We start from the raw sequence: 115,343 nt of genomic DNA, 5'->3' as shown, positions 1-115,343 counted from the left end.
TGTCCCGACCCGAGCGTCGAGAACGGCCTCACGTCCGACGCCGTCTACGTCTACCGCTCGGTGTGCCACGCCTTCCCGCAGATCACGTCGTACGGCGGCTGGGACGCGCACGGTGAGCACGCCTCCGGCCGCGCGCTGGACATCATGACCAGCGACGTGGCGCTCGGCAACGCGATCGCGGAGTTCCTCCAGGCGCACGCCTCGGAGCTCAACCTCTACGACATCCTCTGGCGCCAGCACATCTGGACGCCGGTGCGCGCCAGTGAGGGATGGCGCTCGATCCCCTCACGCGGCTCGGCGACGGCCGACCACTACGACCACGTGCACGTCGCCACCAACGGCTGACCGGCCGGGCGGGACGGGCGCTCACAGCAACCGGGTGAGTCGGGTCTTCTTGAGGTTCTCGCGCACGATCCAGGCCACGTCGGGGTCGGACTCGTCCAGCGCCCAGAACGCCGGCAGCCCCTGGGCCGGGTCGGCGGCGACCGCGACGCTCCAGCAGTAGCCGAGGCCCTGCCGCAGGGTCCGCACGTCGGTGTCGCGCCGGGTCTCGGCCGGACGGGCGGCCAGCGAGGACGTCGTACGCCGGCACACCTCGATCGCGACCGCGGCCGCCGCCGGGCCGACGAGCAGCCGAGGCTCGCAGATGGCCGCCGCGGCCGCGCGCTGCACCAGCGGGTGCGGGTCGGCCGCCCAGTCGAGCACGATCATCTCCAGGGCGGGCAGGTTGAGGTCGCCGAGCCGCTGGAGGGCCATCGCCACGGCCTCGCGGACCCGCCATCGCTCGTCGGCAGCGAGCTCACGCAGGCGGCCGAGCACCGCCGGGTCGCTCGCGGTGGAGCCGAGCCCGAGCACGCCGCAGAACGTCCGGAACTCGTCGCCGCTGGCGATCAGCTCGTCGTCCAGCGCGGTGTCGGCGAGGTCGGCGAGCGCCAGGGCGAGCTCGATGTTGCCCCGCGGTCCGGGGAGGTTGGAGTGCCGGTCGAGGTACGCCGGCCACGAGGAGCGGTCGATGCGGCCGAGGTCGGCCCGGTACTCGTCGATCCGGTTCACGGGAGTTCTCCTTCGATGGGGAGGTCGCTTCGCACGCGGTAGCGCAGCCAGACCAGCTCGTCGGCGCAGCGCTGCTGCTCCATCAGCTCGAGGTCGAGGGGGCCGCTCGAGGTCCACGGGACCGGCGTACCGGCACCCACCACACAGGGGTGGACGAGCAGGCTCAGCTCGTCGACGAGACCGCCGGCGAGCATCGCGCGCACCAGTTGGCCGCCGCTGTCCACTCGCACCGTGGCCGCGCCGTCGTCGGCGAGCGTGGTCAGGGCGGCGCCCAGGTCCACGCGGTCCCGTCCGGCCACCAGGGAGACGACGCCGGGGTCGGGCGGCGACTGCTCAGTGCGCACCGCGAGCACCCCGCGCCAGAACCCGCTCGCCCGCAACGCGGCCCAGGAGTGCACGCGGGACCGGGAGTCGACCACCGCGAGGAGTGGCGCGCCGGGGGAGGGTCCCGGTCCGGTCTCGCCGAGCGAGCCCTCCTGGGCGAGGATCGTGTCCGCCCCGGTGAGCGTCACGTCCTCCTTCCAGGTCGAGATCAGCGCGTAGTAGGCGTCCACGTCGGCTGCGAACCCCGTCGTCGCGCCGTCGGCGGAGACCGCGAGGTGCGCGACGACGTAGGGCCGGTCGGCTGGCATGCCCCGACGCTAGGGCGGCGGGTGGCGGCGGGGCAGGGGCTCCCTACACCTCCTGGTCAGGACCTTGGGCCCGGTCGAGCGCTGGGTCCGGTCCTGGGCTGGGGCCGGCGCGTCCTAGAGTCTCCAGCGATGGATCACCTGGAGCTGTACGACGACACCGCGCGCGAGCGCCTGGTCGAGGAGCCGCCCAAGCGGGTGGACGCGCCCGTGCGCACGCCGTTCGAGCGCGACCGCGCCCGCCTCGTGCACGCCGCGGCGTCGCGGCGTCTCGCGGCCAAGACCCAGGTGGTCGGGCCGCAGAGCGACGACTTCGTGCGCAACCGGCTCACGCACAGCCTCGAGGTGGCCCAGGTGGCCCGCGACCTGTCGAGGGCGCTGGGCAGCCAGCCCGACATCGCCGAGACCGCCGCGCTGGCCCACGACCTGGGTCATCCGCCGTTCGGCCACAACGGCGAGCGGGTGCTGGCCGAGCTGGGGGAGACCTGCGGCGGCTTCGAGGGCAACGCCCAGACGCTGCGCCTGCTGACCCGGCTGGAGGCGAAGACCGTCGACGCGTCCGGCCGCTCGGTCGGGCTCAACCTCACCCGCGCCACGCTCGACGCCTGCACGAAGTACCCCTGGCCGCGCGCCGACGCGGACGAGCCCCAGGGCGTGCACGCCGACGGCTCTCCGCGGCTGGTCGTGAAGTTCGGCGTCTACGACGACGACCGACCGGTCTTCGACTGGATGCGCCGCGGCGCGGTCGGCACCCGCCAGTGCCTGGAGGCTCAGGTCATGGACCTCGCCGACGACGTCGCCTACTCCGTGCACGACATCGAGGACGGCGTCGTCGCCCAGCGCGTCGACCTCACCCGGCTCGACGAGGCCGCCGTGTGGGAGACCGTGCGCGACTGGTACCTCCCCACCGCCACCGACGACGTCCTCTCAGAGACGCTCGCCGGGATGCGCGGGGTCAGCAGCTGGCCGGAGGCGGCGTACGACGGCACCCGTCGCTCGCTGGCCGCGCTGAAGAACCTCACCAGCGACCTGATCGGCCGCTTCTGCGGTGCGGTGCAGCACGCGACGTTCGCGGCGAGCAGCGGGCCGTTCGTCCGCTACGCCGCGGACCTGGTCGTCCCCGAGCGCACCCGCCTCGAGATGGCCGTGCTCAAGGGCATCGCCGCCCACTACGTGATGCAGGCCGACGACCGGGTGACCGCCATGGTCCACCAGCGCGAGCTGCTGGCCGAGCTGGTCGCCGTGCTCGCCCACCGCGGCCCCGACGCCCTCGAGCGCCCGTTCGCCGACGACTGGCGCGCCGCCACCGACGACGCCGCCCGGCTCCGGGTCGTCATCGACCAGGTCGCCTCGCTCACCGACGCCAGTGCGGTTGCCTGGCACCACGCGTTGCGCAGCCGATGACCGAGCGGCGCGGGCGGGTGATCCTGCTCAGCGGGCCGTCGAGCGTGGGCAAGGGCAGCATCGCTCGGGCGCTCCTCGGCCTGCTCCCGGACCCGTGGTTCCACTTCCCGATCGACGCGTTGGGGGCGATGCGCTCGACGCATCACACCCGAGCCCTCGACGACGCAGAGGTCGACGCGATGCTGCGACGCACCCGGCTCGGCTACCACCGGGCCGTCGCCGCGCTCGCATCCGCAGGCAACGACGTCGTCATGGACTACCCGCTGAGCGAGCCGTGGCGCCTGGCGGACCTCCTCGACGTGCTCGAGGGCTACGACGTGACGCTCGTCGAGGTGCGGTGCTCGCCCACGGAGCTCGACCGGCGTGAGCGTGCTCGGGGCGATCGCCCGATCGGGCTGGCGCAGTCGCAGCCGCAGGTGCTCGAGGACAGCGACATCTTGGTCGACACGACGAGCTCGAGTGCCGAGGCATGCGCCCGTGAGGTGCTCGCGGCGCTGGAGACTGTGACCTCGCCCAAGGCATTCGAGCGGCTCCGAGCGGCCCGCCGCTGATCCTGCGCGCTCAGCCGTCTCGTTGAAGGTCCCGCGCCTCCGGGAACCGCTCGAAGCCAGCCGAGGCGTAGGTCGCGACCGCGCCGACGTTGGCGCTCGGCGTGCACACGACCGCGCTGGAGGCGCCCATCTCCCGCAGCGCCGCGGCGGCAGCGAGGGTGATCGCCCTGCCGTGACCGCGGTCCCGGTGCGCGGCCGGCACCCCGATGGGCTCGAGCAGCCCGGGTCGGTCGGTGCCGGCGGACCAGACGCCCGCGATCGCGACCGCCTCACCGTGCTCGTCGTACCCCGTGAGGCATCGCGCCTCGGCGTATGGCGTGCTCCCGGCCATGTTGAACCAGCGCTCCCGCGCCCGCCGGCGGCCCTCGTCGGTCATGGCCGTGCCGCGGAACGACGACCAGTGCAGCGCCTGCCACTCGTCCGCGCCGTCCGGACCGATCGTCTCGACCCGGAGGCCGCACGCTGGGACGGGGTCGGCGAGGTCGCGGTGCAGCGGGCTCCAGGGCTCGTCGTCCTGCCACCCCAGGTCGACCAGCGACTGGCGCAGCAGCGGACCGCACCGCGCCTCGACGATCGCCTTGCCGGCCGCGAGCACCCCGCTGTCGGGCTCGACGATGTCGGCGAGGACGCGCCCGACGAGCGCGGCGTCGTCCTGGACATCGGGCGCCATGGCCATCCGCAGCAGCTGCGGCGCATCGAGCAGCCCGATGGCCACGATCCGGTCCTCGCGGGACCACACCCGCACGTCGGCCGCCGTACGCTCCGCCCCGTCGCGCCAGTGGAACCCGAGGTCGCCCGGGTGCAGCTGCATCGGCGCCCGGTCGACCTGCCACTCGCGCAGCACCGTCGCCGCCCGGCTCAGGCCCGCGACGTCCGGGGTCGCCATCTCGATGCCCACCGGCCGATCAAGTCACGACGCGGCGCTGCGGGCAAGCGGTTTGTGCGTCGCGAGCGATGGCGCCCGATGGCCTGCGCGGGGTGGCGGTGTTCGGGCGGCTGGCGGGCGGGCGTGTGGTTCCGGTGATCGAGCTTGTCGAGGTCCCCGCACTGTGGTTGGGGTGGTGGGTTGCGGGGGTCTCGAGGGCGCTCGAGGGCGCTCGCTGGCGCTCGCTGCTCGACCGGCGGGGGGCTTTCGGTCTATGTCCTCCGGGTGAAGGCGACCTTGCCGTTGGGGAGCAGGGTGGTCTCGTAGTTGGGGTCGTGGGCTCGGGCGTGGTGGTGGGGGCAGTAGAGCCGGGCGTGGGTGATGTCGGTCGTTCCGCCGGTGGCCCAGGGTGGGTCGTGGTGGGTCTGGGTCATGCCGGGTGGCCAGTCGCAGTGGTCGGCGGTGCAGCCTTTGTCGCGCAGTGCGATCGCGATCCTCTGGGCTTTGGAGTGGAAGCGGCGGGTGCGGCCGAGGTCGAGGACCTCGGAGGCGCCGCCGAGGACGGCGGGGATGATCCCTGCTTCGCAGGCGAGGCGTCGGGCTTGGCCGGGGGAGATCACGGCACCGGTGTCGAGGACCCCGGGCTTGAGCCCGCCCTGCAACGTGTCGATGGGGATGGTGACGACCACGGTGGCGGACACTCCGCCGGTGTTCGGGAGCTTGTTGGCGGGGTAGCGCTCGATCCACTCCACGAGGGCTTGTCCCATGCGCTGCGGTCCGGGCTTGCGTTCCCCGAGGTGCCCGTCGACGGCGGTGCGGTGCTTGGGTGCGGCGATGGCAAGGAGCTGCTTCTTGAAGGCCTCGGCCTGCGCGGTCGGGAGGGTGAACCGCCCGTGGGTCAGGCCGTCGCCGTTGTCGGTCATGGTGAGCCGGGTCGCCATGGCTGCTTCGCGTTCCTCGCGCAAGAGCAGTTTCGCTTGGTGGGCGTCGGCTGCTTCGGGGTCGATGACGTGGAGGAGTCCTTGGCCGAGGTTGGCGAGCTCTTTGGCGTTGTAGTGGGCTGCTTCATCGATGAGGTGCGCTTCTGCCCGGTCCCGGAGGTCTGGTTCGACGTGGTCGGGGAGCTCGTCGACGGCGTGGATGATCACGGCTGCCTGGTCGGGCAGCACGGCGCCGGCCTTGAACGCGGCGTGCACGAGGGGGTGCTGGTCGAGGCCGGTGCCGAGCTTGGTGATCCGGTGGGCTTCGGCGTGGGCGAGGCGGGTCTGGTGCGCCCACCAGTTCGGCACCGAGGTGGCGCCGACCTGCTCCGCCACACCCACGGACCCGGCGTGCGAGGCGAGGCGGGCCTGCAGCTCGGTGACCCGCGCGGCGACCCGGGTGAGCTCGACGACGGTGGCGGCGGTCTCGTGGACGTCCATGGACCACAGGGACGCATCGGCGATCTGGTCGAGGGCGTCGGAGATCTCGGTGACGGCGCGGCTGACCCGGTGTGAAGGGTGAGCTTGTGCGGTCATCGCCACTCCCGAGATGAAGTCGTGGCGACAGTCTACCGAACACGTGTTCGAGTTGTCAAGGATCGGATTTGACTCGTTCTGGCGGGGTGGTTTCGAGGCTCGGGCCTGGCGGCCCTCGCACCTCAACCACCGTCGTCGGGGCGGCGGTCAGGGGGCCGGGAGGAGGCCGTGACCGCGGCGGACCTGTCCCGCTTTGCTGCCGACGACGGCGACCACAATCGGCCTGAAGCCGATGCACATCTCGACGCGGGCGCTCGGGCTGCGGTGGTTTCGAGGCTCGCTGCGCTCGCACCTCAACCACCGGAGGTCGGTGGTTGAGGTGCGAGGAGCCCCAGCGACGAGCCTCGAAACCACCGCGCGGGGAGGCGGCGGTCAGGGGGCCGGGAGGAGGCCGTGGCCGCGGCGGACCTGTCCCGCTTTGCTGCCGACGACGGCGACCACAATCGGCCTGAAGCCGATGCACATCTCGACGCGGGCGCTTGGGCTGCGGTGGTTTCGAGGCTCGCTGCGCTCGCACCTCAACCACCGGAGGTCGGTGGTTGAGGTGCGAGGAGCCCCAGCGACGAGCCTCGAAACCACCGCGCGGGGAGGCGGCGGTCAGGGGGCCGGGAGGAGGCCGTGACCGCGGCGGACCTGTCCCGCCTTGCTGCCAACGACGGCGACCACAATCGGCCTGAAGCCGATGCACATCTCGACGCGGGCGCTCGGGCTGCGGTGGTTTCGAGGCTCGCTGCGCTCGCACCTCAACCACCGTGCTTCGAGGAGGCGGTCGGGAAGCCGGCGGCGGACCCGTGCCGAAGCGGCGCCGTACCGCTTTGCTGCCAAAGAACATCGACCACCGCCGACCCGCAGCCGGCGTACATCTGGACCGAGGCACGAGGGCTTCGGAGGCCTCGACAAGCTCGACCGACGGCTACCACCGCGGTCAGCCCCAGAACTCGGCGAGCGTGGGGGCGACGGTGAGGCCTTGGCGGTGGCCGGCGCTGGCGGCGTCGGGGCGGAGCGAGACGTTCATGGCGTTGGCGCCGAACAGGTGCTCGGAGTCGGGGTCGGGGAAGACCGTCTCGACCAGGCTGCCGCCGGCGCGCAGCTCGTCGACCTGGGCGGCCAGGTGCTGGTTCCACGGCAACGGCATGCGGGTGCGACCGCCGAAGGGGGAGAGCACCAGGACCCGGGCGTACCCGGCCGCCAGATCGGCGTTCTCGTTGCGCCGGTAGCCGCCGTCGATGTACCGGTGCTCGCCGATGGCGTGGGGCCGGGCGCTGGCGCAGCTCGCGGCGATGGCGTCGGCCAGGTCGACCCCGCTGGCGCGGTCGAAGACCACCGGTGCGCCCGTGCGCGCGTCGACCGCCGTGATGCGCACGAGGCGGTCCGGCCAGTCCTGGCTGGGCAGCCGGGCGGCGACCGTGGCGCGCCAGCGCTCGTGCACGACGCTGTCGGTCTCGGCGTCGATCTCCAGTGCGGCGGCCCCCAACCGGAGGCGCAGGTCCTCCGGATCGGTCGAGGCGGCGATGATCGCGCGGGTGCGCTCCAGCTGGCCGGCTACCCAGCTGGGCACGGCGCCGCTCGGTGCCGAGCCGGCGCGCTCCGGGCGCACCGGGCCCAGTGCGTCGGTGAGCAGGTCGGTCGGGCTCGCGCTGGTGATCTGGACCGCGGCCGTCGACCCGGCCGAGGTCCCGACGACCAGGTCGGGCGTCGTCACGTCGAGGCCGGCCTCGAACAGGCCGGCGACGACGCCGATCAGCCACGCGTTGCCGGTCGAGCCGCCGCCACCGAGGACCAGGGCGCGGCGCGTGGGGAGGGAGGAAGAAGTGTCGTTCATGGGAGTCGCCTCTCGAGAGCTCAGGGAGGGCGCTCCCGGCGACGACTACCTCGGCCGCGCGATCGTGGACTGCAGGGGAGCACCCGTTGCGGGTGTTGCGTTCATGGGGCTCACCTCCTGCCGGTCGATCACGATCGCGGTCACGCTACCGCTCGGGCCGCCCCGAGGGCGACCTCTTAGGCTCGGATCGTGAGCGAGCGACTGGTCTGGATGCCGTTCGACCCCGCGGAGCTGGGCGACCCGCCCGACGGACTGCGCTATGAGGTCGTGGACCCCACCGACCACGTGCCCGACACGGTCGGGGAGGTCCGGTTCTACGTGCCGCCGTACCAGGTGGGCAGCCGGGTGGGGGAGGTGCTGCCGCTGATGACGAGCCTCGAGGTCGTGCAGACGCTGACCGCCGGGGTCGACAACCTCCGCGGGAGCATCCCGGACGGCGTCACGCTGTGCAACGGACGCGGCATCCACGACACCTCCACCGCCGAGCTCGCGCTCACCCTGATCCTCAGCAGCCTGCGCGGTGTGCCCGACTTCGTGCGCGCTCAGGGCCGCCACGCGTGGGTGCCGGGCTGGCGTCCGGCGCTGGCCGACAAGCGGGTGCTGTTGGTGGGGTACGGCGCGATCGGGGAGGCGATCGAGCGCCGGCTGGAGCCGTTCGAGGTCGAGGTCGTCCGGGTCGCCCGCCGCCCCCGCGACGGCGTCCACGGCATCGACGAGCTGCCGACACTCCTGCCGGACGCGGACGTCGTCGTGCTCGTCGTACCCCTCACCGACGAGACCCGCGGCCTCGTCGACGCGGGGTTCCTGGCCGCGATGAAGGACGGCGCGCTGCTGGTCAACGTCGCCCGCGGCGCGGTCGTCGACACCCCTGCGCTCGTCGCCGCCCTCGACGAGGGGAGGGTCCACGCCGCCCTCGACGTGACCGACCCCGAGCCGCTCCCGGAGGACCACGCGCTCTGGGACGCACCGAACCTGCTGATCGCTCCGCACGTCGGCGGCGCGAGCAGCGCGATGTGGCCGCGGGCCCACCGGCTGGTCCGCGACCAGCTCCATCGGTACGCCGCCGGTGAGCCGCTGTGGAACGTCATGTCGGGCGACTACTAGGCCACGCATAGACTCCGCCTCGTGGCAGGGCGGATCCGCGAGGACGACATCGCGACGGTGCGCGAGAAGGCACGCATCGACGACGTCATCTCGCAGTACGTCACCCTGCGCAACGCCGGCGGCGGCTCCCAGAAGGGCCTGTGCCCGTTCCACGACGAGAAGTCCCCGTCGTTCAACGTCAACCCGAGTCGCGGATTCTTCCACTGCCTGGCGGCCGAGACCCGGGTCCTGACCTGGGACGGCCCGCGGCCGATCAGTGAGCTGGCCGGCGGCACCCATCGCGTCCTCAACGCGCGCGGGGACTGGGTCGAGGCGCCGTTCAAGTCGTACGGCGTGCAGCGACTCCACCGCATCGTGGTCACGCGCAACCGGCAGCGCAAGGAGCTCTTCGCCACCGACGGTCACCGCTGGTTCGTGGCCGCGGGGAAGGATCGCTCGAAGCGGCGCGAGGTCCTCACGGTCGACCTCAAGGCCGGCGACCGGCTCGCGTCGACGTTCCCTCGCTCTCGCATCCAGCGGACCACGCCGTCGCCGTTCGGGATCGCGCACGGCTTCACCTACGGCGACGGCACCCGCTCGGGCACGGGCAGCATGGCGCTGCTGTGTCCGCCCAAGGACCTGGCGATGCTGAAGTGGTTCCCGAACAGCCACACGTCGGCCTCGGGTGACAATCTCCTGGTCCATCACCTGCCCCGGTTCTTCAAGGAGCTGCCCGACCCGGACGAGTCGGTCTCCTACCTGTACGGATGGCTGGCGGGGTACTTCGCGGCCGATGGTTGCGTGGCGGCTGATGGCACGGTGATGCTCAACTCGGCGCGTCGGGAGGACCTCGAGTTCGTCCGCAGGGTGTGCACCCGGCTCGGGATCGCGACCTACGGCATCACCACCCAGTCGCGGCTCGGCCTGGGTGCCGAACCGACGGACCTGCACCGGGTCCACTTCGCCAACGAGGACCTGACCGAGAGCTTCTTCCTGCTCGACGAGCACCGCAGACGGTTCGCTGAGGCGACGAAGAAGTACGCGCGACGTGGCTGGGTCGTCCAGGCGGTGGAATCAACCGATCGCATCGAGGAGGTCTTCTGCGCGGAGGTCGAAGACGGCCACGCGTTCACGCTGGAGGACAACATCCTCACCGGCAACTGCTTCGGTTGCGGCGAAGGCGGGGACGTCATCACGTTCCTGATGAAGATCGACGGCCTGACGTTCGGGGAGTCGGTCGAGCGGCTCGCCGAGAAGTACGGCGTGCAGCTGCGCCGCGAGGAGGGCGACGTCCGCGAGGAGCGGCCCAAGGGGCCGCCGCGACGCCGGCTGATCGAGGCCCACCAGATCGCGCAGACGTTCTACGCCGAGCAGCTCGCCACCCCCGACGCGCTCGTCGCGCGGCAGTTCCTCGGCGAGCGCGGGTTCGACCAGGGCGCCGCCGAGCACTTCGGCATCGGGTTCGCACCCCGAGACGGCGACGCGCTGAAGAGCCTCCTGCGCCAGAAGGGCTTCACCAACGAAGAGATGACCGTCGGCGGCCTGGTCGGACCCTCGGGCTACGACCGCTTCCGCGGCCGGCTGCTGTGGCCGATCCGCGACGCGAGCGGCGACACCATCGGGTTCGGCGCCCGCCGGATCTTCGACGACGACCGCATCGACGCCAAGTACCTCAACACCTCCGAGACCCCGATCTACAAGAAGAGCCAGGTGCTCTACGGCCTCGATCTGGCCCGCCGCGACATCGGCCGCTCGTCCCAGGCGGTGATCGTCGAGGGCTACACCGACGTGATGGCCTGCCACCTGGCCGGCGTGACGACCGCGGTCGCGACCTGCGGCACGGCGTTCGGGGAAGATCACTCCCGGGTGCTGCGCCGGTTCCTCAACGACCACGAGGAGTTCCGCGGCGAGGTGATCTTCACCTTCGACGGCGATGCAGCCGGGCAGAAGGCGGCGCTGCGGGCCTTCGGCGGCGACCAGAACTTCGTCTCCCAGACGTACGTCGCCGTCGAACCGGACGGCCTCGACCCCTGCGACCTGCGCATCAAGAGCGGCGACGCCGCCGTCCGCGAGCTCGTCGCCCGGCGGGTGCCGCTCTACCGCTTCGTGCTGACCAACGTGGTCGGCAAGTACGACCTGGACCGGGCCGACGGCCGCGTCGATGCGCTGCGTGAAGGTGCACGCCTCGTCTCGAGCATCCGCGACAAGTCCAAGGTCGACGCGTTCGCCCGCGAGCTCGCCGGGATGATCGGGCTCGACGTCGAGGAGGCCCGGGCGGAGGTCCGCCGGGCCGCGCATCGCCGGCCGAGCCAGGACAGCCGGGCCGGATCCGCACCCGCCGCGGCGACCGAGCCGCCGCCGCGCTCCGCCGTACCCCACCTGCGCGACCCGCGGTTCGCGACCGAGCGCGAGACGCTCCAGCTGGTCATCCAGCACCCGATGACGATCGGCCGCAGCACCGGCGACATCGGCGTCAACGACTTCACCCACCCGACCTATCGCGCCGTGTGGGAGCTGGTCGCCGCGGCCGGCGGTCCCGGGGCCGGGGCCGGCGACCCGAGCTGGGCCAGCCGGTTGCGCGACGCCGCCACCGACCCGGCCGTGTCGTCGGTGATCAGCGCGCTCGCGGTCGAACCACTGAAGAAGGACCCGGACGCGGCGTACGTCGCCGTGCACGTCTTCCGGCTGCTCGAGCTCACCGCGGCCCGCCGGATCGCGGAGATCAAGTCCAAGCTGCAACGCACCAACCCCGTCGAGCACCCGGAGGAGTTCAACAAGATGTTCGGCGAGCTCGCCGCCCTGGAAGCCCACCGCCGCGCACTGCGCGACCGCCTCGCGGGGGGCGCGGCGTGAAGCTCCGCCGTCGCGAGCGGCCACCGATCCGAGTCGAGCGTGGCGAGCGGCTGCTCGCCGACACCGCCGCTGCCGAGGGCCACCTCGGCGGCACCCGCGACGCGCTCTACCTGCTGCGCTCACGAGAAGGGCGCTCCTTCGAGCTCAGCGAGACGGTCCGCATCCCGTGGGAGGAGATCGAGGCCGCCGACTGGGACCGCGACACCTCGGTCCTGCGGGTCACAGAGGTCGGCAGCTGGGGCGAGCAGCGCGCCGAGCACCGGTTCACGATCGAGGAGCCCGGCCGGCTGCTCGAGCTGGTCCGCGAACGCGTCACCGCCAGCATCGTGCTGCAGCGGCACGTCCCCGTCGACGGCGCCCGTGGGCTGCGCGTGATCGCCCGCCGCGCGCCCCGCGGCGACCAGCCGGTGCAGTGGGTCTACGAGTACGACGAGGGCGTCGACCCCGACGACCCCGAAGTCCAGCGTCTGGCCGAGGACGCCCTGCGGGCGGCGATCCAGGAGGTCGGCCCGATCTGAGCGTCGAGGCCGATTTTCCCTCGCGCAGCCGGATTGCTAACCTGTGCGGGCTGCATCCGATCCCCTGTAGCTCAGTTGGCAGAGCGCTTGACTGTTAATCAGGATGTCGTTGGTTCGAGTCCAACCGGGGGAGCAGAGAGAAGGGCCCGGTCCGCGAGGACGGGCCCTTCGTGCTTCCCGGCGCTGTCGCCCCGATCACGGTGCCCTCAGCGGCCCTCGCACGACTCGCGCACCTCGGCCCGGCAGTGGTCGGTGTCGAGCCCGAGGAGCCGGTCGTCTCCGGCGTGGGTCCGTACAGGCTCGCGGTGAGGACACCGAACCGGTCAGGTGCGCGGCAGGCGCACCAGCCCCCAGCCGGCGTACCCACCCTCCGGGCCGATCGAGGCGTACCACCGAAGGTTCCGCCACCTCGGCTCGAGCTCCCGCACGCTGTGCGGTCGCACCCGGACGGTGCGGTCGCGTCGCACGGTGGTGTACTGCACGAGATCGACCCTGACTGTCACGGGGTTGGGGTTCACGATCCGCAGGTAGCCGGCCCGACGCGCCGGCCCGACCCGGAGCAGCCGCGCGCTGCGCAGGTGGACCCGGATCGTTCCCGGGGTGAGCCGGCTGTCGTTGCAGGCGTAGTAGGTCAGGTCGTAGGTGCCGTCGACGCCGTAGCGGCTCTCGACCCGCAGCGATCCCGGCTCCTCGTAGACGAAGGCGCCGACCGCTCGAGTGCTGCGCCCGACCCGGCACACGTCGAGGGCCGCCCCGCTGGGGTCGGTGTCGTTGGCCAGGACGTCCAGGTCGGCGTACCCGCCCGACCAGTAGCTGACCTCCTCGTCGGCGGTGATCGGCGGTGGCACCGTCGTCGGGTCCACGGGCGACCCGTCCGCATCGCGCGCGGGCGAATGCGGTTGGTGCGCGGCCCGGCGTACGGCGTCCCAGGCGCCGCCCACAACAGGTCCGGCCCGGCGAGCGACGACACCGTGCGGGGTGGGCTCGAGGCCGTGCACCCGCCCGCGTCCGGCGATGACCGTGATCTCGTCGCTCACGAACATCGAGTACCACGCCAGGTTGTGAAACCCCGGGGTCACGACCTTCGAGGCCCCGGGGGCGATCCGTAGGTAGCCGACGAGATCGTCGCTGCCGGGGCGGGGCATCAGGAACCAGATCCCGTGCTGGTCGGGATTGGTGACGCGGACCTGGTCGGGGTGCCCCGGCACGGTCGTGACGGTCGTCTGCGCGACCGGGCGCAGGGTCACCGACAGGGTTGCGGGCACCAGGTAGGAGTAGTCGCAGGCTCGGTACTCGAACGTGTGGGTGCCCTCGGCGCCGGGCCGGACGGTCACCTCGACGGAGCCCGGGCCGTCCTCGCCGCTCTCGATCTCCACGGCGCGGTCCCAGACGGGCATCCGGCACACCGCGAGGTCGCGCTGGCCGTCGGCGTCGGTGTCGTTGGCCAGCAGGTCCAGTGGGACCTCGAGGCTGCCCGACCACAGGGTCAGCGCGTCGTCGACCGCCACCGGCACATGGTCCTCCTCGGCCGCGGCCGTGGCGCCACCGCCCGCCTGCGTCGCGGCGAAGACGAGCGTCGCGAGGAGCCCGCCGAGGGCGAGTCGGTGCTGCATGGTGACCCCGTCGTCCGGCGCGGCCGAGCGTCGCGCGCGGATCTCAGGCTAGGGCGTGTGCGGCGGTGGCGGCATCCGAACGGCGGAAGCCGATCGTGGCGCCCGCTACTCGCCCCAGCCCATCGGGAACACCTCGAAGGCGGCGGCGTACGTCGTGCCGAGACGCTGACCGGTCTGGCGGCCGAAGCCCTCGAGGAACTCCCGGGAGTCGAAGTGCTCCCAGCCCAGGCCGTCGATGTAGGCGCGGTGCGCCTCCAGGGAGGCGACCCCGGCGTCGAAGGTGTCGGTGGTGTCGACCGCGTGGGTGGAGCTCGGCGAGCCGAAGGCCCACACCGCCCGCACGCCGCCCCAGGGCTCGAGGTCGTCCGTGAGCTGCTCGGGGAACACCCACCGGTTGCCGGCGTCGCGGACCGCGTCGACCACCGCCCGGCCGGTCGCGACGTGGTCGGCCTGGTTGAGGTTGACCCCGCCCCAGGTGTCGCGGAAGTTGCCGGTGATCACGATGTCGGGCCGGAAGCGGCGTACGACGCCGGCGATCTCGCGGCGCAGCGGGACGCCGTACTCGAGCACGCCGTCGGGCTGGTGCAGGAACTCCACGGCCGAGACCCCGACGATGCGCGCGGACTCGACCTGCTCGGCCTCGCGCACCGTGCGGCACTGGTCGGGATGCATGGCGTCGATGCCGGCCTCGCCGCTGGTCACCATGCAGTAGGTCACGTCCTTGCCCTGCGCGGTCCAGCGGGCGACCGCCGCGGCGGCGCCGAACTCCATGTCGTCGGGATGGGCGACGACGCACAGCGCGCGTTGCCAGTCCTCCGGCAGCGCGGTCAGCGGCTCCAGGGGCTCGAGCGGCTCGGTCATGGTCTACCTCCAGGTCGTCGGCGTGACAGGGTGCCAGCATGAAGCAGTACGCCGACATCGCGCTGCGGCTGCCGTCGACCAGCGAGCGCTGGGCGGGGGAGCGGTTCCGGGCCGAGCTGAGCGACTGGGTGTCCTCGGCCGTCGGTGAGCTGGCCTCGCTCGAGCCGGTGAAGCTGCGCCCCTGGGCGACGGTGTGGCGTGTCGAGACCACCAGTGGCGTCTTCTACGCCAAGCAGAACTGCTCGACCCAGTCCTACGAGGCCGCCCTGGTCGTCGCGCTCAACGACCTCGCCGCGCGCCACGTCGTCCCCCTGACCGCCGCCGACACGGCCCGTGGGCTGTTCCTGACCCCGGACCTGGGCGCGCCGGTGGGGGCGAGCGACGACATCGACCTCTGGTGCCGGGTGGTCGCCGGCGGCGCCCACCTGCAGCTCGAGGTGGCGAGGTACGTCGAACGGCTCGTCGGCGCCGGCCTGACCACGCTCGCGCCGAGCGACGGCGTGGGTTACGTCGAGGAGCAGCTCGACGCCTTCGCCGCACTGCCCGAGGGCGACCCGCGGGCGATGCCGCAGGACCGGCAGGCCGGGGTCCGCGCCGCCCTGCCCCAGGTGGCCGAGTGGGCCGCCCAGGTGTCGGCGCTCAGGCTGCCCCTCACCTTGTGCCACAACGACCAGCACGGCCACAACGTCTTCGATGTCGGTGGCGAGCTGCGGTTCTTCGACTTCGCGGACGCCATGATCACCGAGCCGCTGGCGGCGCTGCTGGTGCCACTGAACGTGCTGGCCCACCGGATGGAGCTCCCGCCTGACGACCCGCGGCTGGCCCGCGTCGCCGACGCCGCGCTGGAGGTGTGGAGCGAGTACGCCCCGATGAGCGAGCTCCGTGCCGCACTGCCCGCAGCCCTCCAGCTGGCCCGGCTGGCCCGCACCGAGGCGTGGATCCGTTGCACCGCCTCGATGAACGACGCGGAGCTCGCCGAGTGGGGCGACTCCGCGGCGTACTGGCTCGGCTCGCTGCTCATGGCGTCACCGTTCGCGGGTACGTCGTCGCCATGACCTATCCGTTGAGCCGCCTGATGTCGGCCGCCACGACCTCGTACGCCGGCTACGCCCTCGCCCGGCCCGCCCACCTCTGGCAGGCGCTGCAGGCGAACCGCCAGGACCGCGGCGGCCTGGAGCTGCTCGCGCGGACGTACGGCGTGCGCGACCTCGCGATCGGTGGGTTCGGGATGTTCGGCCGTTCGCCCCGGACGGTGCGCACCGCGATGATGCTGCGGATCGCGATGGACCTCGGCGACGGCGCCCTGCTGTCGGCGCGCACCGACGACCCGGACGTACGCCGCAAGGTCCTGGCCATCACGCTCGGCTGGGCCGGCCTCAACGCGCTCGCCCTCACGATCGACTCCGCGCGCGACAGCTGAGCCGGCGATGGGCGAGATCCGCGTCGGCATCTCCGGCTGGACCTATGCCGGTTGGCGCGGCGACTTCTACCCGCAGGGGCTGACCCAGAGGAAGGAGCTCGCCTACGCCGCGGAGCGGATGGGCTCGGTGGAGATCAACGGGTCCTTCTACAGCCTGCAGCGGCCCACGTCGTACGCCTCCTGGCGCGACCAGACGCCCGACGACTTCGTGTTCGCCGTCAAGGGCGGCCGGTTCGTGACGCACATGAAGCGGCTGCGCGACGTCGAGGCGCCGCTGGCCAACTTCTTCGCCTCCGGCCTGCTGGCGCTGGGACCCAAGCTCGGCCCGATCCTGTGGCAGCTGCCCGAGCGGCTGGAGTACGACGCGGGTCTGCTCGCTGCGTTCTTCGAGCAGCTGCCGCGGACGATGGGGGAGCTGGCCGCGCTCGCCCGCCGCCACGACGCGAAGGTCCCCGACGAGCGGGCGCTGACCACCGCACCACGGGGGCTCGCGTCGCGCCGGGTCCGGCACGCGCTGGAGTTCCGCAGCCCGTCGTTCTGCACCGACGAGGCGTTCGCGCTGATGCGCGAGCACGACATCGCCTGCGTCGTCGCCGACACCGCCGGCCGGTTCCCGATGGCCGAAGCGGTGACCTCCGACCTGGTCTACGTCCGGCTGCACGGAGACCAGGAGCTCTACACCAGCGGGTACGGCGACGCCGCGCTCGACCGGTGGGCCGAGAAGTGCCGGGGGTGGGCCGGGGAGGCCGAGCAGGTCGTCGTGTACTTCGACAACGACGCCAAGGGCTTCGCGCCCCACGACGCCCTGCGGTTGATCGAGCGCCTCGAGGGCTGACGTCAGCCGTTCAGCCGGGCGAAGATCCCCTTCTGCGCGTGGTGCAGCCGCGGGAACTCCGCGAACACCCGGTCGTAGACCTCGCGGTGCGCGGCCGCCGGCTCGAACGTGCGGTCCACCGGCACCAGCGCGCGCACATCGGCGTACCCGATGTCGGCGAGCGCCACCCCGGCAGCGAGCCCGACCCCGCGCAGTCCGGTGAGCAGCGGCTCGGCCGCGCGCTCGACCACCCGGTCGCACACGTCGGCGACGATCTGGCACCACAGGTCGGACTGGGCACCACCGCCGATGATCCGTAGCGGCTCCAGTCGCCGCCCGGTGAAGCGGTCGGCCGCGTCGAGCAGCCAGCGGGTGTTGAGCGCGACGCCCTCGAGCACGGCGCGCGCGAGCTCGGCGCCCGTGGTGGCGACCCCGATGTTGTGGAAGCCCGCGCGCGCGGCCCGGTCGTCGACCGGGCTGCGCTCGCCGGTCAGCCAGGGGGTGAACACGACCCCGCCCGCGCCCGGGCTCGCCGTCGCTGCCAGGTCGGTGATGTCGTCGTACGACGGCGCCGTGCGGTCCCGCTCGGCGAGCGTGCCGCGGTACCACTGCAGGCACCGGCCGGCGCTGTCCTGGTTGTCGCCGAGCAGGTAGGGGTGGGGCCCGATGCCCGGGACGGTCGCGCACTGCCGCAGCAGGTCCGTCTTCTTCTTGTCCAGCGGGCAGGTGATCCAACCCGAGGTGCCGATCGACACGTGCGCCTCGTGGAGCCCGAGGCTCCCGGACCCCACGGCCGCGGCGTGCAGGTCGGGAAGCCCGGTTATCACCCGGGCGGTGGGGGAGATGCCGAGCTGGGCCGCCACCTCCGGTCGCACGGTCCCGACGACCGATCCCGAGGCCTGGAGCGGGGGGAGCTTGTCGCCCGGCACACCCGCCCGCGTGACGAGCACGTCGTCGTAGGCCACGACGTCGGGGTGGCGGTTGTCGGTGAGCCAGGCCGCGGTCATCGACATGGGGGAGGCCGCGGCGACCCCGGTGAACCGCATCGCGAGGTGGTCGACGGGCTCGAGGTACCACCGGGCCTGCCGGGCCACCTCGGGGCAGTCGCGCTCGAGGTGCAGGATGTGGCCGAGCGGGTCGGCGCCCGAGGTCGACGGCACGCCGCCGGTACGCCGGATCCACGTCGCGAGCGGCCGGGCGCGGTAGCCCTGGATGCGCCCGCCGACCAGTGCCTTGGAGTGCGGCGCGCCCTGGGTGTCGGTCCACAGCAGGCACGGCCCGACCGCGCGGCCGGCCGCGTCGGCCGGCACCGTGCTGCCCCACTGGCCGGTCACCCCGACCGCGACCACGTCCGCGGCGTCCGCTCCGGCCGACGCGACCACCCGGTGGGTCGACTCGACGATCAGGTGCCACCAGACCTCGGGGTCCTGGGTGGCCGCGCCGTGCTCGGCGTACTCCGTCGTCAGGGGGTGCTGCTCCCACCGCACGATCTCGCCGAGGCTGGTGACCAGGCCGACCTTGACCCCGCTGGTGCCGAGGTCGACGGCGAGCACCAGCCGGCGGCCGCTCATGCCGGCGGGACGCTCTGCTGGGTGTCGAGCATGTCGCTCATCACCGCGGCGATGAACTCCTCGACCTCGTCGGTGAGCCCCCCGGCGACTCCGCCGTAGAGCGCGCTCGTGAACGCCTCGACCCCGGCGGCGTGCTGCCGGCGCGCGTGGTCGACGGCTTCGGCGAGGTCTGCCGCCCACGCCTCGGCGACCCCTGGCTGCGTCTGGGGCCGGGTGACGGCCAGGTGGATCGCATTGGGGTACTGCTGGCCGTTGAGCCGCCAGCCGCGCTCTCGCAGGGCGTCGTTGACGTGGTAGATGTCGAACTCGTCGGAGGTGAAGCTGAAGCAGAACGTCGGGCTGCCGAGGATCCGCAGCTCGGAATGGCTCCGCACCGCCGTCTTCATCGTCTCGGCCGTCTCGAAGATCTCGCGGGCGTGCAGCAGGTAGCCCGACCGCCCGTGGCTCACCATCGAGGCCCAGGTGGCCGCCAGCAGCCCGCCGGAGCGGGAGCCGTCGATGCCCGGCGACATGTACTTGCCGCCGCTCCACCCCGCGAGCTGGAAGTACTGCGCGTTGCGGTAGGCCTTGTCCCGGAACAGCAGCGTGGACGTGCCCTTGAACGCGTAGCCGTACTTGTGGGTGTCGGCGGAGATGCTGGTGACCCCCGGCACCCGGAAGTCGAACGGCGGCACGTCGTACCCGAGCTGCTCGCCGAACGGCAGGATGAATCCGCCCAGGCACCCGTCGACGTGCAGGCCGGTGCCGTGCTCGAGCGCGACCTGCCCGAGCTCGGCGATCGGGTCGATGGTGCCGTAGCCGTAGTTGCAGGCCGATCCGAGGATCGCGATCGTGTTCTCGTCCACGAGGGCGGCGACCTCCGCGGGGTCGACGACGGTCGTGGCCGGGTCGACCGGTGCGGTGCGCAGCTCGACCCCGAGCAGGTGGCAGGCCTTGTCGAACGCGGGGTGCCCGGTCTCGGGCTTGACGAAGTTGGGGCGCGCGATGCCCCGGTGCTGGGCGGCGTGCTCGCGGTAGGCCAGCACGGCGTGCAGGATGCTCCCGGTGCCGCCACTGGTGATCATGCCGGCCGGCGTCGTGTCCTGCACCGCGTCCGCGTGCATCAGGTCGAGGGCCATCGCGATGATCTCGCCCTCGAACTTCGTCGCGCTCGGGCACATGTCGCGCTGCAGGGCGTTGACGTGCGCGAACAGCCCGAACGACTCGGTGAGGAACCCGTAGTGGTCGTGGTCGCCGCAGTACATCGTCCCCGAGCACTTGCCGCTCTCCCAGACGGCGTCCTCCTCCGCGGCCATCGTGTGCAGCTCGGCGAGGATCTCCTCGCGCGGTCGGCCCTGCTCGGGGAGCGTCCGGTGGACGGGGAAGCGCTCGGCGTACGGGAAGTCGCTCATGGGCATGCGGTCCGGTTCCCCCGCGTGGCGCGGCCGGGCCCCTCCGCGCGGATCGTAGCGGTGAGAGCGCCCCTCCGTCGTCGGTCCTGCTAGCTCGTCGCGTGGCTCAGCGACGCCCGGGCCTGCCGCTGCGCCCGGGGCAGGCGCTCGACCAGGAACGGCGTCAGGGTGTGCACGAACGACGCCGTGAGGTGCTCACGGTTGCGGTAGACGACAACGTGCCCGATGACCGGTGGGCAGGTGCGGGCGGTGCACATGAGGTCGCGCAGGTCGAGGAGCGCCGAACCGGGGGTCTCGCGGACGGCCCTGCTGAGGGCGTCGAAGTGGTCGAAGGAGTCGTCGCGCGGCTGGCTGCAGCGGGTCGCGGCGTCGGACTCGTGCAGCTCGACGCACTGGACGACGTCCGGGATCGCGATGGGGTAGTCGCGCATCGCGACGACCAGGCTCCCGCGGGCGATCTGCGAGGCCCAGGCGTCGTGCAGGCCGGCGACGGTGGTCCGGCGGGCGTTCTGCCCGTCGGCGGGCTCCGCGAGGTAGCCCCCCTGGTCGGCGGTGGTGATGATCAGGTCGTACGCCGGGCTCGCGGCGAGGTGGTCGGCCAGCGCCTGCTTCCACCGGTTGCACTCGGCGGCGAACGTCTCGGTCTGGCCGCGCTGGGGGCGCGCGCTCCAGGAGCAGCCGGCCCGCCCCGCGACCTCGACCCGCCAGCCGAGCTGGTCGGCGAGCGCCTCGTAGGCGGGCAGGTAGACGTTGTTGTGGGAGTCGCCGACCGCGAGCACCCGCGGGGCGTCGGGGTCGTCGGGCCCGAACGCGCACAGGTGCAGGTCCGAGACCCCGAACGACGCCCAGCAGTCGTTGCGGTTCTCGTCGTCGATCGACGCGCTCGAGGGCGGCGGGATGAGGACGTCGCCGAGGTCCGGGCAGCCCGACGTCGGGGGGTGCATGGCCCCCGCGCCGATGCAGTGGAGGTCGGCCGCGAGGAGCTGGGCGCGCGCCGCGACCAGCTGGTCACGCTGCTGCTGCACCGCGGAGTCGGCGCCGACGGTCGCGCTCACCGCGACCACGACCGTCGTGACGGCCAGGCCGGCGAGCACGAGCCGGCCGGGTGTCCCGGTGCGGAGGCGGGGCGAGGAGCGGACCGGGAGCTCGACGAGGTACGTCGAGAGGGTGGCCACGACCAGCGTGGCCGCCACGATCGCCAGCTTGTCCGCGGTCGACAGCGGGGCGTCGGTCACGTAGGGGAGCAGCACGATCAGCGGCCAGTGCCACAGGTAGACGGCGTACGACGTGTCACCGAGCCAGGTGACCGGTCGCCACCGGCTCGCCCAGGCGAGCGGACCCGTCCCGTCGGCGGCGATGACCAGGGCCGCGCCGAGCACGGGCACCAGCGCGACCGTGCCGGGGAAGGTCGTGCCGCCGTCGATCGTGAGCGCGGCGGCGATGACGGCCGCGAGGCCGACGGCGCCGGCGACCACTCGGGTCCGTGGGCCGAGCCGGAGCCGGGCGGCCGCGAGCAGCGACCCGGCGAGGAACTCCCAGGCGCGGGTCAGCGTGGAGAAGTAGGCGATCCCGGGGTCGGTGCCGGTGCTGATCGCCGACCAGGCGAGGCTCGCCGCCGCGACCACGCACATCAGGGCCGCGGGCCACCAGCGGCGGCCACGCCCGCGGGTGAGCAGGGCGGTCGCGGCCAGCACGACCGGCAGGGCGACGTACAGCTGCTCCTCGACGGCGAGGCTCCAGTAGTGCTGGACGGGTGCGGCCGCGTCGCCGATGGCCAGGTAGTCGACGGCCTGGTCGGCGAGGACCCAGTTCTGGACGTAGAGCGCCGAGCCGGCGACCTGGTGGAGGAAGTCCTCGCGCAGGCTGAGCGGGACCACGGTGAACACCGCGACGGTCACGACCGCCAGCACCAGCAGGGAGGCGGGCAGCAGCCGCCGGGCCCGCCGCAGCCAGAACCGTCCCATCCGGATCCGGCCGGTCTCCTCCAGCTCGGCCAGGAGGTGGCCCCCGATGAGGAAGCCGGAGATCACGAAGAACACGTCGACGCCCACGAACCCGCCGCCGAGCCGGTTCGGCCAAAGGTGGTAGCCGAGCACGAGCCCGACCGCGAGGGCGCGCAGCCCCTGGATGTCGGCCCGCTGCTCGCGAGACCCCGTCCCGCCCGTCCCGCTCGTCCGGGCCGCGCCCGACGTGCGCTCGCGGGGAGTTCCCACCTGCCCAGCCCTCTCTCCGCGGATCCGGCGAGCAGCCTAACCGGTCCGGCCGGACGGGCCTCGGCCTCCTCCGGCGCGACCGATAGGGTCGGCCCGGCACGAACGCGGGGCGGTAGCTCAGTCGGTCAGAGCAGAGGACTCATAATCCTTGGGTCGTGGGTTCGAGCCCCACCCGCCCCACCAGCCTCAGCGCGGAGACGACGCAGGTCACCTGCGCCGACTGCGGATCCGACGCGTCCCACCCACGCCTCGCGGCTTCTGCCGGTGCTGACGCCTCGTTATCGATGACAACACAGTTGTCATCGATCCCGTCGGGAACCGCGCGCCCGGACGGAGGCTTCCGCACGTCACTCAGTGCATCGTTTCCGCCCCAATGGGGGGGCATTCAGGCGGAGCGTTGCGAGATGGACAACGATTCCTTGAAGATTCCTCCACATCGTGGACAACGTGGTTGCTTATCTGGCTACAGCCCCACTACTTTCCGTCGCGAGCCACACCCTCGACTCGTGCAAAGGAATCAGCACCTCCATGTCTTTGGACTCGATCACGGACCGGACCGCGCGGGCCCGCGCCATCAGCGCGGCCGGCGGCATCGAGCTCGCCCTGGAGCGCGGCGACCTGCCGACGTGCATCGACCTCGCCCTCTCCGAGGCCGTGATCCTGGGACTTCTCCGGCAGGGCGTCCACCGCTACGTCGTGGTGCTCGGGCACGGGTCCACCGAGATCGGGGAGGCGTTGCGCGTCTACGAGGACGCCGGCGTCGTGAAGACCTACGCGGTGCGGAACGAGGTCGAGGCGGCGCACACGGCGACCGCGCTGCGCTGGGTCACCGGTGAGAAGGCGGCCGTCGTGACGTCGATCGGTCCGGGCGCGCTGCAGGCCATGGCGGGCTCGTTGGCGGCGAGCAGCGACGGCATCGGCGTGTGGCACCTCTACGGGGACGAGACCACCGAGGACGAGGGCCCCAACATGCAGCAGATCCCGCGACCCGAGCAGGGGCTGTTCCTCCGACTGGCGTCCACGATGGGCCCGGCCTACTCCCTCCACACGCCCGCCGCCCTGCCCACGGCGCTCCGCCGTGGGCTCAACGCGGTGGACCACCCCTACCGTCAGTCGCCCTTCTACCTGCTCCTGCCGCTCAACACGCAGCCCCAGGTCATCTCGCGCTTCAACCTGGCTGAGCTCCCGAGCGGGACCCCGCCCCGGCTGGGCGCCGCCGCCGGTGACTACGGTGGGATCGCGCGCCGCCTCCTGGACGCCGAGCGTGTCGTCATCAAGGTCGGCGGCGGTGCGCTCGAGTGCCGTCAGGAGCTCGAGGCCATCGCGGACCTCGTCGACGGTGTCTTCGTGATGTCGCCGGTCAGCCTGGGGGTCGTTGCGGCCAGCCACCCCCGCCAGATGATGGTCGGGGGTTCCAAGGGCTCACTGAGCGGGAACTTCGCCATGGAGAACGCCGACCTGCTGCTCGCGGTCGGCACCCGGTCGGTCTGCCAGGCCGACAGCTCGCGCACCGGCTACCCGCGAGTCGAGCACGTGGTCAACATCAACGCCGACCTGGACGCGGCGACCCACTACAACCGCACGACCGCACTCGTCGGCGACGCGAGGGCGACGCTCCAGAAGGTGTTGGACGCGCTGCAGGCCCTGGGCCGGGAGCGAGCCCGACCGTCCGACTGGCTCGCGGAGTGCCAGGACGCGCGGCAGCGCTGGGAGCAGGTGAAGGCGGAGCGTCTCGAGACGCCGTCCGTCTTCGACGAGACGTGGGGTCGGGAGGTGCTGACCCAGCTCGCCGCGGTCGATGCGATCGCGGAGTGGGCGGCCGAGCGCCAGGCCGTGACCTTCTTCGATGCCGGCGACGTGCAGGCCGTCGCTTTCCAGATGTCCGCGCAGGAGGAGCCGGGCCAGTCCTTCACGGAGGCCGGAGCGAGCTACATGGGCTTCGCGACGAGCGCCGTCCTGGCGACCGCGGTCAGCGACGAGGACTGGTACGGCGTCGCTGTGACGGGCGACGGCTCCTTCACGATGAACCCCCAGGTCCTGATCGACGGGGTCGCCCACGGCGCCCGCGGCTGCGTGGTCGTCCTCGACAACCGCCGGATGGGCGCCATCTCCAGCCTGCAGATCGAGCAGTACGGACATGACCACGCGACGTCCGACGCCGTGCCCGTCGACTACGTCGCCTGGGCGCGATCGGTCGAGGGCGTCAGCGCGATGCACGGCGGCTATGACCGGGAGTCGCTGCGGGCGGCGCTCGAGACCGCGCGGGCCCACCCGGGCCTGTCCCTCATCCACGTCCCCGTCTACTTCGGGGACGCGCCCGCCGGTGGCCTGCCGTCCTACGGCAGGTGGAACGTCGGCCCCTGGGTGGACGCCACGCAGCGCACCCGTCACGAGATCGGACTCTGAGATGACCACCATCGCGATCGAGGCACGCGACCTCCTGCCGCAGCAGGCGCTCTACATCGACGGCACCTGGCGTCCGGCCGCGGACGGCCGGACGGCGCCGGTCGAGAACCCCGCGACGCAGGAGGACTTCGCGTCGGTCCCGCTCGCCACCGACGCCGATCTCGACGCGGCTCTCGAGGCCGCCGCCTCCGGGTTCCAGCGGTGGCGGCGTACGTCGGCCTGGGAGCGGTCCGACATCCTGCGCCGGTTCGCGGCCGCCATCCGTGACGAGGCCGACCGGTTCGCGCACGTGATGACGCTCGAGCAGGGCAAGCCGGTGGCCCAGGCCCGCGGTGAGGTGCTTGCCTCCGCCGACCAGTTCGACTGGTACGCCGACGAGGCGCGCCGCATCTACGGACGCACCGTCGACGGCCATGACGTCGGCGCGCGGATCCTCGTACGCCGCGAGCCCGTGGGCCCGGTCGCGGCGTTCGCCGCCTGGAACTTCCCCTCGCTGCTGACCGCCCGCAAGATCGCTCCGGCCCTGGCGGCCGGCTGCTCCGTGGTGGTGATGGCACCGATCGAGGCACCGTTCAGCACGCTCCTGTTCGCCGAGGTGGCCGAGCGTGTCGGCCTGGTGCCGGGGGTGCTCAACGTCGTCACCGGCGATCCGGCCCACGTCTCCGCGCACCTCATCGCCTCCGACGTGATCCGCAAGGTCACGCTGACCGGCTCCGTGCCGGTGGGCAAGACCCTGGCGACGCAGGCCGCCCGGGGGATGAAGGCCACCTCGATGGAGCTCGGCGGTCACGCACCCGTGCTGGTGTTCCCCGACGTCGACGTGCGCGCGACCGCGCGGCTGTGTGCGCAGGGCAAGTTCCGCAACGGCGGCCAGGTCTGCATCGCGGCCAGTCGCTTCCTGGTGCACGAGGCGATCGCTGAGGAGTTCACCACGGCGTTCGTCGAGGCGACCCAGGCACTTCGCGTCGGCGACGGGTTCGATCCGGCCAGCGACGTGGGGCCCCTGACCACCGACGGCCGCCGGGCCGCCGTGCAGTCCCTGGTCGACGACGCGGTCGATCAGGGCGCGCGCCTGCTCGTGGGCGGGAGTGCCCCGCAGGACTGGCAGGTCGGTTACTTCTTCGCCCCGACCGTGCTGGCCGACGTCACGGCCGACATGCGGGTGATGCAGGAGGAGCCGTTCGGTCCGATCGCGCCGATCACGACCTTCGCCGGGTTCGACGAGGCCATCGCCTTGGCGAACTCGACGCCGTACGGCCTCGGCGGCTTCGTCTTCACCAACGACCTCACCACCGCGTTCCGTGCCTCCGAGGAGCTCGAGGTCGGCATGGTGGGCGTCAACCACCTCACCATCGCCACCGCGGAGGCACCGTTCGGCGGCGTCAAGTTCTCCGGCCACGGCCGCGAGGGCGGGAGCGAAGGCATCGAGAGCTACACCGTCACCAAGTACGTCAGCATGCGGCTGGGGGAGCGGGCATGAAGCACGAGCTGCCCGGCGTCGACGGCTCACTGACGTCGTACGGCGACCTGGGCTTCAGCCGCTTCCTCCGGCGCGCGTTCCTGTCCTCGGCGGGATTCGACACCGAGGACCTGGACCGGCCCGTCGTCGGCATCGCGAACACCAGCAGTGACTACACGACCTGTCACCGGGAGATGCCGCAGCTGGTGGAAGCGGTCAAGCGCGGGGTGCTGGAGGCGGGCGGCCTGCCGTTCGTGTTCCCGACGATCTCGCTGCCCGAGATCCTGCTCTCGCCGACCTCGATGCTCTTCCGCAACCTCATGGCCATGGAGACCGAGGAGATGATCCTCGCCCAGCCGATGGACGCGGTCGTGCTCCTCGGCGGCTGCGACAAGACCGTGCCTGCTCAGCTGATGGCTGCCGTCTCCGCCGACGTCCCGGCGGTCGAGGTGGTGGCCGGGCCGATGTTGACCAGCTCGTGGCGCGGTCAGCGGCTCGGGGCGTGCACCGACTGTCGCGGTATGTGGAGCCGCCATCGCGCCGGCGAGCTCGACCAGGCCGAGATCGTCGACGTCCAGGGCGCGCTCGCCACCACCGGTGGAACCTGCATGGTGATGGGAACGGCGTCGACGATGGCCTGCGTCTCCGAGGCGCTCGGGCTCAGCCCGGCGGGTTCGGCGACGGCTCCGGCCGCGACCGGTGACCGGCTCAGGGTCGGCTCCCACTCGGGCCGGATCGCGGTCGCGGCGGCTCTCGCCGGCCGACGGCCGTCCACCCTGCTCAGCAGCGGCAGCTTCCGCAACGCCGTCACGGTGTTGATGGCGATCGGGGGCTCGACCAACGCGATCATCCACCTGCTGGCGATCGCCCGTCGCGCCGGAGTGCACCTCACCCTCGACGACATCGACGCGATCGCTCGCAGGGTCCCCCTGCTCGTGGACTGCAAGCCGTCGGGAGTCGGCTACCTGGAGGACATGCACCGTGCCGGCGGCGTGCCGGTCCTGATGAAGACGCTCGAGCCGTTGCTCGATGTCTCCGCGCCGATGGTGGAGGGCGGAACCCTTGCCGAACGGCTCAGCGGCGTCGCGGCTCCCGAGCCGTGGCAGACGACGATCCGGCCGCTGAGCGACCCCCTGGGACCTGAGCGCGCGTTGGCCGTGCTGCGCGGCAACCTGGCCCCGGACGGAGCGGTGATCAAGCTGTCGGCGGCGACCCCGGAGCTGACGGTGCACGAGGGTCCCGCGGTCGTCTTCGAGTCTGCCGACGATGTCGCTGCGCGGATCGACGACCCGGAGATCGAGATCGGGCCCGACACGGTCCTGGTGCTGCGCAACGCCGGGCCGGTCGGGTCCGGGATGCCGGAGGCGGGCTCGTTCCCGGTGCCCAAGCGGCTGGCCGAGCAGGGTGTGCGCGACATGGTCCGCATCTCCGACGCACGGATGAGCGGCACGTCGTACGGCACCGTCGTGCTGCACGTCTCGCCCGAGGCCGCTGTCGGCGGACCGCTCGCCCTGGTCCGCGACGGGGACCGGATCCGCCTCGACGCCCCGAGCGGTGTGCTGACCCTCCTCGTCGCCGACGACGAGCTCGAGCGCCGCCGCGCCGCGTGGACGCCACCTCTGCGTGCCGCCCGAGGCTGGCGCCGCATCCACGCCGATCATGTACTCCAGGCGTCGCAGGGCGCCGACTTGGACACCCTGGCACCTGCCGAGGGAACCGCCTGGAGAAGGGGACACGATCATGATGGCTGATTCGACGCGGCACGACTCCGACGAGCCGACGAGGGCGAGGGCAGCCGGGGCGCTCGCCTCCGGCCTCGACATCCTCGAGGCCCTGGCGGCCACGCCCGACGGCATGGGGGTCACCGCTGTCGCGCGCGCCGTCGGCCAGGACAAGGGCAACGTGCATCGGCTCCTGCGGGTGCTCGAGGAGCGGGGCTACGTCGAGCAGGACGAGGGAACCCGCGGCTACCGCGCCTCGGTGCAGCTCGTTGCGCTCGCCAGCTCGCTGCTGCGCAACCTCGACGTCGTCGGCGTCGCCCCGCAGATCATGCGCGAGCTCTCCCGCCAGACGGGCGAGGCGGTCCACCTGGCCAGGCGGACCAAGGGCGGAGCGGTCTACATCGCTCAGGAGCGACAGGGCGGCGGCATCGTCACGGTCGAGACCGAGATCGGTGCGCAGCCGGTCATCCACGCCACCGCGACCGGCAAGGCGATCTACTGCATGGCGTCCGGGGCGGAGCTCCAGGCGATGGTGCAGCTGCCGCTGAGGAGCTACACGATTCGGACGCTGACCTCGATGGAGGCGCTGGAGTCCGATCTGGCGAAGGTGAGGGAGCGCGGGTACGCCGTCGACGACGAGGAGCTCAACCTCGACGTCCGCTGCGTCGCCGCCCCGATCTTCGACGTCTACGGAGTCCCGGTGGCGAGCATCGGGCTCTCCGGTCCTGCGGCACGGGTGAGCCTGTCGCGGGTCGACGATCTCGGACAACAGGTGCGCACCGCAGCGGTGCGGATCACACAGGAAACGGGTGGACACGTCCCCGCCAGGTTCGGTGTCCACCCGACAACATCCATGGAGGATCACGAATGATGCAGCACAAGTTTACGCGAGTGGCGCGGGTGACCGCGCTCGGCGCCTCAGCCGTGCTAGGGCTCGGCACCTTGGCCGCCTGCGGGGGCGGTGGCTCCTCCGACGGTGGCGCCGACGCCCCCAGCTCGGTGAGCATCGAGCACTACTTCAGCGACACCTTCGGTGCGACGGCGTTCAAGACGATCGTGCCGACCTGTGAGAAGCAGACCGGCCTGACGATCAAGAACGCTCCGACCGACCAGGAGGCGTTCAAGGACCAGATCCTCGTCCAGCTCGCCGGCGGCAACCCGCCCGACACGTTCTCCTACTGGGCCGGCGCCAAGACCCAGTACCTCGTCGACCAGGGTTCGCTCGCCCAGCTCGACGACGTGTGGGCCGCGGACAAGATCGACGACTCGATCCCGACGTCGATCTCCGACAACGCCTCGGTGTACGACGGCCACAAGTTCCTGCTTCCGTTCGCCTACCACTACGTCGGGCTCTTCTACAACGTCGACGTCATGAAGAAGGCCGGCATCACCACGATGCCGAAGACCTGGGACGAGCTGATGGACGCTGCCGCGAAGCTGAAGGCCGACGGCGTCACGCCGTTCGCCCTGGGGTCGAAGGACCGCTGGCCCGCGCAGTTCTGGTTCGACTACCTGCTCCTGCGCACGGCCGGGGCGGACTACCGCGCGAAGCTGATGGCGGGGGATGCGAGCTACACCGACCCCGAGGTCAAGACCGCGTTCTCGATGTACAAGGAGCTCTTCGACAAGGGCTACTTCAACGACAGCCCCAACGGCATCGACGCCAACCAGGCCGCCGACCTCGTGGCCAACGGCACGGCCGCGATGACCCTCAACGGAACCTGGACCACCGGCTACTGGGACAGCAACAAGTTCCCGGCCAAGACCGGCTACGACCTCTTCCCGTTCCCCGAGGTGACCGCGGGCGTCCCGCAGGCGGCGCTCGGCCCGATCGACGGCATCGCCATCTCGGCTGCCGCCGGCAACAAGTCCGGCGCGGAGAAGCTGATCGGGTGCCTCGCGGGCCCCGAGGCCCAGCAGGCGATGGCGCTCTCCGAGGGCGCTCTCGCGCCCAACCAGGACGCCGACCTCAGCTCGCAGAACGAAGTGATGCAGACCGCCGCACGGCTCGTGCAGGACGCGGACACCTTCAACTTCAACTACGACCTGGCGACCAGCCCGGAGATGTCTGATCCCGGCCTGGACTCGATCCAGAAGTTCGTCGACGACCCGTCCACGCTCGACGAGGACCTCGACGCGATGCAGACCGTGGCAAAGGGCGTCTTCGGTCAGTGAGCCCATCCCACGTCGGGACGGCGGTGGCATCGCCGTCCCGACGTGCCCTTCCATGCCAGAACGGAGGCGTCATGCCGCCCCGAGCCACACGTTGGTCTGTCGCGTTCCTCGTCTTTCCCGTCCTCGCCTACGGCGTGGCGGTGATCGGCCCAGCCCTCTACTCCTTCTACTACAGCTTCACCGACTGGCACGCTGTCGGTGGCACCGCTGAGTGGGTGGGCCTGCAGCACTACCGCACGATGGCCTCCGACCCCGCCTTCTGGCACGCCTTCTGGAACACCGCCCTGTGGACGGGAGTGGCCGTCGTGGTGCCGACCACGGCCGGACTCGCACTCGCCGTCCTGCTCAACACCATCAGACACCTGCAGCGGCTGGTGAAGTCGCTGTTCTTCCTGCCGATCGCGCTGTCGCTCGTCGTCATCGGTCAAGCCTGGCAGTGGATCTACCGGGGTGATGACGGTCTTCTCAACATCGTCCTCCGCAACGTCGGGCTCGCGTCGTGGCAGCACGACTGGCTCGCCGACCCGCAGACCGCCCTGTGGGCCGTCATGGTGACCTGGTGCTGGCAGCAGGTGTCTCTCGCGATGGTCATCTTCCTGGCCGGCTTGACGGCTGTCCCGGCGGAGCTCGTGGAGGCTGCCCACCTGGACGGCGCGGGCGCCTGGCAGCGGTTCTGGCACGTGACGCTGCCGTCCCTGAACCCGGCGTTCACCGTCGTCGTCTCCCTGTCGATGGCCAACGCGCTGAAGAACTTCGACATCGTCAAGGTCATGACCGATGCCGGCCCGTTCAAGGAGACCGAGACACTCGCGTACTTCGTCTACCGCACCGGCTTCACGGGCGCCCACGACTTCGGCTACTCAAGCGCGGTCTCGGTCGTGCTCTTCCTCATCACGCTCGTCGCAGTCGGCCTCTTCATGGCCTGGTCCAACAGAGGGGAAGGTGCACGATGAGCATCACAGCCACCGCCGCCGGGTCGTCCGGCACGGTCTCGGGCTCGGCCCCGGCCGACACCGGGTCGCCCCTCGACCGGCACGGCCGGGGCACCCGGGTCGCCACGTTGATGCTCGCCCTGGTCGTCGCGGTCGTCTTCCTCATTCCTGTCGTCGGGGTGCTGATCACCTCGTTCCGGACCAACGGCGACGTGTCGGCCCACGGGCTGTGGACACTCGGCGGCGATGGAACCACCGGCAACTACGCGGAGGCGTGGGGCGCGGGCAATGCGCGCGCCTATCTCCTCAACTCGATCCTGGTGACCGTCCCGGCGACGATCGTCTCGGTGTTGCTCGGCACGCTGGTCGGCTACGTCGTCGGTCAGCTGCGCCCGCGCGGCTCGGCGGCGATCACCCTGGTCTTCGTGGCGGGCCTGTTCGTGCCGCCGCAGATCCTGCTGATCCCGCTCTTCAAGTTCTTCAACCTCAACGGGCTCTACGACACCCTCTGGCCGATGATCATCGTGCACAGCGGCTACGGCGTGTCGCTGTGCACGTTGGTGATGCGCAACTTCTTCCGCGCCGTCCCGGACGAGCTGCGGGAGTCGGGACTGGTCGACGGAGCCAGCGAACCCCGCATCCTGGTCTCGATCATCGCCCCCATGGCACGCCCGGCTCTCGCGGCGCTGGCGACCCTGCAGTTCACGTTCATCTGGAACGACTTCCTCTATCCGCTGATCTTCACGCTCACCGACGAGCGCAAGACGATCATGGTCGGGATCCTCGCCCAGCAGGGCCAGTTCTCCGTCGCCTACGGCACCCAGGCCGCCCTCTCCGTGATCGCGAGCGTGCCGACGATCGCCGTCTTCATCCTCTTCCAGAAGCACTTCATCGCGGGTCTGACGACCGGCGCGGTCAAGGGCTGAACCCCACCACCTAGGAGAACCACATGATCCGCGTAGGGATCATCGGCTGCGGCCGCATCTCGGACCTGCACGCCAACGCCTACCTCGCCCACCCCCAGGCGACGATCGTCGCGGTCGCCGACCCTGACGCCGACAACCGCGACGCGCGCGGGGAGGCCTGGGGCGTGCCGGCGTCGGCCCGCCACGAGGACTATCGCGACCTGCTCGCTCGCGCGGACGTCGACGCGGTCGAGATCCTCGTGCCCCACCACCTGCACTCGGCGATCACCCTCGACGCGATGGACGCCGGCAAGCACGTCTCCCTGCAGAAGCCGATGGCGCTCTCGCTCGACGAGGCCCGGGCGATGGTGGTGCGCGGGGCTGAGCGCGACGTCGTGTTCAAGGTCTTCGAGAACTTCGTCTTCTACCCGCCGGTCGTGCGCGCCAAGGAGTTCGTCGACAACGGCGAGATCGGTGACGTGCTGAGCATCCGCATCAAGTCCAACGCCGGCTGGAGCCCGACGGAGTGGAGCGTGCCGGCCGCTGCCGCCGCCTGGCGGGTCGACCCGGACAAGTGCGGCGGCGGGCCGCTCGTCTTCGACGACGGGCACCACAAGTTCGCCATCGCCTGGCACTTCCTGGGCTTAGCCGAGCAGGTGAACGCCTTCATCGGGTACTCGCCCGAGACGGGCCTGGACTCGCCGTCGATCGTCTCCTGGCGCCACCCGGGTGGTGCCGTGGGCTCGCTCGAGGCCGTGCACTCACCCCAGCTCCGACTGCAGACCCAGCAGTACGCCCAGGACGACCGCGTCGAGATCACGGGCACGCGCGGCGTGATCTGGGTGACGCGAGGCCACGGGAGCATGCTCGACGTACCCCCGGTGGTTCTCTACCGGGACGGCGAGACCCGCGGCTTCAGCGACATGCAGACCGGGTGGGACGTGAGCTTCCTCGACTCGGGCCGGCACTTCATCGACGCGCTCCTCGACGGCTCGGCGCCGGCGCTGACGGGGGAGCAGGGGTGCGAGGTGCTCGCCTTCGCCCTCGCGGCCCAGGAGTCCGCTCGCGTCGGTGCTCCCGTGGCTCCCCAGACCATGAGCACCGGCGCCGTGCCGGGGCCCGGGCAGCGGGTGACGCGTGGCTGACTTCGTCGGCGCCTTGGACCAGGGCACGACGAGCACGCGGTTCCTGGTCTTCGCCCACGACGGTCACGTGGTGTCGACCGCGCAGCTGGAGCACCGCCAGCTCATGGCCCACCCCGGCTGGTTGGAGCACGATCCGGTCGAGATCTGGCACAACACCGTGAGCGTGGTCGAGGAGGCTCTCCGCCGCGCCGGTCTCACCGGTCGCGACCTCGCCGCGGTGGGGGTCGCCAACCAGCGTGAGACGACGGTGGTGTGGAACCCGCGCACGGGTGAGCCCTGGGCCAACGCGATCGTCTGGCAGGACACGCGCACGGCGGACGCGGTCGCGGCCCTGTCGCCCGCGCAGAGGGATCTGCTGCGGCATCGGAGCGGCCTCCCGCCTGCGGCGTACTTCTCGGGCACGAAGCTGCAGTGGCTACTGAACCGTGTGCCCGGGCTGCTCGAGGCGGCCGAAGCCGGCGAGGCCGTCTTCGGGACGATGGACAGCTGGTTGGCCTGGCACCTCACCGGGGGAGTCGACGGTGGCATCCACGTCACCGACGTGACGAATGCCAGCAGGACCATGTTCATGGACCTCGAGCGGCTCGCCTGGGACGACGAGCTGCTCGAGCACTTCGGGGTTCCGCCGCGGATGCTGCCGGTGATCAGGCCGTCCTCGGTCCGGGGCGGCTACGCCCAGACGGCCGTCGGTGGACCCCTGGGTGGCCACGTCCCGGTCGCCGCGATGCTGGGCGACCAGCACGCCGCCGCCGTCGGCCACCTCTGCCTGCAGCCTGGCGATGCCAAGAACACGTACGGGACGGGGAGCTTCCTGCTGCTCAACACCGGCGCCGAGCTCGTCCGCTCCCGCCATGGCTTGCTCTCGACCGTCGCGTACCAGTTCGGTGACGAGCCGCCGGCCTATGCGTTGGAGGGGTCGATCGCGGCGACGGGATCGGCGGTGCAGTGGCTGCGCGACCAGCTGGGCGTGATCCGCGACGCCGCCGATGTCGAGGCGCTCGCGCGGGAGGTGGACGACAACGGTGGCGTCTACTTCGTGCCGGCCTTCTCCGGCCTGTTCGCACCCCACTGGCGCGCGGATGCCCGCGGCGTCGTGGTCGGGCTCACGCGGCACAGCTCGAAGGAGCATCTGGCTCGGGCGACCCTGGAGGCGATCGCCCACCAGACCCAGGACGTGATCGCGGCGATGGAGCTGGACTCGGGCGTCGTGCTCGACGTGCTGAAGGTCGACGGTGGCGTCACCACGAACGATCTGTGCATGCAGATCCAGGCCGACGTGCTCGGCGTGCCGGTCGTGCGGCCCGCGATCACCGAGACGACAGCCCTGGGGGCGGCGTACGCCGCGGGCATGGCAGTGGGGTTCTGGACGTCGTTCGACGAGCTTCGTCGCTCGGAGCGCTCCGAGACGCGGTGGGAGCCGCGATGGAGCGCCGGGCGGCGCAGCTCGGCGCGTGAGGAATGGGGACGTGCGGTGGACCGCACCCTGGGGTGGGAGTCAGCGTGAGTCACGAGGATGCCGGAGCGTGGGGGCCGCGTGAGCGCCAGGAGGCGTTCGCGGCCTTGAGGACGGCGGAGCTCGACGTCCTGGTCGTCGGCGGCGGCGTGGTGGGCTGCGGCGTCGCGCTGGACGCCGCCACCCGCGGGCTGCGCGTCGGGCTGGTGGAGGCCGGCGACTTCGGCAGTGGCACCTCGAGCCGGTCGAGCAAGCTCATCCACGGAGGGCTGCGGTACCTCGAGCAGCTCGACGTCGGGCTGGTCCGCGAGGCCCTGCGCGAGCGCTCCCTCATCCTGGGCTCGCTCGCCCCGCACCTGGCACGCCCGGTGCCGTTCCTCTACCCCCTGACGCACCACGGCTGGGAGCGTCTCTACGTCGGCACCGGCGTTCTGCTCTACGACACGCTCGGCGGCCGCCACGGCGTGCCGGGCCACCGCCACCTGGGCAAGCGACACGCGCTCCGGCAGTTCCCGGGCCTACGTCCGGAGACTCTCGTCGGCGCGGTGCGCTACTTCGACGGGCAGGTCGACGACGCCCGCTACACGCTCTTCCTCGCCCGGACCGCCGCGCGCTACGGCGCCGTGTGCCTCAGCAGTGCGCGCTCGCAGGAGCTCATCGAGGAGGACGGCCGGGTCGTCGGCGCCTGGATCCGCGACGAGGAGTCCGGCGAGCGTCACGCAGCGCGGGCCCGGCACGTCATCAACGCCACCGGAGCGTGGACCGGTGAGACCTTGGCCGGCGCCGGCCGGCCAGCACCGTTCTCCGTCCGCGCCTCCAAGGGTGTGCACCTGGTCGTGCCGCGTGACCGCATCGAGGCGACGGTCGGCATGATCAGCCGCACCGAGAAGAGCGTCTTGTTCATCATCCCCTGGTACGAGCACTGGCTGGTCGGCACGACGGACACCCCGTGGCAGGTCGAGGGCTGGAGGGCGGTCGCCACCGGGCGCGACATCGACTACCTCCTCGACTGCGCCAACCGGCTCCTGCGGGTGCCCCTCTCGAGGGCTGACGTCGTCGGCGTCTACGCCGGGCTGAGGCCCCTGCTCGCCGGGGACACGGACGAGACCACGCAGCTCTCCCGCGAGCACGCGGTGGCATCGCCCGTTCCGGGCCTGACGGTCGTCGCGGGCGGGAAGTACACGACGTACCGGGTGATGGCCCGCGACGCGGTCGACGCGGCCCTGGCCGAGCGGGCCGCGACGGTTCCGGCGTCCTGCACGGAGCGGATCTCGCTGCTCGGCGCCGAGGGCTACGACGCCGCGTGGAACAGCCGCCGACGGCACGCCGCCGCCAGCGGGTTGTCCGTGGACCGCCTCGAGCGGCTCCTCCACCGCTACGGGACCCTGACGAGCCAGCTGCTCGACCTCGTGCGCGTCGACCCGAGACTCGCCGAGCCGGTCCCCGGAGCAGAGGGCTACCTCGCGGCCGAGATCCACTACGCCGCGTCCGCGGAAGCCGCCCTCCACCTCGACGACATCCTCGTGCGCCGCACCCACATCGCGATCGAGACGCGTGACCGCGGCCGACGGGCAGCACAGAGCTGCGCCGAGATCGTCGCGCCGGTGCTGGGCTGGGACGACGCGACGGCCGCGCGCGAGGTAGGTGCCTACCGCGCACTCGTGGATGCCGAGGTCGAAGCCGAGGCGGCCTCGGACGACGCCGCGGCCAGTGCAATCCTGGCGCGCGCCGTCGGCGGCAGGGGTGCGCTCGCGCGCTCGTGACCTTGGGCTCTGGCCGTCGCACTCCCGAAGCGGGACGCTCGAGGCGTGTCGAAGACCCGGGGCCGGCGGGCCTGGCTCCCGCCACGGTGGTTCGTGAGGACCTTCTGGCACGCCCACCGGGCGCTGGTGCGGCGTACCGACGGCAGGCGCGGGCTCTGGCTGCCGAAGAAGGACGGCTGGGGCGCGCTGCGGCTCACCACGACCGGTCGCCGCACCGGCCAGGAGCGGCAGGTCGTGGTCGGCTACTTCGAGGACGGTCCCGACCTCGTGACGATGGCGATGAACGGCTGGGGTGCGGCCGAGCCCGCCTGGTGGCTGAACCTCCAGGAGGAGCCGCACGCGGTGGTGCAGACCAAGGACGGCACCCACCTGGTCCGGGCGCACCGGGCCGAGGGAGCAGAGCGCGAACGGCTCTGGGCCCGGTGGGCCGAGCTGGACAAGAACCTGGACGCGTACGCCGCCCGCAGGCCGGGCGAGACCGCCGTCGTGGTGCTCGAGAAGGTCGCTGAGCACCAGGACTGACCCGGCCGGAGAATCGCTCCCGACCTGCGGGAGGGCGGTCGCGCGGGGTCAGAACCTCAGCACGAACCGGCCGCGGAAGCCGCCGTGCTCCATGCGCCGATGCGCCTCCGGCGCCTCCTCGGGCTGGAGGACCGCGGTGGCCCGCGGGGTCAGCACGCCGTCCGCGACGGCGTGCCCGAGCGCGTCGAGCTTCGCGTGCGCGTGGTACTCGTCGTCGACCCAGGCAGCGGCGTACCTGATGCCGCGAACCGGCTCGCCGATCCACCGTCGCAAGGAGACGAAGACACCCTCGTCTTGGAGGGCCGGCAGGACCTTCTCGTGCAGCAGCGCCGTGTCGGCGACAGCGTCCACGCCGCCCGGAACGACCGCGCGGATCTCGTCCGCCACGCCGTCACCGCGCGCGACGACATGGTCGGGGCCCAACGACCTGACCAGGGGAGCGTCGTGCGGCGCAGCATCGGCGACCACGACCAGCCCGCGCGACTTCGCGAGCTGGACGAGGTAGTTGCCGACCACTCCAGCCGCCCCGGTCACGGCGAGAGTCTGGCCGGCTCGCAACGAGACGAGCTCGAGGATCTGCAGGGCGGTGAGGCCGTTCATCGGCAGGGTGGAGGCTTGCTCGAACGACACTCCCTCGGGGATCTCGGTGAGCGTGTCGTCCGGGGCGAGGAGGTACTCGGCGTACGCACCTCCTCGCGCGGAGATGGGTCTCGCCATCGCCATCACCCGATCACCGACGGCCCAGCGGCTGTCGGCGCCCACCACGTCGACCTCGCCCGCGGCGTCCATCCCGGGGACGTACGGCGGGCGCAGGTCGCCGACGCCGAACAGGCCGGCGCGGAACGCGATGTCGGTCGGGTTCACCGCCGCCGCCCGGACTCGGATGCGGACCTCGCCGGGTCCCGGACGAGGATCCGGCGAGGTGTGGACGCCGAGGACCTGCGGCCCTCCGAACTGCTCGAACCCGATGACCTTCATGCGCTGTGCCCGCTCTCTCGACCAATGCCAACGCCAACGTTGGCGTTGGTTCGAAGGTAGCAGCCGGACCAACGTCACCGTTGGCTAGGTTGTCCTCGTGGCCCGCGATGTCGACCAGACCAAGCAGCGCCTGCTGGCAGCCGCGGCGGCGGAGTTCGCGGCGCACGGCATCGACGGGACGACGGTGACGCGCATCGCCGCGCTGGCGGGGGTCAACAAGGAGCGCCTCTACGCCTACTTCGGGGACAAGGACGCGCTGTTCGACACCGTGCTCACCGAGGCCCTCGAGGAGCTGTCTCGGGCGGTGGCCCCCTCGGGGCTCAGGTTCGAGGACCTCGGCGAGTTCGCGGGCCGGACCTTCGACTACTACGGCGAGCATCCCGAGCTCGCCCGGCTGCTGCAGTGGGAGGGGTTGCGCGGGGCCCCGCCGGTCAACGAGCAGGGCCGCCTGGCCCACTACCGGCGCAAGGTCGCGGCGACGGAGCAGGCGCAGCGCGACCGCGTCATCGACGCCGGCATCGACGCCGGCCACCTGATGTTCATGATCATCGGGCTCGCGGCCTGGTGGTTCGCGGTGCCACAGCTCGCCGCGATGCTCACGGGCGAAGACGCCGACGAGACCGGCGAGCGGGCGCGCCGGAGAGCCTTCGTGGTCGAGGCCGCGCAGCGCCTGGCCGGCACGGGACCGACCCTCGCCCCACACGAGGATCGACCCGGGCCCGCCGACTGACGAACGGGTCAGCCGACGGTCTCCTGGAGCCGTTGGGAGGTGGCGGCCAGGTCGTGGGCGGCGGCCCGGATGCCCTCGAGCTCGGCTCGGGTGGCACGGGACGCCTCGTCGACGAGCTCGAGGCGTACGCCGCCGCAGGCCGGGCGAGACCCCGGGATCACCGGCCGGCGGTGTTGCTCGCCCACACCGCCCGTGATCCGGCGTAGAGCACCAGGTTGCCGTCGCTCTGCACGACGAGCCGGTCGCCGCCCTTGTTGCAGGGGTCGGGGCTGGGCCGCCACAGCCAGTTGCCGCGCGCGTCGATGAGGGCCAGGCAGCCGTTGTCGTGCAGCTTGAGGTGATGGACCGCCTTGCCGTTGGTGCCGGACGCCCAGATGGCCGATGAGCCGTGGTAGAGCACGAGGTTGGCGTCGGACTGCATGACGAGCCGGTAGGCGCCGTTGCTCGACTGGAGCCACTGGCCCATGTCGAAGTTCTGGTTGCGGTAGAGGGTGTCGCCGCACACCGCCCAGTCGCCGCCGGGGATCCGGTCGATGTACTCGCGCCAGCGCACGGTGGCCGGGTTGCCGTACCGGTTGGTGAGGCAACCTTGCACCGAGGCGTTGGGCACCCAGTGCCGCACGCCACGGTCGTCGACGAAGTAGATGTCTCCGTCGGGGTGGCGGATGTAGCGGTTCTTGAACGTGTTGAGATCGAAGCAGTAGTCCCAGCCCGCGTCCCGGAAGGCGTTCACGTACTCCCGCCAGCGGGTGTCCACGACCGGGGTGCCCGCGCCCGTGCGGCAGTTGTAGGTGAACTCGTCGGGTATCCACGTCCGGGAGTCGTCGGCGTGGATGTAGTGCGCATCGCCGTCGGAATGACGGAGGATCTTGCCGCGCAGGTTCGCCTTGTTCAGGCAGTAGTGCCAGCCGACCTCGGTGATCGAGTCGATCAGGGCGTCGGTGGAGTTGACGACCGGCACGCCCCGGCCGACCTCGCAGTCCCAGGTCGGCGTGTCCGGCACCCACTCCTTGCGACCCTCGTTGTTGACGAAGTACGCCGACCCGTTGGGGCGCCGCACGATGCAGTGCCCACTCGGGTAGCCAGCCGTCCCAGCAGCGGTCAGGTCGTCGACGAAGTAGCGCGGCACTCCGGTGACGAGTCGGCGTCCCTCCGCCCGGTAGCAGGCGTACGAGGGTGCGTCGGGGATCCACCCCCGGGTCCAGTTCGCGTTGATGACGTACGCATCGCCGTCGTCGTGGCGGATGATGTCGCCCGGTCCGGCTCGGACGCACTTCGCGTCCTCGTACCGCTTCTGGGTGAGCCGGCCGACCGGCACCCGGTAGGGCCAGGCGCCGGCCTGGGCCGCCACGCACTCGTAGGTGCCGCCGTCGGGGATCCAGTGCAACCCGCCGCGCTTGTCGATGTAGACGCTGCTCCCGTCGCTCGCGCGGACCGCCTTGCCCTTCACGCCGTTCGCGTCGTAACAGCTGAAGGCCACGTTCGCGACTTGGGTGAGATCCATGACGTAGTAGCGGGGGACCTTGTCCACGACCGCGTGGTCGTTGACCGTGAGGCACTCGTAGGTCGAGCCGTCCGGGATCCACGACCTGGTCCAGTCGGTGTTCACGAGGTAGGAGTCACGGTCCGAGGTGCGGATGATGTCGCCGGGCTTGGCACGCACGCACGCGGCGGGCTCCTGCGGGTCGCCGAAGTTGCCGAGCAGCCGGCGGGGGATCACGTAGGGGTGGAGCGACTTCCCCTGCTGGGTGATGCACTCGTAGGTGCCCCCGTTCGGGATCCAGTGCGGGGTCCGGCGCAGGTCGACGTACCAGCTCGATCCGTCGTCGGCTCGCACCACGTGGCCTGCGGCGGCCGCCGGGTCGGCGCAGTCGAGCGTCGCGTCGGGGCCTGCGGGACGGTCCATGACGTAGTAGCGAGGAACTCCGAGGACCACGGCATGACCGTTGAGTCGCAGGCAGTCGTAGGAGTTGCCGTCGGGGATCCATCGCCGGACCCACCCGTCGGACACGAGGTAGGCGTCACCGTCCTTGGTCCGGATGATGTCGCCGATGCCGGCGCGCACGCAGGCGGCCGCCTCGGTCACCGGCAGGCTCTTCACGTCCGCGTCGACGACGGTCACCACGCGGGCGCCCTGCGCGGCGAGGCATTCGTAGACGCCCCCGTTGGGGATGGCGTGCCGGCCGCCACGCAGATCGACGTACCAGGCCGTGCCGTCCTCGCGCCGGGCGATGTTGCCGAGCAGCGAGGAGACGAGAGGCGGGGTGTCGGTGACATCGAGCGACACGGCGCTGGTGACGCGCTGGTCGGAGATGTCGGTGAAGCTCACGGTGAGGCTCCGTCGGCCCGCGCCGCCGGTCGGTACGCCGAACAGGCGGCCCGAGTCGGGGTCGAGCACGAGCCCCGGAGGGATCGACTCGGTCGTGACCGACCAGCGGCCGGAACGGTTGTCGGCAGTCGCGAGCCGCTGGTCGTAGCTCACCCCGATCACGGCCGGGGGGAGCGATGGCTTGATCGTGGGCTTGGTGAAGCACAGCTTCTTCAGGCTGGTCTTGGCGAAGTCGTGGGAGAGCTCCACGAGCTTCCACTCGCTGCGCCAGGCGTCGAGATGGAGGTCGGCGGCGACGGGCACCGCGGAGAAGACCTCGGCGCAGCCGCGTTCGGCCTCGACGGAGAACTTGGCCTTGATGCTCACCGAGACGCCGAGGCCGACCTTCTTGCCGCCTGAGCCGACGCCGCCGAACAGCTCGAGCTCGAAGCCCGTGGCGACGGACGCCTCCAGTCCGGCGGTGAGGTCGACGTCGATCGGGTCCGGGTCGAACGAGACGTCGAACCGCGGCGACTCGCCCTCCCTCTTCTCGAACGTCGCGACCAGGTGCCGTCGTTGCGAGACGGTTGCGGTGCCCTTGGCCGCCACGTCGAACTCGAACACCGGCCGGATCGCCAGCCGGATCGGCACCGGCCCGACCTGCCCGACCTTCTGGTCGAAGAGCTTCAGGTCGTTCTTCGCCTCGGGGGAGAGCTCGCAGTGGACGCCGAGCTTGACCTCCACCTTGAAGGAGATCGTGACGTCGCCGCTGACCTGGTAGTAGAGGTAGCGCGTGGGGTCATCGAAGTCGGCGTCGGCACCGAAGTCGGAGAACGTGATGTCGATCGGTACGACGTCGGGGTGGACGAACACGTCCGAAGCATTGAGCGTGTGCCGCCGGTCCTTCCGCTCGGTGCACGAGAACAGCCGCGGCTTGACACTCACGCGGGTGGTCACGGAGCGCTGCTCGAGCTCGGGCGTGAGAGTGCGGACGACCGGTCGCGCCGGTGGTCTCGTCGCGGTGCTGCCGGACGCCATCCATCCGGATCCCGGCGTGCGGGCTGTCTGCGCCGCCCAGGAGGAGACGGTGGTGGCGGTGCTGGCCGGTGCCGGCCCGCTCGCCGCAGGCGTCACGGCGCGTGCGCCCGGGGCCGCCGCGAGGAGTCCGGCAGCGAGCACGCTGCTCGTCGCGACGACCGCCGCGGACCTCAGCCTGCCGAAGGACCAGCCCATGACCCTCCCTCCCGGACGGAGGCTAACCGCGCGGACGGGGCGCAGCGGCGGGATCTCGGAGCATTCCTCGGCGGTCTGGACCGCGCGGCCGCGTGGTCGCTCGCCTGCATCGGTGGCGGCGAACCGTGAGCGGACCGGGCCGACCCTCGCCCCACACGAGGGTCGGCCCGGGTCCGCCGACTGACGAACAGGTCAGCCGACGGTTTCCTGGAGCCGCTGGGAGGTCGCGGCCAGGTCGTGGGCGGCGGCCCGGATGCCCTCGAGCTCGGCTCGGGTGGCGCGGGACGCCTCGTCGACGAGCTCGAGGGTCGCGGCGATGTCGCGGCCGCGGTCGGCGGCCTCGCCGATGCTGCCGGCGATCGCGGCTGTGGTGGCGGTCTGCTCCTCGACGGCACCGGCGATGGAGTTCTGGAAGTCACTGATCCGGCCGATGATCTCCTGGATCCGGCTGATCTCGGTGGCGGCCTCGGCCACGGCGTTCTGGATCGACTCCACCCGCGTCGAGATGTCCCCGGTGGCGCGGCTGGTCTCCTGGGCGAGCTCCTTGACCTCGCCGGCGACGACCGCGAAGCCCTTGCCCGCGTCGCCGGCCCGCGCGGCCTCGATGGTCGCGTTGAGCGCCAGCAGGTTGGTCTGCTCGGCGATCGCGGTGATCACCTTGACGACGTTCCCGATTTCGGCCGAGGAGTCGCCGAGGGCGCCGACCACCAGCGTCGTGCTGTCGGCGATCTCGACGGCCTCACCGGCGATCCGCGCCAGCGAGGCGGTGTTCTGGGCGATCTCGCTGATCGAGGCGCCCATCTGCTGGGTGCCCGCGGCGACGTGCTCGATGCCGGTGCTGACCTCCTGTGCGGAGCTGGCCGCCGCGGCGGTCTGAGCCGCCGTGCGCTCGGCGGCGCCGGTGATGCCGTCGCTGGTCTCCACGAGACTCGTCACCGCGGCATCGAGCTCGTGGGCGGCGGTGCTGACGCTGGCCGCGACGGCGGCGGAGCGGTCGAGCGTGCCGTTGAGGGCGATCGCGAGCTTCTCCAGCTCGTTGTGACCGCCACCCTCGGGCAGGCGGGTCGACAGGTCCCCGCTGCCGAGCAGTGCGGTGGCCGAGCGGATCGGCCGGACGATCGTGCGGCCGATGAGGAACGCCGCCGCCCCGACGACCGCGATGACGAGCAGGCCGGCGAGGAGCAGGGCCCGAGTCTCGCCCCAGGCGACCGAGCTGACGTCGTCGACGTAGATGCCCGAGCCGATCACCCAGCCCCAGGGCTGGTAGCCCGCGACGTAGGAGACCTTCGGCTGGGGCGCGTCGGCGCCCGGCTTGGGCCACTGGTACTCCACGAACCCGGCGCCCTTGTCGCGGACGACCTGGGTCATCTCGACGAAGAGCTTCTTGCCGTCCGGGTCCTCGGTGCCGGACAGGTCCGTGCCGTCGAGCTCCGGCTTGACCGGGTGCATGATCATCGTCGGCGTCATGTCGTTGATCCAGAAGTACTCCGTGCCGGAGTAGCGCAGCTGCTCGACCGCGGCGAGCGCGGCGGCCTGGGCGTCCTTCTCCGGCATCCGGCCGGCCTCGGCCTCCCCGCCGTAGTAGGTCACGATGCCCAGCGCCGTCTCGACCACGGACTTCGTGGCGTGCTTGCGCTCGGTGAGGATCCGGCTCTCCATCCGAGTGGAGGCCAGGGCGGCGAGGGCCCCGATGCCCACGGTGAAGAGCAGCACGATGACGATCAGCCGCGTCTGGATCGAGGCGGCCTTCAGTGACAGGCGTCGGGTCATACGAGTGCTATCGGCGCCTCCGGGCGGTCCTGAAGCATTTACGTGAACTGGGTCACATTACGGTCGCAACTTGTCCGCTTCGTAGCGCTGACGCGTGGACATGTCGAGTCCGACCGAACCGACCGTTGCGGCTTGTGCGAGACGACGAACACAGTTGGGAGCGCCGTTCCTTACGGTGAGCGCCATGACCAAGGAGACGAGCACCGCAGACAGCGAACTGGGCGTCGTCGGGGCCTGGATCGCCGACCAGCTGCCCGCCCTGATCGAGAAGTACCAGGTCCCCGGGGCGGCGTACGCCGTCCTCGCCGGCGGCGAGGTCATCGACGGCGCCGCGGGCGTGCTGAGCAAGTCGACCGGCGTGCCCGCCACCGCCGACTCGGTGTTCCAGATCGGGTCGATCACCAAGCTGTGGACGGCCACGCTGGTGATGCAGCTCGTCGACGAGGGCAAGGTCGACCTCGACGAGCCGGTCCGCACCTACCTGCCGGAGTTCGAGATCGGTGACAAGCACGCGGCCGCGAGCATCACCGTGCACCAGCTGCTCAACCACACCGCGGGGTTCGAGGGCGACATCTTCACCGACACCGGGGTGGGTGACGACTGCATCGAGAAGTACCTCGGCGTCCTCCACGACGTACCCCAGCTGTTCGCACCCGGCGAGCGCTTCTCCTACAACAACGCCGGCTTCGTCGTCCTGGGCCGCCTCGTCGAGGTGCTGCGCGAGAAGTCGTACGACGACTGCCTGCGCGAGCACCTCTTCGCGCCGCTCGGGCTCACCCACGCCGCCGCCAGCGTCTACGAGGCGATCACGTTCCGCGCCGCGATCGGCCACATCGAGCACGAGCCCGGCCAGCCGGTCCAGCCCGCGCCGATCTGGGCGATGGCCCGGTCGAACTCACCGGCCGGCTCCATGCTCGCGATGAGCCCGCGTGACCTGCTCAGCTTCGCGCGGATGCACCTCGAGGACGGCCGGGCCGCCGACGGCACCCAGGTCCTGGCGCCCGGCACCGCCGCCCGGATGCAGGCCCGCGAGGTCGGCCTGCCCTACCTCGGCATCATGGGCACCTCGTGGGGACTGGGCTTCGAGCGCTTCGACGTCCCCGAGGGCGACATCGTCGGCCACGACGGCAGCACGATCGGCCAGTACGCGTTCATGCGGATGGTGCCGGGCACCGGCGTCGCGGTCGCCGTGCTCACCAACGGCGGCGACGCCATGGCGCTCTACCACGACATCATCGGCCACGTGATCGAGCAGCTCACCGACACCCGGCTGCCCGGCCTCCCGACCCCGCCGACCGACCCGGAGCGCATCGACGCGAGCCGCTACGTCGGCACCTACTCCGCCGACGTGATGGACCTGGTCGTCACCCAGGACGACGAGCGGCGGATCTGGATCGAGCTGATCCCCAAGGGCGAGATCGCCGAGATGGGGGCCCAGCGCGAGATCACCGAGTTCGTGCCGTTCGGCGAGGACAGCCTGATCCCGCTCGAGGCCGACCGCGGCATGCACCTGCCGCATGCGTTCGTCGGCGACGACGGCGAGGGCCACGCCCTGTACCTGCACGTCGGCCGCGCCATCCGGCGCGCCGGAGCCTGACCCCCTACCCGGAGGACACCGTCATGAAGCTGACCGCGACCGCTCTCGGCCTGTGCGTCACCACCGCCCTGCTCGCGGGCTGCGGGGGGAGCGACGATCCGGGCTCCACCAAGAGCGGCGGAGGCGACACCAAGTACGCCGACGGCGGCACGTTCACCATGGCGATCGCGGGCGACCCCGGCAAGCTCGACCCGCAGTCCTCCGCCAGCACCCAGCTGTTCGTGGTCAACCAGCTCGGCTACGACCCGCTCGTCTCCGTCGACCCCGACAGCGGGGAGATCCAGTCGGCGCTCGCCACCGATTGGAAGGTCGACGGCAAGACCGTCACGCTCACCCTCGCCGACGGCATCACCTGCTCCGACGGCAGCAAGTTCACCGCGACCGCGGTGGCCGACAACATCGCCTACGTCGGTGACCCGAAGAACAAGAGCCCCTATCTGGGCACGTTCCTGCCGCCCGGTGCGACCGCGAAGGCCGACGACGCCGCCGGCACCGTCACGATCACGCTCGCCCAGCCCGCGCCGTTCGTCCTCAACGGGCTCGCGAGCCTGCCCATGGTCTGCGAGTCGGGCATGAAGGACCGCAAGGCGCTCGCCAACACGACCGAGGGCACCGGGCCCTACGAGCTGACCGAGGCCGTGCCCGGCGACCACTACACCTACAAGATCCGGGACGGCTACACCTGGGGTCCGAACGGCGCGACCACGGCCGAGCAGGGCCTGCCCGACACCGTCGTGATGAAGGTGATCCAGAACGAGGGCACCTCCGCCAACCTGCTGCTCTCCGGCGAGATCAACGCCGTCTCGATCCAGGGACCCGACGTCAAGCGCCTCGACGCCGCCAACCTGTTCGTCACCAAGACCCCGGCCATGGTGGGGGAGCAGTGGTACAACCACGACGACGGGCACCCGACCAGCTCCGCCGAGGTCCGGATGGGCCTGACCCAGGCTCTCGACCTCAAGGAGCTCGCCTCGGTCGCGACCGCCGGCGAGGGCGCCCCCGCGACGACGCTCGCGGCGATCCAGCCGGTCTCGTGCCCCGGTGACTCGATCTCCGGCGCGCTGCCGGCCCAGGACGTCGACGCCGCCAAGGCCGCGCTCGCGGGACAGAAGTTCACGTTCCTCTACTCCAGCTCCGCAGGCACGGCAGTGGCTGCGGCCGCCGAGCTGGCCGTGCAGGAGTGGGAGGCGGCCGGCGCCACGGTGACCGCGAAGCCGGTCGACGAGACGGCCCTCCAGGGTGCGATCTTCGGCACCGGCGACTGGGACATCGCCTGGGTCCCGCTCAACGTCAACAGCCCCGACCAGCTGGTGCCGTTCCTGTCCGGCCCGGGTCTGGCCGACGGCGGCACGAACTTCTCCGGCATCGACAACCCCGACTACGCCGCCGGGGTGAAGCAGGCGAGCACGATGAACGGCACCGAGGGCTGCGACACCTGGCTGAAGGCCGAGTCGTCGCTCGTCTCTGCCGCGGACATCGTCCCGTTCGCCAACAACCTGGTGAAGACCTACGGCAACGGTGCCGAGTTCGAGTACCCCGGCCAGTTCGTGCCGACCAGCATCCGCATGCTGGCGAAGTGAGCTGAGTCGTCGATGACGTTGGCGAGCTCGGTCGCCGCTGACCCACGGGTGGGAGCGACGTCCCACCCGTGGGTGCGCTTCGGCGTACGCCGGCTCGGGCGGCTCCTGGTCTCGCTGTGGGTGCTGGTCACCGCGTCGTTCCTGATGATCCACCTGATCCCGGGTGACCCGGTGCGCGCGGCCCTCGGCCCGACCGCCCCGGCGTCGCTGGTCGCGGCGCGACGCGCGGACATGGGCCTGGACGACTCGCTGCTGGTGCAGTACTGGCACTACCTGCAGCACCTGGTCACCGGCGACTTCGGGACCTCGATGATCTCCCAGCTGCCGGTCTCGCAGATCGTCTCCCAGCGCCTGCCCGCCACCCTGCAGCTCGCCCTGCTGGCGTTCGTGGTCGCGATCGCCGTCGCGGTGCCCCTCGGGGTGGCGATGGGCGTGCTCACCCGCCGCGGGCACGGCCGGCGCACCGAGCTGGCCTTCACCACCAGCAGCGTGGTCGTGGGCATCGTCCCCGACTTCCTCGTCGGCGTCGGTCTCGTCTACGTCTTCGGCGTCAAGCTCGGCTGGCTGCCGGTCGCCGGCAACGCGAGCCCCAGCGCCTACGTGCTGCCGGTGCTCTCGCTGGCGATCGGCCCGGCGGCCATCCTGGCCCGCATCGTCCGGGTCGAGATGGTCTCGATCCTCGAGGCGGACTTCGTGCGCACCGCCCGCGCGAAGCGGCTGCCCGCGCGCACGATCTATCTCGGCCACGCGCTGCCCAACGCGCTGACCGCGTCGCTGACCCTCGGGGGCCTGCTGCTCAGCGGCATGGTCGCCGGCACGGTGCTGGTGGAGAACGTGTTCGCGTGGCCGGGTCTCGGCAGCACGATCGTGTCCTCGATCCTCAACAAGGACTACCAGGTCGTGCAGGCCATCGTGCTCGTGTACGGCGTGGGCGTGCTGGTCGTCAACACGCTCGTCGACGTCGCGCTCGCCCTGATCGACCCCCGCTCGACGATCCGGGAGGACTGACCGATGCTGCGCCGCTGGACGAGCGTGCTCCGCACCCCGCTGGGCCTGGCGGCGACCGCGCTGACGGCCGCCGTGCTGGTGCTGGCGGTGGTCGCGCCGATGCTCTGGACCGACGACGCGAACGCCGTCGACACCGGCAACATCCTGGCCGGTCCGTCGGGCGACCACTGGGCCGGCACCGACAACCTGGGGCGCGACATCTTCTTCCGCACCCTGGTCGCCACCCGGCTCTCGGTCGAGCTGGCCCTCGCGGCGACCGTGATCGCGATGGTGGTCGGCCTCGTGCTCGGGACGGCCGGCTTCGTGCTCGGCCGGCGCTCCAGCCGGCTGGTCAGCGCGGGCATCAACATCGCGGTCGCGTTCCCGGGCATCCTGCTCGCGCTGTTCTTCGCGGTCGTGTTCGGAGTGGGCGCGACCGGGGCGGTGCTCGCGATCGGGCTCGCGGGCGCCCCGGCGTTCGGCCGGCTGACCCACACGCTGGTGGCCGGCATCGCGTCTCGCGACTTCGTCTCCGCCGCACAGATCGCCGGGGTCGGTCGCCTGCGCATCCTCGTGCGGCACGTCCTCCCCAACATCGCCGAGCCGCTGGTCGTCAACGCCACCATCGGCGCCGGCGGCGCGCTGCTCTCCTTCGCGGGCCTGTCGTTCCTGGGCCTCGGTGTGCAGCAGCCCCACTACGACTGGGGGCGCCTGCTGTTCGACGGCATCAGCTCGATCTACGTCAACCCCGCCGCGGCGCTCGCGCCCGGCGCCGCCGTGCTCATCGCGGGCCTCGCGTTCAACCTGTTCGGTGAGTCCGTGGCCAAGGGCCTCGGCGTCGACGTGGTCGGTGGCATCCCGTCTCTCCCTGCTGTCCCGGTCGCGCTGTCCACCGGCGACGACGCCCGCGTCGAGGAGACCCGCCACGAGGACACCGACATGGTGCTCGACGTCCGCGACCTGGCGGTCACGTTCCCGGGCGCCCGCGGACCGATCCGCCCCGTGCGTGGCGTCAGCTTCGAGGTACGCCGGGGCGAGGCGGTCGGCGTGGTGGGCGAGTCCGGCTCCGGCAAGTCCCTGACCGCGCTGGCGATCTCACGGCTGGTCAGCGAGACGGGCCGCGTCGACGTGTCGCGACTCGAGCTGCTCGGCACCGACCTGCGCGCCCATGACTCCCGCGCCCAGCGCCAGCTGCTCGGCACCTCGCTGGCCATGGTCTTCCAGGACCCGATGACGTCGTTCAACCCCACCCGGCGGATGGGGGGCCAGCTCGCCGAGGTCGCCCGCCACCACCAGGGCATGGACCGCCGTACAGCGCTGGCCCGCGCGGTGGACCGCCTGGGCGCGGTCCGCATCTCCGAGCCCGAGCGTCGCGCGCGGCAGTATCCGCACGAGTTCTCCGGCGGCATGCGCCAGCGGGCGATGATCGGGATGGGTGTGATGGGCAACCCGGCGCTGATCATCGCCGACGAGCCGACCACTGCGCTCGACGTCACCGTCCAGCAGCAGGTGCTCGACCTCCTCCAGGCGATCCGCGCGGCCGACGGCGTCGCGCTCGTGCTGATCAGCCACGACGTCACCGTGGTCGGCGAGGTCTGCGACCGGGTCCTGGTCATGTACGCCGGCCGGATCGTCGAGGACCTGCCGGCGGCGGCCCTCGACGGCGGCGCCCTGCACCCGTACACGCGAGCCCTGGTCGCCGCGGTGCCCGACATGGACACCGACCTCGACCAGCCCCTGGCGGTGATCCCGGGCCGGCCGGTCGACCCCGCCGACGTGCCTCCCGGCTGCGCGTACGCCGCCCGCTGCCCGCTCGCGTCGGAGCGCTGCCGGGTCGAGGACCCCGCGCTCGTGCCGGCCGCACCCGGTCACCGGGTCGCGTGCTGGCACGCCGGCGAGCCCATCGACGTCGAGATCGCCGACCGCGAGGAGGTGCGGGTGCCGTGAGCGACCTGCGCTTCGAGGATGTCTCCGTCTCCTACGGCCGCGTCCGCGCTGTCGACCGGGTGAGCCTCACGGTGCCGGCGGGTCAGGTCGTCGGGCTCGTGGGGGAGTCGGGCTCGGGCAAGTCGACGTTGGCCCGCGCCGCCGTCGGCCTCGCACCGCTGACCGGTGGTCGCATCCTGCTCGACGGCCGGCCCGTGCCCACGCGAGGCCGCCGGCGTCCGCTCCAGATGGTCTTCCAGGACCCGTACTCCTCCCTCGACCCGCGGATGACCATCGGGGAGAGCGTCGCCGAGGCGATCCCGCCCGGCCGGTCGCGCGCGGAGCGGCGTGCCGAGGTCACCCGCCTGCTCGAGCTCGTGCACCTCGACCCGGGGCGCGCCGGCGTACGCCCCGCGCTGCTGTCCGGCGGTCAGCGGCAGCGGGTCGCGCTGGCCCGGGCGCTCGCGGGCGACCCCCAGGTCGTCATCGCCGACGAGATCACCTCGGCGCTCGACGTCTCCATCCAGGGTGCGGTGCTCAACCTGGTGCGCGAGCTCCAGCGCGAGCTCGGCCTCTCGATGCTGTTCATCTCCCACAACCTGGCGGTCGTCCGGTACGTCGCCAGCCACGTCGCGGTCATGCGCGACGGCGTGATCGTCGAGGAGGGCCCGACGGACCGGGTGCTCGCCGACCCCCACCACGACTACACCCGCGAGCTGCTCGCGGCCGTGCCCGGCTCCAGCTCCGGCTCCAACTCCAACCCCAGGAGGACCCCGTGACCCGACGGATGCGCATCGACGACCTCACCGACCTCGCGGTCCCGTCCCACCCGGTCCTCTCGCCCGATGGCGAGCGCGTGGCCTACGTGCTGCGCACGCTCGACCGGGCGGCCGACCGCAGCGTCGACGCGATCTGGACCGTCCCGACCGCCGGAGGCGCACCTCGCCGGTTGACGTCCGGACCGAGCGACACGGCCCCGGCGTGGTCGCCGGACGGCTCGCGGCTGGCGTTCCTGCGCGACGGGCAGGTGCACGTGCTGCCCGCCGGGGGAGCCGAGGGCGGCGACGCCGAGCGGGTCACCGACCTGCCCCTCGGCGCCGGCGTCCCTGCGTGGAGCCCGGACGGGGACCGCATCGCGTTCACCGCCTCGGTCGACCCGACCGACGGGGCCGGGCCGCTGGTCGCCGCCCGCCTCGACTACCAGGCCGACGGTGCCGGCATGTTCGGCGCGGTCCGCAGCCAGCTCCACGTCGTCGACGTCACGACCCGGACCGTCCGGGTGCTGACCCACGGCACCGAGCACGCCGGCCAGCCCGCCTGGTCGCCGGACGGCCGCACACTGGCGTTCACGCGCAAGGTCGGTGCCGACAGCGACCTCACGTTCCGCACCGCGGTGCACCTGCTCGACGTCGATGACCGCAAGGCGCAGCCGCGCCTGATCGCGCTGGCCCAGGGCGTCGCGGGCACCGTCTCGTTCGCGCGGGACGGCCAGAGCCTGCTCGTCGTGGGCTACCCGGGCGACCCCGTCGGCCACCAGCACCTGCTGCGCGTGCCGCTCGACGGCGGCGAGCCGGTCAGCCTCAGCGGTCACCTCGACCGCAACGTGATGGCCGGCGGGCCGGCGTACCCCGGCGGGCGACCGCAGGAGGACGGCGACGGCCGGCTGCTGTTCTGCCTGCGCGACCGCGGCTGCACCCACCTGTGGGCTCTCTCCGACCGGGGCGACGGCGTCGTGCTCGGTGGTGACGGGCGGGTCGTGTCCGGGTTGTCGGTCGTCGGCGGAACGGCCGTCGTCGTGATCGGCACGCCCACGTCGTACGGCGAGATCGTGGCGCTCGACCTCGCGAGCGGCACCGAGACCGTACTGACCGACCACGGCGCCAGCCTCGGAGACATCGAGCTCTTCGAGCCCGAGGAGCGGACCTTCACGATCTCCGACGGCACCGAGGTGCAGGCCTGGCTGGTCCGCGACCCCGAGCGACAGGGGCCGCGGCCGCTGCTGCTCGACGTCCACGGCGGCCCGCACAACGCCTGGAACGCCGCCGCCGACGAGATGCACCCCTACCACCAGGAGCTGGCCGCCCGCGGCTGGGCGGTGCTGCTGGTCAATCCCCGCGGCAGCGACGGCTACGGCGAGGCGTTCTACGACGGGGTCAACGGCGCGTGGGGCGTCGCCGACCACCGCGACTTCCTCGAGCCGATCGACGCACTGGTGGCCGAGGGCGTGGTGGACGCCGAGCGGCTCGCGGTGACCGGCTACAGCTACGGCGGGTTCATGACCTGCTGGCTCACCGGGCACGACGACCGGTTCAAGGCGGGCGCCGCCGGTGGGGTCGTCAGCGACATGACCAGCATGTACGGCACCTGCGACGACGGCGTGTGCATGAGCTCCTTCGAGCTCGGCGGCACCCCGTGGGAGCAGCAGGAGGCGTACGCCGCGATGTCACCGCTGACCCGGGTGCACCGTGTCGAGACGCCCACGCTGGTGCTGCACGGCGCCGCGGACCTCACCTGCCCGCTCGGCCAGGCCCAGCAGTGGCACACCTCGCTGCGCGGGCGCGGCGTCCCGACCGAGCTGGTCGTCTACCCCGACGCCTCCCACGCGTTCATCCTGCTCGGGCCGCCCTCGCAGCGGCTCGACTACGCCCACCGCGTGGTCGACTGGGTGGAGCGCTACACGCTGCACGACGGGCGGCCGCGTCTCGACATCGCGCACTGGCAGCGTCGTCTGGAGCGGCTGGCGGAGCGCCACGGCATCCCCGGCGCGCAGCTCGGGATCCTGCGCTACGACGCCGAGGGCGCGGACGAGATCGAGGTCGCGACGTACGGCCACCTCAACCTCGACACCCGGGCACCGGTCACCCCCGAGTCGGTGTTCCAGATCGGCTCGATCACCAAGGTGTGGACCGCGACCGTGGTGATGCAGCTGGTCGACGAGGGACTCGCCGACCTCGACGCGCCCGTCGTCGAGGTGCTGCCCGAGCTGCGGCTGGCCGACCCCGACGTGACCAAGCACGTGACGCTGCGCCACCTGCTCAACCACACCAGCGGAATCGACGGCGACGTGTTCACCGACACCGGCCGGGGCGACGACTGCCTGGAGAAGTACGTCGAGCTGCTCGGCGAGCAGACCCAGAACCACCCCCTCGGCGCGACCTGGTCCTACTGCAACGCGGGGTTCTCCGTGCTCGGCCGGGTCATCGAGAAGCTCACCGGCCAGACCTGGGACGAGGCGCTGCGCGAGCGGATCTTCACCCCGTTGGGGATGCGGCACGCGCTCACGCTGCCGGAGGAGGCGCTGCTCCACGCGGCGGCGGTCGGTCACGTCACCCAGGACGGCGTGAAGTCGACCGCCCCGATCTGGCAGCTACCCCGCTCGATCGGGCCGGCCGGGCTGGTCACCGCCAACGCCGCGGACGTGCTGACCTTCGCCCGGATGCACCTCACCGGCGGGCTCGCGCCCGACGGCACCCGGGTGCTGAGCGCCGAGTCGGCCGAGGCGATGGCCGCCCACCAGGCCGACCTCCCCGACAAGTACTCCCTCGGCGACTCCTGGGGCCTCGGCTGGATCCGGTTCGGCTGGGACGGCCGCCGGGTCTACGGCCACGACGGCAACACGATCGGCCAGGCCGCGTTCCTGCGGGTGTTGCCCGACGCGCCGACCGATTCTGGGGAGACCGGCGGCGGGCTCGCGGTCACGATGCTGACCAACAACGACGGCAGCCGCGACCTCTACGAGGAGCTCTACCGCGAGATCTTCGCCGAGCTCGCCGGCGTCGAGATGCCGCACCCGCTGACCCCGCCCGAGCCGCCGTTGGAGGACGCTGCCGGCGCGATCGCGCCGTACGTCGGCACCTATGAGCGGGCCGGGGTGACCATGGAGGTGTACGCCGGCGGCGACGGTCCGATGCTGCGCACCACGCTCACCGGGCCGCTGGCCGAGATGGTCCCCGACCCGGTCGACGAGCACGCACTGGTGCCCTACGCGCCGGGCCTGTTCCTGACCAAGCCGCCGGAGGCGGAGACCTGGTTCCCGGTGACGTTCTACGAGCTCCCGACCGGCGAGCGCTACCTCCACTTCGGTGCGCGGGCCACCCCGAGGGCCGGCTGATGGACCTGTCTCGGATGCTCGCCGACCTGCGCGAGCTGGTCGAGTGCGAGTCGCCGTCGGCCGACCTGGCCGCGGTCGCGCGCTCGGCGGACCTCGTCGCGAGGATCGGCACCGAGCGCCTGGGTGCCGATCCCGAGAGGATCGTCATCGAGGGCCGGACCCACCTGCGGTGGCGGCTCGGCGAGGGCCCGTCGCGGGTGCTCGTCCTCGGCCACCACGACACGGTCTGGCCGGTCGGCACGCTCGCCACGCACCCGTTCACCGTCGAGGGCGACGTGCTGCGGGGACCGGGCTGCTTCGACATGCTCGCCGGGCTGGTGATGGCGTTCCACGCGCTCTCCGGCCTCGACCTCACCGGCGGCGTCACGCTGCTGGTCACCGGCGACGAGGAGCTCGGCTCCCCGTCCTCGCGGGAGCTGATCGAGGACGAGGCCCGGGGTGCCGAGGCCGCGCTCGTGCTGGAGGCATCGGCGAGCGGCGCGCTCAAGACCGAGCGCAAGGGGGTCTCGCTCTACGAGGTCGTCGTCCGCGGCCGCGCCGCGCACGCCGGCCTGGAGCCCGAGTCGGGCGTGAACGCCACGCTCGAGCTCGCCCACCAGGCGCTCGCGGTCGCCGCGCTCGGTGATGCCGAGGCCGGCACCACCGTGACGCCCACGCTCGCCCGGGCCGGCACCACCACCAACACCGTGCCCGCCGGTGGGTCCTTCGCCGTCGACGTCCGGGTCCGCTCGATCGCGGAGCAGGACCGGGTCGACGAGGCGATGCGTGGACTCAGCCCGGTGCTCGACGGCGCGGTGGTCAGCGTGCTCGGCGGACCCAACCGGCCGCCGTTGGAGGCCGCGTCCTCCGCCGCGCTGCTCGACCGGGCCCGCGGCGTCGCCGTACTCCTCGGACTGCCCGAGCCCACCGCCGCGGCGGTGGGGGGCGCCTCCGACGGCAACTTCACCGCCGGCGTCGGCACACCCACCCTCGACGGGCTCGGTGCCGCCGGGGGAGGGGCGCACGCGGACGACGAGCACGTGCTGGTGAGCGAGCTCCTGGGCCGTACGGCGCTGCTGCGCGGGCTGGTCACCGACCTGCTGGCCCAGCCGACGAAACGCCTCGAGCCGACTGGTGCGGCACGACCATGACGACCCCGGAGAACCTGAGCAGCATGGGTGCCGTGAGCAACCTGACCCCCACTGTCGACGCCCCCGTCGACACCGACCTGGACCGCGCGGTGCAGGCGGCCGACGCGGCCGCGCAGGCGGCGCACGTGTCGGTCCGCGAGCTGACCGAGCTGGCCGACCTCGAGCGGGTCGTCGCGCTCTACGCGCGGATCTGGGGCCGTGACACCAACCCGCCGATGACGCTGGAGCTGCTGCGGGCCTTCACCAAGGCCGGCAACTACGTGGGCGGTGCGTTCGACGGTCCCGACTCCGACGAGCTCGTCGGCGCCTGCGTCGGGTTCTTCCACGCACCGGCCGAGGACGCCCTGCACAGCCACATCGCCGGGGTCGCCCCGGAGACTGCGGGACGCAGCGTCGGGTTCGCGCTCAAGCTCCACCAGCGGGCCTGGGCACTGCTGCGCGGGATCTCGGAGATCGCCTGGACCTTCGACCCGCTGGTCAGCCGCAACGCCTACTTCAACCTGGTCAAGCTCGCCGCCGAGCCGGTGGAGTACCTCCCGAACTTCTACGGCGCGATGGCCGACAGCATCAACGGACTCGACGACTCCGACCGGCTGCTGGTCCGGTGGCGCCTGCGCGACCCGGCCGTGGTCGCCGCGTGCTCGGGCGGCGGCACCTCGGCGGTCGTCGACGACGAGCTCGCGGCCGGTGCGGCCGTCGCGCTCGGGGTCTCCGACACCGGCACCCCGGTGCGCGGGCGTCTCGATGCGCGCACCTCGCTGGTCGCGGTGCCGCGAGACATCGCCGAGCTGCGCCGCCGAGACCCCGCGCTCGCCATGCGGTGGCGCACCGAGGTCCGCGAGGCACTCTCGGCGCTGGTGGCCGACGGCGCCCGGGTGACCGGCTTCGACCGCGAAGGCTGGTACGTCGTGCGGAGGACCCGGTGAAGCTCGAGGGCGTCGAGCTGCGGCGCGTCTCGATGCCCCTGGTCTCGCCGTTCCGCACGTCCTTCGGCACCCAGACCGTGCGCGAGCTGATGGTGCTGCGCGTGGTCACCGACGAGGGCGAGGGCTGGGGGGAGTGCGTGGCGATGCCCGACCCGCTCTACTCCTCGGAGTACGTCGAGGCCTGCGCCGACGTGCTGCGCCGCTTCCTGGTGCCGGCACTGGCCGCGGCCGGACCGGTCGACGCCCACGCGGTCGCCTCGGCGCTGTTGCCGTTCAAGGGCCACCGGATGGCCAAGGCGGCGCTGGAGATGGGGGTCCTCGACGCCGAGCTGCGGGCGCAGGGCCGCTCGTTCGGCGACGAGCTCGGCGCCTCCCGCGACCGCGTCCCGTGCGGGGTGTCCGTCGGCATCATGGACAGCATCCCGGCGCTGCTCGACGCGGTCGCGGGCTACCTCGACGAGGGCTACGTCCGGATCAAGCTCAAGATCGAGCCGGGCTGGGACGTCGACCCGGTGCGGGCGGTCCGCGAGCGGTTCGGTGACGACGTGCTGCTGCAGGTCGACGCGAACACGGCGTACACGCTGGCCGACGCCGAGCACCTCGCGCGCCTGGACCCCTTCGACCTGCTGCTCATCGAGCAGCCGCTGGAGGAGGAGGACGTGCTCGGCCACGCCGACCTCGCGAAGGTCATCAGCACGCCGGTGTGTCTCGACGAGTCGATCGTCTCCGCGCAGTCCGCGGCCGCCGCGATCCGGCTCGGCGCCTGCGCGATCGTGAACGTCAAGCCCGGCCGGGTCGGGGGCTACCTCGAGGCCGTCCGCATCCACGACGTGTGCGTCGAGGCGGGTGTACCGGTCTGGTGTGGCGGGATGCTCGAGACGGGACTCGGCCGCGCGGCCAACGTCGCCCTGGCCGCCCTGCCCGGGTTCACGCTGCCTGGGGACACCTCGGCCTCGGGTCGCTACTACCGGGCCGACGTCACCGAGCCGTTCGTGCTCGACGCGGGCCACCTCGCCGTACCCACCGGCCCCGGCCTCGGCGTCGCGCCCCACCCCGACGCCCTCGACGAGGTCACCACCGCCACCGAGTGGGTGCCCGCCTGAGGCGAGCGCTTGCCGCCGACCAACCTGTCGGGCCATACCAACGAGGGCGTCGATCTGGTGCGCCCGCACGAAGTAGGCTCGGGTCACTGACGCCTACGGTCGGAGGGTGCTGACCACGATGACCACCGCTCCGGGTGCCCGGCCGCGGGCCAGCCTCGGCCGGGTCCTCGACGACCTCGGCGCCACGCTGCTCGACCTCGTGTACGGCGACCCGGACGCTGGTCACGACATCGGCGGGGTGGTCATCCACGACCCGGTCGACGAGCCGGTGCTGCCCTCGCACGCCCTGGTCCTCGGGGTCGGTCTCGACGACCCCGACCAGGTGGCCGCGCTCCTGGGCGACCTCGGGCGGCAGGGCGCGGCCGGCCTGGTGCTGCGCGCCCCCGTGCGCCTGACCGACCACCTGCGCCAGGCCGTCGACGCCTCGGGCGTCGCCCTGCTCGCACTCAGCCGAGGAGCACCCTGGGCGCACCTCGCCGCGATGCTCCGATCGCTGCTGGCGGAGGGCGACGTCGGGGTCGCGGAGCCGGAGTCCCTGGGCGGACTGCCGTCCGGCGACCTGTTCGCGGTCGCCAACGCGATCGCATCGCTGCTGGACGCCCCGATCACCATCGAGGACCGCAGCTCCCGCGTGCTGGCGTTCTCCGGACGTCAGGACGAGGCCGACCCCTCGCGCGTCGAGACGATCCTGGGCCGCCAGGTCCCGGAGCGCTACGCGCGCATGCTCAACGACCGCGGCGTCTTCCGCGAGCTCCACCGCAGCGACGTCCCGATCTTCATCGAGCCGACCGAGAGCGAGGAGGCGTTCTCGGTGCCGCGCGTGGCGGTGGCGGTGCGCGCCGGCGACGAGGTGCTCGGCTCGATCTGGGCCGCCGTACCCGGCCCGCTGAGCGAGGAGCGCACCGATGCGCTGCGCGACGCGGCCAAGCTCGTCGCACTGCACCTGCTGCGGGTCCGCGCAGGCGCCGACGTCCAGCGCCGGCTCCGAGCCGACCTGCTCAGCTCGGCGCTCGAGGGCGGCGCCGGCGCTCGCGAGGCGCTCGAGCGCCTCGGCCTGGCCGGCCAGCCGCTGATGGTGCTCGCCGTGGCCAGCTCGGGCACCGACGAGGAGCCGGCCTCCATGGAGGGCGCTGCCGTGGTGCACGAGCGGCAGCGGCTCAGCGACGCCTTCGCGATGCACCTCAGCGCGGTGCACCCGCGCTCGGCGGCCGCGCTGGTCGGCGACGTCACCTACGGGCTGGTGCCGATGCCCGGCGGTGGCGAGGACGGCGAGGACCGCGCGGTACGGATCGCCCAGGACTTCCTCGACCGGGTGGGGGAGCGGATGCGCCCCGTCGTGGGGATCGGGCCCGTCGCGCAGGATCTCGCCGGCCTGGTGCACTCCCGATCGAGCACCGACCGCGCGCTCCGGGTGCTGCGCGGCGGCCGCGGGGGGCGCCGGGTCGCCCGCCTCGCCGACATCCAGGTCGAGGCACTGATGCTGGAGCTGCGCGACCTCGCCGCAGCCCGCGGCGACCGGCCGACGGGCTCGCTGGCGCGACTGATCGACTACGACCGCCAGCACCGCAGCTTCCTGGTCGAGACCCTGCGCGCCTGGCTGGATGCGTTCGGGGACGTGGCGCTGGCCGCGGAGGCGCTGTTCGTCCACCCCAACACGTTCCGCTACCGGCTGCGCCGGGTCGCCGAGGTCGGCGAGATGGACCTCGCCGATCCCGAGACCCGGTTCGTGGCCATGCTCCAGCTGCGGGTGCTCGCGTCCCGGGACGGCGAGACCGCCGGCGCCTGAGCGCGGTCCGCTCTACTGGTGTCCGGCGATCGGGTGCGGCACGTACCCCGCACCGAGCTCGGCGAGCTCGTCGGCCGAGAGCTCCAGGTCGACCGCGGCGACCGCGTCGGCGAGGTGCTCGGGGCGGGTGACGCCCACGATCGGCGAGGTCACGACGGGCTGGTGCAGCAGCCACGCGAGCGCGACCTGCGCGCGCGGGACGCCCCTGCGCTCGGCGACCGCGGCGACGGTCTCGACGATCGCCCGGTCCTCGTCGCGGTACAGGGACGCGCCGAACTCGTCGGTCTCGGCGCGGGCCGTCGCTGCGTCCCAGTCCCGGGTGAGCCGACCTCTCGCCAGGGGGCTCCACGGGATCACGCCCACGCCCAGGTCCGCGCAGAGCGGGAGCATCTCGCGCTCCTCCTCGCGGTAGATCAGGTTGTAGTGGTCCTGCATCGAGACGAACGGCGTCCACCCGTGCGTCACGGCGACGTGCTGGGCCTTGGCGAACTGCCACGCGTACATCGACGACGCCCCCAGGTAGCGCGCCTTGCCGGCGCGCACCACGTCGTGGAGGGCCTCCATCGTCTCCTCGATCGGCACCGTCGGATCCCAGCGGTGGATCTGGTAGAGGTCGACGTAGTCGGTGCCGAGCCGCCGCAGCGACTCGTCGATCTCGTGCATGATCGCCTTGCGGGACAGTCCGGCGCCGTACGGCCCGGGCCGCATCCGCCCGTGCACCTTGGTCGCGATCACCACGTCCTCGCGCCGGGCGAGGTCGCGCAGCGCGCGGCCGGTGATCTCCTCGCTGCTCCCGCCGGAGTAGACGTTGGCGGTGTCGAAGACCGTGATGCCCGCCTCGAGTGCCGCGCCGATGATGGTCCGCGCGGCGCTCTCGTCGAGCACCCAGGGGTGGCCGCCGCGGGCGGGGTCGCCCCAGCTCATGCACCCCAGGGTCACCACGGACACGTCGAGACCGGTGCTGCCCAGCTTCGTGTAGCGCATGGCCACAGCCTCCCACCCGGCCGGTGACGCACCGGCGTAGCGTCGCGGCATGCGCCGCTCCGCCCGGCACCGCGCCTACTTCGTGCTGATGGGGAGCTGCGTGCTGCTCATCGTGCTGGCCTGGAACGTCGTGCGGTGGTGGTCGACCACCGCCGCGGTGGCGATGAGCGTCCTTGCCGCACTGCTGCCGCCCGTGGCTGCCTTCGTCGGCAACCACGGAGCCTTGGACGAGTCCGCGCCTCCGACGCTCGACGAGGATCAGCCGTGACCCCGGAGGACGGTCACTTCGAGGGCTGCGGGACCTTCACGTGGCAGTTCACCTTGGGGTTGGCGCCCAGGTAGTTGAGTGGTCCGGCGACGATCGTCAGGGCGGTGTCGCCCGTGGTCTTGCAGGTGACGTCCCGGTCGTTGCCGAAGTAGCCGCGCTGCCACGCCGCTGCCGCACCGATCACCAGCCAGACGACGACGATGATCCCGATCAGGCTCCGCATGCTTGCTCCCTAGGTCGATGTCCCCGCGCGGGTGTCGTACCCCGCGCTCGACATCACGAACCCTCCGCGTCTGCGCCGGCGGGCGGAGCTCAGCGCTGGGAGTAGCGCGCCTGGTAGGCCCGCAGCGCGGCGCGCCCCTGCTCGAGCTCCTCGGCCAGCCGCTCGACGAGCTCGCGGACCTGGTCCATGGCGCCCGACTCGGCGACCAGCTCGATCTGCTGGGCGGTGCGTCCGGCCGGGGTGACGCCGAGGTTGAGGGCGCCGCCGGCCAGCTTGTGCGAGACCTGCTTGAGCGTGGCCGTGTCGCCCGCGCCCAGGGCCTCCCGGATCGCCTCGAGCGTGCCGGGCGTGTTGGCCACGAAGTTGCCGATCGCCCGGTCGAGGTAGGCGGTGTTCCCGGGATCGAGATCACGCAGCTCGTCGAGGCGGTCCAGGGCGAGGCCGTCGGGCACGTCGGGTACGCCGGGCTCGGTGGTCGTCTGCTCCTCGGTCACGATGCGCACGGTACGCGGTGCGGGCACCCGCTCGGCGCCGATCCACCGGTCGAGCACCTGCGCCACGGCCGCCGCGTCGACCGGCTTCGTCAAGAAGTCGTCCATCCCGGCGGCCAGGCAGCGGTCCCGTTCACCCTCGACCGCGGCGGCGGTCATCGCGATCACGGGCAGCCGGACCCCGTTGGCCTCGCCGGCCCGGATCGCGCGGGTGGCGGCGTACCCGTCCATGCGCGGCATCTGCACGTCCATGAGCACCGCGTCGAACTCCTCCTGCGCCAACGCGGTCAGTGCTGCTGCACCGTCGTCGGCGACGCGCACGCCGTAACCGAGCGCCTCGAGGAGTCCGGCCGCCACCAGCTGGTTGACTGCGTTGTCCTCGACGACGAGCACCCGGCGAGGCGGCCCGACCTCGCCTTCCTCCTCCTCGACCACGGGCTGGGGGCGTGGCGCGACCTGCGCCAGGTGACGGAGCAGCGAGGCACGCAGCTCCGCCCCGAGCACCGGCTTCGTCAGGCAGTCGAGGATCCCGGCGGTGCGCAGGTCCCAGGCCGACGGGGTGACGGCGGAGGTCGCCAGGATGACTCGCAGGTCGTACGCCGGGTCCGCGCGCAGCGCCCGCGCCAGGTCGAGGCCGTCGCGATCCGGCATCGACATGTCCAGCAGCAGCGCCTCGAACGGGTCGCCGGCGGAGTGCGCCTCGGCCACGACGCGCTCGGCCTCGTCGGCGCCGGCCGCCGAGGCGGTGCGCAGCCCCCACCACGCCAGCTGCTCCTCGAGGATCAGCCGGTTGTGCTCGTTGTCGTCGACGACCAGGACCCGGCGCCCGGTCAGCCAGCTGCGCGCGTACTCGTCCTCCGCGTCGACCGCTGGACCACCGGGGGCACCGAAGTCGGCGGTGAACCAGAAGACGCTCCCGCCGCCCGGGTTGGGCTCCAGGCCGATCTCCCCGTCGAGCGCCTGCACGATCTCGCGCGAGATCGCCAGCCCCAGCCCGGTGCCGCCGAAGCGGCGCGTGGTCGAGGCGTCCGCCTGGGTGAAGGCGTCGAAGAGCGCCTCGACGTGGGCCTCGGGGACACCCACCCCGGTGTCGGTGACCGTCACGCGCAGCCGGGTGCGCCCACCGGGGCCGGGGACGGCCGTCGCCCGGATGAAGACCTCGCCCCTCTCGGTGAACTTCACGGCGTTGGATCCCAGGTTCGTGATCACCTGGGCCAGCCGGGTCGGGTCGCCGTTGAGCACCTCGGGCACGTCGGGGTGGCAGGAGAGGATGAGCTCCAGGCCCTTGGCGCGGGCGGCCTCGCCGAGCAGGCTCGCGACCTGGTCGAAGATCGGCCGGATCTCGAAGTCGAGCCGTTCGAGCTCGAGCTTGCCGGCCTCGATCTTCGAGAAGTCGAGGATGTCGTTGATGACGCTCAGCAGGGCGCGGCTGGCGACCTGGACCCCGGAGGCGAGCCGGAGCTGGTCGGGATCGAGCCGGGTCCGCAGGAGCAGGTCGTTGAGGCCGATGACCCCGTTGAGCGGGGTGCGGATCTCGTGGCTCATCGTCGCCAGGAACTCCGACTTCTGCCGCGACGCGGCCTCGGCGACGTCCCGGGCGTCGGCGAGCTCACGCTGTCCGCGCTCGCGCTCGGCGACCCGGCCGAGCTGGACGGCGACCTGCTCGACCATCGACTCGATCAGCTCGAAGCGGTACAGCGGTGGGGCGGAGGTGATCGTGAGTACCGCGGCGACCTCGTCGGCGTAGGCGACCGTGAACGCGATCGTCAGGCGGTCCTCGTCCCACACCGAGCGCCGCTCACGGAACGCGCGGTTGGCCAGGTCGAGCTCCATCGCGGTCGCCTCGGCGGTCAGCGCGTCGTCGGCACGGTCCTGCTCGGTGACGTAGAGGGGTACGACGCGGTCGCCGTCCTCGGTGCGCACGAACGCGCGGCCGCGGACCCAGTCGTCGTGCAGGAGCACCAGGTGGCGGGCCTGCACGAGCACCTCCTCGAGCGTCCCTGCCTCGTTGGCCGCGGTGGCCACCGCCTGCATCAGCGTGTTCTGCCGGACCAGGTCCTCCAGGGCGATCTCGGCGAGCTTGGTCTCGGTGATGTCCTGGTGGGTGCCGTACATCGACACCACCCGGCCCCGGTCATCGGCGAGCGAGACCCCCCGGCCCCGCGTCCAGACCCAGTCGTCGTCCGCGGTCCGGACCCGGGCGACGAACACGAAGTCGCCCGGCGTGGTCCGCGCGGCCTGGACCGCCGCGTCGACCTCGGCGCGGTCCTCCCCGTGCACGATCTCGAGGAAGTCGTCGTACGTCGCCGGGAACGTCTCGGGGTCGAGCCCGTACAGCGCGTAGAGCTCCTCGGATCCCCAGATCTCGTCGCGGACCAGATCCCACTGCCAGCTGCCGATCCGAGCGATCCGCTGGGCCTCGGCGAGCCGGCGCTGACTGGTCGTGAGCTCCTGGAGCGCCGCACGGCGATCGCTGCAGTCGGTGAGCCGGTGCAGGACGGCGACCGAGCCGTCGGGGTCGTGCAGCAGGCTCTCGGAGACGCTCACCCACAGCGTCGTGCCGTCCCGGCGGACGAAGCGGCACTCCACGTCGTCGTCGTTGACGCGGCCGGCCCGCAGCTCGTCGAGGTGGGCGGCGAACTGCTCCTTGCCCGTCTCGTCGAGCGAGTCGAACACCGTGAGCCGGAGGACCTCCTCCTCGTCGACCCCGAAGAGCTCGCGCAGGGCGGGGTTCGCGTAGAGCGTCCTACCGTCGAGGTCGAAGACCCAGATGCCGGCCGGGGTCGTCTCGACCACGTCCCGGTACAGCGTTGCGCGCTCCATCGCACCTCCCGCAGACACGATAGGGCCCGGGGATCACGGCTCGGCGGAGATCAGGTACTCCCCGTCATCGCCTTGGAGCACGAGCGTCACGTCGTCGCTCGTCTTGCTCCCGTCACGATGGAGGTACTCCACCGTGTAGGAGATCTTCCGGCTCGCCGGATCCGCGTGCGCCGAGAGCACGTCGGCGCTGGCGATGCCCTTCCAGAACGACGTGTAGCCGCCGTACCCGCCGCTCGCCTCCTGGAACGCGGGGGTGAGGCGCTCCCACGCGGCCTTGGGGTCCGAGGTCACCGTGGCGAGGTAGTCCTCGATGAAGTTCTCCATGCCGTCCGCGGTGACCTGGGGAGCCGTGCCGCTGCCGGAGGGACCGCCGCTGGGCCCCTTGGTCGTGCGACCCGCCCCCGCGTTGGCGCCGTTGCCCCCGTTGTCGCCGTCCAGGCCGGCTTGGTAGGCCAGCCAGCCCACCAGCGCGATCGCGATCACGGCCGCGAGAGCGGCGAGCACCGGCACCAGCCGGCCGCGACGCCGGGAGTCGGGCTCCGGCGCCGTGTCCACCGCAGGCGTGGCCGGCGGGACCGGCGGCACGGCCCGCGACAACAACCGGGTCTGGTCGAGGTCCGGCCGAGGGGAGATCGTCCTGGGCGGCGGGACGCTCGTGAGGACCGGGGTCGAGGGACCGGCGGCCAGCACGTCGCGCACGCGGGCCATCGGCCAGCGACCGGCCGGCTCGCGGCACATCGTGGCCACCAGCAGCGGGGCCAGCCAGCCCGCCTCCGGCAGACGCGGCGGCTCCTCGTGGACGATCCGGTAGAGCGCTCCGAGGACGTTGTCCCCGACCTCGTACGGCGGGTGGCCGGCGAGCGCGTGGAAGAGCGTCGCGCCCAGCGACCAGACGTCGCTGGCGTCCGTGGCCAGCTGACCCGAGGCGACCTCGGGGGAGAGGTAGGCCGGCGAGCCGGTCACGAGCCCGGTCTGGGTCAGGGAGGCGTCCGCCTCCGCTCGGGCGATCCCGAAGTCGGAGAGCTTCACCTGCCCGTCGGGTGCCACCAGGAGGTTGGAGGGCTTCACGTCGCGGTGCACGATCCCCGCCGCGTGGGCCGCGGCCAGCGCGTCGGCGGCCTGCCCGACGACCGCGGCCGCGCGGTCGGGTGACAGCGGCCCCTCCCGCCGGACCAGCTCCGCGAGCGTCGAGCCCTCGACGTACTCCATCACCAGCCACTGCTCGGCGTTGTCGGGGCCGTCGGTCACCAGGTCGTAGACCGCGACCACGTGCGGATGGTTGAGCCGAGCCGCGAGCCGCGCCTCACGCTCGGCGCGGGCCAGGTCGGGTGCGCTCACGCCCGGAGCCATCCCGACGCGCTTGAGCGCGACCTGACGGCCGAGCACCTCGTCGAGGCCGAGCCAGACGGCGCCCATGCCGCCGCGCCCCACCTCGCGCTCGAGCGTGTACCTACCAGCGATCACGTGCCGTCCCTTCCCGGATCCGCGCCAGCCTAGTGCCGCGTCCCAGCAACCCGGTGGGCGCCGGATGCCGGCATGGGGCAGGCTTGACCTGCTCGTACCCACCAGATCCACCCAGCACGAAAGGCTCACCGTGTCGATCGACCAGACCCTCCTCGACGACCTGGAGTGGCGCGGACTCATCGCGCACTCGACGGACCTCGACGCCCTGCGCGAGGCTCTGGCCGGGGGGAGCATCCGGTTCTACGTGGGCTTCGACCCGACCGCGCCCAGCCTGCACATGGGTCACCTCGTGCAGGTGCTGACGGCGCGGCGGCTCCAGCTGGCCGGCCACACGCCGTACGCCCTGGTCGGCGGGGCGACCGGCATGATCGGCGACCCCCGTGACTCCGGGGAGCGCACGCTCAACTCGCTCGACACGGTCAAGGAGTGGGTGGGCCGGGTGCGGGGCCAGATCGAGCCGTTCCTCTCCTTCGAGGGCGACAACGCCGCCACGATGGTCAACAACTACGACTGGACCGCGAGCCTGTCGACCATCGACTTCCTGCGCGACATCGGCAAGCACTTCCCGGTCAACCGGATGCTGGCCCGCGACGTGGTCAGCCGCCGCCTGGAGTCCGGCATCAGCTACACCGAGTTCAGCTACGTCCTGCTCCAGTCGCTCGACTTCTTGAACCTCTACCGCGACCACGCGGTGACGCTCCAGTTCGGTGGCTCGGACCAGTGGGGCAACCTGACCGCCGGGGTCGAGCTGATCCGCCGGGCGGACGGCGGCAAGGCGCACGCGTTCGCGACCCCGCTGCTCACCAAGGCCGACGGCACCAAGTACGGCAAGACCGAGGGCGGCGCCCTGTGGCTGGACGCCGACATGATGTCGCCGTACGCCTTCTACCAGTTCTGGCTCAACGCCGAGGACGAGAAGGTCGGCGAGCTCCTGCGGGTGTTCACGTTCTTCTCCCGCGAGGAGATCGAGGAGCTCGAGGCGCAGCATGCCGAGAAGCCCTTCCTCCGGGCCGGTCAACGCGCCCTGGCCGAGCACGTCACGACGATGGTGCACGGGGCCGAGGAGACCGAGCGGATCAAGGCGGCGTCCGCGGCGCTGTTCGGGGGCGGCGACCTGGCCGACCTGAGCGGCGCCACCCTGGGCGCCGCGCTCCGCGAGGCCGGCAGCACCTCGGTCGACGGGGACGAGGGAGTGCCGACCGTGGTCGACCTCCTGGTCGCGACCGGCCTCGCGAAGAGCAAGGGTGAGGCGCGCCGCACGATCGCCGAGGGCGGTGCCTACCTGAACAACGTGCGCGTCGAGGACCCCGAGCACGTGCCGACCGCGGACGAGCTCATCGACGGGACCTGGCTGGTGCTGCGCCGGGGCAAGAAGAACTTCGCCGGGGTCGAGGTCCGTTGACCGTGGAGCCGGATGCGCGCTGGTTGGACACGCTCGAGCAGCGGGGCCGCGACGCGCTCCCGGCCGCGGTGCTCGAGTACGTCCTGCAGGGCGCTCGGGACTCCGTGACGACAGGAGAGGCCACGGACGCCTGGCGAGCCGTGCGCTTCCGCCCTCGGGTGCTCCACGACGTCACCCACGTCGAGACGTCGGTCGAGCTGCTGGGCCACTCCCTCCGGGTGCCGTGGGGGGTGGCCCCGAGCACGCTGCAACGTGCGATCCACCCGGACGGTGAGCTGGCGATGGCGCAGGCGTGCGCCGACGCCGGCGCCCTGATGGTCGTGTCGAGCAACGCGGGCACGCCGTTCGACGAGATCGGCGCCACCGGAGTCCACTGGTGGCTCCAGGCCTACCTGCCCGCCGACCGGACGCTCGCCGAGCCGATGCTCGAGCGCGCGGTCGCCGCGGGGGCCGGCGCCGTCGTCCTGACCGTCGACACCCCCGTGGTCGGCACCAAGTACGCGACTCCGGGCACACCCGCGGTCTGGGAGACGGTCGACCCCGCGATGCTGCGCGTGAACTTCGACCCCGGCTATGACCAGCAGCCCGGGTCGGAGAAGGCCCTCGACCTCGGACCCCACGACATCGGGTGGGTCGCGGCCCGCACGGGCCTGCCCGTGGTGGTGAAGGGCGTGCTGCGGCCCGAGGACGCTGTGCGTTGCGTCCATGCCGGCGCCCGCGCGGTGTGGGTGTCCAACCACGGCGGACGTCAGCTGGACCGGACCGCCGGCACGGCCGCCTGTCTGCCCGAGGTGGTCGCGGCCGTGGGGGAGCAGGCCGAGGTGTACGTCGACGGCGGCATCCGCAACGGTCTCGACGTGCTGGCCGCCCTGGGGCTGGGCGCCCGAGCGGCGTTCCTGGGCAGATCGCCCCTCCTCGCGCTGCTCGACGGCGCCGACGGCGTCGCCCGGCTGCACCGCGAGCTGCTGGCGCACCTGGTGGAGTCGCTGCGGCTGGCGGGGGCGCGCACGGTCGCCGAGGCGGTCGGACTCGCCGTGGCGCAGCGCGATACCCCCCTCTGACCTGCACAAACGCGATTGTGGCCCGGGTCACGCGGGCTCGATTTGAACTCGCGCCGGAGGTCCCCTAATGTTCTCCGAGTCGCCAGGGAGCGGCGGGAGGCAAGACCGCGAGGTCGGGCCACCGGCCCCGAGCGACCACCTCTCTCACACCACCCTCACCGGTGTTCGAGTGCGCGCGCTAGCGGCCTCGGAGATCATCGAGGTTCTTTTGGCGTGCGGTTGGTGCAGCGGAAAAGCCGCGGATTTGCGCGGAGGAATTCAAACCGCTAAGTTTTACGAGTCGCCGCAAGCGAAACGCGAAAGTGTGGAGCACGGTGTGCGTCTGATTCTTGAGAACTCAACAGTGTGTCATAGTCGACGAATTAGTTTGTAATGCCCCGTTGACTGATGTTTCTGCTTGCCTTTTGGTGGGTGGGGGTGTTGGTTGATGGTTTCTTTGACAATGATTCTGACAATTGTCAGTGTCTCCTGTCAGGCATCTCTTTTTCCTTGCATCGGTCTTTTTGGTTGGTGTGGGGTGTTGTTTTCAACGGAGAGTTTGATCCTGGCTCAGGACGAACGCTGGCGGCGTGCTTAACACATGCAAGTCGAGCGGAAAGGCCCTTCGGGGTACTCGAGCGGCGAACGGGTGAGTAACACGTGAGTAATCTGCCCTTCACTTTGGGATAACTACCGGAAACGGTGGCTAATACCGGATACGACACAGGTACGCATGTGCTCTGTGTGGAAAGTTTTTTCGGTGGGGGATGTGCTCGCGGCCTATCAGCTTGTTGGTGGGGTAATGGCCTACCAAGGCTTCGACGGGTAGCCGGCCTGAGAGGGTGACCGGCCACACTGGGACTGAGACACGGCCCAGACTCCTACGGGAGGCAGCAGTGGGGAATATTGGACAATGGGCGGAAGCCTGATCCAGCAACGCCGCGTGAGGGATGACGGCCTTCGGGTTGTAAACCTCTTTCAGTACCGACGAAGCACCGGTAATGGTGGTGACGGTAGGTACAGAAGAAGCACCGGCCAACTACGTGCCAGCAGCCGCGGTAATACGTAGGGTGCGAGCGTTGTCCGGAATTATTGGGCGTAAAGGGCTCGTAGGCGGTTTGTCGCGTCGGGAGTGAAAACGCCGGGCTTAACTCGGTGCTTGCTTTCGATACGGGCAGACTAGAGGCATGCAGGGGAGAACGGAATTCCTGGTGTAGCGGTGAAATGCGCAGATATCAGGAGGAACACCGGTGGCGAAGGCGGTTCTCTGGGCATGTCCTGACGCTGAGGAGCGAAAGTGTGGGGAGCGAACAGGATTAGATACCCTGGTAGTCCACACCGTAAACGTTGGGCGCTAGGTGTGGGGCCTATTCCATGGGTTCCGTGCCGCAGCTAACGCATTAAGCGCCCCGCCTGGGGAGTACGGCCGCAAGGCTAAAACTCAAAGGAATTGACGGGGGCCCGCACAAGCGGCGGAGCATGCGGATTAATTCGATGCAACGCGAAGAACCTTACCTGGGTTTGACATACGCCGGAAAGCGCCAGAGATGGTGCCCCTTTTAGTCGGTGTACAGGTGGTGCATGGCTGTCGTCAGCTCGTGTCGTGAGATGTTGGGTTAAGTCCCGCAACGAGCGCAACCCTCGTCCTATGTTGCCAGCACGTTATGGTGGGGACTCATAGGAGACTGCCGGGGTCAACTCGGAGGAAGGTGGGGATGACGTCAAGTCATCATGCCCCTTATGTCCAGGGCTTCACGCATGCTACAATGGCCGGTACAAAGGGCTGCGATGCTGTAAGGCGGAGCGAATCCCAAAAAGCCGGTCTCAGTTCGGATTGGGGTCTGCAACTCGACCCCATGAAGTCGGAGTCGCTAGTAATCGCAGATCAGCAACGCTGCGGTGAATACGTTCCCGGGCCTTGTACACACCGCCCGTCACGTCACGAAAGTCGGCAACACCCGAAGCCGGTGGCCTAACCCTTGTGGGAGGAGCCGTCGAAGGTGGGGCTGGCGATTGGGACGAAGTCGTAACAAGGTAGCCGTACCGGAAGGTGCGGCTGGATCACCTCCTTTCTAAGGAGCACACGCCCCGATGGCCGTCGGATGTACGGTCACGCATGGTGGTGTTCACTAGTGGAATCGTCGATGAATGATCTGGTCCATGTTGTTGGTCCTCTCAGTACTGCTGGTCTGCTCTCTTCGGGGGGTTGCTGGTGTGGAACCTGGGGGTCGGCGGGGTGGGGTGGGTCGTGGCACACTGTTGGGCCCTGAGGGATCAGGCCTTGGTGACAGGGTTTCTGGTTTTTCTTGTGCCTCTTTCGTCTGGTCTTGCCCTGTGGGGTGGGGTTGGGTGTTGGTGGGCTGGTTGTTTGTGAATTGGATAGTGGACGCGAGCATCTGTGACTGGACTACACCAGGTCCGGTCACTTTTTGACGCCATGGTCAGCGGGCAGCCTTGTGGGGTTGTTTGGTGGTGGTGGTGTTCAGAGTCTTTGTAGTTTTTGTTGAGTGTTTGTGAGACAAGCTATGAAGGGCACATGGTGGATGCCTTGGCATCAAGAGCCGATGAAGGACGTAGGAGCCTGCGATAAGCCCTGGGGAGTTGGCAACCGAGCTGTGATCCGGGGGTGTCCGAATGGGGGAACCCAGCACGAGTCATGTCGTGTTACCTGCACCTGAATATATAGGGTGTGTGGAGGGAACGCCGGGAAGTGAAACATCTCAGTACCGGTAGGAAGAGAAAACAATAGTGATTCCGAGAGTAGTGGCGAGCGAAATCGGATCAGGCTAAACCCTTTGCGTGTGATACCCGGCAGGGGTTGCGTAGAGGGGGTTGTGGGACCATTTGGACCGGTCTGCCGGCTGGTCAAGCAGTAAGAAAATTCTGGTGAAGTTGAAGTCCATTGGAAAGTGGCGCCGTAGAGGGTGATAGCCCCGTAAGTGTAAGCCAGGATCTGCTGAGTGGTATCCCAAGTAACACGGAACCCCTGAAATTCCGTGTGAATCTGGCGGGACCACCCGTTAAGCCTAAATACTCCTTGATGACCGATAGCGGACAAGTACCGTGAGGGAAAGGTGAAAAGTACCCCTGGCGGGGAGTGAAATAGTACCTGAAACCGTGTGCCTACAATCCGTCGGAGCCTGTGAGGGTGACGGCGTGCCTTTTGAAGAATGAGCCTGCGAGTTTGCGTTGTGTTGCGAGGTTAACCCGTGTGGGGGAGCCGTAGCGAAAGCGAGTCCTAATAGGGCGTTTTAGTAGCACGATCAAGACCCGAAGCGAAGTGATCTATCCATGGGCAGGTTGAAGCGCGGGTAAGACCGCGTGGAGGACCGAACCCACTTAGGTTGAAAACTGAGGGGATGACCTGTGGATAGGGGTGAAAGGCCAATCAAACTTCGTGATAGCTGGTTCTCCCCGAAATGCATTTAGGTGCAGCGTTGCGTGTTTCTTGCCGGAGGTAGAGCACTGGATAGCCGATGGGCCCTACCAGGTTACTGACGTTAGCCAAACTCCGAATGCCGGTAAGTGAGAGCGCAGCAGTGAGACAGTGGGGGATAAGCTCCATTGTCGAGAGGGAAACAGCCCAGACCATCAGCTAAGGCCCCTAAGCGGTGACTAAGTGGAAAAGGATGTGGAGTCGCATTGACAACCAGGAGGTTGGCTTGGAAGCAGCCACCCTTGAAAGAGTGCGTAATAGCTCACTGGTCAAGTGATTCCGCGCCGACAATGTAGCGGGGCTCAAGTCATCCGCCGAAGCTATGGCATTCACGCAACAGCCCCAACGGGTGTGTGGATGGGTAGGGGAGCGTCGTGTCGCGAGTGAAGCTCCGGAGTGATCCAGGGGTGGACGCGACACGAGTGAGAATGCAGGCATGAGTAGCGAATCAGGAGTGAGAAACTCCTGCGCCGAATGATCAAGGGTTCCAGGGTCAAGCTAATCTGCCCTGGGTAAGTCGGGACCTAAGGCGAGGCCGACAGGCGTAGTCGATGGACAACGGGTTGATATTCCCGTACCGGCAAAGCAGCGCCCATGACGAACCCGGTGATGCTAACCGCCCGAAGCTCATCTGACCGATCCCTTCGGGGTGAGGCGGGTGAGGGGAGCGCGGGACCCGATCTGGTAGTAGTCAAGCGATGGGGTGACACAGGAAGGTAGCCCAACCGTGGCGATGGTTGTCCACGGGTAAGGATGTAGGGGGTGGTCCAGGTAAATCCGGACTGCTGGCTTGGATGCCGGCCCTGAGATCCGATGCCGATCCTTAATGGAGTAGTGGGTGATCCTATGCTGTCGAGAAAAACCTCTAGCGAGCTGCGCGCCGCCCGTACCCCAAACCGACTCAGGTGATCAGGTAGAGAATACCAAGGCGATCGAGCGAACCATGGTTAAGGAACTCGGCAAAATGCCCCCGTAACTTCGGGAGAAGGGGGGCCGGATCCGTGACACACCTTGCGTGTGGAAGCGGTGATGGCCGCAGAGACCAGGCCCAAGCGACTGTTTACTAAAAACATAGGTCCGTGCGAAGTTGTAAGACGATGTATACGGACTGACTCCTGCCCGGTGCTGGAAGGTTAAGGGGACCGGTTAGAACGCAAGTTCGAAGCTGAGAACTTAAGCCCCAGTAAACGGCGGTGGTAACTATAACCATCCTAAGGTAGCGAAATTCCTTGTCGGGTAAGTTCCGACCTGCACGAATGGAGTAACGACTTGGGCGCTGTCTCAACCGTGGACTCGGCGAAATTGCACTACGAGTAAAGATGCTCGTTACGCGCGGCAGGACGGAAAGACCCCGGGACCTTTACTATAGTTTGGTATTGGTGTTTGGTTCGGCTTGTGTAGGATAGGTGGGAGACTGTGAAGCATTCACGCCAGTGAGTGTGGAGTCAACGTTGAAATACCACTCTGGTCGTACTAGATGTCTAACCTAGGTCCATTATCTGGATCAGGGACAGTGCCTGATGGGTAGTTTAACTGGGGCGGTTGCCTCCTAAAATGTAACGGAGGCGCTCAAAGGTTCCCTCAGCCTGGTTGGCAATCAGGTGGCGAGTGTAAGTGCACAAGGGAGCTTGACTGTGAGACAGACATGTCGAGCAGGGACGAAAGTCGGAACTAGTGATCCGGCGTCGGCATGTGGAAGCGACGTCGCTCAACGGATAAAAGGTACCCCGGGGATAACAGGCTGATCTTCCCCAAGAGTCCATATCGACGGGATGGTTTGGCACCTCGATGTCGGCTCGTCGCATCCTGGGGCTGGAGTAGGTCCCAAGGGTTGGGCTGTTCGCCCATTAAAGCGGCACGCGAGCTGGGTTTAGAACGTCGTGAGACAGTTCGGTCCCTATCCGCCGCGCGCGCAGGAAACTTGAGAAAGGCTGTCCCTAGTACGAGAGGACCGGGATGGACGAACCTCTGGTGTGCCAGTTGTCCCGCCAGGGGCACGGCTGGTTAGCTACGTTCGGAAGTGATAACCGCTGAATGCATCTAAGCGGGAAGCACGTTTCAAGATGAGGTTTCCCACCCCCTTGAGGGGGTAAGGCCCCCAGCAGAACACTGGGTTGATAGGCCGGAGGTGTACAGCAGCAATGCCCAGCCGACCGGTACTAATAGGCCGAGGGCTTGTCTTACAAACCCTCAACAAAACCTACCAAAGCGCCTCGCGTCCACGATCCAACACACACAACTGTTATGCACACATAACAGAACAATGGCTTGGAACACCACATTTGTGAACACACACCAGATGTGGGATCCGCAAGAGTTACGGCGGCCATAGCGAAAGGGAAACACCCGGTCCCATCCCGAACCCGGAAGTTAAGCCTTTCAGCGCCGATGGTACTGCAACCGAGAGGCTGTGGGAGAGTAGGACGCCGCCGGACATACACTTCGTAGGGGCCACCGTCAGGTGGCCCCTACGTTCATTTACAGCGAGCGCCGCCGCGCGGCGCAGGAGCAGGAGCAGGAGCCGTGGCCGAGCAGCGTCGCAACCAGAAGCCCGCCGGTGGCGGGAAGCCCGCGGGCAAGCCGACGGGTAGGTCGACCGGACGGCCGACGGGAACGTCGTCGGGCAAGCCCACGGGGAAGCGGCCCACCGGCCAGGGGCGCCCGTCGTCGGCGAAGTCCTCCGAGCGCGGGCAGCGCTGGAGCCCGGAGAGCGACCGCGCCGCGAGCGCTGAGCGCAAGGAGCGACGTGGCCCCGGGGCCCGGCCCGCGAAGCAGGCCGACCGCAAGCAGGGCGACCGCCCGGGACGCAAGAACGACTGGAAGCGCCCTGCTGACAAGCAGGAGGACCGCACCGCCGAGCAGGCCCGCTACGACGGACCGGAGATCCCGGCCGACATCACCGGGGCCGAGCTGGACCGCTCGATCACGGCTCAGCTCAAGGGCCTGCCAGAGAAGCTCGCCGCGCGGGTCGCTCGTCACCTCGCTGCCGCTGGCGTGCTCCTGGACGACGACCCGGAGACGGCGTACCAGCACACGCTGGCCGCGCGTGCCCGCGTGCCCCGGCTCGCGGTCGTCCGTGAGGCGACCGGTGAGGCGGCCTACGCGGCTGGGCACTACGCCGAGGCGTTGGCCGAGCTGCGGGCCGCGAAGCGGATGAACGGCGCCACTGCGTACCTGCCGATCATGGCCGACTGTCACCGCGCCCTGGGCAAGCCCCAGGACGCGCTCAAGCTGGCCAAGAGCCCCTCGGTGGCGAACTTCGCCCCGGAGGCCAAGGCCGAGATGACGATCGTCGAGGCCGGCGCCCGGCGCGACCTCGGTCAGCTGGACGCCGCGCTGCGCACGCTGGAGCTGGCCCCGCTGGCGTCGAAAAGCCGGTCGTCGTGGGTGGTGCGCCTGCGTTACGCCTACGCGGACACTCTCGAGGCGGCCGGTCGCGAGCAGGACGCCCTGGCGTGGTTCCACCGCACGCACGCGATCGACAGCGAGCAGCTGACGGACGCCGACGAGCGAGCCGAGGCCCTCGAGAAGCGGCTCGGCTAGACTCCACCGCGCCGAGGTGAGGAGGCCTCCACGATGCTGCGATTCTCAGGTGCCGGCGTCAGTGACGTGGGCTTGGTGCGCTCCGAGAACGAGGACTCCGCGTTCGTCGGCCCGTACGTCGCGGTGGTCGCCGACGGTGTCGGTGGTGCGGCCGCCGGTGAGGTGGCCTCGGCGACGGCGGCGTACGCCCTCGCCGCCACCGTGCTCGCCCGGATGGGCGAGGAGCCCGAAGCTCTGCTCCTGGACGGCGTCGAGGCTGCGCGGACCAGCATCCGGCGCGGGATCCAGGGTGACCTGGCCCGCCTGGGCATGGCGACCACGCTCACCGCGGTCGTCTGCGACGGCCGGCGAGCGGTGCTCGCCCATGTCGGCGACTCGCGCGCCTACCTCAGCCGCGGTGGCGAGCTGACCCGGCTCACGACCGACCACACGTACGTGCAGCGCCTGGTGGCCGCGGGGCAGCTCAAGCCCGAGGAGGTCCCGCGACACCCCTGGCGCAACGTCGTGCTGCGCTCGCTCGACGGTGACCCCGTCCACGAGGGCGTGGACCTGATGCCGCTCGCGCTGGCGCCCGGGGATCGTCTGCTGCTGTGCAGTGACGGGCTCTCGGACCTGGTGCCGGAGTCCGAGATCGCCGAGCTGGTGACGGTCGACGACCCCCATTCCGCCGCCGCGGTGCTCACCCGGGCGGCTCTGGCCGCCGGCGGCCGCGACAACGTCACCGCGGTCGTGCTCGACGTGGTCGACGGCCCGATCGTCGTCGGCGACGGCCAGCTGCTCGGGGCGGTGCGGGACATCGTGAACATCGTCGACCCGGGAGCGGTCCGCTCCGGACGGTGACGTGCGACACTCCTCGACGTGGGGAACGTCAGGAGGCCGGCCCTCGAGGGCACCGTCGCCGTGCGCGACGGCCGTCGGCTGAGCTTCGCGGAGTACGGCCCCCGCCGCGGTCCGGTGATCATCTGGATGCACGGGACCCCGGGGGCGCGCCGGCAGATCCCCCTCGGGGCACGGGAGTACGCCGACCAGCGCGGCGTGCGGATCATCGGGATCGACCGCCCCGGCATCGGGAGCTCGACGCCCCACCTCTACCCCGACATCCTCGACTGGACCCACGACCTCGAGCTGTTCCTCGAGACCCTCGCCATCGACACCGTTCGGCTGATCGGCCTGTCCGGGGGCGGCCCCTACGCGCTTGCGGCCGGCGCCGCGCTGCCCGACCGGGTGCACGGGGTCGGGGTGCTGGGTGGCGTCGCGCCGACCCGTGGGCCGGACGCCGCCGAGGGTGGCATCATCCAGCTCGCCGTACACGTCGCGCCCGTGCTGACGGCGGCGCGCCTGCCTCTCGGCTTCACGCTCACCCAGGCGATCCGGCTGGTGCGGCCACTGGCCGGCCCCGCCTTGGACCTCTACGCCGCGATGCAGCCGGCGGGGGACAAGGCGCTGCTCGCCCGCCCGGAGTTCAAGGCCATGTTCCTCGACGACCTGCTCAACGGCAGCCGGTTCCAGACCTCGGCGCCGCTGGCCGACCTGATCCTGTTCACCCGCGACTGGGGGTTCTCGGCTGCCGACGTCCGGGTCCCGGTGCGCTGGTGGCACGGGGACGCCGACCACATCGTGCCGTTCCGGCACGGTCAGCACATGGTGGACCGGCTCCCGGACGCGACGATGTCGGTCATCGACGGGGAGAGCCACCTCGGCGGGCTCGGCATCGCCCACGACGTCATCGACACCCTGCTCGACCTCGGCCCGCACCGGGCCCGTGGCGCCGGGACCGTGCGGACCCGCTGACGCTGGCGTTCCGGCGTCTCATGGGTCACAATGGTGGCCACAACTACACGCGTGTCACTCACGCCTCGTCCATCTCCTGTGAGCTCGCTGGGGAAGGCGCATCTCGCGCCGGAGATAGAGGAGGTCACGGTGACCGCACGCACTGCAACCCGCGCCGCGACGCGAGGCGTCCTGTACGTCCACTCGGCGCCCTCCGCGCTGTGCCCGCACATCGAGTGGGCCGTCAGCGGAGTGCTTGGCGTGCCCGTGAGCCTGGACTGGACGCCCCAGCCGGCGCAGACGGGTGCGTATCGCGCCGAGCTGTCGTGGACCGGTGAGGTCGGGGCCGCGGCGTCCGTCGCCTCCGCCCTGCGCGGCTGGAACCACCTGCGCTTCGAGATCACCGAGGAGCCGACCGCCGGCTCCGAGGGCGCCCGCTACTCCTTCACCCCCGAGCTGGGGGTCTTCCACGCCGTCACCGGCCTGCACGGCGACATCATGATCCCCGAGGACCGGCTCAAGGCCGCCGTCGTCAAGGCAGCGCTGGGCGACACCACGCTGCTCGTCGAGATCGACAAGCTGCTCGGCAAGCCCTGGGACGACGAGCTCGAGACGTTCCGGCACGCCGGCGAGGGCGCCCCGGTCCGCTGGCTCCACCAGGTGGTCTGAGCGCGACCCGCTGCACCAGCAGCTGGCTGGCGACCTACGGGCGCCGCAGCCGGAAGTGGGTCGGCTCGAGCCAGACCTTGTGGTCACCGCCGGCGTCGTCGTACCAGTTGACCTTGGCGCGGATCGTGAAGCGCCCGGCGTAGGTGGAGTAGCGGCAGAAGCGGAAGTGTGCGCGGTCGCTCGCGGGGTCGGCGTCGGAGGAGTAGGTGCCGGAGGCGATGGTGTCACCGGTGCGGTCGTCGAGGAATGTCTCGAGCGTCCAGTCGCTCGACGGTGTGGTGACCACGTAGCGGTAGGAGTAGTTGCGGCACCCGGAGCGGAGGGTCCCGTCGCGGGCACTGGTGTGCCCGTAGTCGGACCGGTCGCGCCGCTCGTGGTGCTGCGGTGGGCCGACCAGCCCGCCGACCAGCCCCGAGACCGGGTCGGAGGGTTGCTCGGCCACCGCAGGGACGACCGTCAGTGCCCCCGCGGCCACCGTGGTGGCGGCGAGGAGCACTGTCCAGCGTGTGACGGACGTCATGGAAGGTCCAACGCGGCAGGCGCTGAGCCGTTACGCCGACTCGTCACGCCGGGTCTCACGCCGGGTGACCGCAGGCGCGGGTCAGAGCGGGATGTTGCCGTGCGCGCCTCGGCGTACGCCGTCGGTCTGCACGGCCTCGTCGATGGCGCGGGCGATCGCGCTCCGGGTCGCGCTCGGCTCGACGACCTCGTCGACCACGCCGATCTCGACGGCACGCTCGACGCCGCCGGCGATCCGCTCGTGCTCAGCGGCCAGCTCCGCCTCGACCTGGGGGCGGATGTCCGGCGCGACCTCGGCGAGCCGCCGGCGGTGCAGCACCCGGATCGCGGCCACGGCACCCATGACGGCGACCTCGGCGCCCGGCCAGGCGAACACCTTGGTCGCGCCGAGCGAGCGGGCGTTCATCGCGATGTACGCGCCGCCGTAGGTCTTGCGGGTGATCAGGGTGACGCGGGGGACCACGCACTCGCCGAACGCGTGCAGCAGCTTCGCGCCGCGGCGGACCACGCCGTCCCACTCCTGGCCGACGCCGGGGAGGTAGCCCGGCACGTCGACGAGCACGACGAGGGGGACCCCGAAGGCGTCGCACATGCGCACGAACCTCGACGCCTTCTCCGCGGAGAGGGAGTCGAGACAGCCGCCGAGGCGCAGCGGATTGTTCGCGACCACCCCGACCGTGCGGCCGCCCAGACGACCCAGCGCGGTGACGATGTTGGGCGCCCACCGGGCGTGCAGCTCCTGCATGGTGCCCTCGTCGAGCACCGAGTCGACCAGCGGGTGCACGTCGTAGGCGCGCTTCTTCGACTCCGGGAGCATCGCCGCCAGGTCGCGATCCTCGACGTCGTGGACGGCGAGCAGGCCCTGCGACCCGAGCAGGCCGGCGACGTCACGGGCACGGTCGAGCGCGTCACGCTCGGACTCGGCGAGGATGTGGACGACCCCGGAGCGGCGACCGTGCGGCTCCGGCCCGCCCAGACGCAGCATGTCGACGTCCTCGCCCGTCACCGAGCGGACCACGTCGGGGCCGGTCACGAAGATGCGGCCCTCCGGGCCGAGGATCACCACGTCGGTGAGCGCCGGGCCGTACGCCGCGCCGCCGGCCGCCGGACCGAGCACGACCGAGATCTGCGGGATCTTGCCCGACGCCTGGGTCATGACCTGGAAGATGCGGCCGACCGCGTGCAGGGAGAGCACGCCCTCGGCGAGCCGGGCACCGCCGGAGTGCCACAGGCCGATGATCGGCACCCGGTCGGTCATCGCGCGGTGGTAGGCGTCCACGACCACGCGGCAGCCCACGTCGCCCATGGCCCCGCCCATCACGGTTGCGTCGGAGCAGAACGCCACGACGCGGGTCCCGCCGACCTGGCCGACCGCGGCGAGCATGCCGGAGTCGTCGTCGGGGGTGATCAGCTCCAGCGTGCCCTCGTCGAGCAGCGCCGTGAGGCGGTGGACGGGGTTGCGCGGGTCCTGCTCCCGGGGGAGCTTGGTGGCGGTTCGGGGGGCGCTCGGCGCCGTGGTCGCGGTCATAGTCGTGTGGGTCCTTCCGGGGTCCCCCCGAAGTTGTTCACGGAGGAGCGGAGCGGGGGAGTGAAGAACTTCGTGGGGTGGTTCAGTGGGAACCGAATGCGACGGCGACGTTGGCGCCGCCGAAGCCGAAGGAGTTGTTGAGCGCCGCGATGTCGCCCAGCGGCAGGTCGCGCGCCTTGGTGGCGATGTCGAGCTCGACCTGGGGGTCGAGGTCGTCGAGGTTGATCGTCGGGGGCGAGACCCGGTGGTGGAGGGCCAGCACCGTCGCGACCGACTCCAGAGCGCCGGCGCCGCCGAGCAGGTGGCCGGTCATCGACTTGGTGCTGGTGACCACCACCTCGTCGGCGTGCGCGCCGAGCGTCGCGTGGATCATCAGACCCTCGGCGATGTCGCCCTGCGGCGTCGAGGTCGCGTGGGCGTTGATGTGCGCGATGTCGGTCGGGCTGATCTCCGCCTCCGCCAGCGCGCGCAGGATCGCCCGGCTGCCGCCGCGACCTGCGGGGTCGGGCTGGGCGATGTCGTGGGAGTCGGCGGTGATGCCGGCGCCCAGCACCGTGGCGTAGATCCGGGCGCCACGTGCGAGGGCGTGCTCCTCGGACTCCAGGACGAGCACACCGGCGCCCTCGCCGAGGACGAAGCCGTCGCGGCCGGTGTCCCACGGGCGAGACACCGTGGCCGGGTCCCGGCCGTCGTCGCCGCTGGCGGTCTTGGAGAGCGCCATCATGTTCGCGAACGCCGCCATCGGCAGCGGGTGGATCGCCGCCTCGGTGCCCCCGGCGAGCACCACGTCGGCGCGGCCGAGCCGGATCTGGTCGAGCGCCAGCGCGATCGCCTCGTTGCCCGAGGCGCACGCCGACACGGGGGTGTTCACCGCGGCCCGAGCCCCGGCGTACAGGCTGATGTTGGCGGCCGGAGCGTTCGGCATCAGCATCGGGACCGCGAGGGGGGACACCCGGCGGGGGCCCTTCTCGCGCAGCGCGTCGTAGTTGTCGAGCAGCGTGGTGACCCCGCCGATGCCGGAGGCCATCGCGACCCCGACCCGGTCACCGTCGAGCCCGCCGTCCTGGACGGCACCCTCGAGGCCCGCGTCGGCCCAGGCCTGCATGGCCGCGACCATCGCGAACTGCGAGGACCGGTCCAGCCTGCGGGCCTTGACCCGCTCGAGGATCTCGGTGGGCTCGACGGCGATCCGGCCGGCGATCTTGACCGGCATCTCCTCGACCCAGTCGTCGGTCAGGCGGCGTACGCCGGAGCGCCCGTTGATGAGGGCGTCCCACGTGCTGGCCACGTCGCCTCCGACCGGGGAGGTGACCCCGAGTCCGGTGACGACGACTCGCTTGGAAGACATGCTGCTCCTTGGTACGTCGACAGGTTTGTCGACAGGGTCGTCGACAGGTGTCTCGAACCGGCTCGGGAGCCGGCCGGGTGGCTCAGGCCTGGGCGCGCTCGATGAAGGCGACGGCGTCGCCGACGGTCTTGAGGTTCTTGACCTCGTCGTCGGGGATGGAGACGCCGAACTTCTCCTCGGCGGCGACGACCACCTCGACCATGGACAGCGAGTCCACGTCCAGGTCGTCGACGAAGGACTTGTCGAGCTGCACGTCGTCGGCGTCGATGCCGGCGACCTCGTTGACGATGTCGGCGAGGTCGGTGCGGATCTCTTCGGTCGTTGCCATCGGGGTGGTGCCTTTCGGTTGAGGGGTTGGTGAGGTGTGGAACTCGTGGTGGATCAGGGGACGATGACGACCTGCGCGGCGTACGCGAGGCCGGCACCGAAGGCGATCAGGAGGGCCGTGTCGCCGCTGCGCGCCTCGCCCTCCTCGATCATCCGGTCGAGGGCGAGCGGGATCGACGCGGCCGAGGTGTTGCCCTGCTCGGCGATGTCGCGGGCGATCTTGACCCGCTCGGGGAGCTTCATGGCGCGCGCCATCGCGTCGGTGATGCGCATGTTGGCCTGGTGCGGCACGAACACGTCGAGGTCGTCGATGCCGATGCCGGCGCGGTCCAGGGCGAGCTGGCCGATCTTGGCCATGGAGTACGACGCCCAGCGGAAGACCGCGTTGCCCTGCATGACCAGGTGGGGCATCCGCGGGTTGTCGCTGGCGATCACCTCGCGCCAGTCCTCGCGCTGACGGATCAGCTCGAACTGCTCACCGTCGGAGCCCCACACGACCGGGCCGATGCCCGGGGCGTCGGTCGGGCCCACGACGGCCGCACCCGCGCCGTCGGCGAAGATGAAGGCGGTGCCCCGGTCGCCGACGTCGGTGAGGTCGGAGAGCCGCTCGACGCCGATCACGAGCACGTGGCCCGCGCTGCCGCCGCGAACCATGTCCGCGGCCATGGCGACGCCGTGGCAGAAGCCGGCGCACGCCGCCGAGATGTCGAACGCCGCCGCCTGGTCGGTGCCGAGCTCGTGGGCGATGGCGGTCGCGATCGCGGGGGTCTGGATCATGTGCGTCACGGTCGCGACGATCACGCAGTCGATCTGGCGGGCGTCGACACCGGAGCGCTCGAGCGCCTTGCGGGCGGCCGCGACCGACATCACCTGCACGGTCTCCTCGGGCGTCGCCCACCGTCGCTGCTTGATGCCGGAGCGCTGCTGGATCCACTCGTCGCTGGAGTCGATCGCGTCGACGACCTCGGAGTTGGGGATCACCCGTGACGGGCGGTAGGAACCGACACCGAGGATGCCGGCGTGCCGGGCTCCCTGGAGCTGCTCGATCGTGGCCATCTCAGGACGCTCCTTCGGGGTGCAGGCGCAGCAGCGGCTGGCCGGGCGAGACGAGGTCGCCGTCCTCGACCAGCCACTCGACGACCGTGCCCCCGTGGGCCGCGGTGATCGGGGTGCGGTCGCGCAGGCTCGCGACGTCGCCGATCGTGGCGCCGGGCTCGAGGACGTCGGTGGCGGCGGCCTCGCCGGACTGGTGGAACGTCCCCTTGGCCGGCGAGACCACCATCCGCCACGTGGGGCTGGTGTCCATGCCGGAGGACTCGCCGTGCTTGGCGCAGAACTCGCGGGCGTCGTCGAGCTGGTCGGGGGTCTTGAGGGCGAACGTCTCGACGCCCTTGAGGGCGCGCTTCGCGATGCCGGTGAGGGTGCCCGCGGGTGGCATCTCCAGGATGCCGGTGACGCCGAGGTCCTCCATCGTCTCCAGGCACAGGTCCCAGCGGACCGGACTGGCGATCTGGCCGACGATCCGGGCCAGCACGTCGCGGCCGTCGTGGACGACGGTCCCGTCGCGGTTGGAGATCACGCGGGTGCGGGGATCGTGCACGGACACCGAGCGGGCGAGCTCGGCGAGATGGCCGACGGCCGGCTCCATGTGGCGGGTGTGGAACGCGCCGGCGACGCTGAGCGGCATCAGCCGGGCCTTGGCGGGCGGCTCCGCGGCGAGCGCGTCCAGCTGCTCGCGGGTGCCGGCGGCGACGATCTGGCCGGGGCCGTTGTCGTTGGCGGGCGTGAGGCCGTGCTTGTCGAGGGCGGCGAGGACCTCGTCGCGGTCGCCGCCGAGCACGGCGGTCATGCCGGTCGGGGTGACCGCGGCGGCCTGCGCCATGGCGTTGCCGCGCTCGCGGACCAGCACCATCGCCTGCTCGGCCGTGATCACCCGCGCGCCGGCCGCCGCGGCGATCTCGCCCACGCTGTGGCCGGCGACCGCGCCGACCTGCTCGAACGCGTCGGCGGGGTGGGGGAACAGCTCGAGGGCCGCGACCAGGCCGGTGGCGACGATCAACGGCTGGGCGATCGAGGTGTCGCGGATGGTCTCCGCGTCGGCCTCGGTGCCGTAGTGCGCGAGGTCGAGGCCGGCGACGGTCGAGAGCCACCCGAAGCGGGAGGCGAACGTCGGGTCCTCGAGCCACGGCCGGAGGAAGCCGGGGGTCTGGGCACCCTGGCCGGGAGCGACGATGACGAGCACCCGTCCACTGTGCCGGGACCGCAGGGCGAACCTCGCCTCAGCCGCGCACGAATCGGCCGTCGATACTTTGTAGGGTTCCTACAACTTCCGTCAGCCGCGGCCCGACTGACGGCCGAGCACGAGAGCGATCTCGAGGGTGAACGCGTCGCGAGGGTCGCCGGGGGAGCAGCCGGTCAGCTCGGCGATCTGGCGCAGCCGGTAGCGGACCGTGTTGGGGTGCACGAAGAGCGTCCGGGCGGTCGCCTCGATGGAGGCGCCCTGCTGGAAGTACGCCGCGATGGTCTCGATCAGCGTCCCGCGGGCGCGCACCAAGGGGAGGTAGACCTCGTCGACCAGGTGCCGCCGGGCGTGGCCGTCGCCGGCGAGCGCGCGTTCGGGCAGGAGCTCCGCGCTGCGCACCGGGCGCGGCGCCTCGGGCCACCCGGCGGCGGCGCGGTGCGCGGAGAGGGCGGCGCGCGCCGACACGTGAGCCTGCGCGAGGTCCGCGACGACCGGGCCCACGATCACCGGGCCGTCGCCGAAGAGGTCGGTGATCGTCGCGGCGGCGTTCCGGGAGTCGGTGACCCCGCCGAGCAGGACGACCAGCCGATCGCCCTGGACCGCGCAGAGCGCGTCCATGCCCGCGGCGCGCGCCACCCGGCGTACGTCGTCGAAAGTGTCGGACTCACTGCGGGCGCCGGGGACGCTCCCGAGCACCACGGCCACGTCGCCGCGGGCCGCCCAGCCCAGGGCGCTGGCCCGGGAGAGCAGGGTCTCGTCGGCCTCCGAGCGCAGCACGGCGTCCACCACGAGTGCCTCCAGGCGGTCGTCCCACGCCCCGCGGACCTCGGCGGCCCGCGCATAGACCTCGGCGGTCGCGAACGCGACCTCACGGGCGTAGCGCAGCACCGCGGCGCGGACGTCGGCGGCGTCCTCGGGGTCGAGGAGCTGGTCGACGTTCGACTCGACGACCTCGATGGAGAGCCGCACCAGGCCGACGGTCTGCTGGAGGTCGATCACGCCGGCCAGCGCCCGCGGCGCCGCCCCGAACACCGAGGCGACCATCTCGTTGGAGCCGGGGGCCGGCTGGTCGACGGCCAGGCGGTACCAGTCGACGAAGCCGCGGATGCCCGCCTGCACGATCATGCCGACCCAGGACCGGTCCTGTGCGCTGAGGTCGCGGAACCACGGCATGTCCTGCTCCATGCGGGCCATCGCAGCCGTGCTGAGGGCCCCGGTCGCCCGTTGCAGCGCGTCGGAGGCCCGCCGGTGGGGGCCGAGGCCTTGGCCTGGAGTCACCGGTCCACGCTAGTGGAGCGCTCCACCGAGGTAAAACCCCGGTAAATCAAGGGGTTCCGGGCCCGGATCGGGGTACCCACGTGGTTGAATCGCGCTCTCGTCCAAGGAGACGTCCGCCGCGACATCCCCACAGGAGGCAGCGTGGCCAGCACCGGGTACGACGTGGAGTTCGTGACGATCCACGGTCACCGCCGGGCCTACGTCAAGGCGGGGAGCGGTCCTGTGGTGCTGCTCCTGCACGGCCTCGGCTGCGACCACACGACGTGGGACCCGGTGATCGAGGCACTCAGCCGCCGCTTCACCGTGATCGCACCCGACCTGCTCGGCCACGGGCAGTCGGACAAGCCGCGGGCCGACTACACGCTCGGCGGCTACGCCAACGGCATGCGCGACCTGCTGACCGTGCTCGGGGTCGACAAGGTGACGGTGATCGGCCACAGCTTCGGCGGCGGGGTCGCCATGCAGTTCGCGTACCAGTTCCCCGAGCGCACCGAGCGGCTGATGCTGGTCGCCTCGGGTGGGCTCGGACCCGAGGTGTCGCCGGGGATCCGCGCGATCAGCACGCCCGGGTTCCACCAGGTGATGGGGGTGCTGACGCTGCCCGGCGTACGCCACCTCGGCATGGCCGGACTCCGCGCCGCCGCCCGGTCGGGGTGGAAGGTCACCCACGACCTCGACGAGGTCGCCGACATCTACGACACGTTCAAGGATCCTGCGGCGCGGCACGCGATCCGGCACGTCGTGCGGGCCGTCGTCGACTGGCAGGGCCAGATCGTCACGATGGCCGACCGGGCCTACCTCACCGAGGAGATGCCGATGTGGGTCGTGTGGGGTCGCGACGACCGGGTGATCCCGGTGCGGCACGCCAACAACGCCGTGGCCGTGGCCCCCAACGCCCGGGTCGAGGTGATCCCCGACGCCGGACACTTCCCGCACAAGGACCACCCGCACCGCTTTGCGCGGATCGTCCAGGACTTCATCCGCTCCACCGAGCCCGCGACGTACTCCCGGGCCCGGTTCCGGGCGCTGCTCAAGTCCGGCGGCAACGCGCCCCGGCTGCGCTCGGTGTCCTCTGACACTGCGTAGTCCCCGCTGGTCGAGCTTGTCGAGACCCCTGGACGTGCGCAGGGCGGCGACCATGTGGTCACCGCCCTGCGTCAATTACTGGGTCTCGACACGCTCCGTCGGGTCCGCTGGCGCGTCCCCGGTCGCTGCTCGACCACCATCGATCCGATCCGCTGACGCGTCTCGGATCAGGCGTCCCCGCCAGGTCTCGACACGCGGGTCGCGACTTCGCTAGCTCAGTCGCGCCGCTCGCTCGACCACCAGCAGGGAGTTGACGCGTTCGTACCTCACGCGTCTCCTCCCTCCTGCTTGACCCCGGCGACGGCCGTGGGGTCGTCGATGCGGTACTTCGCGAACGCCTCCTCGACCTTCGACCGGTCGACCTGGCCGGCATCGGCGAGCGCCTGAAGCGCCTGCACCACGACCGACTGGGCGTCGATGTGGAAGAACCGGCGTGCGGCCGGGCGGGTGTCGGCGAAGCCGTAGCCGTCGGCGCCGAGGACCCGGTAGTCGCGCGGCACCCAGCGGGCGATCTGGAGCGGCACCGCACGCATGTAGTCGGAGACCGCCACGACGGGACCGTCGACGTCCTTGAGCTTGTCGGTGACGTACGCCGTGCGCGGGCGCTCGCCCGGGTGCAGGAGGTTCCACTCCTCCGCGGCCGCGCCGTCGCGGGCCAGCTCGTTCCACGAGGTCACCGACCAGGTGTCGGCGCTCACGCCCCACTCCTCGCGGAGCAGGCGCTGCGCCTCCTTGATCCACGGGAACCCGACGCCCGAGGCGAGCAGCTGGACGCGCGGTCCCTCGCCCTGGTCGGCCTCCACGTGGTGGATGCCCTTGAGGATGCCCTCGACGTCGACGTCCTCGGGCTCGGCCGGCTGGTGGACGGGCTCGTTGTAGACCGTGATGTAGAAGATCACGTCCTCGGCGTCGTCGCCGTACATCCGCTTCAGCCCCGACTGCATGACGTGGCTGACCTCGTAGGCGAACGCCGGATCGTAGTGCACGACCGCCGGGTTGCTCGCCGCGAGCAGCGGGGAGTGGCCGTCGGCGTGCTGGAGGCCCTCGCCGGTCAGCGTGGTCCGGCCGGCGGTGGCGCCGATCAGGAAGCCGCGGGCGAGCTGGTCGCTCATCGCCCAGATCGAGTCGCCGGTGCGCTGGAACCCGAACATCGAGTAGAAGATGAAGAACGGGATCATGTGCTCGCCGTGCGTGGAGTACGCCGAGCCCGCAGCCGTCGCGGACGCCACCCCGCCGGCCTCGGAGATGCCCTCGTGGAGCATCTGGCCCTGCGCGGACTCCTTGTAGGAGAGCAACAGTTTCCGGTCGACCGAGGCGTACTGCTGACCGCCCGGGTTGTAGACCTTCGCGCTGGGGAACATCGCGTCCATGCCGAACGTGCGGTACTCGTCTGGCGCGATCGGCACGATGCGCTTGCCGATCTCGGGGTCCTTCATCCAGTCCTTGAGCAGCCGGACCACGGCCATCGTCGTGGCGATCGTGTGCTTGCCGGAGCCCTTCTTGAGCTCGGCGTACATCTCGTCGCCGGGCAGCGTCAGGGGCTTGGCGCGCTGGACCCGCTTGGGCAGCGACCCGCCGAGCTGGCGACGCCGCTCGAGCATGTACTCGATCTCGGGGGCGTTCTCGCCGGGGTGGAAGAACGGCGCGGCCCCGGTCTCCTCGTAGGTGCGCTCGAGCTGCTGGTCGGAGATCGGGAGGTAGAGGCGGTCCCGGAACTTCTTGAGGTCGTCCTGGGTGAGCTTCTTCATCTGGTGGGTCGCGTTGCGGCCCTCGAGGGCGTCGATCGTCCAGCCCTTGACGGTCTTGGCCAAGATCACGGTCGGCTGGCCGACGTGCTTGGTCGCGGCGTCGAACGCGGCGTACACCTTGCGGTAGTCGTGGCCACCGCGCGGCAGCTTGCGGATCTGGTCGTCGCTCATGTGCTCGACCATCTTGCGCAGCCGCGGGTCGGCCCCGAAGAAGCTCTCGCGGATGTAGTCGCCGGTCTCGACGGAGTAGGTCTGGAAGTCGCCGTCGGGGGTGGTGTTCATCCGGTTGACCAGGACGCCGTCGACGTCGCGGGCCAGCAGCTGGTCCCACTCGCGGCCCCAGACGACCTTGATGACGTTCCAGCCGGCGCCGCGGAAGTTGGCCTCGAGCTCCTGGATGATCTTGCCGTTGCCGGTCACCGGGCCGTCGAGCTGCTGGAGGTTGCAGTTGACGACCCAGACGAGGTTGTCGAGCTCCTCGCGAGCAGCGACCCGGATCGCGCCGAGCGACTCGGGCTCGCCCATCTCGCCGTCGCCGAGGAACGCCCACACGCGCTGGTCGCTGGTGTCCTTGATGCCGCGGTTGTGCAGGTAGCGGTTGAACCGCGCCTGGTAGATCGAGTTGAGCGAGGTCAGGCCCATCGAGACCGTCGGGAACTCCCAGAACTCCGGCATCAGCCGGGGGTGCGGGTACGACGACAGGCCGGCGTGCGGGCCGTGCTGGACCTCCTGGCGGAACCGGGAGAGCTGGGTCTCGGTCAGCCGGCCCTCGAGGTAGGCCCGGGCGTACATGCCCGGGGAGGCGTGGCCCTGGATGAACACCTGGTCGCCGCCGCCGGGGTGGTCCTTGCCGCGGAAGAAGTGGTTGAACCCGACCTCGTAGAGACTCGCCGAGGACTGGTACGTCGCGATGTGCCCGCCGACCTCGAGGCCCTTGCGGTTCGCGCTGGAGACCATGACGGCGGCGTTCCACCGGATGAAGGCCCGGATCCGGCGCTCGGTGTCCTCGTCGCCCGGAAACCACGGCTCGCGCTCGGGGGGGATGGAGTTGATGTAGTCGGTGCTGCGCAGTGCCGGCACGCCGACCTGCATCTCCCGCGCCCGCTCGAGCAGGCGCAGCATCACGTAGCGCGCGCGCTCTCGTCCGCGCTCGTCGACGAGGGAGTCGAAGGACTCGATCCAGTCGTTGGTCTCGTCCGGGTCGATGTCGGGCAGCTGGGTCGGCAGGCCTTCGTGGATGACGGTCGGGATCACGCCGCTCCGCTTGCTGTCCGTGCCGGAAGTGGGGGTTGGTTCTTCGGTCACCCGCCCATCGTCGCACGCACGTGGAGACCGATGAATTTACCCGCCGGTAGTGCCATGCTGTGGTCATCGAGGAGCCGCCACCGGGCCGGGTTGCTGTGGACACGGGTTGCGTCCCGCACTCAAACTCCTGTGGACTACTCCCCAGTTCGTCAGACGCGAGCCGACGCGAGACGACGTGAGACATGGAGGCAGCACTTGAGCTCGACCCCGGGTGGCGGGTCCACCCAGACTGACGGACCTGCTACTGGTCCGGCCGACCGGCTGGGCCTCAAGGCCGGCATGGTCGTCCAGGAGCTGGGCTGGGACAACGACTCCGACGACCAGCTCCGGGCCGCGATCGAGGACCGGATCGACGCCGACATGGTCGACGGCGACTACGGCAACGTCGTGGACGCGGTGCTCCTCTGGTGGCGTGACGAGGACGGCGACCTGGTCGACGGCCTCGTCGACGCGCTGACCGACCTCGTGGGCGGCGGCGCCATCTGGCTGCTGACGCCCAAGGTGGGGCGCCCCAACGCCGTCGACCCGGCCGACATCGCCGAGGCCGCGCCGATCGCCGGTCTCTCGCAGACCACCACCGCGGCCGTCAGCAAGGACTGGTCCGCGACCCGGCTGATCGCGCCCAAGACGCCGGCGTAAGCCGGCTCACCCGGCCGGTGCCGAGACCCCTGGGTCGCCCGGTCGTTGCTCCGGTCACTCCGCCGGTCGTCGTACCGGGTCGCCCGACCGTCAGGAAGTGTGTCGCTCAGTGCTCCAGGTTGTGCTCCAGAAGGCCCTCGCCGGCGCCTCGGCGACCGGCACCACCCTCAAGGTCCTGGGGGAGGCGGGGGTCATCCGGCCCCACAACCCGGTCGCGCTGGCCAAGGCCGCCAAGGCGCTCGTGGACTGGGGGACCGGTCCGGCGGGTGGCTTCACCGCCGCGGCGCTGCTCGACCCCCGTCGCACGGCTCTGGTCGACGAGCTGGGGTCGTTGACCTTCGCCGAGGTCCAGAGCCGGTCCAACGCCCTGGCTCGCGCGTTCGCCGAGCTCGGGGTCTCCGAGGGCGACAGCGTCGCCCTGATGTGCCGCAACCACCGCGGTTTCGTCGACGCGAGCATCGCCACGGCCAAGCTCGGCGCCGACATCCTCTACCTCAACACCGCCTTCGCGGGCCCGCAGCTGGTCGAGGTCCTCGAGCGGGAGCGGCCCGTCCTCGTCGTGCACGACGAGGAGTTCACCGCCATGCTCGCCAAGGCGCACGTCGGTACGTCGGTCCTGGCGTGGACGGACCCGGGGAACGAGAGCGACGACCCGACGCTGGAGTCGCTGATCGCGGGCCGGTCCGGTGACGACGTGGCTCCGGCCAAGCGGCACGGCCGGATCGTGATCCTCACCTCCGGCACCACGGGCACCCCCAAGGGCGCACCTCGCAGCGAGGCCGGCATCGACGCCGCGGTGTCGTTGCTGTCGAGGATGCCGCTGCGCTACGGCTGGCGCACCCACATCGCCGCCCCGCTGTTCCACACCTGGGGGTTCGCGCACCTCGCGCTGTCGATGCTCCTCGGGTCCACGGTCGTGCTGCGGCGGCGGTTCGACCCCGAGACGTGCCTGCGGGTGACGCAGGACGAGCGCTGCGACTCGCTGGTGGTGATCCCGGTGATGCTGCAGCGGATCATGGCGCTGCCCGAGGAGACCCTGCACTCCTACGACCTCGGACGGGTCAAGGTGGTGGCGTCCTCCGGCTCGGCGCTGCCCGGCGACCTGGCCACCGACTGGATGGACCACTTCGGCGAGAACCTCTACAACATCTACGGCTCCACCGAGGTCGCCTACGCCTCGATCGCGACCCCACGGGACCTGCGCGAGGCGCCGTCGGCGGCGGGGAAGCCGCCGTACGCCACGATCGTGAAGATCCTCGACCCGGACGGCCGCGAGCTGCCGGTGGGGGAGACCGGACGGATCTTCGTCGGCAACGGGCTGCTGTTCGAGGGCTACACCGGCGGCGGCCACAAGGAGGTCGTCGATGGGCTGATGTCGACCGGCGACGTGGGCCGCTTCGACGAGGACGGCCGGCTGCACGTGGAGGGCCGCGACGACGAGATGATCGTCTCCGGCGGGGAGAACGTGTTCCCCAAGGAGGTCGAGGACTGCCTGATGCGCCACGACGCCGTCGTCGAGGTCGCCGCGGTCGGCGTCGACGACCCCGACTTCGGCAAGCGGCTGCGGGCGTTCGTCGTGGTCAGCCGCCGGGTCCCCGAGGCCGAGCTCCAGGACTGGGTGAAGCAGAACCTGGCGCGGTTCAAGGTCCCGCGCGACATCGTCTTCATCGACCAGCTGCCGCGCAACGCCACCGGCAAGGTCCTCAAGCGCGATCTCGACACCGACTGACGCCCGGCCCACCACGGGCCGGCAGCCGGCTCACGCCCGCCTCACGCCCGCCTCGCACCCGGCCGGCGACCGGTCGACGGCCGGGTGCGCCGGTGTCCCCGCCGGGTGCGAGGATGGCGGTGTGGACGCAGATGCGAACGGACTCGAGCTCGGCGGCCTGGCGCCCGACTTCACGCTGCGTGACCAGTTCGGCCAGGACGTCACGCTGTCCTCGTTCCGGGGGCGCAAGGCGGTCGCCGTCTTCTTCTACCCCTACGCGTTCTCCGGGGTGTGCACCGGTGAGATGGCGGGCATCCGCGACCGGCTCGCGGAGTTCATGACGTTCGAGACCGAGGTGCTCGCGATCTCGTGCGACCCGGTCTACTCCCTGCGTGCGTTCGCCGACCAGGACGGGCTCAACTTCCCGCTGCTGTCGGACTTCTGGCCGCACGGTGAGGTCTCCCGCGCCTACGACGTGTTCGACGACGCCAAGGGCTGCCCGCGCCGCTCGTCGTACGTCATCGACCGCGAGGGCCGGGTGCGCTGGTCGGTCCACAACGCGATGCCTGAGGGGCGCGACCTCGACGAGCACCTCAAGCAGCTCGTCGCCGTCGTCTGAGGCCGATCCACCCGTTCCCACGCTCCGGTCTAGACCGATCCGGGCGAAAACCCGCGGAATTCGCCGTATCCGGCGACGCCACTTGAACGGCGCCTCTAAAGTTGACCTTGTTGAACCGCAGGTGACCCGAGACGCCTGCGGTTCAACTTCATTTTCGGGCCGCGACCACCTGAGGCTGGACGCGCTGCGCAGCGCGTGCGAGGCGGGCCAGCGGCTCATGGCCGGGTAGGGTGTGCGCGCTCGCGCAGTTAGCTCAGCGGTAGAGCGTCCGCCTTACACGCGGATGGTCGGGGGTTCGATCCCCTCACTGCGCACGCGGGTCGTCGTACGCCGGTGCGACCGGCTCGATGGTGGTCGGCTCGTGCTCGGGTCGGACGGCTCCACCTGCCGCGCCGAGAGCGCGGCTCCGCGCGGGTCACCGCACGACGGCCACCGCAGGTGGGGCCTCAGCTGCGGAGCAGCTGGGCGAGCACCCGCCGGCGCAAGGCGCGCCACTCGGAGAGAGCGACCGCCGCGGCGCTCAGCACCACGAGGCCCGCGCCCAGCAGGATCCACCACGGCACGACGACGTCGGGCGTCAGCGTCTGGCCCGTGATCCGCTCCAACGACAGCGACCCGAACGTCGCCAACGCGCAGCCGACGCCCAGCACGATCCCCGCCACGGCGGCGACGGTCACCGTGGTCAGCAGCTCGCCCGCCAGGACCTTCCGCAGGTCCTTGTCGGCCAGGCCGAGCGAGCGCAGCCGGCCCAGTGACTGGCTTCGGGCGGGGGCGTCGGCCGCTGTCGAGAGCACGACGGCGAGGATCGCGAAGACCAGCAACGGCACCGACGAGGCCGCGGCAAGCCGGACGAGCGCGGACGCGAGTGGCGCGTGGCGGCGGGCGTCGAGCTCGTCGGCGTACGTCGTCACCACGCTCGAGTCGGCGCCGCCGACCTCGCGCAGCGCAGCAGCGGCACCGGGGCCGACCGCCCAGAGGGTGTCGGGCGCCGCCGCGGCGCCGGCCCTCGCGAACGCGTCGGCGTCGACGACGACCACGGGCTCGCTCGCGGCCTCCACACGGGGGGCGACGCCGACGACGTCGAGCCGGACCGACGAGCCCACCCAGTGCAGGGTCGGGGTGTCGCGGAGGTCGGCAGCACCGCCGAGCAGCAGCGCCGGTACCCGGTCGTCGTCGTGGTTGCCGGCGTCCCCGCCGGCCAGCCGAGCCAGGTCCGGCTCGTCGGGCAGCGGGCTGCTCGAGAGCAGCTTCTCGTAGGCGGTGGCGTCGACGACCACCACCCGCACCGCCGACGCGCCGCGGGTCGAGACGAGCTGCACGCCGTCCGCGACCCGCGCCGCGACCGCGGTCCGCACCCCTGGTGCGTCGGCGACCTGGTCGGCCGCCGCCTCGAGGTCGTGGGCGGAGGTGGAGGAGAGTCGGGCGTCGCCGCCCACCGCGAGCAGGGCTCCGGCCTCCTGCCCCTGCTGCTCGGTCGCGGCCAAGGCGATGCCGAGCGTGAGCTGGGCGACCGCCACCGACACGGCCAGGACGGGGAGCACCCGGCCCACGGTCTGGCCGAGCCGAGCCGTGACGAGCAGTCCGACGCCGCGGTCCGACCGGCGCGCCGCCCGCAGTCCCAGACGGAGCGCGGGGGAGAGCAGCCGCAGGACGGCGAGGGAGCCGGCCGCGGCGCACAGGGTGGCCGCCGCGGCGACCGTCGGGCCTCCCGAGCCGCCGTCCTGCACGACGCCGCGCTGGCGCAGGGCCAGGAGGGACAACCCGGCGGCGGCGAGCACCGTGCCCTCGATGGCCAGTCGGCGCAGGCGATCGGTCCGCTCGAGGGCCCGGCGGGCCGATCGGTTCGCGGGGACCCGGCGGACGCTCGTCGAGCGGGCCGCCGCGACGGTGCCGAGCACCGGAGACGCCAGCGCCCCGACGACGAGCACGGGGAGCGACCACGCCCAGCCGATCCCGCCGGCCAGCCGCTGCGCGGAGGCGAGCCCGATCGCCGTACCGATCGCCGCGACGAGGAGCGCCTCGACGAGCAGCTCGCCGGCGATCTCCAGCAGCGAGGCGCCGCGCTCGCGGGCGACCACGATCGGCGCGGCCCGACGGCGGACCAACAGCTGCGCCGCGAGCACGAGGACGAGCAGCGCGGTCGCGACCAGCCCGACGAGGATGACTCGTGCCTGGCCCTGGGCTGCCCGGACCTGGTCGCGACCATCGGCGAGCACCTGGCCGAGCGTGCTGTCCCAGGTGACTCCCTCCACGGCGCCGTCGGAGGTCACCTGCAGGTGCGCGACCTCACGGATCAGCGGGTCGGTGTCGCGCCAGCGGACCACCGACGGCCTGGGCAGGAACGTGATGTGCTGGGCCAGCTCGTTGGAGGCGACGGCGAGCTGGAGGTCCGGCAGCGACTCGGGCGAGACCAGGGCGTCACCCGTGACCAGCTCGAGCCCCTCGGACACGCCGCGCGCCGGGTCGAGCAGCTCGGGCGCGAGCTGCCACGCCGCGTCCTCGGGGTCGGTCGCGGTGTAGACGCCGCTGATCCGGATCCGGATCGGGTGGTGCTGGTCGTCCTCGGCCGGCAGGCGGTCACCGGCTCGTACACCGAGAGCCTGGGCCACCGGCTGGGAGACCGCGACCTGCACGGGCCACGGCGGCCCGCCGGGATCGACCTCGACGACGCCCCCGTGGTCGCGTGTCCCCGGCCTCGGCGGACCCCCCTCGAGATAGGTGACCGCCGGGGGGCCGCCCGGCGTCACGGCGTACGTCAGCTGCAGCGCACGGCCCGGGCCGCCGTCCAGCAGGTGCAGCGACGGGGTCGAGACCGTCGACACCCCGGGACTCAGGAGGCTCGCCAGTCCGGGCGGCAGGGCGGCCTGGGCGCGATCCGCGACCCGCTGGAGCTCCTCCGGTGCTCGTGGGTCCCGGGTGGTCGCGACCGGGGCGTAGGGGTCTCGTGGCAGCGTGGCCACGACCGCGCCTCTCAGCCCGGCGTCGCGCACGACCCCGGCGATGGCCCGGTCGGCGGCCCGGTCGCTCTGAGGCTGGACGGCCGCGGTCAGCAGGGTCGTCACCGCCACGACGAGCCCGACCAGGACCAGGAGCGGGGCGTCGCTGCGCAACCGGCCGAGGATGGTCGGTCCGTGCCACGTCGGCCGCGGGATCATCCGCCCTCTCCTGCCTGCAGCTGCGCGGGGTCGGCTCGGCGTACGTGGGTGAACGTGAGGACGATCGCGATCCCCAGCGCACCGAGCGCCGATCCGCCGAGCAGCAGCAGCTCGGACGCCCACGGCCAGGCCTCGACGGCGGCCGGGACCGGCCGGTTCCCGATGTCGGAGCGGATCAGCCCAGGCCCCACGAGGGCCGCGGTGACCCGGCCCGCGAGCGCGCCGACGACCATCAGGGGCAGGAGGAACGCGGCGTTCTCGGCGAAGAGGACCACACGCGCGTCCCGCGCAGCCAGACCCAGGGCCCGGAGCCGGGACACCTCCGCCGTACGCCGCTGCCGGTCGCTGGCCAGCAGCAGGCCGACGCTCAGCAGGAGCATCAGCGCGGCGACGGCGACGAGGGTCAGCAGGGCGGTCGGCAGGGCGACCCTCAGCGGACCGGTGGCGAGCTCGGCGGCCGCCTCGCTCCGGGTCGTGACCTCGCCGACGTCCAGCTGATCCGCCGCCCGCGCCGTTCCTGGCGACGGTGCGCCGATCCACCAGGCGTCGAAACCGGGGTCGAGGTCGCCGGCGTCGACGAGCGCGCGGCTGAGCATGTCGACGTCGACGAGCACGGCGGCCCGGCCGGGCGCGGAGGGGACGTCGGACACGACCGCCGCGACCTGGAAGGGGATCGCGGTGCCGTCCAGGTTGCCGGTCAGGCGGGTGCCGACCGGGGCGTCCACGGCGTCGGCCAGGTCCTGCGACACGGCCACCGGCACGACCGGCGGGTTCGGGATCGCGGTCGCCAGGAGCTCGCTGGTCGCGTAGCTGAAGTAGGAGAGGTCGGCGGTCGCGGTCGCCGTCAGCACGGTGTCCGTGCCGACGTGACTGACGCCGACGTCGGCCGAGGCCAAGAGGTCGCCTGCGCTGGCCGCTGCCGGGATCCGGGCCCATGAGGCGTCGTCGGCCTGACCGGTGGTTCCGGGGATCCGCAGCGACACGGTCAGATCCGCGACCATCGCGGTGCTCGGACCGGAGAGCTCCAGCCGGACGCCGACCAGCTGCTGACCCGGATCGATGGCGCCGAGCCAGGACACGGGGTGGGTCCGTCCGTCCATGGCCACGGGTGCGGCGCTCACCGAGCTGCGGATCCCGGCCGCATCCTGGACGACGGCCGTCACCGTCACCCGCAGGTCGGCGCGCGCCGGTGCGGTCGCGTCGACCTGCACGCCGGCGCCGTCGGGGCGCAGCGCGATGCCGCGCACCGGGGCCGTCGGTGCGATCAGGTCGCCGACCTGTGCCCAGGTGCTCCCGTCGTCGAGGCGCCCACGCAGCAGCTCACCCGCGTGGGTCGCGTCGACGCCGACCAGCACGGGAGCCGCGCCGTCCTGCCCGACGAAGCTCCCGAGGGTCAGCGGCCGACTGACGACCGGGGAGATCGCGCCACCGAGGGAGCCCTGCTCCGCAGCAGACTCGACGGCCGCTGTCGCCTGCCGCGCCGCCGTCGCGGCCGGGACGAGGGTGAGATCGGTGCCCAGGCGCAGCGCCGCCTGGTCCTCCTGCGACCGCTCCCAGGTCGTGCGCAGCCCGAGACCGAACGTGCCGGCGGCGACCGCCGCCGCGATCGCCACCATCGCCGTGCCCGCGTGCGGGCGGCGGGCGGCCTGCTGGGCGGCGAGCGGGAGCACCAGACCCCGCGACCGGCCGCCGACACGGGCGGCCGCACCGAGCGCGACCGGCACCAGCCGGACCGCCAGCATCGTCACCGCGGCCAGGCACAGCACCGGCGCCAAGGTCAGGACGACGTCGCCGTTGGCTCCGGTCGCCGGCTGGGCGTGCACCTGCCACCAGCAGCCGACCGCGACGCCCGCGAGCAGGAGGTCGAGTCCACCGCGGAGCGCCGCCCGGTGCCGGCTGCTGCGGTCCGTCGCAGTACCGGTGTCGAGGGCGGTGAGGACCAGGGCCAGCGTGAGCAGGAGGCTGCCGACCACCACGCTCGTCACCAGCGGCACCGTGACCGCCGGCCCCTGGGTCAGGCCTGCCGCGCTCAGCGCGGCCCCGTGGGTCAGCAGGGAGTGGGTGATCGCCGCCGCCGGCACAGCCAGGAGGGCGGCTGCACCGGCCAGCAACCCCGCCTCGACCAGGGAGGCGGTCACCTGCTGGCGCCGGCTCAGCCCCAGCGTGACGAGCAGTGCCCGCTCCTCGTCGCGGCGCGAGGCGACGAGCCATCCGGCGAGGAGGGCGGCCGCCATGGAGAGCACCATCCCGAGCAGCACCACCACCAAGACGGTCGATCGGGTGGTGGCCTGCTGGGCGTCGATGTGCTCGAGCGTGTCCGGGAGGCGCGAGCCCACCCGGGTGATCTGCACACGGTCCCCGACGCCGGCGGTGAGGAGGGCCGAGGCGCGACCGATGCCCCGCGCCGCGTCGTCCAGGGTGGTGCGCTCGGCCAGCGCGAGCGTCGGGTGGGCGGTGACGCGGAGCCCGGTCACGTAGGAGTGGCTGTCGCGGAAGGCCTGGTCGCCGACCATGAAGGGCCCGTACGCCGCGGGAGAGGTCATGCCGTGGGCCCACGAGGTCGTGTAGCCCTGCCCCGCGAGCGGATCGGCGTCCCACCCCGGGCCGGGCCGGGGCCGGAACGTGCCGACCACCGTGATGGTCAGCGGCCCGGCCTCGCTCGACACCCCGGACAGGCCCAGCTCCTGGTCCAGCGTCACGGTGTCGCCCAGCCGCAGGCCCAGAAGGCGGGCGGCTGCGGCGGGGATCGCGGTCTCGGGGCGAGCCGCGTCCGAGTCGTTCGGCCAGCGTCCCGAGGTGAGCACGGCGCGCTGGTCGATGTCGCCGTCGGTCGCCAGGTAGGCCACGTGGTCGGCGTCGATCTGGCGCATCGCGCCGATCGCGCTGGCCGTGACGGTCGGGCGCATCGGGGCCAGGACGTCGGAGACGATCCGCTCGGCCCGGGACCGTGCGTCCGCGAGCTCGCTGCCGGGGAGGTCGACGAGGTACGCCGTCACGTCGACGTCGTCGGGGTGCGCGCGCTCGACCTCGGCGTGGAAGGCACGTGTCTGGGTCGAGCTCAGGAGCAGGGTGCAGACCCCGACCAGGCAGGCGGCGGCCGCGACCAGCCCGACGACCGCGGCGAGCATTCCTCCATGCACTCGGGCGCGCCGGAGGGCCAGCGTCAGCACGGAGGCGTCATCTCAGCCCTCGACGCGTCCGTCGGCGATCGTGAGGACCCGGTCGACCATCGCGATCATCACGGGGTCGTGGGTGGCGACGACGGCCGTGACTCCCTCCGTGTCGACGATGGCCCGCAGCAGCGCCATCACGGCGCGCCCGGTCTCGGCGTCGAGCTGTCCGGTCGGCTCGTCGGCCAGGAGGAGCCGGGGCGACCCGGCGAGCGCCCGGGCGATGGCCACCCGCTGCTGCTGGCCGCCGGAGAGCTCCCCGGGCCGCTGCCGAGCGTGGTCGCGCAACCCGACCAGGTCCAGCAACAGCTCGACCCGCCGCTCGCGCTCGGCGGCCGGCATCCGGCGCATCCGTAGTGGCACGCCGACGTTCTCGCTCGCCGTCAGGGTGGGGATCAGGCCGAAGGTCTGGAAGATGTAGGAGATCTGATCCCGGCGCAGGCGGCTGAGCTCCCGGTCGTCCAGCGCGGGGACGTCGCTGCCGACCACGCGCAGGGTGCCCCCGTCCGGCTTGTCGAGACCGCCGAGCAGGTTGAGGAGCGTGGTCTTGCCCGATCCTGACCGGCCGGCCACGGCGACCATCTCGCCGGGCCGGACGTCGAAGGAGACCTCGCGGAGCGCGTGCATGGTCGTCGGGCCCGACCCGTAGGTGCGGCTCAGGGACCGGGCCTCGATGATCGGCTCGTCGGCGGCCGTCATGTGCCCTCGCCGCGCCGGCCACGGTCGTCGGGACGGATCTCGACGTGGTCTGCGGTCAGCGCCAGGCGCACCCGGCGGGTGAGGGCGAGCGCCTCACGGAACTCCCGGGGCACCTGCACCCGTCCCGCGCGGTCCATGACGGCGTACTCCTCGGCCATGCCGAGGGCGTCGCCGACCGTGTCGTCGCGCAAGGTCTCGCTGCTGGTCCGCCCGTCACGGATCGCGACGCTTCGTGCGACCTGTCCGCTCACCGCCGCGTCGTGGGTGACGATGACGACCGTGGCGCCGAGCTCGCGGTTGGCGGTCCGCAGCGCGGTGAAGACCTCCGCGCTGGTCTCGCTGTCCAGCTCGCCGGTGGGCTCGTCGGCGAGCAGCACGCTCGGCTGGTTGGCGAGGGCGACCGCGATCGCCACCCGCTGCTGCTGTCCACCCGACATCTGGTGGGGCCGGCGGTCGGCGCAGCCAGCGACCCCGAGCGTCTCCAGGAGGCTGTCGGCGCGCGCCCGACGCTCCTTGCGGGGCAGGCCGGCGATCGTCATCGGCAGGTCGACCACCTGTCGGGCGGTCAGGTACGGGACCAGGTTGCGCTGGGCCTGCTGGCGCACGAAGCCCACCACGTGCCGGCGGTAGCGGGCCCGGTCGGCACGACGCATCTCCACCAGGTCGTGCCCGGCGACCCGGGCGCGGCCGGCAGTGGGCGCGTCGACACCGGCGAGGACGTGCAGGAGGGTCGACTTGCCGGATCCGGACGCGCCGACGAGGGCGATCATCTCGCCCTCGTGCACCAGGAGGTCGAGGCCCTGGAGGGCCTGCACCTCGATGCTCTCGGTCTGGTAGATGCGGACGAGGTTGTCGCAGACGATCAGGGCGTCGTGGCCGAACTCCGTCTCCCGTGGCGCCGCGGCCGGCAGCGCGAGCTCTCGGGCCATCCGTGCCTCCCCGTCGCAATCCCGCCTGATCGTGCCACACTCCGGTGGCGCCGGAGGAGATCGCGGCGGTCGCGGGCAACGATGTTGCCAATGATGTTGCCGGCGATGCTGCCGGAGACGCCGCCCCCTGGCCATAGGCCCGGGCCTGCGGGTACGCGTGGCCTGCGCCACCCGTCCAGACGACCGTTAAGAACCGCCCCCGATCCGCCGAAGAGAACCTCGTCAGGATGACGAACGGCGCGCACACAGGGAGGTGGCAGCCATCAGCAACGAGTCGGTCCCCGGTGGGACCATCGTCGTGGGCGTGGACCAGACTCCCGCCGCGGCGGAGGCGCTGGCCTGGGCGATCCAGGAGGCCGTCGACGAGGAGACCCCGCTGACGCTGGTCCACGGTGTCGGAGCGGCGCTCTCGTCGTGGGTGGACTTCCAGACGATCGACTTCCGCGACGTGATCGACGCGACGACGGCCACCGGTCGAGAGGTCCTCGACGCGGCCCAGGCCGAGGTCGATCGGATCGCGCCGGCCGTCGAGGTGCGCCACGTGCTGCGCCTGACCGACCCGCACGAGGCCCTGCTCGACCTGTCCGCCGACGCCGCGATGCTCGTCGTCGGATCGCGCTCCGCGCTGGCCGAGGAGGACTCGTTGATGTCCTCGGCGCTCGGGTTCGTCAAGGCCCGGGCCGGGTGCCCGGTGGTGGTGCCGCGGCTGCGACGTACTCCCGGGGTGGGCGTCGTGGTGCTGTGCGACGGCTCCCCGGAGTCGCAGTCGATCCTCGCCTACGCCTGGGGGCAGGCCGACCGGCGGGACCTCCCGCTGACCGTGGTCCACTGCCTGCCCGACCCGCCCGCCGACCCGTTCCCGCGCGACATCGGCCTGATGGACGCGACCGCACGCATGGAGGCCAGCCTCGGGCCGTCGTTGCTCGGGTTCGAGCGGCTCCTGCTCAGCGACCTGGTCCGCGACATGCGCTCGCGCTGGCCGGGCGTCGACGTCCGGCTCGTCGTCGACGACGCCGCCACCGACCAGTGGCTGCACCGCGCGCGGCGGCAGGCCGACGTGCTCGTCGTGGGCGCCCGCCATGCCCGCCGGCTCGCCGAGCTCGTCATCGGCGCGGCCACGCCCGAGGAGGTGGAGTGCGTGACCGTGGTCCTGCCTCTCGAGGACCGCCTCGAGGCCGACGCGGACGCCCTGCGGGTGACCGTCGCGCGACTGCACGGCTGCGCTCAGCGCCTGGTGACACTGCGCATCCCCGTGGACCAGGCCGTCGCCGAGATCCGCTCGGTCACGATGAACACCGACCTGCTCGCGGAGGCCGCGCTCGCCGCCCTGCGGGGCTGGGGCGCCACCACCGCGAAGCCGTGGCAGACCCGTGAGGTCGCCGAGCTGCTCGTGCGCGCCGGCGCCACCCGCTCCTGGCCCTAGCCGAGCCCCCACCCCACTAACCTGGCTCCGTGGGACCGGACACGCAGCTGGTGGCCGCGATCCGGTCGGCCCTCGCCGGCGCGGGTGACCCCGTGCGGGCCGCCGACCAGCAGCGGTACATGAAGTCCGCGATGCCCTACCGCGGCGTCTCCTCACCCGAACTCACCGCGCTCCTGCGTCCGCTCCTGAAGGGGTACGTGCCGCTCGACCGGGCGTCCTGGGAGGCGACCGTGCGCCTGCTCTGGGACGAGGCGGGGCACCGTGAGGAGTGGTACGCCGCGCTCGCGGTCGCCCGGCACCGCCGGGCCCGGCCGTGGCTCGACGCCGGCTCGCTGGACCTGTCCCGGCACCTCGTGGTGACCGGTGCCTGGTGGGACGTCGTCGACGTGGTCGCGGTCCACCTCGTCGGTGTCGCGCTGCGAGCCGACCGAGCGTCCGTGACGCCCGTGGTGCGAGCCTGGGCCACCGACGAGCACCCGTGGCTGCGGCGTACGGCCGTGCTCTGCCAGGTCGGCGCCCACGCGGACGTGGACACCGACCTGCTGCGCCACGCGATCGAGGCGAACCTCGAGGACGAGACGTTCTGGCTGCGCAAGGCGGTCGGGTGGGCGCTGCGGGACCGCGCGCGCACCGACCCGGCCTGGGTGCGAGCGGAGGTCGACCGGCTCGGGGAGCGTCTCTCCGCGCTGTCGCGGCGCGAGGCGCTCAAGCACCTGTGACTCCGGACCTGTGACGCACGCAACACCGGGGCGATGGCACAATCCCTCGGGTGACGATGGCATCGGTGGCCGATCGACTCTCGGGACGGCACGTCCTGCTGACGGGTGTCACGGGATTCGTCGGCGAGGCGCTGCTGCAGCTGCTGCTCGCCGAGGTGCCCGGCGTCCGGGTGACTGTGCTCGTGCGGCCCAAGGGGTCCACCGGTGCGGACAGCAGGACCGCGGCCCTGTTGCGCAAGCCGATCTTCGCGCCGGTCGTCGAGGCCGCCGGTGGTGTGGAGGCGCTGATGGCGGCCCGCGTCGGCGTGCTCGAGGGTGACCTCGCCGCCGTGCCCGCGCTGCCCGACGACCTGGACGCGGTCGTGCACTGTGCCGGCGACGTCTCCTTCGACCCGCCGGTCGACGAGGGCTTCACCACCAACGTGGTCGGCACCCGGGACCTGATCCAGAGAATCAGAGATGTCGATCGCAACCACCGAGTGCATTACGTGCACATCTCGACGGCGTACGTCGCCGGGCGCCGACGCGGCTCGATCCCCGAGGGTCCGGTCGAGCACGACGTCGACCTCGAGGCCGAGCTCGCCTGGGGGCTGGCACAGCGGCGCTCGATCGAGCACCAGAGCCGCAGCGCGTTCGTGCTCGAGCGCGAGCGCCGCAAGGCCGAGAAGGCGCACAGCCGGGCCGGCATGCTCACGGCTGCGAGCGCGACCGAGGCCGCCCGCAAGGAGTGGGTCAAGACCGAGCTGGTGCGGGTCGGCACCGAGCGGGCCCGCAGCCTCGGCTGGACCGACTGCTACACGTTCACCAAGGCGCTCGGCGAGCGGGTCGTCGAGGCCCACGCGGCCACCGCCCGGGTCTCGATCGTGCGGCCCAGCATCATCGAGTCGGCCCTGGTGAAGCCCCGTCCCGGGTGGATCGAGGGCTTCAAGATGGCCGAGCCGCTGATCCTCGCCTACGGGCGCGGTGAGCTGCCGGAGTTCCCGGCCGCCGCCGACACGATCGTCGACATCGTGCCCGTCGACCACGTGGTCGCCGCGATCGTCGCGGTGCTCGCACACCCGCCGGAGGTCGGCGCTCCGGCGTACTTCCACGTGTCCTCGGGTGACCGCAACCCACTGACGTTCCGGAACCTCTACGCCAACGTGCGGTCCTACTTCGACGAGCACCCGTTCGCCGCGGGTGACCGGGGTGCGGCCCGCCTGCCGGACTGGCGCTTCCCCGGCGCCCAGTCGGTCGAGCGGCTGCTGACCACCAGCGAGCGGGCCTACCAGGTCGCCGACTACGTCATCGGGCGCACGCCGCGCAGCGACCGCGCCCGCGACCTCGCGCGCAAGCTCGACCAGCAGGGCCGCCGGCTGCAGTTCCTGCGCCGCTACCTCGACCTCTACCACGAGTACGCCCAGGCAGAGCTGCGCTTCTCCGACGCCCACACGCTCGCGCTGTACCGGTCGCTGTCACCCGAGGACCAGGAGCGGTTCGCGTTCGACACCGCCGTCGTCGACTGGTCGCACTACCTGCGCGAGGTGCACTGCCCGGCGGTGACCGAGCCGGTGCGCCGCATGGACGAGGCCCGGCGGGCCCGCAAGCGCAACGCCGACCTGGGGTTGAGGCCGCTGTCGGGTGCGGGGGCCTCGACGAGCTCGACCAACGGGGTGGCGGCGTTCTTCGACATGGACGGGACGCTGCTGTCCTCGAACGTCATCGAGACCTACCTGTGGCTGCGGCTGCGGGAGCAGACCGGCTCCGAGCGGGTCACCGAGCTGGGCCGGCTGGCCGCCCGGCTGCCCGGGCTGGTGCGGGCCGAGCGCCGTGAGCGCAGCGCGTTCCTGCGCTCGGTCTACCGCGAGTACGCCGGGGCCCGGCTCGAGGACCTCGAGGCCGTGGCCGACGCCCACCTCACCGACCACGTGCTCGCCCGGGTCTCCCCGGACGCCGTACGCCGCATCCGCGAGCACCGCGCCGCCGGGCACCACACCGTGCTGATCACCGGTGCCATCCGTCCGCTGACCCGGCCGCTGGCGCCGTTGTTCGACCACGTCGAGGCCGCCGAGCTGGCCGTGGACGAGCGCGGCGTGTGCACCGGCCACCTGGCCGCCTCGCCGCTGGTCGGGGAGTCGCGGGCCGCCTGGATGCGCCAGTACGCCGCCACCCACGGAATCGACCTGGCGGCGTCGTACGGCTATGCCGACTCCCACTCCGACCTGCCGCTGCTGGAGGCCGTGGGGCGCCCGGTCGCCGTGCGGCCCGACATCCCGCTGTTCCGGCACGCCCGCCAGCACCGGTGGACGACCGTCGACTGGGCGAGCTCGACCGCGAGCACCCGCACGCTCAACCCGGCCGGGGACCTGACGTGAGGAGCGAGCGATGATGCTGGCGCTGGAGATGTTCCGGTCGGTCTCGCGGACCATGGCCGGACGGGCGATCGGCGGCCGGGTGCCCGGCGTGCTGTCGGGGTTCGCCGCCCCGCTGCGACTGGTGACCATCGAGGAGCCCCGCGTCGAGCGACCCGGATGGGCGCGGCTGCGAACCCGGCTCTCCGGCATCTGCGGCTCCGACCTCGGCGCGCTCTCGGGTCGCACCAGCCTGTACTTCTCCGCGGTCGTGTCGCTGCCGTTCGTGCCCGGCCACGAGGTGGTCGCCGAGCTGCTCGACGACTGCGAGGACCTGCCGGCCGGCACACGTGTCGTGATCGACCCCGTGCTCGCCTGCGCGGCCCGAGGGGTCGAGCCGTGTGACGCGTGCGCGACCGGGGCGACCAACCGCTGCGCGCGGATCACCGTCGGCCACCTCTCGCCCGGGCTCCAGACCGGCTTCTGCCACGACACGGGCGGCGGCTGGGGGCAGCAGCTGGTCGCGCACCGCAGCCAGCTGCGCCCGGTGCCGGAAGGATTCTCCGACGAGCAGGCGATCCTCATCGAGCCGGTCGCGTGCGCCGTGCACACCGCGCTGCGCGCCGGCATCCGGGCCGGTGACCGGGTGCTCGTCAGTGGTGCCGGGTCGGTCGGCCTGTTCGCGACGCTGGCGCTGCGCGAGCTCACCGAGGCCGGCGAGATCATCGTCGTCGCCAAGCACGCCCACCAGCGTGAGCTCGCGCGCGAGCTCGGCGCGACCGAGGTCGTCGCCCCGAGCGAGGTGCTGCGGCGCGTACGCCGTTCGACGGGCGCCTTCCAGCTCGAGCCGGAGTTCTCCTCGCCGTACCTCCTCGGTGGTGTCGACGTCGCCGTCGACGCGGTCGGCAGCAAGCAGTCGTTGGAGACCGCGCTGCAGTCGACCCGCGCCGGCGGGCGGGTCGTGCTGTCCGGCATGCCCGCGAGCGCCGACCTGTCCGCCGCATGGTTCCGCGAGCTGGAGGTGGTCGGCACCTATGCCTCGGCGAGGTCCGACGACGCGTTCGCGCGCGCCACCGGGCTGGTGGCCTCCGACGCCGTCCAGCAGCTCGCCAAGTCCGTCGCCACCTATCCGTTGCACCGGTGGCGCGAAGCGCTCGACCACGCCCACTCCGCCGGCCGCCTGGGCACGGTGAAAGTCGCCTTCGACCCGAGGAGCTCCTCATGAGTCGCCCTGGATTCGTCCTCGAGGTGGACGACCGCACGCCGCCGCTGATCGTGCACGAGGGGCTCGGGTTCCGGCTCGAGAGCTTTCCGCTCGGCACCCGCGTGGTCTACCCGCCGGAGTCGATCCCGACCGTCCCGGACGTCGAGGAGGCGATCCGCGAGGCGCTGCTGCACCCGCACGACTGCGAGCCGCTGCCCGAGCTGCTGCGGCCCGGGATGCGCCTGACGATCGCGTTCGACGACCTCTCGCTGCCGCTGCCGACGATGAAGGCGCCCGACGTCCGAGGCCGGATCATCGAGCAGGTGCTCACGATGGCCGCCGACGCCGGCGTCGACGACGTCCAGCTGATCGCCGCCAACGCGCTGCACCGCCGGATGACGGCGGCCGAGCTCAAGCACATCGTGGGGGAGCGGGTGTTCCGCTCGTTCTACCCCCAGGGTCAGCTCTACAACTTCGACGCCGAGGACCGCGACAACCTGGCCCACCTCGGCACCACCGACAAGGGCGAGGACGTCGAGATCAGCAAGCGGGCCGCGGAGTCCGACCTGCTGGTGTACGTCAACGTCAACCTGGTCGCGATGGACGGCGGCCACAAGTCGGTGGGCATCGGGCTCGCGTCGTACAAGTCTCTGCGCCACCACCACAACGCCAAGACCATGGTCCACTCGCGCTCGTTCATGGACCACAAGCACTCCGAGATGCACCACTCCGCCTGGCGGATGGGCCGGCTGATCAAGGAGCACGTCAAGGTCTTCCAGATCGAGACCACGCTGGACAACAACGTGTTCCCCAGGCCCTACGACTTCTTGATGAAGCGCGAGTGGGAGTGGTCGGTCAAGGACCAGGCCTCGATGCTCGCGATGCGCCGCGGCCTGGCGGTGGCGCCCGCCAAGCTGCGGCACAAGATGTTCCACGACCTGCGCGGCGCCTACGGGCTGACCGGCGTCAATGCCGGCGAGGTCGAGGCCGTGCACGAGCGGACGCTGGCCAAGGTGCACCAGCAGCACCTGGTCGAGGTGCAGGGGCAATCGGACGTGCTCGTCATGGGCGTGCCCTACCTGGGCCCCTACAACGTCGGGTCCTCGATGAACCCGATCCTCGCCACCTGTATGGGGCTGGGCTACTACTTCAACTCCTACCGGGGCCAGCCGGTCGTCCGGAAGGGCGGTGCGGTGATCCTCTACCACCCGCTCAACGAGGGCTTCAACCAGCTCCACCACCCGTCGTACGTCGACTTCTACGAGGAGGTGCTCGCCGAGTCGACCGACCCCGCGGTGGTGGGCGAGAAGTACGAGCAGCAGTTCGCGCAGGACCCCTGGTACATCCACCTCTACCGGACCTCGCACGCCTACCACGGCGTCCACCCGTTCTACATGTGGTACTGGGCGGCGCACGCGATGGACCACGTGGACGAGGTGATCTGGGTCGGCGCCGACCGGCGGGTGGCCGCGCGGCTGGGCTTCCGGGCGGCGACGACGCTGGCAGACGCGCTGGAGATGGCCTCGGGCACGGTCGGGTCCAGTCCCTCCATCACCTACCTGCACAACCCGCCGCACCTGCTCGCGGACGTGCGGTGATGCCGCAATGAGCTTCCTGAAGGAGTCGGTCGACGACGTCCGGCTGGTCGCCCGCGGGTGGCGCTGGGGGCGGCGGGCCCAGGTGCCGCGCTCGGCCGAGGAGTGGGTGCCGCCGTCCCGGTCGACGGTGTTCCACACCGACTGGTCGCGCCGCCGCCCGGCGATGGCGGCGCGTGAGGTCGCGCAGAAGGCCGGCCTCGAGCCGCTGTTCCGCTCCCAGGTCCGCACGCGGGTCGAGGGTCTCGACGTGCTCGACCGCGTCGACGGTCCGGTGATCTTCGTGGCCAACCACGCCTCGCACCTCGACACCCCGCTGATCCTGCTGTCGCTGCCCGACGAGTGGCGCCGGCGTACGGCGGTGGCGGCCGCGGCCGACTACTTCTTCGACACCTGGTGGCGCGCGGTCGGCTCGTCCCTGCTGTTCAACACGTTCCCGATCGACCGCCGCGGCGGCACGATGGCAGCCACCCCCGGGGAGGTGCTGGCCGACGGGTGGAGCCTGGTGATCTATCCCGAGGGCACCCGCTCGACCGACGGCTGGATGGGCCGCTTCCGGATGGGCGCGGCGTTCCTCGCCAAGGAGCACGGCGTGCCGGTCGTGCCGGTCGCCCACCGGGGCACGTTCGCCGCGATGCCCCGCGGACAGGGCTGGCCCTCTCCGGGTCGGAGGCAGGTGACGATCCGGTTCGGTGAGCCGTTGGTCGCGGGCCCGGACGAGTCCGTGCGTGACTTCGCCCCGCGGATCAAGGCGGCCGTGGGGACCCTGCTCGACGAGGACACCACCACCTGGTGGGAGGCCCGGCGCCGCGCCGCTACCGGCGCGACGCCCGACCCGACCGGGCCGGACGTCGCCCAGTGGCGCCGCGTCTGGCAGCAGACGCAGTCGCCCCAGGCCGACGCCCCGGCCCGCCGGCTCACCGCCTGGCGGCGCTGACCCGCCTCACCCGAGGAGCCCCGACCCCAGCCAGTCACCCGCTGCGAAGCCGGGCAGGACCGCGAACGACGCCGACCCGACGGCAGTCGTCCAGGTGTTGAGCGCGTCGCTGCGGTCCAACGATCGCTGGATCGGCACGAACTGGCCCACGACCGACGCCTGGTAGCTCATGAACACCAGGCCGCTCTCCTGGCCGGTGGCATAGCTGACGCCCTTGCGGAAGATCCGCGCGCCGGCGTTCTCCATCGGCATGGCCAGTCGCGCGTGCGCCCGCGTCCCCGGCTCGCTGAGCCGCGCCCCGTCGTCGAGCCGGCGCCCGAGCGCCTGCTCCTGCTTGTCACGGGTCAGCGTCGCCCAGGTGTCGAGGTCCATCGCGATCCGGCGTACGACGAGCGTGGTGCCGCCCGCCCAGGGCGGCCCGGGGATCCAGACCGCCTCCTCGAAGGCGTCCGAGCCGGGCGCCGGGTTGGCCGTGCCGTCGATCTGGCCGAACAGGTTGCGACCCGTCATCGGCCGGCCATGGGAGTCGACGCCGTTCCAGAACCCGGTCTGCCGCCAGCGGTGCTGGGCGAACGGCGCCGCGTCGCGGAGCAGCTGGCGTACGGCGTGCGCGACGGTCGTGCCGTCACGCGCACCGACGACCAGCACCAGGTCACCGCCGGACCACGCCTCGTCGAGCCGGTCGTGCCGCATCGGCGGCACCTGCTCGAAGCCGACCGGCGGATCCACCAGGCCCGCGGCGAGCGCACCGGGCCCGAGGCCGACGGTGACCGTGAGGTCGGCCCGCGCGGCGGCGAGCCAGGGCTCGGTGTCGCCCGGGGTCGGGCGCCCGGTGGCGAGCGCCTCGACGTCGCCGGTCCAGGCCCGCAGCAGCCGGCCCAGCGCGTCGCGGTCGGTGCCCGGCAGCAGGTCCAGCGCGACCACCTCGACCACCGAGGGGTTCGGTCGGGCGATGCCCGGCTGGTGGGCGCCGTACGGCGAGACCTCGGTGCCGGCGGAGCCGGGAGGTGCCGCGTCGTCGCGGGTCCCGCCCCAGGCAGCACCTCCCGCCGTGCCGGCCGCCGCGCCCGCGAGCGCCGTCCCGGCGTACCCGAGGAAGTGCCGGCGCTGCAGGCCCGCCATCAGTGGGTGTGCTCCGCGGTCCCCGGGGAGTGGTAGTGGCCACCCTCCTCGGTGAACTCCTTGACCGGCGCCGTGACCTCGAGCGTGGTCCCGTCGGAGAAGCCCAGCGTGAGCTCGACCTCGTCGCCGGGCGCGAGCTCGCGCTTGAGGTCCATCAGCATCACGTGGTAGCCGCCGGGCTGGAGGAGCTGGCCGCCTCCGGCCTTGACGACGATGCCGCCTGGAGCCTCGCGCATCACCATCTCGCCGTCGACCTCGGCCATCTCGTGGAGCTGGGCCATCCCCGCCACCGGCGAGGACGCGGTCTCGAGGGTGACGTCCTCGTCGGTCTCGTTGTCGACGACCAGGAACGCCGCGGTCATCGTGGGGTCCTCGGTGCCGGCGGTGGCACGGACCCAGGGGTCCTCGATCGTGATCTTCCCGGTCTCCGCGGCCGCGGCGGGCTCGGACTCCTCGCCGCAGCCGGCCAGGCCGGCCAGGCCGGCCAGGGCGAGGACCAGCGCGAGTCCGGGCATCAGGGTGCGTCGCGGGCGGCGGCGCGCAGCAGTGTTCGTCATGGGGGTTCTCCTCGTTCTGGGGTGGGCGCGCGGGCGCGCGCCGGACCGGCCCGGTGGGCGGCGGTCCGTGGGATGGGTGTCAGAAGGCGAGGAGCGCGGGTGGACCGCGACGCGAGAGCGCCGGGCGGTCGAGCCGGGGGACGGGTACGAAGCCGCTCGCCCGGGGTCGAGGACGGCGTACGGCGGCAGCGCCCAGCAGCACCGCCAGCGCCGCGGCCGCGCTGCGGCGTGCGGCGGCCAGCACGACCAGGCGAGCCGCGGCCAGGTGCAGCAGGGCCCACAGCGCCCGTTCGCCGACCGCGAGCACGAGCCCGAGTGCGACCGCGCCCGCCACGTGGGCGGCCAGCATCAGCGGTCCTTGCTCGGTCAGGTGCTGGAGCAGGTGGTGCAGCCCGCCGAGCGGCACCCGGGGACCGTCGTGGGGCGCGATCGCGGCGGAGGAGCCGTAGGCGTCGAGCAGCGAGCCGACCCGGCGGCCGTCCCCGTCCACCGGCAGGGAGGCCGCAGGCATCGGCAGGCCGAGCGACGAGGCCCGCGGGCCCGGCGTACCGCTGTCACCGCGGTGGCCGGCCAGCGCGGAGAGCGTGGTGTGGGCAAGTCCCTGGCCGACGACGACCAGGGCGACGATCCGCCGGGTCGAGGCCGGGCCGAGCACGAACCGGGCCGCCAGCGCCACGAGCCCGAGACCCAGCAGCAGCACGACCGCCGGGTGCGGCAGCAGGCCGCCGGCGGCCACGTGCGACACCGTCCCCGCCGCGAGCATCGAGGCCCCGAGCAGGGCGGCCCGACCCCACACCAGGAACGGCGGCGCGGGGGCTGCGGTCGCGGGGTGGGTCGAGATCGCTGGTCTCCGGGGGCTCGGGGCGGACGCGGCGGGGGCGCGCTCAGGATACGGGCGAGAACCGTCCGGGCGGCGCGCGTGGCCGCCGGCCGGACGCCGCGAAGGCAACCTCGCACCAACGCGAGCGTCACTAGTGTCGCGTCTCGGAAGTTGTTGATCGGTTGGCGTTCTCAGGGTGTGTGCATCGCAAGGCGCCGGCGCGCCGCGATACCCGCTTGTCTCGCTAGCGTCGGCAACGCCGCGAGGTGCGTGCCATGGGGGCGCGAAGCGCCCAAGAACTTCTGGGACGCGTCACTAGAGTGAGGAACACACTCATCAGGAGGACACCGATGATCGTCCCGTTCAGCGTCTCCGACTTCCTCGACCGGGCCGTGCAGGTGTACGGCGAGCGCGTCGGTGTGGTCGACGAGCCCGACCAGCCGGCAGCGCCGTTGGGCGGTGACGGCTTGACCTACGCGCAGCTGGGCGAGCTCGCCCGCCGCCAAGCCGCGAAGCTGGACGAGCTCGGGCTCGACGTCGGTGACCGGGTCGCGATCGTCAGCCACAACAGCGCCCGGCTGCTGACCGCGTTCTTCGGCGTCAGCGGCTTCGGCCGGGTGCTGGTGCCGGTGAACTTCCGGCTGCGCCCCGACGAGGTCCACTACATCGTCAAGCACTCCGGCGCCCGGGTGCTGCTGATCGACCCCGAGCTCGAGGAGACGCTCGAGGACGTGCCGGCGGAGTTCAAGTTCGTGCTCGGCAACGACGACGACATCTACGCCGCTCCCGGAGTCGAGCCCCGGCCCTGGGAGCCCGACGAGAACGCCACCGCCTGCATCAACTACACCTCGGGCACGACCGCGCGCCCCAAGGGCGTGCAGATCACCCACCGCAACATCTGGGTCAACGCGGTGACGTTCGCGATGCACGCGCAGGCCTCCGATCGCGACGTCTACCTGCACACGCTGCCGATGTTCCACGCCAACGGGTGGGGCTGGCCGTTCGTCGCGACCGGGCTGGGCATCAAGCAGATCGTGATCCGCAAGATCGACGGCGCCGAGATCCTGCGGCGGGTGCGCGACCACGGTGTCACCGTGATGTGCGCGGCCCCGGCGGTCGCCGCCGCCGTGCTCGACGCCGCGCAGGACTGGGAGGGCGAGATCCCCGGCCGCGACAAGGTCCGGATCATCATGGCCGGCGCACCGCCGCCCACCAAGACCGTGATCCGGGTCCAGGAGGAGCTCGGCTGGGAGTTCATCCAGATCTACGGCCTCACCGAGACCTCGCCGCTGCTCACGTTCAACCGGACCCGTGCGGAGTGGGACGACCTGTCGGCCGAGGAGCGGGCCGTCCGGCTCACCCGGGCCGGCGCGCCCGCGCTCGGCGTACGCCTGGCGATCTCGGAGCACGAAGAGTCGACCGGGGAGGTGCTCGCGCGCTCCAACGTCGTGCTCGAGGGCTACTGGGAGCAGCCCGAGGAGAGCGAGCGGTCGCTGGCCGGCGGGTGGTTCCACACCGGTGACGGGGGCGTGCTCGGAGACGACGGCTACCTCACGATCAGCGACCGCAAGAAGGACGTGATCATCACCGGCGGCGAGAACGTCTCCTCGATCGAGGTCGAGGACGTGCTGTTCTCCCACCCCGCGGTGGCCGAGGTCGCGGTGATCGGTGTGCCCAGCGACAAGTGGGGCGAGACCATCAAGGCGCTCGTCGTGCTCGCTGCCGGGCAGTCGGCCACCGAGGCGGAGCTCATTGCCTGGTGCAAGGAGAAGGCCGCGGGCTACAAGGCCCCGACGTCGATCGAGTTCCGCGACCAGCTGGCCCGCACGGCCACCGGCAAGCTGCAGAAGTTCAAGCTGCGCGCGCCCTACTGGGAGGGCCGGGACCGCCAGGTCAACTGACGGGTCGGCTGACAGGTCGACTGACGGGTCACTGGGCGACCAGCGCCACGAGCGCCGAGCACTCCTCCCGGAGCCGGCGCTCGAAGCGCGCCTGCAGCGTGAACGTGGACGCCGGGCAGCCGTGGCACGCGCCGCGCATCCGCACCGTGACGACGCCGTGCCGCACGCCCACCAGGTCGATCGCGCCGCCGTGGGAGCGCACGTAGTCGCCGGCGTCACCCGCGACCAGACGGCGCACGGCGTCGGCCAGGGCGGCGTCGTCCGCGGACTCCGTGTCCTCGACGCGCCAGCGCTCGGGCTCGGCGAGCGCGGCGGCGACCGCGCCGCGCACCCGCGCGCCGCACCGGCGCCAGTCGGCCGCCGCAGGGGTGCGGGTCACCACGCAGCCGGGCTGCACCCGGACCTCGACGAGGGTGCCGTCGGCGAGCAGCTCGCCCAGCTCGCCGGGCAGGGCGACCGCCGTGCCGGGGGAGGGCAGCGGAGCATCGGGCACGATCCAGCGCACCTCCTCGGGCACGGCGCCGGCCTCGGGGTGCATCGCGACGGCGGTCATGCGAGCGCCCCGACCACCGTGTGCGCGAGGAACGCCATGGCCCAGGCGATCGCGAAGTACGCGCCGAACACCGTGAGCGGCCAGCGCCAGCCGCCGGTCTCGCGGCGCAGCGTCGCGATCGTCGCCATGCACTGCAGGGCGTAGACGAAGAACACCAGCAGCGCCGCGAGCGTGGCCGAGGTGAACACCTTCTCGCCCTCGTGCGCGCCCTGGTCGAAGGTGCTGTCGCGCAGCGCCTGCGTGGGGTCGGTCGGGTCACTGGCGGCGGTGATCTGGCCCATCGTGGCGACGAACGTCTCCCGGGCGGCGAGCGAGGAGATCACCGCGACGTTGGTGCGCCAGTCGAAGCCGAGCGGGTCGAAGACAGGGGCGGCCGCGCGGCCGACGGCTGCGGCGACGCTGTGCTCCATCGTGTACGCCGCGACCGCCGTACCGTCGTCCGGGTCGACACCGTGGGCCCGCATCTCCGTGGCGGACTGCACGGGCAGGTTGAGGAGCGCCCACAGCACGATCGTGGAGACCACGATCACCGTGCCCATCTTGTGCAGGAAGCCCTTGACCGGCAGCCAGACCGCGGCGACCACGGACCGCGCGGCGGGCAGGCGGTACGGCGGCATCTCCATCGTGAACGGCATCAGCACGTGCCGGCCGCCACCGACCAGGGTCGCGACCCGGGCGGCGAGCATCATCGAGACCGCACCGAGGAGGTAGAGCCCGAACATGGTCGCCCCGCGGGCACTCAGTCCCGCCCACCGCGCGTCGGCCGGGATCAGCATCGAGATCAGCAGGGTGTAGACCGGCAGGCGGGCCGAACAGGTCACCAGGGGCACCGAGAGCATCGTCGCCAGCCGCTCTCGCGCCGATGGCATCGTGCGGGTCGCCATGATGCCGGGGATCGCGCACGCGAACGACGACAGCAGCGCGACGAACGCGCGGCCCTCGAGCCCCGCCAGGGCCATGGCCCGGTCCATGAGGAACGCGGCGCGGGAGAGGTAGCCGACCTGCTCGAGCGCGGCGATCAGCACGAACAGCAAGGCGATCTGCGGCACGAACACCAGCACGCCCCCGACGCCGCCGAGCAGGCCGTCGGAGACGAGGCGGACGGGCGCGGAGTCCCCGAACGTGTCGGTCACGGCCGTCGCGAGCCGCTCGACGCCGGTGCCGATCGCGTTCTGGGCGGGCGCGGCCAGCGCGAAGATCGTCTGGAAGAACCCGAACATCACCGCGAAGAAGACCGCGACACCCCCGACCGGGTGCAGCAGCACGCGGTCGACGCGGGCGGTCAGTGCGCTCTCCTGGGCCGAGCGGTACGCCGCGGTGCTCAGCACCGACCCGATCCACGAGGTGCACTCCTCGGGGTCGGTGGGCGGTGCGACCACCGGTGCCGGCCAGGAGCCCAGGTCCGCCAGCAGGTCGACGAGGGCGGCCGCTCCGGAGCGCTTGCGGCCGTCGGCGACCACCACGTGGATGCCGAGAGCCCGCGCGAGCCGGTCGAGGTCGAGCCGCCCGCCGCGAGCCACCAGCTCGTCGTGCATGGTGAGCACCAGCGCGGTCGGCCGGCCCAGGGCGAGCACGCCCGCGAGCAGGCGCAGGGAGCTGCGCAGCGTGGTGGCGTCGGCCACCACCACGACCGCGTCGGGCTCGCTGACACCGTTGAGGCGGCCGTGGAGCAGGTCGACCACGATCCGCTCGTCGATGCTGATCGGTTCGAGGCTGTAGGTGCCCGGCAGGTCCTCGACCTCGACGGGTGCGCCGTCGGGGAGCGTGCAGGTGCCCTGGGAGCGGCCCACGGTGACCCCGGGGTAGTTGCCGGTCTTGACCCGCAGTCCGGTCAGCGCGTTGAAGATCGTCGACTTCCCGGCGTTCGGTGCCCCGACCAGCGCGACCCTGGCCCGGCCGGCGACGGTCGCCGTGGCGCCGGGCGCCGGGTCGCAGTGCGAGCTCATGCCACGGAGGTGCCGGCGGTGACGGGCGCCTCCGCCGCAGCGCTCAGGGTCACGGTTACGTGGCGGGCCTGGGCCGCGCGCAGACACATCGAGGTGTCGGCGAAGCGGTAGAGCGTGGGGTCGCGCAGCGGCGCACGGCGTACGACGGTGACCTCGGTGCCGGGGACCAGGCCCAGGTCGGTCAGCCGGCGCGCGATGTGCGGCTCGACGCCCGCAGCGACGCCCACCACCGTGGCGCGCGCACCCGCCGGCAGCTCGACCAGCGACCGTGTCCCAGACAACTCTGCTCCCTTGACGAAGGTAAGGCTCAACTTACTCGCGTTCGGAAGGGATCGCCCAGGGACCTTGGTCACGTTGGCACGCGGTTGTCACCACCGGGTGCGGAAGGCTCGTGCGGCCCGCAGAAGGGGCTGGCGGGGCAGAACCATCACTTCTCGGGTGACGCTTCGCCCGAGAAGTGATGGTTTCCCCGGGTACCCGGGAAACCTGCAGCCGGCTGGTTCAGGCGCGCGGCACGTCCAGCACGACCTCGAACTCCAGCAGGTCCGCGCCGGTGGAGACCGGGTTGTGCCGCTCGCCGGACGCACCAGCGTGGGCGGCCCGGGCGTCACCGTCGCGCCAGGCCTCGAACGACGCGTCGTCCTCCCACTGGGTGACCACGAAGTAGCGCTCCTCGCCGCGCACCGGCCGCAGCAGCTGGAACCCGAGGAACCCCGGCGTCCCGTCGACGGTGTGCGCGCGGGCCGCGAAGCGCTTCTCGAGCTCCTCGTGGGCCTGCTGCGGGACGGCGATGGCGTTGATCTTCACGACGGGCATGCCGCGAGCCTAGGACTCGCCCCCAGGACCTCGCCCCAGGAACCTGGCCTAGAACTCCAGCGCGGGTTCGTCGGTCACCACCGCGTCGCCGAGGGCGATGGTCCCCGACGTCAGCGCCCGCAACACCGAGCCGGCGCGGTGCCGCAGCGCCTCCTGGGCTCCGCGCCCGACGCTGCGCTCCAT

Annotated in this window: 87 protein-coding genes, 3 tRNA genes, 3 rRNA genes and 1 pseudogene (2 of these 94 cut by a window edge); 56 read left to right on the top strand and 38 right to left on the bottom strand. The window is 71.7% G+C overall.

Annotated features, from left to right (window positions below; genetic code table 11):
* Positions 1-345, top strand: the 3' end of a protein-coding gene (locus AC3ANS_RS14040; RefSeq protein WP_488292202.1) for a VldE C-terminal domain-containing protein. 540 nt of this gene lie to the left of the window's left edge; the window shows 345 of its 885 coding nt (coding positions 541-885); its start codon lies beyond the left edge, outside the window; the stop codon is at positions 343-345.
* Between the two features lie 21 nt (positions 346-366).
* Here AC3ANS_RS14040 and AC3ANS_RS14035 read toward each other — a convergent pair whose 3' ends face one another.
* A complete protein-coding gene (locus AC3ANS_RS14035; protein WP_488292201.1) occupies positions 367-1,053 on the bottom strand; it encodes a HEAT repeat domain-containing protein in 687 nt (228 codons plus the stop codon).
* Complete coding sequence (locus AC3ANS_RS14030; protein WP_488292200.1) at positions 1,050-1,685, bottom strand: RibD family protein; 636 nt, start codon at positions 1,683-1,685, stop codon at positions 1,050-1,052. Before AC3ANS_RS14030 ends, AC3ANS_RS14035 begins: the two co-directional genes overlap by 4 nt.
* A gap of 129 nt (positions 1,686-1,814) precedes the next feature.
* On the opposite strand from AC3ANS_RS14030, the gene AC3ANS_RS14025 reads away from it, so the two are divergent.
* Both AC3ANS_RS14025 and AC3ANS_RS14020 read left to right on the top strand, forming a co-directional pair.
* The gene (locus tag AC3ANS_RS14025; RefSeq protein ID WP_488292199.1) at positions 1,815-3,086 is read left to right on the top strand and encodes a deoxyguanosinetriphosphate triphosphohydrolase; all 1,272 of its coding nucleotides are present in this window, start codon (positions 1,815-1,817) and stop codon (positions 3,084-3,086) included.
* Complete coding sequence (locus AC3ANS_RS14020; RefSeq protein WP_488292198.1) at positions 3,083-3,637, top strand: chloramphenicol phosphotransferase CPT family protein; 555 nt, start codon at positions 3,083-3,085, stop codon at positions 3,635-3,637. The genes AC3ANS_RS14025 and AC3ANS_RS14020 overlap by 4 nt, the downstream gene beginning before the upstream one ends.
* A 10-nt stretch (positions 3,638-3,647) precedes the next feature.
* Here the strand turns inward: AC3ANS_RS14020 and AC3ANS_RS14015 are convergent, their stop codons facing one another.
* The 3 genes from AC3ANS_RS14015 to AC3ANS_RS14005 all read right to left on the bottom strand — a co-directional run bounded on the left by AC3ANS_RS14015 (position 3,648) and on the right by AC3ANS_RS14005 (position 7,841).
* Complete coding sequence (locus tag AC3ANS_RS14015; RefSeq protein ID WP_488292197.1) at positions 3,648-4,535, bottom strand: GNAT family N-acetyltransferase; 888 nt, start codon at positions 4,533-4,535, stop codon at positions 3,648-3,650.
* A gap of 239 nt (positions 4,536-4,774) precedes the next feature.
* Positions 4,775-6,019 carry an HNH endonuclease signature motif containing protein gene (locus AC3ANS_RS14010; protein WP_488292196.1) on the bottom strand — a complete coding sequence of 415 codons (1,245 nt, stop codon included), beginning with the start codon at positions 6,017-6,019 and terminating at the stop codon, positions 4,775-4,777.
* A gap of 925 nt (positions 6,020-6,944) precedes the next feature.
* On the bottom strand, positions 6,945-7,841 hold the full coding sequence (locus AC3ANS_RS14005) for a patatin-like phospholipase family protein (protein ID WP_488292195.1): 897 nt from the start codon (positions 7,839-7,841) through the stop codon (positions 6,945-6,947).
* A gap of 189 nt (positions 7,842-8,030) precedes the next feature.
* On the opposite strand from AC3ANS_RS14005, the gene AC3ANS_RS14000 reads away from it, so the two are divergent.
* The 5 genes and pseudogenes from AC3ANS_RS14000 to AC3ANS_RS13980 all read left to right on the top strand — a co-directional run bounded on the left by AC3ANS_RS14000 (position 8,031) and on the right by AC3ANS_RS13980 (position 12,428).
* Positions 8,031-8,945: a 2-hydroxyacid dehydrogenase gene (locus tag AC3ANS_RS14000; protein ID WP_488292194.1), complete on the top strand. Its 915-nt coding sequence runs from the start codon at positions 8,031-8,033 to the stop codon at positions 8,943-8,945.
* 21 nt (positions 8,946-8,966) lie between these two features.
* A pseudogene (locus AC3ANS_RS13995) lies at positions 8,967-9,152 on the top strand (CHC2 zinc finger domain-containing protein); the annotation flags it as partial.
* 384 nt (positions 9,153-9,536) lie between these two features.
* The gene (dnaG, locus tag AC3ANS_RS13990) at positions 9,537-11,777 is read left to right on the top strand and encodes a DNA primase (protein WP_488296500.1); all 2,241 of its coding nucleotides are present in this window, start codon (positions 9,537-9,539) and stop codon (positions 11,775-11,777) included.
* Positions 11,774-12,295 (top strand): hypothetical protein, encoded by a 522-nt coding sequence (locus AC3ANS_RS13985; protein WP_488292193.1) that lies wholly within the window; start codon positions 11,774-11,776, stop codon positions 12,293-12,295. Before dnaG ends, AC3ANS_RS13985 begins: the two co-directional genes overlap by 4 nt.
* 60 nt (positions 12,296-12,355) lie before the next feature.
* Positions 12,356-12,428 (top strand) — tRNA-Asn (locus tag AC3ANS_RS13980).
* A gap of 190 nt (positions 12,429-12,618) precedes the next feature.
* Here the strand turns inward: AC3ANS_RS13980 and AC3ANS_RS13975 are convergent.
* Together AC3ANS_RS13975 and AC3ANS_RS13970 are read right to left on the bottom strand one after the other, a co-directional pair.
* On the bottom strand, positions 12,619-13,908 hold the full coding sequence (locus AC3ANS_RS13975) for an Ig-like domain-containing protein (protein WP_488292192.1): 1,290 nt from the start codon (positions 13,906-13,908) through the stop codon (positions 12,619-12,621).
* Between the two features lie 105 nt (positions 13,909-14,013).
* A complete protein-coding gene (locus AC3ANS_RS13970) occupies positions 14,014-14,769 on the bottom strand; it encodes a PIG-L deacetylase family protein (protein WP_488292191.1) in 756 nt (251 codons plus the stop codon).
* Between the two features lie 38 nt (positions 14,770-14,807).
* Here AC3ANS_RS13970 and AC3ANS_RS13965 point away from each other — a divergent pair, with 38 nt between their 5' ends.
* The 3 genes from AC3ANS_RS13965 to AC3ANS_RS13955 are packed head-to-tail and all read left to right on the top strand — an operon-like array spanning position 14,808 to position 17,024.
* Entirely contained in the window at positions 14,808-15,824 is a 1,017-nt protein-coding gene (locus tag AC3ANS_RS13965; protein WP_488292190.1) for an aminoglycoside phosphotransferase family protein, read from the top strand.
* On the top strand, positions 15,821-16,189 hold the full coding sequence (locus AC3ANS_RS13960) for a hypothetical protein (protein WP_488292189.1): 369 nt from the start codon (positions 15,821-15,823) through the stop codon (positions 16,187-16,189). Before AC3ANS_RS13965 ends, AC3ANS_RS13960 begins: the two co-directional genes overlap by 4 nt.
* A gap of 7 nt (positions 16,190-16,196) precedes the next feature.
* Positions 16,197-17,024 carry a DUF72 domain-containing protein gene (locus tag AC3ANS_RS13955; RefSeq protein ID WP_488292188.1) on the top strand — a complete coding sequence of 276 codons (828 nt, stop codon included), beginning with the start codon at positions 16,197-16,199 and terminating at the stop codon, positions 17,022-17,024.
* Between the two features lie 2 nt (positions 17,025-17,026).
* On the opposite strand, the gene AC3ANS_RS13950 is transcribed toward AC3ANS_RS13955, so the two are convergent.
* From AC3ANS_RS13950 to AC3ANS_RS13940, 3 genes are all read right to left on the bottom strand, one after another.
* Positions 17,027-18,574 carry a xylulokinase gene (locus AC3ANS_RS13950; RefSeq protein WP_488292187.1) on the bottom strand — a complete coding sequence of 516 codons (1,548 nt, stop codon included), beginning with the start codon at positions 18,572-18,574 and terminating at the stop codon, positions 17,027-17,029.
* Positions 18,571-19,965, bottom strand: coding sequence for a pyridoxal phosphate-dependent decarboxylase family protein (locus tag AC3ANS_RS13945; RefSeq protein WP_488292186.1), 1,395 nt, complete (start codon positions 19,963-19,965; stop codon positions 18,571-18,573). The genes AC3ANS_RS13950 and AC3ANS_RS13945 overlap by 4 nt, the downstream gene beginning before the upstream one ends.
* Positions 19,966-20,054: 89 nt before the next feature.
* The gene (locus AC3ANS_RS13940) at positions 20,055-22,178 is read right to left on the bottom strand and encodes an acyltransferase family protein (protein ID WP_488292185.1); all 2,124 of its coding nucleotides are present in this window, start codon (positions 22,176-22,178) and stop codon (positions 20,055-20,057) included.
* Between the two features lie 106 nt (positions 22,179-22,284).
* On the opposite strand from AC3ANS_RS13940, the gene AC3ANS_RS13935 reads away from it, so the two are divergent.
* From AC3ANS_RS13935 to AC3ANS_RS13880, 12 genes are all read left to right on the top strand, one after another.
* A tRNA-Ile gene (locus AC3ANS_RS13935) sits at positions 22,285-22,361 on the top strand.
* Positions 22,362-22,706: 345 nt separating this feature from the next.
* Positions 22,707-24,584 carry a thiamine pyrophosphate-dependent enzyme gene (locus AC3ANS_RS13930; RefSeq protein ID WP_488292184.1) on the top strand — a complete coding sequence of 626 codons (1,878 nt, stop codon included), beginning with the start codon at positions 22,707-22,709 and terminating at the stop codon, positions 24,582-24,584.
* A gap of 1 nt (position 24,585) precedes the next feature.
* Complete coding sequence (locus AC3ANS_RS13925) at positions 24,586-26,064, top strand: NAD-dependent succinate-semialdehyde dehydrogenase (RefSeq protein WP_488292183.1); 1,479 nt, start codon at positions 24,586-24,588, stop codon at positions 26,062-26,064.
* The gene (locus AC3ANS_RS13920; RefSeq protein WP_488292182.1) at positions 26,061-27,794 is read left to right on the top strand and encodes a dihydroxy-acid dehydratase; all 1,734 of its coding nucleotides are present in this window, start codon (positions 26,061-26,063) and stop codon (positions 27,792-27,794) included. Before AC3ANS_RS13925 ends, AC3ANS_RS13920 begins: the two co-directional genes overlap by 4 nt.
* Complete coding sequence (locus AC3ANS_RS13915; protein WP_488292181.1) at positions 27,784-28,635, top strand: IclR family transcriptional regulator; 852 nt, start codon at positions 27,784-27,786, stop codon at positions 28,633-28,635. Before AC3ANS_RS13920 ends, AC3ANS_RS13915 begins: the two co-directional genes overlap by 11 nt.
* Entirely contained in the window at positions 28,632-29,939 is a 1,308-nt protein-coding gene (locus AC3ANS_RS13910; RefSeq protein WP_488292180.1) for an ABC transporter substrate-binding protein, read from the top strand. The genes AC3ANS_RS13915 and AC3ANS_RS13910 overlap by 4 nt, the downstream gene beginning before the upstream one ends.
* Before the next feature lie 140 nt (positions 29,940-30,079).
* A complete protein-coding gene (locus tag AC3ANS_RS13905) occupies positions 30,080-30,892 on the top strand; it encodes a carbohydrate ABC transporter permease (protein ID WP_488292179.1) in 813 nt (270 codons plus the stop codon).
* Positions 30,889-31,797, top strand: a complete 909-nt coding sequence (locus AC3ANS_RS13900; RefSeq protein WP_488292178.1) for a carbohydrate ABC transporter permease — start codon at positions 30,889-30,891, stop codon at positions 31,795-31,797. Before AC3ANS_RS13905 ends, AC3ANS_RS13900 begins: the two co-directional genes overlap by 4 nt.
* Positions 31,798-31,820: 23 nt before the next feature.
* Positions 31,821-32,921: a Gfo/Idh/MocA family protein gene (locus AC3ANS_RS13895; RefSeq protein ID WP_488292177.1), complete on the top strand. Its 1,101-nt coding sequence runs from the start codon at positions 31,821-31,823 to the stop codon at positions 32,919-32,921.
* Positions 32,914-34,425 carry a glycerol kinase GlpK gene (gene glpK, locus AC3ANS_RS13890; RefSeq protein ID WP_488292176.1) on the top strand — a complete coding sequence of 504 codons (1,512 nt, stop codon included), beginning with the start codon at positions 32,914-32,916 and terminating at the stop codon, positions 34,423-34,425. Before AC3ANS_RS13895 ends, glpK begins: the two co-directional genes overlap by 8 nt.
* Positions 34,380-36,137 (top strand): glycerol-3-phosphate dehydrogenase/oxidase, encoded by a 1,758-nt coding sequence (locus AC3ANS_RS13885; RefSeq protein WP_488292175.1) that lies wholly within the window; start codon positions 34,380-34,382, stop codon positions 36,135-36,137. Before glpK ends, AC3ANS_RS13885 begins: the two co-directional genes overlap by 46 nt.
* 45 nt (positions 36,138-36,182) lie before the next feature.
* A complete protein-coding gene (locus AC3ANS_RS13880; protein WP_488292174.1) occupies positions 36,183-36,659 on the top strand; it encodes a nitroreductase/quinone reductase family protein in 477 nt (158 codons plus the stop codon).
* A gap of 48 nt (positions 36,660-36,707) precedes the next feature.
* Here AC3ANS_RS13880 and AC3ANS_RS13875 read toward each other — a convergent pair whose 3' ends face one another.
* Positions 36,708-37,637, bottom strand: coding sequence for an NADP-dependent oxidoreductase (locus tag AC3ANS_RS13875; protein ID WP_488292173.1), 930 nt, complete (start codon positions 37,635-37,637; stop codon positions 36,708-36,710).
* Between the two features lie 97 nt (positions 37,638-37,734).
* Between AC3ANS_RS13875 and AC3ANS_RS13870 the strand changes: the two genes are divergently transcribed.
* The gene (locus tag AC3ANS_RS13870) at positions 37,735-38,367 is read left to right on the top strand and encodes a TetR/AcrR family transcriptional regulator (RefSeq protein WP_488292172.1); all 633 of its coding nucleotides are present in this window, start codon (positions 37,735-37,737) and stop codon (positions 38,365-38,367) included.
* A gap of 8 nt (positions 38,368-38,375) precedes the next feature.
* Here the strand turns inward: AC3ANS_RS13870 and AC3ANS_RS13865 are convergent, their stop codons facing one another.
* The 3 genes from AC3ANS_RS13865 to AC3ANS_RS13855 all read right to left on the bottom strand — a co-directional run bounded on the left by AC3ANS_RS13865 (position 38,376) and on the right by AC3ANS_RS13855 (position 43,678).
* Positions 38,376-38,528, bottom strand: a complete 153-nt coding sequence (locus tag AC3ANS_RS13865) for a hypothetical protein (RefSeq protein WP_488292171.1) — start codon at positions 38,526-38,528, stop codon at positions 38,376-38,378.
* Entirely contained in the window at positions 38,525-41,908 is a 3,384-nt protein-coding gene (locus AC3ANS_RS13860; protein WP_488292170.1) for a putative Ig domain-containing protein, read from the bottom strand. The genes AC3ANS_RS13865 and AC3ANS_RS13860 overlap by 4 nt, the downstream gene beginning before the upstream one ends.
* A gap of 192 nt (positions 41,909-42,100) precedes the next feature.
* Positions 42,101-43,678: a methyl-accepting chemotaxis protein gene (locus tag AC3ANS_RS13855; RefSeq protein WP_488292169.1), complete on the bottom strand. Its 1,578-nt coding sequence runs from the start codon at positions 43,676-43,678 to the stop codon at positions 42,101-42,103.
* Positions 43,679-43,862: 184 nt separating this feature from the next.
* On the opposite strand from AC3ANS_RS13855, the gene AC3ANS_RS13850 reads away from it, so the two are divergent.
* From AC3ANS_RS13850 to AC3ANS_RS13805, 10 genes are all read left to right on the top strand, one after another.
* A complete protein-coding gene (locus AC3ANS_RS13850; protein ID WP_488292168.1) occupies positions 43,863-45,275 on the top strand; it encodes a serine hydrolase domain-containing protein in 1,413 nt (470 codons plus the stop codon).
* 23 nt (positions 45,276-45,298) lie between these two features.
* A complete protein-coding gene (locus AC3ANS_RS13845) occupies positions 45,299-46,855 on the top strand; it encodes an ABC transporter substrate-binding protein (RefSeq protein ID WP_488292167.1) in 1,557 nt (518 codons plus the stop codon).
* Between the two features lie 12 nt (positions 46,856-46,867).
* Complete coding sequence (locus AC3ANS_RS13840) at positions 46,868-47,863, top strand: ABC transporter permease (RefSeq protein WP_488292166.1); 996 nt, start codon at positions 46,868-46,870, stop codon at positions 47,861-47,863.
* Positions 47,864-47,866: 3 nt separating this feature from the next.
* Entirely contained in the window at positions 47,867-49,789 is a 1,923-nt protein-coding gene (locus tag AC3ANS_RS13835; protein ID WP_488292165.1) for a dipeptide/oligopeptide/nickel ABC transporter permease/ATP-binding protein, read from the top strand.
* Positions 49,786-50,547, top strand: a complete 762-nt coding sequence (locus tag AC3ANS_RS13830) for an ABC transporter ATP-binding protein (RefSeq protein ID WP_488292164.1) — start codon at positions 49,786-49,788, stop codon at positions 50,545-50,547. The genes AC3ANS_RS13835 and AC3ANS_RS13830 overlap by 4 nt, the downstream gene beginning before the upstream one ends.
* Complete coding sequence (locus tag AC3ANS_RS13825; RefSeq protein ID WP_488292163.1) at positions 50,544-53,879, top strand: serine hydrolase; 3,336 nt, start codon at positions 50,544-50,546, stop codon at positions 53,877-53,879. Before AC3ANS_RS13830 ends, AC3ANS_RS13825 begins: the two co-directional genes overlap by 4 nt.
* Positions 53,879-55,009, top strand: a complete 1,131-nt coding sequence (locus tag AC3ANS_RS13820; RefSeq protein ID WP_488292162.1) for a M20/M25/M40 family metallo-hydrolase — start codon at positions 53,879-53,881, stop codon at positions 55,007-55,009. Before AC3ANS_RS13825 ends, AC3ANS_RS13820 begins: the two co-directional genes overlap by 1 nt.
* A 32-nt stretch (positions 55,010-55,041) precedes the next feature.
* Positions 55,042-55,935, top strand: a complete 894-nt coding sequence (locus AC3ANS_RS13815; protein WP_488292161.1) for a GNAT family N-acetyltransferase — start codon at positions 55,042-55,044, stop codon at positions 55,933-55,935.
* The gene (gene menC, locus AC3ANS_RS13810) at positions 55,932-57,038 is read left to right on the top strand and encodes an o-succinylbenzoate synthase (protein WP_488292160.1); all 1,107 of its coding nucleotides are present in this window, start codon (positions 55,932-55,934) and stop codon (positions 57,036-57,038) included. Before AC3ANS_RS13815 ends, menC begins: the two co-directional genes overlap by 4 nt.
* A 106-nt stretch (positions 57,039-57,144) precedes the next feature.
* Entirely contained in the window at positions 57,145-58,824 is a 1,680-nt protein-coding gene (locus AC3ANS_RS13805; RefSeq protein WP_488292159.1) for a PucR family transcriptional regulator, read from the top strand.
* Between the two features lie 12 nt (positions 58,825-58,836).
* Here AC3ANS_RS13805 and AC3ANS_RS13800 read toward each other — a convergent pair whose 3' ends face one another.
* The gene (locus AC3ANS_RS13800) at positions 58,837-59,808 is read right to left on the bottom strand and encodes an aldo/keto reductase (RefSeq protein ID WP_488292158.1); all 972 of its coding nucleotides are present in this window, start codon (positions 59,806-59,808) and stop codon (positions 58,837-58,839) included.
* A gap of 49 nt (positions 59,809-59,857) precedes the next feature.
* On the opposite strand from AC3ANS_RS13800, the gene AC3ANS_RS13795 reads away from it, so the two are divergent.
* Positions 59,858-60,076, top strand: coding sequence for a DUF3099 domain-containing protein (locus tag AC3ANS_RS13795; protein WP_488292157.1), 219 nt, complete (start codon positions 59,858-59,860; stop codon positions 60,074-60,076).
* Positions 60,077-60,089: 13 nt separating this feature from the next.
* Here the strand turns inward: AC3ANS_RS13795 and AC3ANS_RS13790 are convergent, their stop codons facing one another.
* From AC3ANS_RS13790 to AC3ANS_RS13780, 3 genes are all read right to left on the bottom strand, one after another.
* Positions 60,090-60,299 carry a hypothetical protein gene (locus tag AC3ANS_RS13790; RefSeq protein WP_488292156.1) on the bottom strand — a complete coding sequence of 70 codons (210 nt, stop codon included), beginning with the start codon at positions 60,297-60,299 and terminating at the stop codon, positions 60,090-60,092.
* An 89-nt stretch (positions 60,300-60,388) separates the two neighbouring features.
* On the bottom strand, positions 60,389-63,613 hold the full coding sequence (locus AC3ANS_RS13785) for a response regulator (protein WP_488292155.1): 3,225 nt from the start codon (positions 63,611-63,613) through the stop codon (positions 60,389-60,391).
* A gap of 33 nt (positions 63,614-63,646) precedes the next feature.
* Positions 63,647-65,077 carry a serine/threonine-protein kinase gene (locus tag AC3ANS_RS13780; protein WP_488292154.1) on the bottom strand — a complete coding sequence of 477 codons (1,431 nt, stop codon included), beginning with the start codon at positions 65,075-65,077 and terminating at the stop codon, positions 63,647-63,649.
* A gap of 136 nt (positions 65,078-65,213) precedes the next feature.
* Between AC3ANS_RS13780 and tyrS the strand changes: the two genes are divergently transcribed.
* The 9 genes from tyrS (at position 65,214) to AC3ANS_RS13735 (ending at position 76,937) form a co-directional block, all read left to right on the top strand.
* The gene (gene tyrS, locus AC3ANS_RS13775) at positions 65,214-66,479 is read left to right on the top strand and encodes a tyrosine--tRNA ligase (RefSeq protein WP_488296499.1); all 1,266 of its coding nucleotides are present in this window, start codon (positions 65,214-65,216) and stop codon (positions 66,477-66,479) included.
* A gap of 2 nt (positions 66,480-66,481) precedes the next feature.
* Positions 66,482-67,540, top strand: coding sequence for an alpha-hydroxy acid oxidase (locus tag AC3ANS_RS13770; protein ID WP_488292153.1), 1,059 nt, complete (start codon positions 66,482-66,484; stop codon positions 67,538-67,540).
* Between the two features lie 526 nt (positions 67,541-68,066).
* Positions 68,067-69,591: ribosomal RNA gene (locus AC3ANS_RS13765) — 16S ribosomal RNA — on the top strand.
* A gap of 444 nt (positions 69,592-70,035) precedes the next feature.
* Positions 70,036-73,138: ribosomal RNA gene (locus AC3ANS_RS13760) — 23S ribosomal RNA — on the top strand.
* A gap of 135 nt (positions 73,139-73,273) precedes the next feature.
* A 5S ribosomal RNA gene (gene rrf / locus AC3ANS_RS13755) occupies positions 73,274-73,390 on the top strand.
* The 16S, 23S and 5S rRNA genes sit together here, the layout of an rRNA operon.
* A gap of 88 nt (positions 73,391-73,478) precedes the next feature.
* Complete coding sequence (locus tag AC3ANS_RS13750) at positions 73,479-74,498, top strand: hypothetical protein (protein ID WP_488292152.1); 1,020 nt, start codon at positions 73,479-73,481, stop codon at positions 74,496-74,498.
* 33 nt (positions 74,499-74,531) lie between these two features.
* Positions 74,532-75,338 (top strand): PP2C family protein-serine/threonine phosphatase, encoded by an 807-nt coding sequence (locus tag AC3ANS_RS13745; RefSeq protein ID WP_488292151.1) that lies wholly within the window; start codon positions 74,532-74,534, stop codon positions 75,336-75,338.
* An 18-nt stretch (positions 75,339-75,356) separates the two neighbouring features.
* The gene (locus tag AC3ANS_RS13740) at positions 75,357-76,289 is read left to right on the top strand and encodes an alpha/beta fold hydrolase (protein ID WP_488292150.1); all 933 of its coding nucleotides are present in this window, start codon (positions 75,357-75,359) and stop codon (positions 76,287-76,289) included.
* A gap of 129 nt (positions 76,290-76,418) precedes the next feature.
* On the top strand, positions 76,419-76,937 hold the full coding sequence (locus AC3ANS_RS13735; protein ID WP_488292149.1) for a DUF3145 domain-containing protein: 519 nt from the start codon (positions 76,419-76,421) through the stop codon (positions 76,935-76,937).
* Positions 76,938-76,971: 34 nt separating this feature from the next.
* On the opposite strand, the gene AC3ANS_RS13730 is transcribed toward AC3ANS_RS13735, so the two are convergent.
* The 7 genes from AC3ANS_RS13730 to AC3ANS_RS13700 form a co-directional block, all read right to left on the bottom strand.
* A complete protein-coding gene (locus tag AC3ANS_RS13730; RefSeq protein WP_488292148.1) occupies positions 76,972-77,457 on the bottom strand; it encodes a hypothetical protein in 486 nt (161 codons plus the stop codon).
* A gap of 81 nt (positions 77,458-77,538) precedes the next feature.
* Complete coding sequence (locus tag AC3ANS_RS13725; protein WP_488292147.1) at positions 77,539-78,984, bottom strand: acyl-CoA carboxylase subunit beta; 1,446 nt, start codon at positions 78,982-78,984, stop codon at positions 77,539-77,541.
* 82 nt (positions 78,985-79,066) lie between these two features.
* Entirely contained in the window at positions 79,067-80,332 is a 1,266-nt protein-coding gene (locus AC3ANS_RS13720) for a beta-ketoacyl-[acyl-carrier-protein] synthase family protein (RefSeq protein WP_488292146.1), read from the bottom strand.
* 82 nt (positions 80,333-80,414) lie between these two features.
* Complete coding sequence (locus AC3ANS_RS13715) at positions 80,415-80,660, bottom strand: acyl carrier protein (protein WP_488292145.1); 246 nt, start codon at positions 80,658-80,660, stop codon at positions 80,415-80,417.
* Between the two features lie 53 nt (positions 80,661-80,713).
* The gene (locus tag AC3ANS_RS13710; protein ID WP_488292144.1) at positions 80,714-81,715 is read right to left on the bottom strand and encodes a beta-ketoacyl-ACP synthase III; all 1,002 of its coding nucleotides are present in this window, start codon (positions 81,713-81,715) and stop codon (positions 80,714-80,716) included.
* Position 81,716: 1 nt separating this feature from the next.
* Positions 81,717-82,901 (bottom strand): acyltransferase domain-containing protein, encoded by a 1,185-nt coding sequence (locus AC3ANS_RS13705; RefSeq protein ID WP_488292143.1) that lies wholly within the window; start codon positions 82,899-82,901, stop codon positions 81,717-81,719.
* 90 nt (positions 82,902-82,991) lie between these two features.
* The gene (locus AC3ANS_RS13700) at positions 82,992-84,179 is read right to left on the bottom strand and encodes a PucR family transcriptional regulator (RefSeq protein ID WP_488292142.1); all 1,188 of its coding nucleotides are present in this window, start codon (positions 84,177-84,179) and stop codon (positions 82,992-82,994) included.
* Between the two features lie 141 nt (positions 84,180-84,320).
* Between AC3ANS_RS13700 and AC3ANS_RS13695 the strand changes: the two genes are divergently transcribed.
* Complete coding sequence (locus tag AC3ANS_RS13695) at positions 84,321-85,265, top strand: alpha/beta fold hydrolase (protein WP_488292141.1); 945 nt, start codon at positions 84,321-84,323, stop codon at positions 85,263-85,265.
* Between the two features lie 266 nt (positions 85,266-85,531).
* Here the strand turns inward: AC3ANS_RS13695 and aceE are convergent, their stop codons facing one another.
* Positions 85,532-88,267 (bottom strand): pyruvate dehydrogenase (acetyl-transferring), homodimeric type, encoded by a 2,736-nt coding sequence (aceE, locus tag AC3ANS_RS13690; RefSeq protein WP_488296498.1) that lies wholly within the window; start codon positions 88,265-88,267, stop codon positions 85,532-85,534.
* Between the two features lie 246 nt (positions 88,268-88,513).
* Between aceE and AC3ANS_RS13685 the strand changes: the two genes are divergently transcribed.
* From AC3ANS_RS13685 to AC3ANS_RS13670, 4 genes are all read left to right on the top strand, one after another.
* Positions 88,514-88,957 carry a DUF3052 domain-containing protein gene (locus tag AC3ANS_RS13685; RefSeq protein ID WP_488292140.1) on the top strand — a complete coding sequence of 148 codons (444 nt, stop codon included), beginning with the start codon at positions 88,514-88,516 and terminating at the stop codon, positions 88,955-88,957.
* A gap of 109 nt (positions 88,958-89,066) precedes the next feature.
* A complete protein-coding gene (locus AC3ANS_RS13680; RefSeq protein WP_488292139.1) occupies positions 89,067-90,686 on the top strand; it encodes an AMP-binding protein in 1,620 nt (539 codons plus the stop codon).
* Between the two features lie 121 nt (positions 90,687-90,807).
* Positions 90,808-91,284: a peroxiredoxin gene (locus tag AC3ANS_RS13675; protein WP_488292138.1), complete on the top strand. Its 477-nt coding sequence runs from the start codon at positions 90,808-90,810 to the stop codon at positions 91,282-91,284.
* Positions 91,285-91,526: 242 nt separating this feature from the next.
* A tRNA-Val gene (locus AC3ANS_RS13670) sits at positions 91,527-91,598 on the top strand.
* Between the two features lie 132 nt (positions 91,599-91,730).
* On the opposite strand, the gene AC3ANS_RS13665 is transcribed toward AC3ANS_RS13670, so the two are convergent.
* The 4 genes from AC3ANS_RS13665 to AC3ANS_RS13650 are packed head-to-tail and all read right to left on the bottom strand — an operon-like array spanning position 91,731 to position 99,237.
* Entirely contained in the window at positions 91,731-94,439 is a 2,709-nt protein-coding gene (locus AC3ANS_RS13665; RefSeq protein WP_488292137.1) for an FtsX-like permease family protein, read from the bottom strand.
* Positions 94,436-97,567, bottom strand: coding sequence for a hypothetical protein (locus tag AC3ANS_RS13660; protein WP_488292136.1), 3,132 nt, complete (start codon positions 97,565-97,567; stop codon positions 94,436-94,438). The genes AC3ANS_RS13665 and AC3ANS_RS13660 overlap by 4 nt, the downstream gene beginning before the upstream one ends.
* Positions 97,568-97,621: 54 nt before the next feature.
* Positions 97,622-98,308 (bottom strand): ABC transporter ATP-binding protein, encoded by a 687-nt coding sequence (locus tag AC3ANS_RS13655; protein WP_488292135.1) that lies wholly within the window; start codon positions 98,306-98,308, stop codon positions 97,622-97,624.
* On the bottom strand, positions 98,305-99,237 hold the full coding sequence (locus AC3ANS_RS13650) for an ATP-binding cassette domain-containing protein (protein ID WP_488292134.1): 933 nt from the start codon (positions 99,235-99,237) through the stop codon (positions 98,305-98,307). The genes AC3ANS_RS13655 and AC3ANS_RS13650 overlap by 4 nt, the downstream gene beginning before the upstream one ends.
* 253 nt (positions 99,238-99,490) lie before the next feature.
* Here AC3ANS_RS13650 and AC3ANS_RS13645 point away from each other — a divergent pair, with 253 nt between their 5' ends.
* The 6 genes from AC3ANS_RS13645 to AC3ANS_RS13620 are packed head-to-tail and all read left to right on the top strand — an operon-like array spanning position 99,491 to position 107,445.
* On the top strand, positions 99,491-100,660 hold the full coding sequence (locus tag AC3ANS_RS13645; protein WP_488292133.1) for a universal stress protein: 1,170 nt from the start codon (positions 99,491-99,493) through the stop codon (positions 100,658-100,660).
* Between the two features lie 29 nt (positions 100,661-100,689).
* Positions 100,690-101,379 carry a DNA alkylation repair protein gene (locus AC3ANS_RS13640; protein WP_488292132.1) on the top strand — a complete coding sequence of 230 codons (690 nt, stop codon included), beginning with the start codon at positions 100,690-100,692 and terminating at the stop codon, positions 101,377-101,379.
* 56 nt (positions 101,380-101,435) lie between these two features.
* Entirely contained in the window at positions 101,436-103,733 is a 2,298-nt protein-coding gene (locus tag AC3ANS_RS13635; RefSeq protein ID WP_488296497.1) for an HAD-IB family hydrolase, read from the top strand.
* Positions 103,734-103,743: 10 nt separating this feature from the next.
* Entirely contained in the window at positions 103,744-104,934 is a 1,191-nt protein-coding gene (locus AC3ANS_RS13630; protein WP_488292131.1) for a zinc-dependent alcohol dehydrogenase, read from the top strand.
* Positions 104,931-106,511: an NPN-dependent hydroxyacid isomerase, LarAH14/15/16 family gene (gene larAH, locus AC3ANS_RS13625; protein ID WP_488292130.1), complete on the top strand. Its 1,581-nt coding sequence runs from the start codon at positions 104,931-104,933 to the stop codon at positions 106,509-106,511. Before AC3ANS_RS13630 ends, larAH begins: the two co-directional genes overlap by 4 nt.
* Positions 106,512-106,518: 7 nt before the next feature.
* On the top strand, positions 106,519-107,445 hold the full coding sequence (locus AC3ANS_RS13620; RefSeq protein ID WP_488292129.1) for a lysophospholipid acyltransferase family protein: 927 nt from the start codon (positions 106,519-106,521) through the stop codon (positions 107,443-107,445).
* Between the two features lie 6 nt (positions 107,446-107,451).
* Here AC3ANS_RS13620 and AC3ANS_RS13615 read toward each other — a convergent pair whose 3' ends face one another.
* From AC3ANS_RS13615 to AC3ANS_RS13605, 3 genes are all read right to left on the bottom strand, one after another.
* Positions 107,452-108,567 (bottom strand): Dyp-type peroxidase, encoded by a 1,116-nt coding sequence (locus tag AC3ANS_RS13615; protein ID WP_488292128.1) that lies wholly within the window; start codon positions 108,565-108,567, stop codon positions 107,452-107,454.
* Entirely contained in the window at positions 108,567-109,124 is a 558-nt protein-coding gene (locus AC3ANS_RS13610; protein ID WP_488292127.1) for a copper chaperone PCu(A)C, read from the bottom strand. Before AC3ANS_RS13610 ends, AC3ANS_RS13615 begins: the two co-directional genes overlap by 1 nt.
* Before the next feature lie 79 nt (positions 109,125-109,203).
* Entirely contained in the window at positions 109,204-109,860 is a 657-nt protein-coding gene (locus AC3ANS_RS13605; protein ID WP_488292126.1) for a hypothetical protein, read from the bottom strand.
* 434 nt (positions 109,861-110,294) lie between these two features.
* On the opposite strand from AC3ANS_RS13605, the gene AC3ANS_RS13600 reads away from it, so the two are divergent.
* The gene (locus AC3ANS_RS13600; RefSeq protein ID WP_488292125.1) at positions 110,295-111,845 is read left to right on the top strand and encodes an AMP-binding protein; all 1,551 of its coding nucleotides are present in this window, start codon (positions 110,295-110,297) and stop codon (positions 111,843-111,845) included.
* 28 nt (positions 111,846-111,873) lie between these two features.
* Here AC3ANS_RS13600 and AC3ANS_RS13595 read toward each other — a convergent pair whose 3' ends face one another.
* The 5 genes from AC3ANS_RS13595 to AC3ANS_RS13575 all read right to left on the bottom strand — a co-directional run.
* Positions 111,874-112,398: a NifU family protein gene (locus AC3ANS_RS13595; RefSeq protein ID WP_488292124.1), complete on the bottom strand. Its 525-nt coding sequence runs from the start codon at positions 112,396-112,398 to the stop codon at positions 111,874-111,876.
* Positions 112,395-114,344, bottom strand: coding sequence for a ferrous iron transporter B (gene feoB / locus AC3ANS_RS13590; RefSeq protein ID WP_488292123.1), 1,950 nt, complete (start codon positions 114,342-114,344; stop codon positions 112,395-112,397). Before feoB ends, AC3ANS_RS13595 begins: the two co-directional genes overlap by 4 nt.
* Positions 114,341-114,625: a FeoA family protein gene (locus AC3ANS_RS13585; RefSeq protein WP_488292122.1), complete on the bottom strand. Its 285-nt coding sequence runs from the start codon at positions 114,623-114,625 to the stop codon at positions 114,341-114,343. Before AC3ANS_RS13585 ends, feoB begins: the two co-directional genes overlap by 4 nt.
* Before the next feature lie 220 nt (positions 114,626-114,845).
* Positions 114,846-115,160, bottom strand: coding sequence for an antibiotic biosynthesis monooxygenase family protein (locus tag AC3ANS_RS13580; protein WP_488292121.1), 315 nt, complete (start codon positions 115,158-115,160; stop codon positions 114,846-114,848).
* 48 nt (positions 115,161-115,208) lie between these two features.
* Positions 115,209-115,343 carry the end of an MOSC domain-containing protein gene (locus tag AC3ANS_RS13575; RefSeq protein ID WP_488292120.1) on the bottom strand. The gene runs 321 nt beyond the window's last position, so only the last 135 of its 456 coding nucleotides appear in the window; its start codon lies beyond the right edge, outside the window; the stop codon is at positions 115,209-115,211.

Source organism: Nocardia sp. 149-1B, from assembly GCF_057747975.1.
This window is presented reverse-complemented; position numbering and strand designations above follow the sequence as displayed.

Excerpts from the sequence above, each read along its gene's own strand:
- AC3ANS_RS14030 (WP_488292200.1), bottom strand. The coding sequence starts at position 1,685 with ATGCCAGCCGACCGGCCCTACGTCGTCGCGCACCTCGCGGTCTCCGCC.
- AC3ANS_RS14025 (WP_488292199.1), top strand. The coding sequence starts at position 1,815 with ATGGATCACCTGGAGCTGTACGACGACACCGCGCGCGAGCGCCTGGTC.
- AC3ANS_RS14020 (WP_488292198.1), top strand. The coding sequence starts at position 3,083 with ATGACCGAGCGGCGCGGGCGGGTGATCCTGCTCAGCGGGCCGTCGAGC.
- AC3ANS_RS14010 (WP_488292196.1), bottom strand. The coding sequence starts at position 6,019 with ATGACCGCACAAGCTCACCCTTCACACCGGGTCAGCCGCGCCGTCACC.
- AC3ANS_RS14005 (WP_488292195.1), bottom strand. The coding sequence starts at position 7,841 with ATGAACGACACTTCTTCCTCCCTCCCCACGCGCCGCGCCCTGGTCCTC.
- dnaG (WP_488296500.1), top strand. The coding sequence starts at position 9,537 with ATGGCGCTGCTGTGTCCGCCCAAGGACCTGGCGATGCTGAAGTGGTTC.
- AC3ANS_RS13975 (WP_488292192.1), bottom strand. The coding sequence starts at position 13,908 with ATGCAGCACCGACTCGCCCTCGGCGGGCTCCTCGCGACGCTCGTCTTC.
- AC3ANS_RS13970 (WP_488292191.1), bottom strand. The coding sequence starts at position 14,769 with ATGACCGAGCCGCTCGAGCCCCTGGAGCCGCTGACCGCGCTGCCGGAG.
- AC3ANS_RS13965 (WP_488292190.1), top strand. The coding sequence starts at position 14,808 with ATGAAGCAGTACGCCGACATCGCGCTGCGGCTGCCGTCGACCAGCGAG.
- AC3ANS_RS13960 (WP_488292189.1), top strand. The coding sequence starts at position 15,821 with ATGACCTATCCGTTGAGCCGCCTGATGTCGGCCGCCACGACCTCGTAC.
- AC3ANS_RS13955 (WP_488292188.1), top strand. The coding sequence starts at position 16,197 with ATGGGCGAGATCCGCGTCGGCATCTCCGGCTGGACCTATGCCGGTTGG.
- AC3ANS_RS13950 (WP_488292187.1), bottom strand. The coding sequence starts at position 18,574 with ATGAGCGGCCGCCGGCTGGTGCTCGCCGTCGACCTCGGCACCAGCGGG.
- AC3ANS_RS13945 (WP_488292186.1), bottom strand. The coding sequence starts at position 19,965 with ATGAGCGACTTCCCGTACGCCGAGCGCTTCCCCGTCCACCGGACGCTC.
- AC3ANS_RS13930 (WP_488292184.1), top strand. The coding sequence starts at position 22,707 with ATGTCTTTGGACTCGATCACGGACCGGACCGCGCGGGCCCGCGCCATC.
- AC3ANS_RS13925 (WP_488292183.1), top strand. The coding sequence starts at position 24,586 with ATGACCACCATCGCGATCGAGGCACGCGACCTCCTGCCGCAGCAGGCG.
- AC3ANS_RS13920 (WP_488292182.1), top strand. The coding sequence starts at position 26,061 with ATGAAGCACGAGCTGCCCGGCGTCGACGGCTCACTGACGTCGTACGGC.
- AC3ANS_RS13915 (WP_488292181.1), top strand. The coding sequence starts at position 27,784 with ATGATGGCTGATTCGACGCGGCACGACTCCGACGAGCCGACGAGGGCG.
- AC3ANS_RS13910 (WP_488292180.1), top strand. The coding sequence starts at position 28,632 with ATGATGCAGCACAAGTTTACGCGAGTGGCGCGGGTGACCGCGCTCGGC.
- AC3ANS_RS13900 (WP_488292178.1), top strand. The coding sequence starts at position 30,889 with ATGAGCATCACAGCCACCGCCGCCGGGTCGTCCGGCACGGTCTCGGGC.
- AC3ANS_RS13895 (WP_488292177.1), top strand. The coding sequence starts at position 31,821 with ATGATCCGCGTAGGGATCATCGGCTGCGGCCGCATCTCGGACCTGCAC.
- AC3ANS_RS13885 (WP_488292175.1), top strand. The coding sequence starts at position 34,380 with ATGGGGACGTGCGGTGGACCGCACCCTGGGGTGGGAGTCAGCGTGAGT.
- AC3ANS_RS13875 (WP_488292173.1), bottom strand. The coding sequence starts at position 37,637 with ATGAAGGTCATCGGGTTCGAGCAGTTCGGAGGGCCGCAGGTCCTCGGC.
- AC3ANS_RS13860 (WP_488292170.1), bottom strand. The coding sequence starts at position 41,908 with ATGGGCTGGTCCTTCGGCAGGCTGAGGTCCGCGGCGGTCGTCGCGACG.
- AC3ANS_RS13855 (WP_488292169.1), bottom strand. The coding sequence starts at position 43,678 with ATGACCCGACGCCTGTCACTGAAGGCCGCCTCGATCCAGACGCGGCTG.
- AC3ANS_RS13850 (WP_488292168.1), top strand. The coding sequence starts at position 43,863 with ATGACCAAGGAGACGAGCACCGCAGACAGCGAACTGGGCGTCGTCGGG.
- AC3ANS_RS13845 (WP_488292167.1), top strand. The coding sequence starts at position 45,299 with ATGAAGCTGACCGCGACCGCTCTCGGCCTGTGCGTCACCACCGCCCTG.
- AC3ANS_RS13840 (WP_488292166.1), top strand. The coding sequence starts at position 46,868 with ATGACGTTGGCGAGCTCGGTCGCCGCTGACCCACGGGTGGGAGCGACG.
- AC3ANS_RS13835 (WP_488292165.1), top strand. The coding sequence starts at position 47,867 with ATGCTGCGCCGCTGGACGAGCGTGCTCCGCACCCCGCTGGGCCTGGCG.
- AC3ANS_RS13820 (WP_488292162.1), top strand. The coding sequence starts at position 53,879 with ATGGACCTGTCTCGGATGCTCGCCGACCTGCGCGAGCTGGTCGAGTGC.
- AC3ANS_RS13800 (WP_488292158.1), bottom strand. The coding sequence starts at position 59,808 with ATGCGCTACACGAAGCTGGGCAGCACCGGTCTCGACGTGTCCGTGGTG.
- AC3ANS_RS13795 (WP_488292157.1), top strand. The coding sequence starts at position 59,858 with ATGCGCCGCTCCGCCCGGCACCGCGCCTACTTCGTGCTGATGGGGAGC.
- AC3ANS_RS13790 (WP_488292156.1), bottom strand. The coding sequence starts at position 60,299 with ATGCGGAGCCTGATCGGGATCATCGTCGTCGTCTGGCTGGTGATCGGT.
- AC3ANS_RS13785 (WP_488292155.1), bottom strand. The coding sequence starts at position 63,613 with ATGGAGCGCGCAACGCTGTACCGGGACGTGGTCGAGACGACCCCGGCC.
- AC3ANS_RS13745 (WP_488292151.1), top strand. The coding sequence starts at position 74,532 with ATGCTGCGATTCTCAGGTGCCGGCGTCAGTGACGTGGGCTTGGTGCGC.
- AC3ANS_RS13730 (WP_488292148.1), bottom strand. The coding sequence starts at position 77,457 with ATGACGTCCGTCACACGCTGGACAGTGCTCCTCGCCGCCACCACGGTG.
- AC3ANS_RS13725 (WP_488292147.1), bottom strand. The coding sequence starts at position 78,984 with ATGACCGCGACCACGGCGCCGAGCGCCCCCCGAACCGCCACCAAGCTC.
- AC3ANS_RS13720 (WP_488292146.1), bottom strand. The coding sequence starts at position 80,332 with ATGTCTTCCAAGCGAGTCGTCGTCACCGGACTCGGGGTCACCTCCCCG.
- AC3ANS_RS13715 (WP_488292145.1), bottom strand. The coding sequence starts at position 80,660 with ATGGCAACGACCGAAGAGATCCGCACCGACCTCGCCGACATCGTCAAC.
- AC3ANS_RS13710 (WP_488292144.1), bottom strand. The coding sequence starts at position 81,715 with ATGGCCACGATCGAGCAGCTCCAGGGAGCCCGGCACGCCGGCATCCTC.
- AC3ANS_RS13665 (WP_488292137.1), bottom strand. The coding sequence starts at position 94,439 with ATGATCCCGCGGCCGACGTGGCACGGACCGACCATCCTCGGCCGGTTG.
- AC3ANS_RS13660 (WP_488292136.1), bottom strand. The coding sequence starts at position 97,567 with ATGCTCGCCGCGGTCGTCGGGCTGGTCGCGGCCGCCGCCTGCCTGGTC.
- AC3ANS_RS13655 (WP_488292135.1), bottom strand. The coding sequence starts at position 98,308 with ATGACGGCCGCCGACGAGCCGATCATCGAGGCCCGGTCCCTGAGCCGC.
- AC3ANS_RS13650 (WP_488292134.1), bottom strand. The coding sequence starts at position 99,237 with ATGGCCCGAGAGCTCGCGCTGCCGGCCGCGGCGCCACGGGAGACGGAG.
- AC3ANS_RS13635 (WP_488296497.1), top strand. The coding sequence starts at position 101,436 with ATGGCATCGGTGGCCGATCGACTCTCGGGACGGCACGTCCTGCTGACG.
- AC3ANS_RS13630 (WP_488292131.1), top strand. The coding sequence starts at position 103,744 with ATGATGCTGGCGCTGGAGATGTTCCGGTCGGTCTCGCGGACCATGGCC.
- larAH (WP_488292130.1), top strand. The coding sequence starts at position 104,931 with ATGAGTCGCCCTGGATTCGTCCTCGAGGTGGACGACCGCACGCCGCCG.
- AC3ANS_RS13620 (WP_488292129.1), top strand. The coding sequence starts at position 106,519 with ATGAGCTTCCTGAAGGAGTCGGTCGACGACGTCCGGCTGGTCGCCCGC.
- AC3ANS_RS13615 (WP_488292128.1), bottom strand. The coding sequence starts at position 108,567 with ATGGCGGGCCTGCAGCGCCGGCACTTCCTCGGGTACGCCGGGACGGCG.
- AC3ANS_RS13610 (WP_488292127.1), bottom strand. The coding sequence starts at position 109,124 with ATGACGAACACTGCTGCGCGCCGCCGCCCGCGACGCACCCTGATGCCC.
- AC3ANS_RS13600 (WP_488292125.1), top strand. The coding sequence starts at position 110,295 with ATGATCGTCCCGTTCAGCGTCTCCGACTTCCTCGACCGGGCCGTGCAG.
- AC3ANS_RS13595 (WP_488292124.1), bottom strand. The coding sequence starts at position 112,398 with ATGACCGCCGTCGCGATGCACCCCGAGGCCGGCGCCGTGCCCGAGGAG.
- feoB (WP_488292123.1), bottom strand. The coding sequence starts at position 114,344 with ATGAGCTCGCACTGCGACCCGGCGCCCGGCGCCACGGCGACCGTCGCC.
- AC3ANS_RS13580 (WP_488292121.1), bottom strand. The coding sequence starts at position 115,160 with ATGCCCGTCGTGAAGATCAACGCCATCGCCGTCCCGCAGCAGGCCCAC.